Source organism: Methanococcus voltae, from assembly GCF_024807655.1.
GTDB classification, from domain to species: Archaea; AGJL01; Methanococci; order Methanococcales; family Methanococcaceae; genus Methanococcus; species Methanococcus voltae_D.
The window spans coordinates 1-104,846 of the sequence record NZ_JANUCR010000005.1 but is presented as its reverse complement, the minus strand read 5'-3'; the positions used below and the strand labels follow the sequence as shown (position 1 = coordinate 104,846).

Genomic DNA, 104,846 nt, shown 5'->3' with positions numbered 1-104,846 from the left:
GGGGTGTAAGTGCCAAGGTTTTCCGAGGCATTAAGCCCGCTAATACTAATAGTTCAAGTGATAAAAGATATTCTGGACACTTAAAGATATGAGAGTTTGTGTCACATATTCTATTGACATAACGGTCATAGCGGAGGTGTACATCCGATCCCATTCCGATCTCGGAAATTAAGCCCTCCAGCGATTTCTTAAGTACTGCCATATGGTGGGAACAAGATGACGCTGTTAGTCACTTTTTTTTATCTAATTTAATTAATTCGAGTTTTCTAGTACTATGTAATTGTAATTATACATAGGCGATTAGAAAAGTAGAATATTATATATTATATTAACTATTGTACTAGTTAGGGATGCAAGAAAACTAGCGACTTTCCAAGGGAGGAAGCTCTGCCCACTCATATGTGTAAGTTTCTGAGAAGAAACAAATGGATTATAGAAAGGATATAGTTTTAAAACAATGACGATGATATATTGAGGAGTTTTATTTTACTAGTGAAACCAATTCATTTTACACGAGTGCAAGCATTAGCGCTTAGCTAAATGTCGCTTAAATTACAGAAGGCAGGCTATAGTTTTCATGCTTCTTTTTTAAATATATTAAAATTTTTAATTATTTTTTACTAATTTACACACCTTTATATCCCCTGATATATTTCGTCCCACTTTTTTGATAAATATATAATTATATATAATTTTATGACCTATGTATAATGTATATTAATTATTTTTTATTATGATTATAATTATTAAAGTAAAATTTATAATTGGATATTTAATTTAATGGTTGCAGGGTAAGTATATTATGTTACATGTAAAAACATCAGAAGATATGAAAGATTATTTTGAAAACATATTAAAAGACGTTATGAGTACATATGATGTCGCAAAATCATGTCGTTCTAAAAATTTGGATGTCTATAACGAAATTGAAATACCATTGGCTAAAGACATGGCAGATAGGGTTGAGGGTATTGTGGGACCCGCCCAGGTATCTCAAAGAATTAGGGATTTAGTTTCTGAGTTGGGTAAAGAACCAGCTTCTTTGGAAATTGCTAAAGAAATTGTTGAGGGTAATTTCGGTGGTTTTGAAAATGCTGAAAGCCCTAGGGATGCATTAGCAGAACAAGCGGTGAGGACAGCATTAGCTGTAATTACAGAAGGGATTGTGGCAGCACCTCTTGAAGGTATAGCGGGCGTAAAAATTAAAAAGAACTTTGATGGTACGGAATATTTAGCAATATATTTTGCAGGACCGATTAGAAGTGCAGGAGGAACTGCTCAAGCATTAGCTGTATTGGTGGGGGATTATGTTCGTAAGAATATGGGATTAGATATCTATAAACCAATAGATGATGAAATAGAGCGTTATGTGGAAGAAGTAGAACTTCACCAGTCTGAAGTTGGTAATTTTCAATATTCTCCAAAACCTGAAGAGATAAGAATTGCAGTTAAGAATATATCTGTCGAAATCACGGGAGAAGCTACCGACCCTGTAGATATAAGTGGGCACAGGGATTTAGAACGTGTAGAAACTAATCAAATTAGGGGCGGAGCTTTATTGGCTTTAGTAGAGGGAGTATTATTAAAAGCACCTAAAATTTTAAGGCACGTTGATAAATTAAAAATTCAAGGATGGGATTGGTTAAAAGACCTAAAATCTAAAAAGTCAAGTGATGAAGATAGCATTGAAGAGGAAAACGGTGATTTTGAACTCGACATGACTGGTTCAGAACATGCAGATGTAAAAATTGATGCTATTACTAAATATATTGGTGATGTAATTGCAGGTAGGCCTGTTTTCGCACATCCTTCTACATTGGGCGGTTTTAGATTACGATATGGCAGAAGTAGAAATACTGGTTTTGCTACGGATGGTTTTCACCCTTCCACAATGTATTTATCTGACGAATTTATGGCCATAGGTACTCAATTAAAAACGGAAAGACCTGGTAAAGCAACATGTGTAGTTCCTGTTGATGGTATAGATGCTCCAATAGTTAAATTAACATCTGGAAGTGTATTCAAAGTAAAATCACCAGATTTGGCTAAAAAGTATAATTTAGATTTAAAAGAAGTTTCTGAAATATTGTTTTTAGGCGATATTTTAGTAAATTATGGTGATTTTTTAGAAAATAATCATACTATATTACCAAGTAGTTGGTGTATAGAATGGTATGAACAGATTTTGAAATCTAAAAATATTGGTTATAATGAATTTTTTAAAGATTTCAACGACCCAACTCCTTCAGAAGCTGTTAAATTTGCCAAAGAAACTAAAACACCATTACATCCTGAATTCACCTACCATTGGCATGATGTTTCAAAAGAAGATATTTTAAAACTTATATATTTCCTTGCAGATGGTAAATTGTTAAGTTTGGAAGACATAACTTCTTCAGAATCAAATATTTCTGAAATTTTTAAAAACGAACAATATGAAGACTTTTATGATAAAAATTGGAATTTAGAACATTTTTATGTTTTAAAATATGATAATACTACGGAATATCAAAAATATTGTAAAAGATTACTTGAATTAATAGGTATACCTCATTTAGTATATTCTGAAAATAATATCAAAAATATTATAATATTCGAATATGAACCAGTTTTGGAATCATTAGGATTTGAATTGACTAAATCTGGCGATAATTTTAAATTAGTAAATAATAATGAATATTATTTAAATAATTTGGCCATATTGGAAGAATTTTCTAAATGTACTGATTTTAATAGTAAAAAACAAATAAAAGAATTAGATTCTAATATTAATCTATCAAAAATATTAAATTCAATGCATTTAATAAATTTGCTCTCTAAAATATCTATAAAAAGAAATTGCTACGTTTATGTGGGCGCAAGAATGGGAAGACCTGAAAAAGCAGCCTCAAGAAAGATGAAACCACCCGTAAACGGTTTATTTCCGATTGGTAATTCTGGCGGTATGGTAAGACTTATCAATAATGCAATAGAAGATAACGCAAATGATGATTTGGATATATCTGTAGGTACTTGTCCAAATTGTGGATTTTTAAGCGCTTATAAAAAATGTCCGCAATGCGGAGCAGAAGTTAATTTAAAAAGAACTCAAAATGTTAGATTATCTTTAAAAGATTATTGGAAAATTGCACTAGCTAACCTATCTCTTAATAAATGTGGGGATGTAAAGTGTATTAAAGGTATGTCTTCTAAAGACAAATTAATAGAACCTTTAGAAAAAGCCATATTAAGAGCTATAAATGAAGTTTATGTATTTAAGGATGGAACTACTAGATTTGATTGTACTGATGTGCCAATAACACATTTTAAAGCTTCAGAAGTGCATACTTCTGTAGAAAAATTAAAAGAATTAGGATATTCTCATGATATACACGGTAATGAATTATTTGATGAAAATCAAGTTTTAGAACTTAAAGTTCAAGATGTAATTGTTCCTAAAAGTTGTATGGAGTATTTTGTAAATGTTTCCAATTTCATTGATGACTTATTGGAAAAATATTACGGTGTTGGTAGATTTTATAATATTTCTACCCTGGGGGAATTAGCTGGTCAATTAATTATCGGAATGGCTCCGCACACTTCTGCAGGAATGGTGGGTCGTATTGTGGGTTATAGTATAGCAAATGTGGGTTATGCACATCCTTACTTCCACGCTTCAAAAAGGAGAAATTGTGATGGTGATGAAGATGCTTTCTTTTTACTACTGGATGCATTTTTGAATTTTTCAAAAAAATTCCTACCTGACAAAAGAGGGGGGCAAATGGATGCACCATTAGTACTGACTACTTTACTAGACCCTAAAGAAGTTGATGGCGAAGTTCACAATATGGATACATTATGGGGTTATCCTTTAGAATTTTATGAAAAATCTATTGATATGCCAACACCTAAGGAAGTAAAAGATTTGATTGAAACAGTTGATGATAGATTAGGCACTGAAAAACAATATGAAGGTTTAGGCTACACTCACGAAACCACTCGTGTTGATAGTGGTCCTTTAATATGTTCGTATAAAACATTAGGTTCCATGTTTGAAAAGACAACCGCTCAACTGGAAGTTGGTAAAAAAATTAGGGCTACAGATGAGCGAGATGTGGCTGAAAAGGTTATTCAAACGCATTTTGTACCTGATTTAATAGGTAATCTTAGGGCTTTTTCAAGGCAAGGTGTACGTTGTAAATGCGGGGCAAAATATAGAAGAATGCCTTTAAAAGGAACTTGTAAAAAATGTAATAGTAAATTAATATTAACGGTCTCTAAAGGTGCTGTAGAAAAGTATATGGACGTTTCTCAATCAATGGCTGAAAAATATGAAGCAAGTGATTACATAAAACAAAGATTAGAGTTAATAAGAGAAGGAATCGATAGTCTATTTGTGAATGAAAGAAATAAACAATTTAGAATCGATGATTTCTTTAAATAATTAAAAATATATAAAAATATATTAGATGTATTTCTATTTTTTTATTTTTTATTTTTTATTTTTTTTAGTATAATCAATCCGTTTAAAAAAATAACTATTTAATTGTATAATTCTGAAGGAACATTTTTAGTATTTTGATTAATTAATCGATTTAAAGTTTCTTCGAAATCTTTTTCCGAAATTTCAGTTAATTCTTCAATAATCGCTTTGTGAAGCAATGGTTTTAATAATTTTTCTTTTAAAGTCCTTCCGTTCATACCTTCTGTTTTTTTAACGTATTTTTTGAAATCTACGTTGGTTTTAATGGGTAGTTTTTTAGAATATGTTTTTAATATTTCCAATCGCTCTTTTTCATTAGGTATTTTAAATAATATCTCTTCTTCAAATCTACTTCGAACTGCTAAATCTAACATATCAGGATTATTGGTAGCTGCAATTGTTATTACACCTTCATTTTCATGAATTCCATCTAATTCTGTTAATAATGCATTTACAACTTCTGAAACATCCCCTCTTAATGATTGGTAGTTTCTACTTAATGCTATAGCATCAATTTCGTCAATAAATATAATACATGGTTTATTGGCGGCAGCATCTGCATATAATCCTTTTATAACTTTAGAACTATCTCCGACATGTTCTCCGATTAGTTCCGTAGCTTTTATTAGTTTTAAATTACTATTTGTTTGTGATGCTAAGGCTCTTGCTAACATTGTTTTTCCAGTTCCTGGGGACCCATAGAATAAAATGTTTTTTGGAGACCATTCTCCGAATATTTCAGGTTTTTCGAGATATTTCATTATTATTTTACATTTCTTTTTAGCATGCTCCTGACCGATTATTTCTTCAAAATATGTCTTTTTTATGTTGTTGACTTCATTTTTCAATGGCGTGTTTAATTTATATATTGTTTCTTTTGTTGTAATTTCCCCATCTTTTGGGTATATTGATAAAACCTTAAATGCATAATCTGGGATAATACTATTATCAAATAAATAGTCTCCTTCCTTAATTATTTCATTTTCCCACTGATCTCTTGCATATTGGTTGAATAATTTACCGTCTTCGACTGTAACTTTTATATTTTCCCCATTTATTTTAATTGGAAAACCAACGGGTTCTAATATCACATATTTAATACCCACACTATTTTCTGGAGTTTCATGAATTTTTTGAGGGGCTGATTTTAATTTAATGCTGTTAAATGTTATATTTTTCATAAATACACCTCAACAGAGGTTTTTAATTTTATTCTTAAAATTATGGTAAATTAAGATAAATTTTATTAAATCTTAGTCTTGAACTATTTATTATATTTACTCTATTATATATAGGTTGTCTAACATTCTGTATTTATTAAGTTTATGACGAATAATATATTATGTTATATTATATTATTAAATTAATAACTTACTTATGAGTTAAAATTAGAAATAAAATTATTAATATTACAATAACAATATTATAATTATTAAGCAATATTTTAATTAAGATTATTAAATATGATATATTCAAATTATAAATTTATTTTAGATAGTCAATTTAATTAATTAAACTATTTAAACTATTTACAAGTGAGATTGGGACAATGTTTGAAGATTCAATGTTAATATGGGTATTTTTCATATTTTTATTTATTTATCCGCAAATGATATTTAAATATCGATTACTACAAAGGTATAATCGAATAAAACAACTCGAAGTTAGTAGGGGTTCTAGAGTAATCGTAATGATACATAGGCAAGAACAACTTGCATTTTTTGGACTTCCACTCTATAAATTCATAAGCATTGAAGATAGTGAAGAAGTTTTAAGAGCTATACGGCTTACACCCGAAAATATGCCTATAGATTTAATATTACATACGCCTGGCGGTTTAGTACTTGCAAGTGAACAAATAGCATCAGCTTTAATGGAACACAAGGCTAAAACAACTGTTATTATACCACATTACGCAATGAGTGGGGGTAGCCTTATTGCATTAGCTGCTGATGAGATTATAATGGATAAAAATGCAGTAATGGGTCCTGTAGACCCTCAAATTGGACAATATCCTGCAGCTTCAATATTGAGCGTTTTGGATAAAAAATATATCTCTGAAATTGATGACGAAACGTTAATACTTGCAGATATTTCTAAAAAAGCCATAAACCAAGTTAAAGATTATGTATGCCATATATTAAAAAATAAAGTAGGATTTGATAAAGCGAAACAACTTTCTGAAATCTTGGCAACTGGTAAATGGACACACGACTATCCATTGTATATTGAGAAATTACAAAATCTAGGTGTAGCTATCAATACGAAAGTGCCTTCTGAGATATATGATTTATTTGATTTGTATCAACAATCTTCTAATCAGAGACCGTCCGTTCAATATATTCCAGCACCTTATGGTCCAAACAGCGAGCCAAAAAAATCAAAAAGTAATATTTTAAAATCAATATCTAAACTTTTAAATAATAAATAATATAATATGGTGATTTATATATTCACCATACAATTAATTATATCCTATATATTAAATTAATACAAGGAATGTTAAAGGGTATTTTTTTATGAGCAACTCAAATAAAGACTGTTTTGAAGATAACTATTATAAAATTTTAGATGATAATATTTTAAATAATGAATTTCCAAAAGTTACAATATTTGATAATTTAATGGAAAATAATGTAAAAAATGATATAAATAATAATAAAACTTTAAAAATAAATGGCAAAAATTTTAAAGTATTATATGCGAGTAATTTTGTAGATAGGGCGCTTGGTTTAATGTTTCGAGATATTAATTATGACGAGGCGTTAGTTTTTAAATATATATTTAGAAAGATACACGTTCATACCTGCTTTATGAAATATCCAATATATATTATATTTTTAAATGATGATAAAGTAGTTGATTTTACTTACTTAAAACCTTGGAGTACGTATCAATCTAAAGAATATTCAAATATGATGGTAGAATTTAAGGATGCAAGTCTTAAAAATTAAAATTAAAAAATGTTTATCTATTACATATTATTTTATTTACTGACACTATAACATCTTTATTTTTTACTTTTAAGTTATTTTCATCAATTAATATAATATCTCCTTCTTTTACATCGCCAGTAATGTCTATTTCATAATATAAATTAGGGTTTTCGCAAATTCTATCTATTGCAAGATATTTGTCATAAAGTTTTAACTTCCCCTCATTTACATAACCTATTTCGCCTTTGGTTGCTATTTTTTTTTCAATGAGCATTAATTTTTGTACTTTTATAATTTGATTTTTTAATCCATTTCGATAATCCACTAAATTAGATAATTCTTGAGAAATAACCTTTTCTAAATTTTCATATTTAAAGTTTGAATATGAATCCACATCATTACTCGAAGATGGGGTATCAATATTTGATAAAATATCTTTAAAAAGTTTTTCAATTTTTAAAATATCGCCTGATTTAACTATGTTTACATTTTTTTGTAATTCCGCCTGAACCAATTGTTTTAAATGTTTATTTCCAAAAATTATGATTCCAGAACCTTTTTTTATTTCTTTTTTAGTCATATCATCGTCAATTATTTCAACAAGTGCACAGTTATTTTTTGATAAGTACATTCTTTTTCTTTTAGATTGATTACTTATAGTTTTAACTTCCCCCATTAAACAACCGTCTAATTTTTTAATTTTGTCCTGTGAATCGGTAATATGGACTTTTACATCATATTCTTCAGCTTTTTCTTTTAATTCTTTATCATTTTTCAATTTTCCATTATATAATAAAGATTCTAACTTTTCCCTGTTTGCTTCTGAACCCCTAAATAATATATTTCTTTTATCTCCCGCAATTGCAGACCCGTTATTTCCATAATATCCTATAATAACGCTCATAATACCACCTTAGTACATTTTAATGTATTTTGTAATTGGATTTTGTTCATAGTTTAGTTTGTATAATGTATTTAATTTAATTGATTTTATAATATAAATATGCTATATTATAGTATCGTAATATTATTTAAAATGAAATAATAAATAATAAATATTAAATACTATTATGATTATATTATTAAATAATACAATATTTAAAAATTTAGTTATTTAAGAGGGATATGTATGGTAGATATGGATAGAATTAGTATTTCATTACCTAAGAATCTTCTTGAAGAATTTGATGAGATAATTCTTGAAAGGGGCTATGCAAGTAGGAGTGAAGCCATAAGGGATTCAATTAGGGAGTATATTATAAAACACAAATGGATAAGAAGTTTACAAGGTGAACGGTCGGGGACTATAAATGTAGTATATGACCACCATTCAACAGATGTAATGGAAAAGTTAACAACAATTCAACATGATTATTCTGATATAATCGTGGCTACTATGCACATACATATGGACCATGACCATTGTATGGAAGTAATTATTGTTAGGGGAGATGCTAAAGAAATAAAAGAATTAACTGACAAATTAACTTCTCAGAAAGGTGTTAAACAAGTTAAATTAACAGTAATGGTTCCTGGGGGCAATATACCTCAATAACTATATACTAATCCCTCCTAAGGTATTTCATATTTTTATTTTATAATATATCTTATATCTATTATCCATTTTTTTTTAATAGTATTACAGTTATCTTTAATTTACGATTTTATATCATTTTCGATTTGTATTGCAATTATTATAATATTAGTTCAAAACCTGCATTTTTAATTTCTTTTTCTTTTTTATATATCAAATCTTCAAATTCTTTTTCAAATTCTAAGTTATCCATATTATTTGCTTTTTTCAATGTATCCATAAAGTTAATTGAATAATAGGTTTTTTCATAGTAGTCAGGAACTTCTACTATATGCTCTTTTTTTAAATACCTAATTAAACTATGGTTTAAAAGTAAGCTATATCCTTCATCTAATAAATCAATCGCATAAAATGGATTTTTAACTACTTTTGATATTTTAAAATCTATTTTTTCTTGTTTTAAAGTTTTCCAAACAATACGATGTGCAGAATGGTGTATCCCAACCATATTTTTATAATCAAAATCTTCATCATTTTTTGAACTATGAACCATTACGTAATAATCTTTTGCAACAGGAAAAAGTTCCCCTTCTATCCTATAACTCCAATAGGGGTCGTCTAAACCTACTATTTTTGTTAATCCTGAGTTATATAATCTTAAAATATTTTCAAATGACGAAATTAACACATCTTCAAATAATACCTTGCCTATTTCTCCACTTACAAATCCACAAGCTACAAAGGGCTCTTCATATATTCGTTTATTTAATGAATTGTAGTATAATAGTAGATTTTCAGCTTCTTTAGATAATGTACTACCTGAAGGGGAAGAATATAGTAATTTTAAGCTTAATTTTGTTTCTAATCTCTTAATTTGAATGTTAATTGAAGATACTGGTATGTTAAGTAGTTCGGCCACTTTATTTTGTGATTTATAATTTTTTAAAAGATTTAATATGTTCAATTGATTCGTGGTAATTGTATGATTATTATAGTTAAATTGTATCATTGGCGATAATTCATTATTTTTGGAACTAGTAATACCTTTTAACTTTTTAGTATCTTCAAGTATTTCTGCACATATTTTTTTGTCCATTTTATCGCCTAATGTTTTGTAATTCAAAGTTATAGTTTTAGAGTAGAAATATTTGCTCTAAAATTACATTAAAATAATAAATGATCTAATGACGTGAGCTTATAATATCAATATATCAAATAGGTATAATGAAATAATTAAAATAAATTTTTAACAATATAATATTTATATAATATTTACATATCTTATTTTTTATACTTATCATATATTATAGACAATAGTTATTTATTTTGATTATAAACTGGTGATTTTATGAATTCAATTGATATTTTTGAAAATTCCATTAAAGCATATAAATTAACTGAAAAATACCATGAAAATTATGTTGGATTAGAGCGAGCTCTATTTTTAGGTTGGTACTGCGATTTAGAAAATCCTTGTAAATTTTGTTATATGTCTACACAGAAAGACCGAATTAAAGAACCTTTAAAAGCAAGAAGACGTTTAGAAACAATACTCGCAGAAGCTTCAATTATGAAACAAATAGGTTGGAAATTGGAGTTTATATCTGGTGGTTATGGTTATGGAATTGAAGAATTGAATGATATGATAGAAATGGTATCTTATACTCAAGGTTGTAAGCAATATTTAAATTTGGGAATAATAGATTTTGAAAAACTCAATTTAAACAATGTAGAAGGTATCGTCGGAGCTGTGGAAACAGTTAATCCTGAATTACATCGTAAAATATGTCCTGGCAAACCTTTGGGTAATACAAAGGAAATGCTTTTAAAAGCTAAAGGATATGATTTGAAAACCGGTATTACTATAATATTGGGTATGGGTGAAACTGAAGACGATATTGAGAAATTATTGAAAATGATTGAAGAATTAGATTTGAATAGAATAACTTTTTATTCGTTAAATCCTCAAAAAGATACAGTTTTTGAAAATAAAACCTCAACTACAACTTTAAATTACATGAATTGGATTTCTCAAGTTAGGTTAAATTATCCTAAATTAAAAATAATTTCTGGAACTTGGGTTGATAAATTACCTAATATTGGACCATTAGTTATGGCAGGTTCTAATATAATAACTAAATTCCCATTATTTAGTATTTATGGTACTAAATACGGTAAAACTGTTGAAAATGAAATAAATTCTACCGGTAGGGAATTATTGGGTACATTTTCTGATTTAGATGTTTTAAACTTTAAAAAAGAACTCACAAATAGCCCTTATTCTAAAAATTACTGTGATAAATTAGGCGGAATTGACAAAAATATTGAAATTTCAGATAAAAATTTGAATACTTTACAAAATATGGAATCGGATATCTCAAATAAAGTAGAACGTTATCTTAAAAAAACCACTAAAAACGCAATTAAATAACTTTAATTATGGAAATTAATATTTTATTCTACTATTTTTTATGTAGTTCTGTTTTTAATTATTTTTTTAATCATTATTTAAATTATTGATATTATTTAAACGAGATATTTTTAGAATCAATTATTTAATATATGAGAATTGTATAATACATAATTATTAAAAGAATATTGGGAAATTATGAAATGTAGAAAAATAAATGACGAAGAAATAAGAACTGTTAAGAATCTTCTTTCAAGATATTTGGGTAAAAATGTAGAAAAATTACCTTTTGATAATATACTGGTTGTAGGAAATGATTTGAAAAGATTGCAGTATGTTAGTGGAGATATTTTACAAAATATACTCGAAAATGAAATTTCCTATAAAGTAAGTAGTATGGGTATTAATTTAGGTGTTTTGTTAATTAAAAATGATAAGGAAAAATTTTCTCCATCTTTGGAATGCTTAAATCTAATTTCTAACCAAATTATTAAAAATTATGTAATTTTAAGTGATAAAGGGGAAGAAATGTTTCTTTATGCAAAAGATGCTTTTGAATCATCTTTTGAAGAATTAAATGGGGACGGTAAATTAGTTGTATTTAATAAAAATAAAGAATTAGTTGGTATGGGAAATTATAATGGTGAATTATTGATTAATTTAATGGATAAAGGATGGTATTTGCGAAACGGGGGCTAATTGCAATTAATATATTTTTAGGGATACTATGAAAAAAATGAATGAAAACAAAAAAACTGAAGATAAGTGTGTGGATACAGTTAAATTTTCAAAAATGACTTCTAAAATTCTGTTAGATATACTTAATTCAGTAGATGAGTACACTAAAGACGTATTATTGGCAGAAAATTACGATATTGAATTTAAAGGCTTTAGTTTAACCGATACTAATGGTCGATTGCACAGAATATCTAGTATTTTAGAACTTGATGAGTTGTACGTTAATGAAAGACTCAATAAAATGCAAAAAGTATTTAATCACAATGAATTTGAAAATGAAATTTTAGACTTAAATTTTCAAAATAGGTCTTATAAACTTAAAAATGTAGATTTAAGAAATTTAGAAAATGGATATATTACAATATATTTATCTTCCAAAAAATCTAAGAATTATCGATTTAAAAAAGATGATAAGTTTAATATATTTCACAAAAATTTTAATAACATAAGTGCAGAACACTTTGAAAGAGTTTTAAAATGGAAAGATTTAGATTCTAACCAATTAGATGAGTTATTAAAATCTTTTGATATTAAATGTGATGAATTACTGAAAAATGTTTCAGAAACGACCAGAATTGAAAATTTAGAATTGTATTTGGATTTATTCAATGATTTAGAACATATAAAAAATGAAGTGGTTGTCGAAAGTGATAAAATAGTAATATGGATACATCCATTATATTTGTTTTCCGAGATAAGCGTGCTAAAAGGTTTGATTTATTATGAGTTATTGGATTGTGATAATTCATTAATTGAAAGCAAGTATCGAGCTATTTTTGAATATTGTAAGGAATATAAATTGCTAATGGGTAAAAATTTGCAAGTAATTGGAAAACTTAGAAAAATTGCAAATGATAAAAATGATATTGAAACTATCGAAGAAATAGACAGAATGCTTACTGAATTGATTTAATAATGTAGTATATAAAATATTTTATGATATTATATATGGTATTTTTAAGCAAGTTGACAATATTTCTTAGAATTTTTATCTTTTATTATTCTTGTTTTACTTTTTAATATTATATTTTTAAATACTTTGCAATTATTATTATAATCATAGATTTATACGGTAGATATTATGAAAATTGGAAATGTAGAATCATATATGAATGATATAATCGCTAAAGAAGGGGCAGCTTATGCGGTATTGATAGACCCTGACGAAAAGAATTATGCAGAAATCGCTGAAAAAGTTAAAGATTACGCAGATGTTATTATCATTGGTGGAAGCATTGGAATATGTGATTTGGATAAAATTACCAAGGATATAAAAGAAATAACTAATCTTCCAACAATATTATTCCCCGGTAATGTAGATGGGATTACAAAAGAGGCTGACGCACTTTTCTATATGACGCTTATGAATTCTAAAAATACCTATTGGACAATAACTGCACCTACACTGGGTTGCATCAAAATAAAAAAGGAAGGAATTGAGCCAATACCTATGGCTTATATTGGTATCGAACCAATCCAAAATACTGCGGTAGGTTATGTTGGAGAAGTAAATGCAATACCAAGTGCAAAGCCTGAAATAGCTGCAATGTATTGTTTATCTGCTTCATATTTTGGTATGAGATGGGCTTATTTAGAAGCGGGTAGTGGTGCAAAATTCCCCGTAAGTAGTAAAGCAATTGCTACTGCAAAACATCTTGCAGATATCAACGTAATTGTTGGTGGCGGGATTAGAGACCCTGAAACAGCTTTTGAAAAAGTAATGTATGGTGCAGACGTAATCGTTACTGGAACGTTAACTGAACAGAACCCTGATGCTGTAAAAGAAATGAGAAATGCAATTAAAAAAGCAGGATTAAAAAAATTGGAAAAATTAACTAATTTATAATACGATATATTATTTTAAAACATAAAAACATAATTAAGTTATTTTTAATTTTTAAAATATTATTATCTTTTATTTACATTATTTTTGAATTTAAAGCACCATTGTCCCATTCATGAACGATTTTACCCATATTGGACATATCCATAATTGGTACGATTGCAGGGGTTGGTGAAATTCCCATTTTTTTCTGGAAAGAAGTTTGTTCTTGGAACGTACCACTATTTACCATTATTGTGCCTTTATAATTTCCACAGCCATTAATATGGATATGACCCGTATGGAATATATCGGGTTTTTTATCGATTACTAAATAATCTCTTACTTCTGGAGCTATTGGACATCTACCCCCATAAGTAGGACACAAATGTCTTCTTTTTAATAATTCCTGCATAATGGAACAAGGATTTGTATATTGGGCTTCAGAAATTTGTCCTATTACATCATCAAAGCTTCTACCATGGTATAGTAAATAATCTAATCCGTGAATATTTACCGAGCAAGGATTTGAAACAAATGTAACATTCTCTTTAGGGAATAAATCCCTTATTTCCTGTGTAAACGTTGGTTGAGGCTCAGCAGGTCTTAACGCATCGTGGTTGCCAGGACCTATTACAAAGTGGATATGCTCAGGCACTTGTGCTATGTAATTTGCTACTTCTTCGTATTGTGAAACGATGTCTACTTCGTACAAGTCTTCTTCTTGACCTGGGTATATCCCAACGCCATCTACTAAATCCCCCGCTATAGATACGTATTTTAATTTACTTGCAATATTTTGTTCTTTGGAGTTTCCAACTTCCCCATTTAAAAATCTTATAAACTTTTCAAAGGTTTTTGCCATAAACTCATGGCTTCCAACGTGAACATCAGATAAGAATGCAGTATATATCTCTTCATCAATTTTTTTTGCAGGTTTTACATCTACGTCCGGCCTATAGGTTTTGTCAACAAACATTAACCTACCATCATTGCTAACGGTGCCTTCAAAACCCATAATTTCATCGAGCAGGATGTCTCCAAATATCTCTTTATTATCAATTTTATTTTTCATAATTAGAACTTTGAAATCACCTTTTTGATCTTCAATTTCTACCATTTTATGACCATTTTTTGTGGTATTAACGTCGGAGATGATACCTACTAAAAAAATCTTCTCATTCTTTTTAGTATAAGCTTTATTTAATGGATACGACTTTTTTTGATATTTTCTTTCTATAATGGTTTTTAAAGTTTCATATCTATCTCTAAAGTAGGTTATAAAATCATCAAGCGTTCCTTCGCAAGTGGAATTCCCAGTTACATCTGTATCTTCATATACTTTAACCTGAGTTTCAATATCTTTAGAATCAAACTTAAATGATGAATTAATGCTTTTCCTTATTGATTTAATTTTTTCAAATCTCTCTAATCTATTTGCTAATTTTAAATCTCTCTGAATATCTGCTTCAGATTTTTCTTCATCATTATTTGTTCCTTCTTTTAAGTCTAAATTTATTTTATCATTTTTTTCTAAATTTTCTAAATTCGTTAATGATTTTTCATTTGACGCTATTTCTTTCGTATTTTTTGATTCAATTGATTTTTCGCTTTTTATTTCTGAATCAATAAGTGCATATTCTTCAGATAATTTTTTATCTAATTTTGACATTATCTCTTGATTTTGAACTTCTTTATTATTCCCAATATAGTATTTTATAAAATCAAAATTAGCATATTCTATAATCAAGTCATTAACGTCATTATTTAAAAATGAATCCATAAAGTGATTATCTAATAGAATAAAATCTTTCTTTGAATTTTTAAATTTAGATATTTTAGATATTAAATTTTCTAAATCTGGTTTTTTAAAACTTTTTAGACGATTATAACAAGTAGGTGATACTAAAATTTCTAAATCTAATAATAATTTAATTATATCCATAATTGGCCCCATTAATAATTATATATCACTAATAATCTACTAATATATATTTTCCTTCAATTTAGGTATGCTCTATTTATTTTTTTAATTCATCATTATTTTTATTATCTTTATTTTTTTCATTATCTTTAGTTTTAGAATATTTATTGATATTATAACAAAGATAATCCAATGGATGAGTGATTTCTTTTAAATTACAAATATCATCTGGTCTACAATAGTAGTTTAATCCCTTACCGCCGTCAATTTTCCAATTTTTACAATATTCACAATGTGTAATGTGGTCAGTAACTTTATAGCCAATGTTATGGCTTATGTAATATCTGGTTTTTTGAGTATCAAAATCTCCAACGGTACTAAACATTGCTATTAAGTCATCGATGAATTTTTCAACGTCTTCTTCGCTTGCAATATCTGTAGCATTTTTATTACAAATTTCTCCGTCTTCTAAGGGTCGTACATTAGGATTCATTTGAGATACAAACCAATAAACTACAAAACTACGTCTCGCATAGTGGGACGGTGAGCCACCTGTTAATATATCATTTAAAAGTTCCCGTATACAAGGAGGATGCCATTCTTCTGGTATAACTCCATTAAATCCTTCGTATTCTATTTTTATACCCGTATCTGTATTAAATACTATCTTTACATCTTTCAATGATAAATCCACATATTCTTTAAAAAATGCTTTTAAATCTTCAGAGATTTTCTTAGCTTTTATTTTTTGAACTGCTTCTTTCATCTCTAACCTTATTTTTTCATAAAGGTATGTTTTATATATTTCTTCAGTTAGGTGTACATAAATACCGTCTTTTTTATTTGATAAATCCATACGCTCTAAATGTAGGTCATTATTATGAGAATTGCTCGCTATTTTAATAAAAGTCCAAATGTCTATTTCATAACCGCCTCTTGACATTTTAGGTTTAAATTCTCGTACTGCTAATTCTTCAGAGATTTTTTTAACATAATAATTATTATATTTACTATATGAAATTATAATTAAAATAAGGTAGTTAATTAATATATCTTTTGAACAATCGTAAGGGTGTATATTATCGTAGAATTCTTGTATATATTCGTAATATGTATTTTTATTTAAATCAATGGAATTTTTGGGTTTTTTATCATTTTCGTAATTAGTTTCAAAAAGTGATTTAAGTCGATAATGAATAAGCTTTTTGTTTTCATTTTTTTCTAATTCTTCAATTAAATTTAAGTTTGAAACTTCTTTTAATTTTTCAAGGAACATCAAATCACTTGTTATTTTACTTTTTAGCTTTTATTTTTCGCTTTTATATTTAATTTTAAATTTTTTATAAACCCTTCGTTATAACTTATAAATTATAAATTAATAATAAATAGTATCTTAAAGTATTTTAAATTATTCAATAATTTTTTTAAACTTATTTAAAATAAAAAATAATATTAAAAACGTAAGAAATAAAGAGTATGTTAAAATTAAACTTTAATTATTGGTCCTTTAAAGTATTATATAAAAGGATTGAAGCTTCTCCTATTGGGCCTATATTTACGCCTAAGAGATGTTTAGGTTCGGCATTTGCAGATTCGATTTCTTTTAAGCTAAAACCTGAGTTACTTCCACAAAATACAATTAAATCTTTTTCCCCAATTTCTTCAAAATTGAGTTTTTCTTTACCTATATTACTATTTGTTATCATTATTACTTTTTCAGGGTTTAATATTTCTATAGCATCGTTTATATCTTCCAAATATACTAAATTTTTGTTATTTTTGATTGCCATTTTTTGAACTATTGGTATGCCATTCTGAGCAGCAGAACTTGATGCTTTTGTAAATACTATAGTATTCAATCCCATTCCAAAAACTACTTTTGCAAATTCTTCAACTTGTTTTGAGCTAAATGAGTTATGTAGTGCAATATACATTTTTTCACCTTTTTTAAAAATATTAACCAATTAATAATTTATTAATCATACAATACTTATCTATTAATTTTAATATCCTTATTTATCTACTTCTAAGCTTTTTAAGTATTTATAAACTTCTTTAGCAATGGCATTTGACAATGTGGGCGGTACACTTTCTCCAATTTGGTTGTATGTTGATGTTAGTCCACCGGCCAATATATGGTGGTTTGGATACCCCATAAGCCGAGCTTGTTCCCGGACGGTTAATAAACGCTGTTTATTGGGATGTATAAACCTACGCTGACCCATAACTGTATCTGAAACATCATTTTCGTTAATTAATATGTAATTTTCTAAATTACCCTTTGAAGCTTTAAATTTAACTGCACCAGAGCCTACTTTAGTATCTTTTAATTTTTTTGAAATTCTTTCGGCCAATGGATATTGTTCCTTGTTTAAATTTAATTCATTTACCCTAAATTTTTGGGTTTCTTCAGATTTTTCATTTTTTTCTAATTTTTCAACGTTTTTAATAGTTTTAAATGTATATTCATCTTCTAATATATCTCGAACTATGTTTTTATGTTCCGACCATTCGGGATTTAGTTTTATATTTGATACAATTATTCTTTTTCTAACTGATGGATTTCCAAAGTTTTCCGCATTGAATACGTGGAAATATATTTCATTATATCCTACCTTTGCAAATTCCTGCTCTATACATTCCCATAGTTGCCAATTAAGCATCCCGGGGACATTTTCCATAACAAAAACTTTAGGTTTTAAGTCCCCTACGATTCTGATGTATTCTAAAACCAATCTACCTAATTCATCACTATATAGTCTATCATACGGATTCTTTAGCCTTTTCGGATTTGCACCAGTATATCCTTCACAAGGGGGACCTCCAATTAATAAGTCTATATTATTACTACTTAAACTGCGTATATTACCTAAATTATTGTCATTTTTATCATCGATAAATTTTAAAATATCTAAAGAATGAATTTCACGAATATCTTCATTTAATATAATAGGACTTAATTTATCGTAATTATTTATTTTTTTAAAAAAATCTATTTCTTCCTTAGACATAAAATCTTCAAGTTTAAAGTAATTTTCTTTTAAAATATAATTATACTGCCCATTTTTATAGATTTTTTCATATATTTTTCCATTAAAATTTAAAGCATAAGAACTAACTGGGTTTTCCTCAATTTCAATAGCAACTAATGGGTTAAATCCTTCATCTATAAAACCTCGTGAAAATCCCCCACACCCGCAAAATAAATCAACAAACGTAAAATGGTTTTTTTCGTTTTTGGAAGTTTCATTATCCTTTTTTTTACAATGGGAATCCTTTTTTAAACCATTTGGTAGCATTTTTTCACCTTATACATAATAATTATAATATGGTATTTACATATTTTAAGATAGGGGTGATAATGTGAAAGCAAAGGCATTAACTTTATCAGAAAGTTATGATGTATTAAGAGATGCTAAAAAGATAGCCATTATTGGAGTTTCCCTTGACGAACGTCGTGTAAGTAATAGAATTACAAAAATTATGATTGATTTAAATTATGATTTGTATCTTGTAAATCCAAAATATAATGGTCAGAATTTTGAAAATTACCCTATTTATGAATCTTTGGAAGATTTAAAGAATAAAGTAGACTATTTGGACATTATATGCGTATTTAGGAATCCTATCTATATGGAAGAAGAAGCTAAAAAAGCCATAGGTTTCGGAGATTTTGGAATATTTTGGATGCAACCAGGTACTGATAGTGATAATGCTATAGATTTAATGTTGCGAAATAACCACAGCATTGTAAAAGAAAAATGTATCGGAGTTTTGGCAACTGATTTAAAATTAAAAGGAAATTAAAATATTAATAATTTAATTTGTTTATTTAATTAATAATTAATAATTTAATTATTACTTCACACTATTTTATAATATATTTTATAATATCAATTAATATGTATTCGATTAATTTTTTAATATTTATAATTACTATATAGCTATATAAATATATAATTAAGATGTTATATAGTCTATATATTAATTATTACGTATAATTTATTAAATTAATTTAAATATTTTCGATATTGATTTGATGGTGAAATTTATGAAAAACATACTTAGAAGGGGAAGACTGGGAAGTAATGTAAATGAAGATGTAATGAAATATACAACCAGTTTGGAATTTGATAAAGAGATATTTGAAAGCGATATTTATTGTGATATTGCACATACAATAATGTTAACTGAGCAAAATATTATTTCAAAAGAATATGGGTTAATAATTATCGAAGAATTGAAAAATATTTTATCAAAGGGGATGCAAAACCTAGATTTAGACCCTTCACTCGATGATATTCATATGGTTATTGAAAATGAACTAATTAAAAAGGTAGGGGAAGATATAGCGGGTAGAATGCACACGGGAAGAAGTAGGAACGACGAAGTTGCAACTGATTTAAGATTGGCTTTAAGAAAAAAAATCCTTGAAATATTGGCAATGATTTTAAAATTAAATAAAAGTCTTATAAAATTGGCAGAAAATAATAAAAACACTCTTTCAGTTGGATATACTCATTTACAACAAGCTCAACCTGTTACTTTTGGTCATCAAATGCTTAGCCACGTTTCAGCAATAGAAAGAGATATTTTAAGATTTTTGGACACTTACAAACGTGTAAATATTTGTCCTTTGGGTTCGGGGGCGATGGCAACAACAGGATTTACTATAAATAGAATTAAAACAAAAAATTTACTTGGCTTTGACGATATTATACATAATTCAATGGATGGTGTTTCTTCAAGGGACTTTATAGCTGAGACAATGTTTGATATTTCAATGCTAGGTACTAATTTAAGTAAAATCTGCGAAGAATTGATTGTATTTTCATCGTGTGAATTTGGAACAATTGAAATAGCTAATGAGTATACTTCTACCTCTTCAATAATGCCCCAAAAGAAAAATCCTGATGTAGCAGAGATTTCAAGAGCAAAACTTTCCACTTTAAATGGTGAATTAGTATCTGTACTTACAATATTAAAAGCACTACCAAATACATACAATAGAGATTTACAAGAAATAAGCCCCCACCTTTGGAAAACAACGGAAACAGCCCTCGAAACATTACATATGGTTGAAGGAATGGTTTCTACTTTAAAAGTTAATGCTGAAAAAATGGAAAAATTAGCAACTGAAAATTATTCTACAGCAACTGAATTAGCCGATACTTTAGTTCGTGAATGCGGTATTGCATTTAGAATGGCACACGGAATCGTAGGGGAGCTCGTAAAAGATTCTATCGAGCAAAATGTTCCAATTTCCAACATTATTTCTGAAACACTATCTAAATATGATTTAAATTTGAGCGAAGAATCTATTAAAAAAGCATTAAATCCAATGGAAAATGTGAAACTTAGGAAAGCAATGGGTGGACCAGCACCTAACGAACTTGAAAGAGCAATTAATCATTTTAATTCAAAAATAAATGATTATGAAACAGCTATTTCTGAAAAATATTCTAAAATAGAAGATGTAGAATTTAATTTAATTAATTATAAATTGTAATATTTTATATTATTTTTTTAACATACTTTGATTTTTGCAATTTTTCTATTTTTTATATTTAACGCTATTGAATACTCCTTTTATAATTCCGGTTGCGTAAGAACCTTTTTTTAGGCTAAATTTTATGGTAATTTTATATTTTCCGTTATTTAATTCATCAGATTTGAATTTGCCATATTCTAAATTTTCAGGAATATTTAAAATAGGTCTGTTAAAGTTTCTAAATTTACCTTTAATTAAATTGTCATCTGAAAAATCTTTAAATTTAAGTTTATTTCTTTTTAAAACTATATTTATCGCATTTACAAGTTCTTCATCAATTTCCAATAAGTTTTTATCTAATTTATCATACAAAAGTGGCATTTCTTTAATTTTTAATTCTTCGAATAATTTTTTATCAATTTTTGAATAATATAATAATGAACCACAATCATAATCAATATATATTCTATTTTCTACAGGCAATACGCTTTTTAAATATTCTTTAACAGATTCATTCCATAAATAACTCTGATATGCTGCTATAAATAGGTCATTTAATCTAACGTCAATATATTTGTATGCTTCTTTATATTTACCAGTATTTTTAAGCTTTTTTAATACATTTATATACATTTTAGACTTTATATTATTTTCTGATAGATATTGATAGCATTTTTCCCAATCACCCCAATTTTTAGCAATATATCTTTTTAAATCTTTTATTGTTTTATTTTCACTTTTTCCGTATTTCGTTAACAATATTTTAAATATTTCTTCAAAGTTATTTTTTAACATATATTCTGCAATAAATTTACCTTCAAAAACACTACCAAATCGCTGATTATCAAAATAATTTGGAACACCCTGCTCTAAATTTCTTATGTTTTCTGCAATATCTAAGAAATAAGTTTTATCTATATTTCTAATTGTTATTTCAAATTCATTGCCAATTAAATCCCCTATTGTTAACTTTTCAGAAGAATATCCAATAAATGTTAATTTTAAATTATTTTCCTTTATATTTATTTCGTATTCTTCCGGTATCGATATATATTGTTTAGTGATAGCGTGTCTATCTTTCAAACCGCAATATCCTATCTCTTTTAAAGGTATTTCTTGAGATTTTGATATATATGATATAGCTTTTAAATTTTCCATATTTTTTTTGCATAATTCATATATTTTATAATTTTTTTCAGAAGAATCTTCTTTAACCAAAATATTTTCTAAATTTAAAAGCTCTTGAACTTTAAAATCTTCTGGTTTTTGCCTTAATTTCATAATATCACTTATAAAAATGTCGTAATTTGAATAACTTTATAATTTAAACATTTAGATTGTAATTAGTATTAAAATAAACTATTAATCTTATGGTATACTAATTTCTTAATAATACTAATAATCATAAGAGTATAAAAAAATAGATTAGAATGTTATATTATTTATAATTGATATATGTTGATTTTATTTTTCGATGATGGTTTCTTCAATTGACATTCCAAAATGTCTTGCTTTATCTTCTATTTTTACAAGGATTTTGTCGCCTTCTTTTAAATTTACAATAGATATATCTTTACCTTTTTCATTTACTAACCTAATGGTTTCAGCATTTTGTAATATGGTTCGTAATGTTTCTCCTTTGTAATCGGCTTCTAAAAGATAAAGTGGCCTTTTCTCGATTTTTGCCCTACCTACTATAACTTCTCTTGTTTCACCTTTGGAACTTACGGCAAGAACCTTGTCTCCCGCTTTTAAGTCGCTAAGGTATTTTGTTTTGTTGTTTGGGCATAGTACGTATGCATGAACTGGTCCTGCATTAACTCGGAAAGGTCTCGTGGCCACATATTCATTTTCAACACTCTCAGCATGCACTAAAAATAACGCTTTTGAGTATGAACCAATTAGCATACCTTCGCCAATATTTAACATGGAACAAGTATCGATACAAACTCTATCTCCACTACCGATTGGTTCAACTTTTTTAACTGTAGCAATATCCATTTTCAAGTTTGGAGAGTTCAATTTTGAGATTAATTCTGAAAATTTTTTGATTTCGTTAATATCCTCGGAAGCTAAAGCTACGCCATCGACCCCTTTTTCAAGGATTTCATAAGCAACTTCGGCATCTTTGACACCTTTTGCCAATGAAACTATTTCTATTTTTGTAGTGAATAAATCAGCGATTAAATTTTCCAATGGAATTATATTCCAGTCTTTACCTTCAAGTATTATATAATCAATTAACCCAGTTTTGCTTAATTCTGAGGCCATTACTTCGTCATTTTTTGACATTATTTTAATTAAAATGGCAATTTTTTTATTGACATCTTTTTTTAAATTTGAAATTATCTCGATATTTTCTTCAAGTTTTTCCGTTATATCATCGTTATCGAGTAATATTATATCTGAATTAAGATTTTTTGAGATAATATTCATTTTACCAAGTTTTTTTAATGTATTTAATTGTTCATCCGTTATTTTGGGTATTATTATTGAATTTACAGAACTTTCCAATGAATCTGTAACTGTTTCTTTAATTTCATCCCATTCATTACTCACTGTATAAATAAATCCAAATTTTGAAGCCATATTATCACCAAAATATATTATATCTTTGATTTTTTTAAATTTTTAATTTTATTTAAATATGCAAATAGGTTATACGTTCATATTTTAAATATATAACCATTAATTTTAATTAATAGATTTAAGTTTTATGAAAATATGATAAGACTATATATAGTAAACGACACTATTTGTTATCAAATATTACAAATTTATGGAAAATTTACTTAAGATATTTCTTAAATTATACTTCTTAAATTATACTGTACTGTAAAATTAAGCTATTGACCATATTTTGGTTATTTTAAACATTTTGAGGTGTGGATTATCGATAAATTACTGATTTATATGAAAAATATGGAAGATTTGGATTGGAGAATACTGAGGATTGTTGAAATATGTCTTAAGAATCACGAATGGGTACCAATTCAAGAAATTGTTAAAAAGGCTAAATTAAATCAAAATGAAGTTTCGTACCGTATTTCAAGATTGGTACGCATAAAAATGTTAAATACTTCGCAATATGGGTACAGGGTATCTCATTGGGGTTATGATGCTTTAGCTCTTGACACTTATTCTAAAAAAGATTTAATCGTAGGTATGGGCGGTAAAGTTGGTGTTGGAAAGGAAGGGGATGTATATAATGTTTTATTACCGGATAATAGAAATGCAGTATTAAAATTTCATAAACACGGTAGAACTTGCTTCACAATGGGGAAAAGGTACAGAAATTACCTTGCAGACAAGCGACATATAAGTTGGCTTTATTCTTCACGTTTAGCTGCCGAAAAAGAGTTCGAAATATTAACTGCACTATATCCTATAGTTAAAGTTCCCGAACCTATTGCAAATAATAGACATACAATTTTAATGGGTAAAATTGAAGGTACGGACTTAAAAAAAGCTAATTTATTGAATTTGGGTGTAAATCCTGAGGAATTATTTAATGAAATAATAGAAGAAGTTAAAAAAGCTTATAAATTGGGATATATTCACGGAGATTTGAGTGAATTTAATATATTGATTAATAACGAAGGTGATTTTGTAATAATAGATTGGCCTCAGGTTATTGAGTTAAATGAAAATAAATTTAAGTTGGAAAAAATTACCTCAAAAGAAGTAGAATATGATGCTGAATCCTATTTAAAAAGAGACCTCGGTAATTTATTACGTTATTTCAAAAAATACAATATTAAAAGGGATTTAGATACAATATATGATTATATAATTAATTAATTACTTAGTTATTTATTACTTATTTTTTATTTTTTTTAGTTTAAGTCTTTTTGATTTTAGTTTTAATTTTAGTTTTATTTTTTAAACTATTGGACAATACAATATTTTGATAGTATTTATTTTTGGGAAAAATATGGTAATTAGAAATAGTTAACATTTAAATAATTACAGTTGTATATATGTAATTATGTTTTTAAAATTTAATGGCTATTAAATAAAGTCATACTTTTAGATGCAAGATAATTAAAATTAACATCTAATTTACATATTAAGTTAAATATCGAGAAATGGGGATAATGTGGTACTATGGAATCATTTTTAACAGAAGTTCAAATAAAAGTATTGGATTTACGGAAAAAAGGACATACTCAAGACGAAATAGCAAAAAAGATGGGTACAAGTAGAGCAAACATTAGTATGATTGAAAAAAGAGCTAAGGAAAATGTCGAAAAAGCACGGAATACGCTAAGTATTTACAGTGATATAATCGCACCATCGAGAATAATAATTCCTGAAGGTACAGACGTTTTTGAAATACCTAAAATCGTATTTTCAAAATCTGACGACGATGAGATTCATGTACGATACACTTCTTTGGAAATCATGGAATTTATAAATCAAAATGCTAAAAAATATATAAGAAATAGGTTTGTAAAAGAGCCATTTATCGTTACTATTATGCAAACTGGGGAGATTTACATAACTTCAATAGATTCAGAACAAAATTCTGAACAGAAACTTGCATAATATGCTAAATTTAGAAATATCTAAAATTAATTTGGAGATATAATGAAAATAATAAATCAAATTCCTGAAAAAAATTTAATAAAGTTAATGCCTGAAAATTTAGATGATTTATGGCATTTATCTAATATAATACAATACAATAATGCAGTATCGGCTTTAACTGAAAGAAGAACTGAAGATAAGGGGGATAAATTACGAGCAGACCGTGGTGTGAAAAAAAAAGTATATTTGGGCGTAAAAGCTGAAAAAATATCTTTTCACGAAGATACAAATCGTTTAAGAGTTAGTGGTAAGATAATACACTGTCCTGACGATATTCCAATAGGTGCTTATCATACGATAGATATAGAACCGTTATCGCAAGTATCTATTCAAAAAAATTGGAAACCGTGGGATTTAAAGCGATTAAAGGAAGCTGAGAATTCTTCAAAAAATCCTAAGATTGTAGTTGTTGTATTGGATGAACATACCGCAAATATTTACACGGTAAGAGAATATGGGGTGAAAGAATTAGCGGAGTTAAAATCAGGACTTTCTAAGAATTTAAACTCAAAACAAAATGAACAAATGCGTTTTAGTTATTTTTCAGAAATTGCGTCTATTATATCGGAATTTTCTGGTAAAATATTAATCACAGGTACGGGCTTTGCACGTAATAACTTTCAAAAATATGTTTCTGAAAAATACAAGGAATTATCGCCGAATATCGTGGTTGAATCAAGTAATCACACGGGTAGATTGGGATTACAAGAAATTTTAAAATCTGGTATAATTGATAGGATATATGGGGAAGCGAGACTAAGTAAAGAATCTCAGTTAATTGAAAAATTACTTGAAGAAATATCTAAAAAAGGTTTGGCAGCATATGGTTTGGCAGATGTGGAAAATGCTTTAAATTATTGTGCGATTGAAAAATTACTTATAACAGATGAATATTTACGCTCTAAAAGAAGAAACATTGAACAAATGGTTATCGAAGTAGAAAATTCAAATGGGGAATTGGTTGTCATATCTACAGAACATGATTCCGGGAAACAACTTAAAGCACTTGGCGGTATAGCGGCACTTTTAAGATTTCCAATCAATTAACTAAATAATCGTATTAATAAAATAATAAAATAGTTTTCAAAAATATGTAATTTTATAAATTATTAAAAAATAATTTTTTTAAGTGATATAAGATTAATTAATATTTAATTAATTGAAATATCTTTTCTATCTCTTATTTTCATTTCAGCTAATTTTGTAATATCTTCCGTTTTTACAGGGTCTTTAACTTCAATATACCTATTTATGATAGCTTTATCAAATAATCCTTTTCCCCAATTATTTCGTATAATAATTGTTGAAACACCTTCTGGTGAACCTACATTACCTACAGATAAATCTGATGGATATCCGGTAAAGTCTTTACAATATTTACAACCAGTTCTTACGATTTGTTCTAATTCTTTGATTTTATAGGATTTTATATTGCCGTTATCCAATATAACGATGAATTTTCCTTTTCCAATTTCCATTTTTTTAATATCCCATGGATTAATGCCTTCTTTTTTCAACATTTCTATTAACGGACCGTATTTCATTGTCTCATAACAGAAAAGACCTATTTTAAATCTTATGGCTTTTTCAAAAGGTTTTAATAAATCATTATTTGAGTTTACTATTGAATTTATAGACTCCATTACACAAGGAGTTCCTACAATAGCTAATCTTTTGAGTTTTTTATCGTAAACTGCTTCTCTTAATGCTTCTAATATTGGTACATTCCAGCTGTATCTGCTACCTGACGATTTAAGAACTTCTTCTTTGGAAGTTGCTAAAAATGATTCTGGTTCCATAGTCCACTTATCTTCAAGCATAACTATTGCACCATCTATTAAATCCTCATCAAAAGCTTCGGCTAATAGTGCCGTTACAACACCGCCACTTTGAACAGAATCATTACTTTTTATGGCTTTAGCAGTTTTTATTTCTATATATTCGCCAATGGATGATTCAGGAACTTTTTTCGTTAAAATGCTTGATGAAGTTCTTGGACAAGCATCATAACAAGCACCACATTTTACATTATAATTTGTAACTTTACAAAATTCAAAAGATAATGGTGATTCACTTGATTCGAGTTTTCCACATTTTATTTGGTCGCAACCAACTCTCATAGGTTCGTCTTCCATGAAAAATATGTTATCGCAAGGACACACTGCAACACATGCACCACAGCCTGAACAAGTGCCAACGTCCCAAACTTCCTTTTTTAAATCTAAATATGATTTATTAATCATGATAACACCTTAAGGGTAATTTTATTGCATATTTTGATTTTTATTTAGTTATTAAATCTATGTCATTGTTATTTTTTCATTTATTTTTAGTATTACATTAAATTAATTAGAATTATCTTATATCTGGGGTGTATAATTTTTTAAAAGGCCTACTTGAAATCGGAGCAATTTTTGTGTATGTCGAATTTAATAAGTTATTTTTTATTTCGTTGCTGTAATTAAATTCTTTACAATAATCTTCCACATAATAAGTTATTTTTTCTAAATCTTCACTATTAAATTCTTTGATATCGGCAGCTACACCCAACTGATTCTTATCAACTTTTCCACGTATGTATATTACTCCACCATGAATTCCAGTACCTAACATAGAATTTTTTACAAATTCAGTATCTTCTGATTTCATATTTAAATTTATAATAATACCGCCAGCCATATATTCGCCTAAAAAGTCGCCTGCGGTTTCTCCAATTATTAGAACAGGTGTTTTGCCTTTATATTCTTTCATGTGTATGCCACTTCTGTAGCCCACACTCCCCTGAACATAAACGGTGCCACCTCTCATAGAGTGTCCCGTAGCATCGCCACTACTGCCGTGAATTATAACTTTTCCTTCATCTAAGGTATTTCCTGGAGCATGGTCTGCATTTCCATAAACTTCTATTCGTGGACCTTTCATAAACATTGCTAAGTCTCCGCCAGGTACCCCATTAATAATTATTGTTAAATTTTTCTTTGAGATTGCATTTCCGATAAATCTTTGACCTAATACATTATCTAATGTCAAAACTTCTAAATCAGGATTTTCTTTAATGATTTCATTAATCTGCTCATTTAGTTCTTTGTAATATATACCGGAAGTATCTATTGTTACTTCTTTACTCATTATTTCACCCTTGGATTAGGCAATAACTAAATTAGGATTTTAATATTGCAAAAATCTTTAAAATCTGGTTAATTTATTTTATCTTATGTATATTATTTTGATTTTTAGCAGTTTTAAAAATGTAAATTAAATTTAAAATATATGTAAAATAAATATAAATTAAATTTAAATCATATTTTAATCTTTATTAGTAATGATAAATATAATATAAAGAATATAATTTGATATATTCATTTATATCGTATTATATTTGGTATGTGATTATAAACCAGCTTGTTTTAATCCTAAAGCTTTTAATTCTACTTCGTTAAGACCTACTCCTCTTAGTCTGTCCCTATTTCCTCTTAAGCTTTCAATAGAGTTGATACCTGCAGCACCAAGTAATTCTTTAATTTCGTGAGTCCACGCACCAATTAAATTAGATACTCTATCCGCTGCTTCTTCAATATCTAATCTCTCAACTAAGTCAGCTCGCTGGGTTGCAATACCCCAACAACATTTTCCACCATAACATCTACCACAAACAGTACATCCCATAGCAATCATTGCAGCAGTACCAATATATACCGCATCAGCGCCTAAAGCAATGGATTTAAATACATCTGCGGAATTTCTAATTCCACCACTCGCAATAACGCTTATTTTGTTTCTGTTTCCTTGTTCCCTTAATCTATCATCTACTGCGGAAATAGCTACTTCTATTGGGATACCTACATTATCACGGAATACTTTAGGTGCAGCACCAGTCCCACCTTTGAATCCATCAATTACAACAGCATCAGCGTCAGAAGTTGCAATACCATTTGCAATAGCTGCTACATTATGCACGGCAGATATTTTAACAAATACTGGTAATTTCCATCTTGTAGCTTCTTTTAAACTTCTTACGAGTTGTGCCAAGTCTTCGATTGAGTAAATATCGTGGTGTGGTGCAGGTGATATTGCATCTGAACCCTCTGGAATCATTCTTGTCATTGAAACTTCAGCTGAAACTTTTTCTCCAGGTAAGTGTCCACCAATACCTGGTTTTGCGCCTTGACCTATTTTAATCTCAATTGCGGCTCCTTTTGATAAATATTCACTATTTACCCCAAATCTACCACTCGCAACTTGTGTAATTATGTTGTCTGAGTATTCATATAAATCTCTGTGGAGTCCACCTTCTCCAGTTCCCATAAATGTTCCACATCTTTTTACGGCTCTTGCCATAGCTTTATGTGAATTTAAGGAGATGGCACCATATGACATATGACCTATCATTATAGGAGTATCTAATTTTAAATTAGGGGCAATTTTAGTTTTTAGTTTTGTTTTTTTAACTTTTTTACCATCAATTTCTTCTTCAATATGGTCAAATTCTAATTTTTCTGGTTTTGCACCTATATATGTTCTTAATTCCATAGGTTCCCTTAGGGGGTCAATTGATGGGTTTGTAACTTGACATGCATCTAATACAATATTGTCATAGTATATAGGGTAGTCTTTTGCATTACCCATACCACTTAATAATATACAGCCAGAATTAGCCTGATTTAATACGTCCTGTCGTGCTTCTGGGGTCCATACAGGATGTTTCCTACCTTGTGATGGATTTTCAACAATTGTGATAGCATCTCTTGGGCACATTGAAGCACATCTAAAACATGAACCACATCTATTATCGTAGGTTATAATTTTGTCTTTTGATTTCCTAATAGCGTCCCAGGCACACTCTTTTGCACATCTACCACATAATATACATTTATCATGGTCAATTGTAATTTTATATTTTGGTGGAACAGTTGACGGAATCATTGTTTCACTCCCTTAAATTTTTTATTTTTAATTACTATTACTTATTTTCACATATTTTTGGATAATTATGTTTTAATATCTTTTTTAGTATGTTTATTAATCATACAATTGTTTTATTATTCTTCAAATCTTGCAATAGTCATCCTACCTGCATCAGGCATCCAAACTCTGTCTAATTCCGGATATATTAATCTAATTGCAGCTTCTTCACTTGAAATAAATAATAAATCGTCCTTTTCTGCAGCTATGAGTGGTCTTAATTTAATTCTATCGGTAAATCCTAACATATCGTTTTTATCGTCTGTTTCACCGTTTGAAAAGACTAAACCCTGGTTTGTACCTATTACAATTGCAAAAGGTCCATTCATTGCGGCTCCTGCATAAGTCATTCTAATAGCTTCACATATTTTTCTTTTTTCTTCATCCATGCCATCTATATCTTTCCAAAATCTTGGCGCTAATGCACTTATTACATATTCTATTGGTAATTTATGTTTTCTTGCCAATAAATCAAATAAATATGCTACGACTTCGGTATCCGTTAATAGATTACATTCATATCCAAAACTTTCTACATATCTTTTATTTGTTCCGTAGCTTGTAATTTCTCCGTTATGTACTACTGACCAACCTAATAAGTTAAATGGGTGAGCTCCTCCCCACCAACCTTTTGTATTTGTAGGGTATCGAGCATGGGATAACCACATATATCCTTCGTATGTATCTAATTTGAAGTATTTAGCTACTTCATCAGGCCAAGCTGCAGCTTTAAATACTCCTAAATTTTTACCACTCGAAAATATGAAGGCACCATCAATTTTTGAATTTACTTCAATTACCATATCAACAATTTTGTCTTCTTCATTTTCTGCGTATTTTTCGTCCATTTCATAGAAAAATCTCCATGAAATATACTCTTTTTTAATAATGGAGTCATCCACAGGTATTTCTTCATCTTTTACAATAATACCGTATCTTTGCAGTATTCCTTCAACTTTGGATTTTATCTGTGGGAATTCTACTGTATTATCAATAAATACGTGGATTGCGTATTTATCAGCATATTCTGGGTATATTCCGTATCCTACATAACCAGAACCTTCGCCATTACCTCTATCCCTTAAACTATCCAAAGCTTTGGCAATTTTATCTCCTTTAATTAATCTACCTTTTTTACTCATAAAGCCTATAATTCCACACATAAGAATCCTCCTTTTTTGGGTTATAGTAGTATGGATAATCTAATTTATATACATTATCAAATATGGAAATCTATAAATCTATTGATTTATTCAATATAATGTTTTGAAATTTTAGATTAAGTTTGAAAAATTTATAAGTTTAAAATTTGTAATTAATTATGACATTTATTATCTACAATATTGTCATTATTATTAATTATATATGGTATTAAGTATAATGGATATTCAAATATATATAATAATTCCCTATTATTTTAACATTTTTGATTTAATTTTTAAAAAAATTAAAAAATACTAAAAAATATCCAAAAATATTAAAAAAATAAGAATATTTTAATTTTATAACATATTCATCCATTTATGAATTTGCGGTGTAAACATTACGTCAGTATATTTGCCACAAAGTTCCATAATTTTAAATATCTTTTTTTGGGCAGGTGGTTTTATATCAAGTCCTTTTATGGGCGTTATTGGTTGAATACATAATGTAATATTACCTATATTTGAAATATCTTTTGCAATCTTTTCTATTAACTCATTAGATGTATTTTCGAATATTACAACTTTTGCATAGACTTCAGTGCCGTTTTTATATAAATTTTCAATGGTTTTAAGTTCTTTTTTATATAAATCTTCCCATTCTATAACTTTATTTACATTATCAAAATGTTCTGGCAGTTTTATGTCAATTGAAGCATAATCATAATATTTTGCATCTTTTACAGCTTCGGGAAACATACCATTACTTTCTAAAAATGTTTTATAACCTTTTTCACGCAATTTTGGTGCGTAAGTTTCAATATATTTTGAATAAACCAACGGTTCGCCACCTGTGAAAGATATTGCAAATAAATCTGGAGTTTTTAATTCATCTATGGTTTCTATTAAACAGTTCTGTAAATCTGGAACTTCTTTTATTACATCAGAACCTGAAATATATTCAACTTTTGGGATTCCTTCTGCAGTATTTGGTTCATCGCAATAAATACAGTTCAAAGGACATTTTTTGAACCTTACAAATATAAATCGTTTTCCAATATATTTTCCCTCGCCCATTATCGATGAAAAAACTTCTCTTATCATTGTATCGCCCACAAAATTTTTAAAAATATAAATTTATTGATTTATATATATTTATTGCTTATTAACTTTATCTTTTTTTATTTTTACCTTTAATTTTATTTAAATCTATTTTTGAAGATAATAAAATATAATTAATTACTTTTAAAGCTATAAATGGCCATTTTTTACAATATTTTTGATTTTGAGCAGGGTGGTTTTTAAAAAATTTAGGTTAATATATTTTACTACTTTAAATTCATACAACTATCTATATATACTATAAAGTCTATGAATTATTATTAAATCATCATGCAGTATGAATATATATATAAATTTTAAATATAGGTAAATAACATCTATAATGATTTATGATTTATAGCATTACTTCAAATACCTAGTTGCATGGTGTAAAGGTGAAAAAATGAACAGTGATAATAAAATAATACCTGTTAAACAGGGAGAACAATACAACGTAACAATCGAAGATATGGGTAAAAGCGGAGACGGTATTGCAAGAATTGATGGATTCGTAATTTTTGTTCCTGAAGCACAAAAAGGAGAAGAAGTAGCTATCAAAGTTACAGCTATCAAAGAAAAATTCGCTTTTGCTGAAAAAATTTAATTTTTTCATCTATGAAGTATGTTATAATTCAAATTACATATTAAATATGAATAAGATATTTCATTAATAACTATACTATTCATAACTAATTGTAGTAATGTTGGGCATAACATTCTTCAATATTTAATTTTTAACCTATTTTAGACTTGCTTTAGAAGTAATGTTATTTATACTGTAATTATGTAATATTCATAAGGACAATAGTCATATTATCTTAATTTAATAACTATATAAATAAATGTATTTATCGTAATACATTTGTGATATTTAATAATATTTAGTATCATCTAATTTTTAATTTTTATTTTTTATTTTTTAAAATAGTTATTCTTCATTAATTACGGATAGTTCTTTTTTCGAATTCCTAATTTTTTCATATATTGCTGGTTCTTCGTAATTTTTAATCTTAGCAACATAAGGGCAATCTTTAGGCAATGCTTTTACCAAAATAGCTTCCATCATGGATAAACAACCTTTTTCTTTGTGAAACCTGTCTTTGTATATACTACACCTTTTAGTTTCTAAATTAAGATGTTTACAATATACAACATTCATTTTTTCATTTTCGTAGTCTTCATAAGCATGTACTATGCAACATCTTCCGCATTGCTCACAAATTTCATCTGGAAAAATAGTTTCACTTATTTTTATCGAATGATTTTTATCGTAATTTATAGAACTTCTTTTTAAAACTTTTGAATTATTCAATTTTTCACCTGAGTTAATATCCTCTTAAATAATAACTATTTATAATAGTTTATTAGCTGGGGTAAAAAAGATAATTATAAACCTAATGCGTAATATAATTTTCAAAAAATACGCATTACAACATCAAAAAAATATTATTAAATTAAATTTTAAATTTAAAAAATATAATATGTATGATATTGCGGCAATAATTAATTTTCATTATTAATAAAATTACCAATTACTCATTAATTATACTCAATCAATTATCTTATTTTTTAAGACCTTCGTATATAGCAGCTTGAAGGCCGTGGAATTTAACCATTCCTACGATTTCGTTCTGGTCCATTTCTTTGTTTTCGAAAGAAACCATTTCTTCATTATAAAGTGCATCTGAGCTGTTTCTTCCAACAATTCTTAAGGAACCTTTGTATAGTTTGACTTTTACAACACCATTCATTCTTTCCTGTGTTTTATCAATAAATGCGTCTAAATCTTGTTTTAAAGGTTCGTGCCATAGCCCTCTGTATATTAAATCTGCATACATAAAGTCTACGGTTTCTTTAAATTTGATTTCTTCACGAGTTAACACAATTTGTTCGAGAGCTTTGTGGGCATTGATAAGTAAGAAAGCACCAGGACATTCATAGTTTTCTCTTGATTTTAAACCTAAAATCCTGTCTTCTATGATATCTACTCTACCGACTGCATTTCTACCTGCAATTTCGTTTGCTTTTCTTATTAATTCAACTGGTTCCATTTCTTCATCGTTTATTTTAACTGGAACACCTTCTTTAAATTCAATTTTAACTAATTCTTCCTCATCTTTAGCTAATTTAGGTGTGGTAGTCCAAGCAAAGCATTCTTCTGGAGTTTCATACATTGGGTCTTCAAGCACCCCTCCTTCAATACTTCTTCCCCATAAGTTTTCGTCTATACTAAATGGTTTTTCAAGGTCTACAGGTACAGGAATACCTTTTTCTCTTGCATATTCAATTTCTTCAGTTCTTGTTAAGTTTAAATCTCGGATTGGTGCTACAATTTCTATCGATGGAGTTTTAGCTCTCATAATAGATTCAAATCTAAACTGGTCATTTCCTTTTCCAGTACAACCGTGGGAAATTGCTGAAGCATTTAAACTTTCTGCAAGTTCTGCAATTTTAACTGCTATAAGTGGTCTTGCTAAAGCAGTAGATAATGGGTAGCCTTCATATAAAGCATTAGCTTTAATTGCTCTGAAAATATAATCTTTTGCAAATTCTTCTTTAGCATCAATTGTATGATGTTCTAAAACCCCGAATTTTTTAGCTTTTTCTTCAGGTTCGATTAAATCTTCAGCAGGCTGTCCCACATCAACAGCAACTGAAACTACGCTGTAATCGTATTTATCTTCCAATAGTTTTAAACAACAACTTGTATCTAATCCGCCAGAATATGCCAATACTGCGATTTTTTTGTTTTCATGTGCCATATAATCACCGATATCTAATAATATATATGTTAATTGAATTATAATTTTAATTTAGCTAATATGTGTATACCATTTATTTTAATTTATTAACTATTCCATTATTTTATTATATATTTATATCTTTCATTTTTTTAAATTATTTTATAATTTATTTTATACTTTTTATTTTTTTTTAGTTTATAAATTATCGTACATAAGTTTTGCAACCGCATAACTAGGAGTAGCTAAACTTACGTCTTTATCATATATTTCAGTAATTGATTTAATGGTATAATCCGAGTTTAACGAATCTATTAATATCTTTTCACCTAATCCTGTAATTATAACATCTTTTAAATCATATTTTGAAGAAACTAATGATACATTAGTTTTTATTAAATTTTTCCAAATATCATAATATTCTTCTGCAATTTTTACAGCTTCTTCTTTTGATATTTGGTTTAAATCTGTACATAATACTTTAGATATCCTAATTAAGCTATCTTCTACACTTGTAGATTTACCATCGGCAGTTTCGCAAGTATATTCATTTTCGGATATTTTATCCATAATTATGGACACATCCCCGGTTATTGCAAAGTATTCTGAGGATACATTGGATAAAACGCCTCTAAAATTAATCTGATTTGCTAAAAATGACAATGGGGTTCGCAATGTACCGACATATAATAATTCGTTGTTCATAAGTCTTTCTAAGTCATTATCGTTTGCCAATACTTTGCCATTTTTTATGGGTATTATATCCGTGGTTGTGGAGCCCATATCCACAAATATACAATTTTCGTTGATTTCTTTTACTAATTCTGCTGTAGCCATCCAATTTGATGCAGAAACTTTCATATGATTAATTTTAGCTTCATCTACGCTTATAAAGTTCCCTTCCGTATCAAAAACACTTATATTTTCAATAGGTATTTTGTTAGAATAGGCTTCTGCAACTGCGTCAAGTATTGCAATAACGCCCTCTTCCTTCGTGGCGTATGAATCTGCAAGTTCTGCAGTCATAACTAAAGCTACCTTAAAATCTGATTCTGGACAATTTTGTTTAAGAACTTCGGTTAATCTATGGTTTTCTTTCCACATTGGTAAGTAAATATGTTTTATAATATGTTTTCCGTTTTCGTCGATTTCAGTGATTTTAGTATTTGCTCCGCCAATATCTACGCCAATAATTTTAATAAAAATCCCTCTTAAGATATTTTTAATTATTTTTAATTATCTTTAATTTAAACATTTTTTATAGTTTTATACGAAAGTTATCAATATTTAATTGATTATGGTGCAAACATATGTATTAAGTAATATAATATGACTAATATAATTATAAAATATATAAAACATTATATATCAATGATATTTCAAATTTGATTATAACTACCATTATAGTAATTTAAAAAGTGTAAATCTAAGATAATATGGGAAAAACAATTAAAAACCAAAGTTTGGCTAAAAGTACTAATGACGAAAATATCGTATTGAAAGAAGTATTTGGATTATATTCTGAGTATTACAAATATGCGGTAAAAAGAAAGTGGTTAGAAATACCTAAAGACTTACCTCATCGTGAAATAGGATTTGGAATTACAAAAAAGGTTGATAATAGGAACATCTGTTTTGAACGTAGTGTCGATTACTTAAAATGGGTGCTTAATAATTCCCCATTACATTTGTACAAGTCATTATCTTATATGGAACACCCTGAAAATATGGGGGGTGCTAATCAAAAGAAACTATTTAGGCGAGAAATAGCGTTTGATATAGATACTCATAAGACTGAAAAATGTAAACACGATGAAAATTGGTTATGTGAACATTGTTTGGAAGAAGCTAAAAATCAAACTCTCATATTAATTGATGAATTTTTAACTCCATTTTTTGGATTTTCTAAAAACGATTTAAAAATAGTTTTTTCAGGTAATAGGGGATATCACATATATATCGACCCAAAAAATGAACAACTTAAGGAAGAAATTGAACATTGGGGTAAGGATGAGCGTCGATATTTTATTGAGTTTATCTTAGGAAAAAATTTAAATCTAAATCAAATGGGAAATTCCTGGAAAAAGATTTTAATTGATAAATTTAAAAAGAATAAATTTGCCACTAAATCATTTGAAAATACTAAAAATTGGGATAAGGAATTAAACAAAGTCAATAGGGAAAAATCTAAGCCTATACTACTTAATATAATCGATAAAACTAAAAATAGGCTGGAATTAGACGAAAAAGTGATGGACGATGATATTCGGCTTTTAAGGATGGTTGGCTCTTTACATGGATTTACGGGTTTTATGGCCAAGGAGATAAAATATAATACGTTATCTACCGGTTTTTTTGAACCATTGTCTGATGCCATATTTTCGGAGTTCTCTAAATCTTATTATGATATAAAGATAAATTCTGAAATAAATGACGTTATTATTAAAAATGAACGATATGATAAAGAAAGTAAAGAAGTACCCGCCAGTTTATTGTTATTTTTATATGGACACGGTGTAGATTTTGAAATTTTAGAGAAACATTAAATTTTAACTTTTTTAGTTTTTATTTTTTAAATATTAAATTATAACTTAAAAATAGATTTATTAATTTAAATTTATAAATATATATTCTTAAAATAAAAAGTAGCCCGGCGCGGATTCGAACCGCGGTCTCAGGTTCCAAAGACCCGAATGATTGGCCTCTACACTACCGGGCTATATTGCATCGAAAGAGTTAGTTTTAACTAACTTCATAATAGGAATGGTATTTATTATATATAAATGTTTCGATAGTCCAACTACCGAAAACTATATATATTTAAAATGTCTTATTGAAGTTAGATGTTAATGCCTCAGTGGCTCAGCCTGGTAGAGCGCCTGCTTGGTAAGCAGGAGGCCGCGGGTTCAAACCCCGCCTGAGGCTTTTTTTAATAAACGACGGAAATATTTATACATTTAAATATACTACTATAGTTAATGTTTATAATATATTTCTTTTTTGATAATGTTATTTATCAAATTATTTTTAAAGCTATTACTCTATTGTATATATCATACAAAACAAAATTAAAACAAAATTTAATGATTAGTATTCAAGATAGTTATATGGTTAAATTAATTTAATTTTAAATTTTTAAGTTTTTATATATTTTATTTGGAAAATTTTGAATAATTTTTTAAATCTGAGAATCCATTGCTTTTTAAAAGTTTTTTATCAAATTCATTCAATGGACACTTTTTAAATGGAGGTATTGAACTTCCAGTTTTTGAATATATGTGGCCATTTTTAGCTTTAGCTGCTAAATATTTGCCAGCATCTTCTTTTATAAGGATATTTCCATCTTTCATATCAGAGCCGGTAAAATCCGCTGTTTTTCCATTAATTATAACTGTACCTCCCCTCAATACTGCACCTGTATTTTTACCTGCATCCCCATTTACAATAACTTTGCCTTTTTTCATCAATATACCGGTACTTAAATCTACATTACCTTCAACAGTTATTATGTAGTCTTCATCAAGTCTAGCACCTATTGTATCTCGTAATATATTATCTGATATTATTAAATTTTCAGAGATTAATTTATTTGGCTTCAATAATTTATAACCTTTGGAATTACCGTTTTTTAAGAAATCGGTAATCGACACATATTTTCTATAATCTTTAATATCGCTTTCAATTTCTAGTATATTACCCATAGGTTCTTTAATCCTATATTTTTTATTTTGATATATTATGCCAGAAACCATGCTTATACCACATCTTGTGTCGATATTTCCATTAATTACAACTGTACCTACATCCGTAATATTTCCAGAGCCTCCGAAGTACATTAAATCAGCACCTAATGAACTACAAAATCTCTTTCCAACATTACCTTCGATAACTATAATATTTTCGGGGTTTTTTATAAATTCAACCAATTTTTTGTATGATATGTTAGAATTTGGCATTATTTCGTGATTTTCATCAAAATTACTTTGCCATTTAAAATTGTATGTAAAATCCAATAGGCAATTAACTGGTTCAGATAATCTAATTGTGAGTATATTATTGCTTTTGATATTTTTTAAGTAATTTGCCATAGTTTTTTTTGATTTTAAAAAGCTAAACATAATATCCCCATTATAATCTTCATATAATCAACATAGTCTACATTAGTATTATATTTCTTACCCCATATACTATTTTTGATATGGTTTTGAAGTAATATGACATAAATATTGTTAATTATGATAAGACTATTTTGTAAAATTTTGATAAAATAGAATTATTGAGCTTTATAAGTTTAAAATATTTAAACAGTCCAATTTTAATTTTTAAATTATCATATTATTAATTAATAACTGGAGACAATTAAATAGTTATATTTGAATAATTTAATGGGGGCTATTAGTATATATAATATCCAAAATAATCCCTATTTTTATAATTAATTTAGTTTAACATAAAATAGTAATTTGTCGTGCAATGAATAAATAAAGAATAATGGGGGTAAATATATGTAAATTATATTGCCAATAATAAATTTACCTTCCTAATTCCGAATGTGCTTTGGCTAAATGGCCAGCTGCCAAAGCACCGGCTAAGGATAATTCTCCTGCTAAAACTGCTGAAGCAACTATCTCTGCAAATTTTTTACTATTGCCATTGCCTGAACATCCCAATATTTTTAAACATTCCTGTTGAGTTTCCACTCTCGTACCGCCACCAATAGTGGCTATTGGTACATCCGGCAACGTAACTGAGAAATATAATCCATCTTCCTGACATTCTGCAGTAGTTATTCCCATACTACCTTCTACAACGTGTGCAGCATCTTGACCTGTGGCTAAAAATAAAGCACCAATTACATTGGCAAAGTGGGCGTTGAAACCTAATGAATTTACAATTGCAGAACCTATTAAGTTTTTATTAGTATTAACATATTCTATAGCTTTTGAAGTAGTTTTTAGATATGTATTAACCATTTCTTCGGTTAAAAATACTTCTGCCACTATACTTTTACCCCTTCCTTCTATTAAGTTAATTGCGGATGGTTTTTTATCCACACAAACATTACCACTTAACGCAACAGTATTAATTATAATTCCTTTTTGAGCCATTTCCTGCTCTAATAGTCCACATACTTTTTCTGTAGCGATTGTGACCATATTCATCCCCATTGCATCACCGGTTGTGAAGCAAAATCTTGGATAAACATTTTTTCCAACTATTATTACAGGCGATACATTTATTAATTTACCGTGTCTTGTAGTACTTTCCGCAACTTCTTTTATTTTATCAAAGTTATCTTCAATCCAATTTTTTAATTCCAATGCATCTGCAACAGATTTGGTGGCAATAATGGGTGCACGAGTCATTTTATCCCCTATCACTCGAGCTTTTGAGCCTCCGCATTTTGAAATAATGCTACAACCCCTATTTATTGAAGCAATCAATGCACCTTCTGTCGTTGCCAAAGGTATTTGAAATTCACCCTGTGCATACTCTCCATTTACAATTAAAGGGCCTGCAAATCCGAGTGGAACCTGAACCGCACCAATCATATTTTCAATGTTTTTTTGCATTGCAGGTTTTTCATCAAGGGTATAATGTCCAATATGTTCTGTTTTTACACCTGATAGTTTTTCAATATAATTTCTTCTAACTATAACTGCATTTTTTTCCCCAATTAATTTATCCAATTGATACACTTTTATTTCTTTTTTAATCAATTTTTCGACTATTTCATCAATTTCTTTAGTTTTAATTTCTTTAAATTCAACATTTTTTTCATTATTTTCCTTATTTTCATTATTATTTTTTATATTGTTCATTTTTCCACCAAATAGAGTTAATAAGTTTATCTTTGGATGTATTGCATGAATAATTTACATAATCGTGAGAAATTTTTTTAGTAATTGATTTTGAAAAGTTTTTAAATATTTCTTCGGCTTTTTCAGGGTTATTTTTGACTAAGTTTAGAGCTTTATTTAATTCCTTAACTCTAATTTCTTCTAAATAATTATTTAAATCTTTTAATATTTCCTCTATATCTAATTTTTCAAGATTTTTAAGTAATATTTCATATTCTTGAGTTATGATTTCATATACTTTTGGCATTTCATCCATTCTTTTTTGCAAATTGGTATCTGAAACTTCCCTTAAGTTATCGATTGTATACAATATAATGTTTTCGAGCTCTGAAACACTTTCTTCTACATCACGAGGATTCGCTATATCAACTATAATCTTAGCACTCACGGAGTTAGATTTTTGGATATCTTCTATATCTTTTTTATGCAATATCGTATGTGGTGATGCCGTAGCACATATGATTATATCGCTGTAATTTATGGCTTCTTTTAATTTATCAAAATTAATTGCAATACCTTTTAATTCTTTTGCAAGCCTTTCTGCACGTTCATAAGTACGGTTAGATATTATAACTGCTTTTATATTTTTTTCAGCAAGTGTTTTAGCAACTAAAGTCCCCATTTCCCCTGCACCAATTAATAATACATTTTTATTGTCTAAACCAAAGTTTTTTTCAACTAATTCCAATGCTGCACTGCCAATAGAGACACTACCTTCATTTATTTTAGTTTCTACCCTAACTCGCTGACCAACATGGATAGCCTTTAAAAAAACCATTTCTAAGTATTTACTACATTTTCCTTTTTCTTTAGATGTTTGTAAACTTCGTTTAATCTGTCCAAGAATTTGGTCTTCCCCAAGTACCATCGATTCAATACCACAAGCTACTTTTAAGAAATGTATGATTGCGTCTTTACCTTGGATAATTTGAAAATTTTTGAATTCTTCAAGTAATTTAGCCATATATTGGTCATTGTTTAGTCCTTTTTTACATTCTTTAATGCATTGGTATTGTAAATCATCAAAATATATTTCTATCCTATTGCAGGTTTGTACCAATATACAATGCTTATGTTTTTTGTAAAATTCTTCTTCATTTTGTCTTAATTTTTCTAATTCGTCAATTGAAAAAGTTTTATGGTCGGCTTTAAACAATAACATATATACACCCGAATTTTCATAATTTATTATCATTAATTTTGATTATTATCCTTAGTATTATTTTTTATTATTTTTTTAATTTTGCTATCTTGGTTATTTTTAAAATATTCTTCTATTAAATTTAAAATTTTTCCTTTAAATTTTTCATCTTTAAATGCTAATTCTAATATTTCTTTCCTATCGATTTGATTTTTAAAATTAAGGTTATCATCTGCATCTGTTTTAGAATAACTTAATGTATTATCCTTTAATAAATTTCGAATTTGTTCTTGTAGTTCTATTTCCGATTTATAATCCGACAGGTAATTTTGAACTAATTTTCTAACTTCTCGGGCGATTAATGGACTTTTGCCCCCCGTATATATTGAAAAACAAATATCGTCTTTTTTAAAGAATGCAGGAATAATAAAGTTTATTTCTGGTTCAAAAGTAGATGAAGATACCATTTTCTTTAAATTTTTGGAAATTTCCACTATTCTTTTGTTATTTTTTTTATCAACGCAGGTTATAATAATATCGTATTTTTTTATTAGATTTTCCAATTCGTATGTAGTTAATTTACTTATATTGCAAGCGGTATAACTTATAAACTCATAATTATACTTTTTAGATATATTAAACGGGTTTTCTTGAGAATATACATCAATATTTGCATTACTTTCTATTAATTTTAAAATTCTTCGTTTTGAAACATCCCCATATCCAAAAACAAGTACTTTGAAGTTTTTTAAGTCTAAAAAAAATGGAATCATAGTATCTATCTTTTTTTAATTTTATCATTAGATTTTTTTAATTTTAATATGTTTAAGAGCCATATTTTTTATTATATTAAGTTTTATTTTTTTTATTATGGTTTTATTTATTTTTAATTCCAATTTTTAATTTGCTGTTGTTAATACTTTTTAAGCTTTTATTATTAATCATTTTTGAAATAATTTTGAGAATTATGTAATTTTCATAACTTTTCATTAACTTTACAATTTGTTAATTTATGATATAATTTTAAGGTTTCTTCGGCATTATTTTTCCAAGAGTATTTTTTTGAGAGTATATATCCATTATTTCCAAATTCTGCCCTAATTTTAGGATTTTCAATGAGTTTTAAGATAGAATTTGCTAAAGAATCACTATCGCCTGATTTTACGATATAACCATTATAATTTTCAGTAATCAATTCTGGAATTCCTCCGATAGATGTACCAATCACTGGTTTTTGGCAGGCCATAGCTTCTAATAGTACAATACCCATACCTTCGGAGTTAGATGGTAAAACTAAAAAGCTACACTTTTTAATTAGTTCGGAAACTTCAAACTGGCTTTTTTGCCCGAGTATTTCAATATTGTTTAAATTATTCTTTTTAATTAATTCTTTAATTTCATTAATTTTTTTTCCGCTTCCTACTAATTTGTATTTAAAATTATTTTTAGTCCCAATTTGTTGGTTTATTTGTATTATGGAGTTAATTAATGTATTAATACCTTTTTGCCCCACAAAAGCTCCTACATATAATCCATAATTCTCGTCAGAAATGTTTTTGTTATTAAATAGTTCTAAATTTATTCCATTGTATAATTGGGTGATTTTTAAAATGTTTTGTTCATTTTGAATTTCTTTTTTTAAATATTTACTTATGCAAATTATTCCCGTACTATTTTTAATGGCGTATTTAAAAAATGGTTTTCCCACGGGGTTTTTTGACAATTTCATAACATCACTACCGTGTAATGTTAAAATATGTGGTATTTTATATTTATTACTCAATTTAGCCCCTAAAAATCCCTGCGGAAATGCGTAATGGCTATGTATTAAGTTTATATCATTATCTTCGATTATTTTAGAGCCTTCTTTATACCCATTTAAAAAGTAAGTAGGACCCCTTAATTTTTTAATAAATGGGATTTCATGGATAATTACGTTTTTAATATCGTTTTGATTTTTCTTTTTTTTATCAAAGTCTATTTTTTCCATATTTTCCGTTTTTTTATAATTTAATATGTGAAATTCAATTTTTTTATAAGTTAAATCGTCATTTTCTTTTTTATTTTCTTGAATAATTAGATTTATATTTTTAATTAAATTTTCAACATGTGTGGATATTCCACCTGGATAAGGATGATATATCGTAGGAATTAATATTTTCAAAAAATCACCGTTTTAATTGAGCAAATTACATATGGTTAATATGATATACTATGTCATAATATAATACAAATTAATACAAATATTTGTTATCAGTTTAGTATGTTATTTTATTATTAAAATATATTACAAAAGTTTTTGAAATATGTTAAAAAAATAGTATTTTAAAATTTTATATTATATTTTTAAGAATCATATTATTTGTTAATATTATTTTTCCATCTTACAAATAAATAGTATTTTTGTGGTTCTTTTAGTTCTTCTTCGATTCTTTGAGCAATTACTTCTACAATATTATGTTTATGAACTCTTTTTTCAAAATCGTCAAAGCTTTCAAATGGCTTTTTTTCTCTTTCTTCAATTATTTTCCACATTGCAGTTTTTCCAATACTGGGTAGTATTTGTAAGGAATGTAATCTTGAGCTTATTGCATCACAACTATTTAAAAAATTTATAAACCTACCTTCCTGATTAAAAATTGCTTCTTTTATTACATAAACCAATTCTAATTTAGAAGTTCTTGATAATTCTTCATATTTCAACATTTTTAAAACATGGCTTACTTTCTCACGATTATGTTTGCCAATATATAATTTTTCTGCTAATTCAACATCAATATTATTTTTTAATTCTAATTCCATCAATACAAAGTTTTTTTCACCAAAAGCCTGTACTAAGCCCCTTTTTTTATAACTGGGTCTTGTATCTTCACAATGTCCGTATGGTAAAAAATCCAATACATAAGCGTAATCTTCAAATTCTCTTTTGTAATTTTTACGGGTTTTTTGCATATTATGCCCCCATTAAGCAATTCTATGATAGTTATTTGCCGTATTTACGAATTTGATATTTTAATTTTTTAAAATAATATAATATTTATCTTTGCCGTAGCATATATATGTATTGATTTTAAAAAAAGATTGAAAAAAATAACAATATATTATCATTTTATAATTTTAAAATATTATTTATAATGTGAAAATAAATAAGCATATTATAAATGTAAATAAGCATTTAATTAACAATTAACAAAAATAGGTATTGTAAGTATCATAAAATAGGTTTGTAAATTAATTATTCTTGATTATTAGATTAATTTACAGATTGCATCCAATATATCTTCTGCATTTTCAGGGACGTCTTTTTTGTAGAATACTGCTTTTAAATCTTCCATATCAACAGGTAATATGTCTATAATTTTCATAGCGTCTTTTTTTTCCACATTTAACCCTATAAGTTCTTTGTATAACTCTTCAGCTTCTTCTTTTGTTAATACTGAAAACTTGTTTAAATAATCTAATGCACAACCATTTTCATATGACATTTCGTCAATAACTGCTCTTGCGTTCATAATTTCTGTAGCATTAGCAATTGTGGTATATTGTTCAGCCAATAATTTTTTACCAATCATTTTATTCACCAAAATCAAAAATTCGTAAATTTAAAATTGTTATAATATAATTAAAAAAATAAATGAAATGTTAATATTTATCTTTAAATATTAGTTAAATTATGCCTTTGATTCTCTCAAATGTTGAGGTCTTGCGATGATATCTTTGTATTTTCCACCATCTTTAACTTTAACTAAGTATGAACTACCTCTTTGAGCAACAACTTTACCAGTTTTACCGTGGAATTTAGGGTGTGGCATACCTTTTTGTACTGAAGGGTCTAACACAACGTGAACTGTTTCTCCTATTTTGTAAACTCTTAAAGCTCTAGTTAAAGGGAACAATCCTCTTTGTCTTGGGTGTTTTTTTAATTTATATCTTGTTTTGCTTCTAAATCCTTCGCTTTTTTGCATAGTTTCTCCTCGCTGTTTCATTATAAGCTTATTTTAATCCTTGAATTTAAAATATTGGGTCCATATTGGCGTCATATTCTAAATCTATCCTAAATTACTTTTTAGAATTTCATTTAAGATTTTGATTATTAACGAATTAAACATGAATAGTATGACCATGATTAATATATCTTTTTACATATATATTTTACATATATATAATTATTCCTATCCATTCATTAATAATTTATGATATTACGATATTTTTTATATTTTTATATTTTTATATTTTTGTCTTATAATTTTTACTAATTATAATTTTTAATATTTATATTTTTTCAAAAGATTAAATGTAAAAATTTTAGTTTTAATAATTTGCAGGATTGTTTTCATCATGTACTTCCATGACTGTAAGTAATTTACAATAGCAAGGAATGTCTAAAATTTCAGATATTGAAGGTTTAGTTCTTCCTTCGTCTCCGCTAATTAATTCCTTGATATATAAACCACCATCACAATAAACGGTTAGTTTAAATGATTTTTCATCAATAGGTTCGCACCAAGCTTTATATATGTTTCTAACTCTTACCAAATCTGCACGCCTGTGAGACACTCTGTGAGGCGTTCGTTGGTCAATTCTTAAATTTTCAAGTTTTTCAGATAATTCTACTATCTTGTCATTTTCAAAGTCGTGATTTTCGAGTTCTTCATCCACAATTGACACCAATGCACAATAAGTTTTTGTGTGAGGTTCATTTTTGAAGAATCTTACATCATTTTTCACACCATATTCTAAATCAGAAACTTCTACGCCTTCAATTTTATTTATTTCGTCCATAATTTTGAGTAAATCCATTTTTCTAACTTTAGGTTCTTTTACTTCAATAACAAATGGTCTACCTTTTCCAAGCATTTTTACATCTATATCTTCACGCCCTGCAGCGTGTAATGCTTCTCCACTACCTTTTGCGATATTCATAACTGGTTCTGCAATTATCTCCTCAACAGAGGTCGGGTATTGCTTACCTGTGAAATTACATTTTTCACAACCCTTTCCTCTACAACTTCTACAATCCCAATGACTTTGCGGAATTCCTCTTTTGGTTTTTCTGTATCGTCCTTTGATAAATATCGGGTTTATTTGTAAGTATATTTTTTGATTATATGGATTTACCATAACTACAATGTCAGGAGTTTCTTTATCCACCGGTTTTTCTAATTTTTTGGTTAAAATTTTTCCAAGTTCCCGGCCAAATTCGTTTCTTAAACTTTCCGTATTTTTTTCATTGAATGTAGTTTCTAAATCTTTTTCTAATTCTTTTATTCTTTTTGGAAGACGTGTACCTATTAAAAAACGGTCGAATTCGTATTCTGAAAGGGCTTCTACTATTTTATCAGCTATTTCTTCAAGATTTTGAATATTAAATACATCTTTACACCAGGGACATTTCTGTTCTGGTGTTAAAAATATGTTAGATTCATTTTCCTCCGATTCATTTTCCTCCCGGGTTATATCGTCTTTTAGCAATTCTTCAATTATATACTCGTTTTTAATTCCGTTTAATCCTGTTTTTCTCAAAAGTGTTAAATTTTCTTTAATTATGTTTATTTTTTCATCAATTTCCTGAATTTTTTCTTCATTACTTTGACTTTTGTCATCAGCTTTATTTTCAGTATCTTCATTATTTTTAGTATTTTCATCAATTTCTTCATTTTCATTAATATCTTGAGAATTTGAAATTATATCAATTAAGTTATTTTTTTCTTCAATTAAATCTTTAAGTTTTTCCTCAAAATTCATTGCTATGACGGTTTTTATCGAAGTTCCTCTATCTTTGTTGCCCATTCTCATTAATTTGGCATAAATTCTGCCATAGCATCTATTACATAAATTATATTTTTGTAATATCTTGTTTTCATAATCCATAATATCACCATAATCTGGTTTTAAATTGTATTGAAATCCTTTTTCTGTAAAATTTATTATATTTTTAAATCATTAATTAAATCAGTATACTTAATACATAATTATATTATAAGTTAATACAATATATTATAAAATAATATAAAATATTATACAATATAGCGAGATATTGATATATTAAGATAAGCATGTTAATTAAGAATAACTAAAAAATTAATTAAAACTTAATTAAAACTTAATTAAAACTTAATTAAAAAAATAATTAAATATTATTTAAAAACCGATTGAATCAAGTTTATAAAAAAATTATTCGTTAATTTTAAAATATTTGTGATAAAATGATAGCAAACACTGATTTACACCTCCATTCTAAATATTCAAAAGGAACGTCTAAATTTATGAGTATAGATAATATTGTAAAATATGGTAAATTAAAAGGGTTGGATATAATTGGTACGGGCGATTGTTTAAATCCAAAATGGTTAGACGAGATAAAAAACCATTTAGATGATAATTTAGTACTTACAACTGAAATAGAGGATAAACATCGAGTTCACCATTTAATAATTTTACCAAATTTGGCACAAACAAATGATTTAATTAATTATCTATCAAGTCATTCTAAAAACATAGGTTATGAAGGTAGACCAAATGTTTCGTTAGATGGTAAGGAAATAATGGATATTGTAAAAGAATTAGGTGGTTTAATAGGTCCTGCTCACGTTTTTACACCTTGGACAAGTCTTTACAAAACTTATAATTCCGTTTATGATTGTTATGGTAAAAAACCAGATTATATTGAATTGGGGTTATCTGCAGATACCGATATGGCAGATATGGTAGAAGAATTGCGAGATATACCGTTTTTAAGCAATTCTGATGCACATTCTTTTTATCCTCATAGAATGGGTAGGGAATTTAATCAAATGGAAATTTCAAACGTGGGCGATATTGAGCATAATTTTGAAGAAATTAGAAATGCAATAAAAAATAATAAAATAGTTGCTAATTACGGATTAGACCCTAATTTAGGTAAATATCATACTACGGCATGTACAAAATGCTATTTGAGGTATGATATTGAAGATGCAATTAAATTCAAATTCAAATGTAGGGAATGTGGTGGTACAATTAAAAAAGGAGTTTTAGAACGTTCTAAAGAGCTTTCAAAGGATAAAAAAGTAATCCACCCCGATTTTAGGCCTCCTTATCATAGAATAATACCATTAGCAGAAATAATATCTTTTTCAATTGGCAAAGGTGTGAATACGAAATCAGTTCAAACACTATATGATAATTATTTGCATAACTTTAAAAATGAGATTGAAATATTGATAAAATCGGACATAGGGGCTTTAAAAGCTATACACGAAACTGTGGGGCAAACGGTCGAGAAATTTAGAAATAATACTATTAATATTTACCCTGGTGGAGGGGGAGAATACGGTTATATTTCCAAAACACCTGTTAAAATCAAAAAATACGAGCAAAAAACTACTTTAGAAAATTGGATGGCTCAAAATCAGTAAATTATTATATTTTTATTTTTTTATCGAAGTTACTTAAAAATTAAAAAATAGAATTTATATTTTTACATTAATTATTATAATCTTTTAATATTACTTATTATTATATTATTGTTGTTTTATACATTCAACTGGACATACGTCAGCACAGTCTCCGCAATCATTACATTTGTTAGCGTCGATAACTGCTTTTCCATCATCCATTTCTGAAATTGCTTCAACAGCACATACAGGAACACATGCACCACATGCAATACATTCTTCAGCGTTTACAGCGTATACCATAATATCACCAATATTTACCTTGTTTTTAATGGTTAGTTTTATTTTTTATTTATTAATAATTTGTACACTATAATATTAAATACTATTTTACTATAAAAAAATAATGATTTAATTTATCTTATGGCTTACGAGGTTTTTATTCACCATATATACTTAACATTTATTAATTTTTGTAATCATTATTTTTTATCAATAATTCTTTTTATTTTTTTATTATGTGCATAGTAATTAATTCAATGTACATTCATCTTTAAAAGCCCATTTTAACAATGGAGGGGTTATCAATATCGAAACTGTAATGAATATCAATGTAGCAGCAATGAATTTTGGTATATTACCTTGGGATATAATCCCTGCATTAATTGCAACCATCAGGTTTATAAGTGCTATTTCTGCACGAGGTATTGAGCCGATACCCATTTGTAAGGATTTTTTTGTATTCCAACCCATTAATTTAGCACCTAATCCCCTACCTGCAACTTTACTTATCACCGCTACAACAGTTAGGATTACTGCTAAGCTTAAAGCATCATAGTTTCCAAACACGCCCAAATCTAAACTTGCACCTGTGTATACGAAGAATAACGGTATTAAAAAACTATAACCTATAGTTTTTATATCATTCATAACTGCTTTACCTTCGGGAGTTTTTGAAAGAATTAAACCTGCTAAGAAAGAGCCTTCAATAGCTGCTTCGAACCAGTTTTCTGCAAGAAATGAAAATATGAATAATAAAGCCAATATAAATGAAAGTATGCCTCTTTGAACATGCAATTTTTCTGCAAAGGAGATATATTTTCCGATAAGTTTCCAGCCTACGAAACCTATTATCACAAATAGGCCTAATTTACCGAATAAAGAAGTTAAATCACCCATACCTACTACGAAGATTATCAGCATAATTCCTAAAAAGTCATCCATAATACTTGCGCTTAGTGAAGCGTACCCAACATCTGTTTTTAAAACGCCTAAATCCATCATAACACGAACAGTAAGTCCAATACTCGTCGCAGTTAATATTACACCTGCAGCAAAAGCTTCCTGTGGGGGATAACCTACATACAATAGTGCAAGATAACCCATAACCAATGGAAACAAAACGCCAAATACTGTGGATACCGTAGCTATTAAGCCTGTTTTTTTAACTTCTGCAATATTTGTATCTAAACCACCTAGGAACAATAAGAATATGATTCCCATTTTTGATAAAAATTCAAATATTTCATTGTTATGTAATGTTAGGTGATGCCCGTCAATAAATCCAAAGTATATTAAATTTCCAAGAAGCATACCCATTAATATTTCACCTAATACGCCAGGCAATTTTAATTTTTCCATGAGGTGGTCGCCCAATTTTCCTGCGATTAGTGAAATGCCCAGGGTTAATAAAACCCAGCTGTAATCCATTTGAATCACCGATATCTATAAAATTTTTTATTTTTGATAATGGTTTTTAATTTTAATTTTAATTTTAAATTAGTATTATGACATAATATAATTAATAACTTCTTAAATTTTCAAATCTTTATTAAATTAGCTAATATGGCTATTAATAATCTTATTTTAAATTTAAATAGCATTAATGAATTATATCGGTGGATTAACAGGTAAATTTCTTAAAAATAACTAATAACAAAATAAAATCAAATTATAACCTGTTTATTAATGCAAACAACAATCTTATCCTTAATAATATAATGTGGGGATATATCAATATTTATGTATTTAATCTTAATATTTTCAATATTTTTAATTAATAATGCTTTATAATTACTAACTTAACAACCTTTAGGGCCTAAACATAAGTCCATAAATTGTCTTATTAAGATTTTTAAACTAATTTCTCCAACTAATTTATTATCGTCATCAACTACACCAATAATTTGAACCTTGTACTGCTCCATTTTAGTTAAAACTTCCAATACTGTGTTATTTTGATTAATAGTTAATGGATTTGGTTGAAGTATTTCTTTAACTGTATTTGCACCACCTATAATTGATTTTAAGATTGATGTTGAACTTCCCATATAAATTTTATGTTTGCTGGGCGGTAGTAAAAAATCAATTACGTCTAAATATCTGATGATACCTTCTAAATTGTTATCATTTTTTGTATCAATCACCCATACGTGATGTCTTGTTCTTAATAGATTTAATACATCAGATACAGAATCATTTATGCATACTATAGGCATATCTTCTTTTGTTGGCATTATCTCTTTGATTTGCAGGTGATGATATCTTGCTAAAGCAGTGTCAATTTCCACAATATCACCTTTATAAATAACATCTACTACATTATAAGTTGTAGTAATTAATATATTTTTATATTATGTATTTTAAACTTTCATATTAATAATACTGAATTAGTATGTCATAATTAATTTTTTATATTTGGATATATATTCATAAATTAGAATAATTAAAATCATTGTAATAAGTAGAATTACTAAATCTGAATTTTAACTTTTAAACGTAATATGTTAAAGTATATAATATAGTACATTGTAATTATTTTTTGAAATATATATTTAAAATAAATTATAATCAACTGATTAAATCAGAATATTTATTTAACAGCTATTGGTGAGATAATGAGTAAAAAACTTGTGGGTACAGACGTACTTAAAAGAGGATTTGCAAAAATGGTTAAACACGGCGTTGTAATGGATGTTACAAATGTTGAACAAGCAAAAATTGCAGAAGAAGCTGGTGCTACTGCAGTTATGGCATTAGAAAGAGTTCCTGCCGATATTAGGGTACAAGGTGGCGTTGCAAGAATGTCAGACCCTGAAATGATACTCGAAATAATCGATGCAGTTTCAATCCCTGTAATGGCAAAAGCAAGAATTGGTCATGATGTAGAAGCTCAAGTTTTGGAATCATTAGGTACAGACATGGTTGACGAAAGTGAAGTTTTAACCCCTGCTGACGAAGTAAATCACATTGCTAAAAAAGCTTTCACCGTGCCATTTGTTTGTGGTGCAAGAAACTTGGGCGAAGCTCTTAGAAGAATTGATGAAGGAGCAGCTATGATAAGAACAAAAGGAGAAGCAGGTACTGGAAACGTTGTAGAAGCTGTAAAACACATGAGAGCAATGAACGAAGGTATTGCAAGAGTTGTAGGATACGCTGAAATGGGTTTGGATGCTGAATTAGTTCAATTAGCGAGAAATGAGTTAAAAGTACCTATTGACTTAGTTTACGAAGTTGCAAAATTAAAAAGATTACCTGTAGTTAATTTTGCAGCAGGTGGAATTGCTACACCTGCAGATGCGGCTTTAATGATGCAAATGGGTTGTGATGGCGTGTTTGTTGGTTCAGGTATCTTTAAGTCAGGAGACCCTGAAAAAAGAGCAAAAGCTATTGTTGAAGCTACTTACAACTATGATAAGCCAGAATTAATTGCAGAAGTAAGTAAAAACTTAGGGGAGCCTATGGTGGGTATTAATATTGACGAAATACCTGAAGAACAATTATTGGCAAAAAGAGGAAATTAAATAAACCTTTTTTATTTTTATTTTTAATATATTTTTAATATATTTTTATTTTATATTATTTTATATTAATTTGTAATAAATACTACGATACTAAATCAAATCTCAAATTGATGCGGATATTTAAATATATATAAATTTAATTTTATAAATGATGGAAACATTTATATAGTATAATAGCGTTAGTCATTGTGCAAGTAAAATAAAAGATTGCCTCAGTGGCTCAGCCTGGTAGAGCGCCTGACTTGTAATCAGGTGGTCGGGGGTTCGAATCCCCCCTGGGGCTTGAGTTCTTAGGCAATAGACTTAAGACTTTTACTTGGGCCTGTGGGGTAGCCTGGTCATCCTTTGGGATTTGGGATCCTGAAACCCCAGTTCGAATCTGGGCAGGCCCACCATTTAATTTAATAAATATAAATAAGCATACGTAAATGTTAGGAAATAGCATATCAGAAGCATATCCAAGAATTATCCCGCGATAGTTCAGACTGGTAGAACGGCGGACTGTAGATCCGCATGTCGCTGGTTCAAATCCGGCTCGCGGGACTCTTGGGCCCGTAGCTTAGTCTGGTAGAGCGCCTGGCTTTTAACCAGGCGGTCGAGGGTTCGAATCCCTTCGGGCCCGTTTTAGCTGTTGATACGGCGGTCATAGCGGAGGTGTCCCATCCGATCCCATTCCGATCTCGGAAATTAAGCCCTCCAGCGATTTCTTAAGTACTGCCATATGGTGGGAACAAGATGACGCTGCCGATCACTTTTTTTATTATGCCCTGGTGGTGTAGCTCGGCCTATCATACAGGACTGTCACTCCTGTGACTCGGGTTCAAATCCCGGCCAGGGCGCTTTATATTTATATGAAATATAATTCTGCACTATTTAACTTATAATTATAGCATAGGTATTTGTGTACTTTTCGTAAGACTTGGGCCCGTAGCTTAGTCTGGTAGAGCGCCTGGCTTTTAACCAGGCGGTCGAGGGTTCGAATCCCTTCGGGCCCGTTTTAGCTGTTGATACGGCGGTTATAGCGGAGGTGTCCCATCCGATCCCATTCCGATCTCGGAAATTAAGCCCTCCAGCGATTTCTTAAGTACTGCCATATGGTGGGAACAAGATGACGCTGCCGATCACTTTTTTTATTATGCCCTGGTGGTGTAGCTCGGCCTATCATACAGGACTGTCACTCCTGTGACTCGGGTTCAAATCCCGGCCAGGGCGCTTTCTGTATTTTTAAGCCGTAAGGATTTATTCATTTTTTATTATTATTTTTATTATTTTTATTATATTTATTTTATTTTTTAATTAACATTATATTTATATTATTATTTTATTTTTATTTTATTCTCATTTTCTCGTTTATTAACGTCATATTCTTTGTTTTTTGTACTTTTTATTTTCTTTAAATTCTTTCTGGGAGTTTAATGCCTAAATTAAATCAAAAAACTATATATATTTTTAAAAATAACTTATTACTATGGAAAAATCAAAAATAATCCGGGACCCTATTCATAAGGATATAAAGATAAAAGAATCAGAAATTTCCATCGTGGATACTGAAAATTTTCAAAGACTTAGGAATATAAAACAAACAGGATTAACCTGTTTAGTTTATCCTAGTGCAAACCATACAAGATTTGAGCACTCTTTAGGTACTATGTATGTAGCAGGGGAAATGGCAAAAAAACTGGATAATCCAAATGTTGATGTGAATTTAGTTAGGATATTAGGGCTTTTACATGATATTGGGCATCCTCCTTATTCACATACTTTAGAGATAAATAATTATGACCATGAACATTACACCCGACAAAAAATAAAAAAGATGGATTTTGAAAATTATCAAAGTAAAGAAGTTCTTGAATCGTATAATTCTAAAGGTATTGTGGGAAAATTAATACACGGAGACATGGATTCAGATAGAATGGATTATTTAATACGGGATAGTTATCACACGGGTGTGGCATATGGTTCTATAGATATACACCGCATTATAAGCTCAATAAATGATTTTGAAGATTCTAATTCTTTAGGAATTTTGGAAAAAGGTGTTTCTGCAATCGAGTCATTACTTATAGCCCGATATCAGATGTATCCAACGGTATATATGCACCCCGTATCTCGTATAGCTGAATGTATGCTTAAAAATGCTACATTGTATATTTTAAAAGACGGAATTATAGAAAATAAGGACTTATCAGTAATGGATGACATTGATTTAGTTTCTACGCTTAGAAATTCTGAGGGGTATGGTAAAGAATTAATGAAAATGTTGGATACCAGAAATTTATTTAAAAATATTGCAACATTCCCATATCGTGAATTAAAGCCTTTGGAAATCTATAAGCTTATAAATTTAACTGAATCTAATTTAATGGTTCTTGAAGATGTATTATATCAAAAAATGGGATTTAAGTTATATTTAGATATTCCAAAGCCTCCTAAAATAGTAGAAAATAAAGTACCTGTATTGATAAATGGTAAAAAGCATAGGTTGGATGAAGTTTCACCTTTGGTACAAAATTTAAAGATTGCATATAAAAAGTCTTGGAATGTACGGATTTATGCAGAACCAAATAATATATTAAATAAAGATATTCAAACTCAAAAATACCATATTAAAAATTCCCCCTATGACTTGAAAAATATAATTTTTGAGATTATAGACGAATATAATTTGATAAATGAATTGGATTTGTTCGATAATAATTTTATAATAAATATTTTAGCCGAAAATCACACTATAAAAGGTTATTCGACATTTATGGCTCATGCAAAAAATAAAGGTTTCAGTGAGAATATTTTAGCCACAGAATTGCAAAAACTTTTGTTTTCTGGAATTGTTAAAAAAAATACAGTCCAGATGGGTGGTATTTATCGATATGATTACATATTGGTTGATGAATCCATTATAAAAAATTAATTTATGGATAACAGTAATGTATTGATTAATTTATTTATAATTAGATTATATTTTATGATTTAAACAATGGAACTTCTATATATTATTAAATAATTGTTTTTTTCAGACAATATTTTTAATTTAATCAAATCTTCTTTTTTAGTTATTTTTACATTTTCAATTATTTCAACTCTTATTTTCAAATTTGAAATCTTTTCAGAGTTATTCAATTTTTTTTGCCATATTTGATGTATCTCATAACCTAAATCGCCTGATAAATATATTGGCAGTGTTTTATTACTTAATTTATTTAATTTATTTATTTTCAAAAGCTGATTGAGCAATTTTTCTGCGTTAATTTCTTCACAAGTACAACCAAAATCCCCACCTAAACATATTATGGGATTATCAAAAGATTCAATAAAATCTTCGACTGAATTGGAAATTGATTTTATATTTAGTCCTGGATTAGTATTTCTTAAAATATTATAATATTCTAATTCCATTCTATTTTTTAATTCAAAAGATTCAATTCTCTTAATAATGTCTTCTGAATTCATCATATTTTTACAAATTTCATAACTTAAGATACAATTTGAAATATTATGTAATCCAAAAATTTTTTTATTTAACTTAAAATCATTAGTTTTTAAATTAATATTATTTTTAGGAGTATATTGAAATTCTAAAGGGTATTTGTTTATAATTTTTAAATTAGGCGGGTTGTTATCTATTATATGTATATTAGCTATGTTTAAACTTTCAATAATTTTATTATAATTATTATACAAGTCTTTTAATATGTAGCAATTATCTGCAAATTCTAAAGTGCTTAATTTTACTTTCGCACTTCTTAAATTATTTGCTATTGGGTAATCTTCTAAAATATTTGTAATAATTCCATATTTTGAAGAAACAAGCCCCAAAGATATTTCAAATATAAAATAATCATATTTGTATAATTTTTTTTCCTTTTCCAATCTATTTAACGTATTTAGAACTTCAGTCGGTGTTATTGAACCTTGGGTACTGTTGTGTAAATAAACGTTGTATTTACCGTTTAAAATGTGATTTATTAGTTCAGAAGTGGAAGTTTTACCTTTTACTCCCGTTATTGTAATTATTTTTGAAATAAAATCTTTATATTTGGTACATAGTATTTCTGAAACTGATTCATGAAATGTTTTAAATTTAACATTTATGGGACAGTGTACTGGTGCAATAATATCGCTAAATTCAGAATAATCAATATCTTCAATTTTTGAAGTAATCAATTTTAATTTTTGAGGCATATAATCCTTTAATTTATTATATTTTTTGTATATTTCTTTATCTTTATCAGTAAATGATGATGAACCTTTTAAATCATATAATTCATTTAATTTATTAATTTTTCCATAAATATCCCATAATATAACGTAATTTTCTTTTTTACCTTTTTTTAATTTTCTATTTTTAAAATCTTTGTTAAAAAGATATTCTTCTGCAATATCCAAAGCACCATGGTTTATATCTACAATTAGTATTTTTGAATTTTTTTCCATATTTTCCTTTTCTTTCACATTTAAGATTATTTCACCCCCATTTTTATTTTTATTTTTATTTTTTTATTTTTATTATTATTTCATCGTTTCATACGGTCAATCAAGCATTTTGCTATTATTTCATCTGCATTAATACCCAATTGTCTAAATCCTTTGGTCCCTGGTGCGGTATTTACCTCAACCACATTGTATTCATCATTTTTTGGCAATAAATCAACTGCCATTATATCCCCTTTCATAACTTCAGAACATTTTAATGCTATTTCTTCAACATCTGAATTAATTTTTAATTCTTCTATACTTCCGCCTTTGTATAGGTTGGTTATATAATCATTGCTTATTCTCCTATAGCCCCCTACAACTTGCCCATCGACTACCAATACTCTCATATCTTTATACAATCCAGTATTTTGGTCTTTAAAATCGATATATTCCTGTATTAGTTTGCTTTCCCACATTGAATTTTTTGTTTTTTCTTTTAATTCTTCATTGTTAAGGGGTTTGTCTACTCTCATACCACATTTTGAGAACGAATTTTTTAATATTAACGGATATTTTATGTCGTATTTTTCAATAAATCTTATCGCATCACCATAATCTCGAATTAAAGCTGTTTTTGGTACTTTTATTCCATTTTTATTTAATATTTTCAAAGTTTTAAATTTGTCTGATGAGTTGTAGATTGTAGATAATGAGTTTACAAATTTATAGTTTTCTTCTTCTAAATTTTTTAATACTTGCCACGAATACAATGTTAATCTGTCCATATAGTCTCCAATTCCACATCTGGAGTGAATTAAGTCCGTATCTATTTTATAATTGTCATCAACCAATAGATTATCTTCTGAAAGTAATAATATTTTACAAGGTTGTCCAAGTTCTTTTATAGCATTTTTTAGCGCATATATTGTAGAACCGCCTTCCGCACATACAATTGTTATCATTTTATCCCTTAAATCAATTTTTAATATGTTAACTTTTATATTTTTATTTAAAAAGTTATTTATATTTACATATTATTTCATACAATTATGATTAAGATACAATATAAATATATAATCTTTGCGTATTCTATTTACATATTATTTCATATATTTTAAAAATTTACTATAAAATGTAAATATAATTATAAAAAAATATAATATTTAATATATGAAATAAAAAAAATAAAAAATAAAAAATAAAAAATAATTTAATATTATTTAATAATGGTTATTCAATTGTATTATATAAATGAATAAATTATCACTACAAATATGAGCAACCATATTAATGAACCGATAGAATGCAACACTTTGTCATTTATTATGTATGCTAACCCATTGGCGATATGGTCAGTAATTCGACTATTTCCAAGCTCTCTTATGGTGTCCGGTAATGATATCCAAATATGATATCCATCTAATGGTATTGCAGGCAATAAATTAAATATGGCAAGTAGTAAATTTAACATAAATGACCAATAGATGGTATTTACCAGTAAGTTTACATAACCTGACGTAATGGCCATTATTCCAATTTTTCCATCCGAACCTGCAGTAATATTATATTCTAACTTTTTATCGTCTCGTATAATTATAATATTCGAGCTTACATTAGGTTTTAGCTCACTTGCTTCTTTTTGGAATTCTTGTAATGATTCAATTCGGTTTCCATCGATTGAATATATAATATCATTGCTTTTTAATATTCCATCTGCTGGATGACCTTCTAACACTTCAGATATTGTTATATCACTATTTAATGAAGCACTCCACGGCAATGCAAATAAGAATAATATTGCAAGTACTAAATTAGCCATAGGTCCTGCAGCAGCAACTGAACCACGCACCCTTTTGGCGGAATTTTGATATTCTTCTGAAAGCTCCACAAAAGCACCCAATGGTATACCCAATGCTAATAATAATCCGGTACTTTTAATTTTCTGGTTAAATGACCTTGCAACGATACCGTGAGCAAGTTCGTGAACTGTAATTCCAATACCGAGTGCGAATATACCTGCAATCCAAGGAATTGTGTTTCCAAATAGCATAATTACTGGCGTTGCAGCTTCACGCTCAATGCTTCCATTAATTATGCCCAGGGAAGACATCATATAATTTACAAATGCAAAAATACTTATAAATATTGCGAGGGGGATTGATAATGTGGATAACCACCTCCAAAATTTATATTTTCCTACTTTATCGATAAATTTTAGTCCTATTTTAGTTTTTAGGACTCCAAATACGAAATAAGTTTTTAATTCATAGTTTAATTTTAAATCGTGTTTTTCTTTAAATTTGTCTAAAATTAGTAATAGTATCCATAGTAATACGAATATTATTAAAACCATATTTTGTGATAATTCCATTTCTACACCATATTTATCTTAAATTATAGCTATTTATCTTATTTCTAATCTTTTAATCTTTTAATCTTTTTTAATAATATGATATTTTTAACTCTTTACTTATTAAATATATGTACTTTGGCATAATGTTTTAATAAGATATTGAAATTTTTAAAATAATATTATTTTAGGGTAGCTATTACCTAAAATACCTAAAAATATAATTAAATTTTATGTAAAATATATAAAATAAAAGGAATAATTTTGTGTTATTCGTTAGATAATGAATCTATATATCTTTTAAATTCCATAAATGCGTTTTTTCGGTGAGATATATCACTTTTTTCAGCAGGTAGCATTTCTGCAAAAGTTTTTTCGCAACCTTTTGGCACAAATATGCTATCATAAGCAAAACCATATCCGTTAGATTTCATTTTATAGGATATCGTTCCTTCTACCGTTCCAGAAAACGTTTTGATTTCTTTGCCGTCGTAATATCCTATAACGGTTTTAAAATACGCATTCCTCTTTTTACACGTTCCAAGAAGTTTTAAAATTCCTTCATTACCTAATGTCATTTGAACATATTTTGAGTAAGTTCCGGGAAATTCTCGCAATGATTCTATGAATAAACCACTATCTTCTACAATTATACTTACATTTTCATTAGAAATTTTTTCGTTTTTGGACATATATTCGTCATAAACATATTTAGCACCATATTTAGCTACTTCTTCGAGAGTACCCTGTAGTTCGGGATATGGTATTTTCAACTGTTCTACTTCATATTTAGAATTTTTTAAGATTAATTTAGCTTCTTTTACTTTGTTTATATTTCCCGTACCAAATAATAATTTCATATTTCCACCATAGTCCTTAAACATCCAAATCAATTAAAATATTACCATATTATACTATTCTTCCAATCTATTTAAATATTGCATACTATAAACAAGTAAAAAAATAAGTATAAATTACAAAAGGAGATTAAAATAAAAATAAAATTATGTAAAATATGTTAAAATTGGTATAACTTAGTATTAATTAGTATTAATTAGTATTAAATTTTGATTATTGTTAATTTTTAGTTAGTTTAGTAAGTTTTATTGATTATTCGTAATGAATTTAAGATTGCAAGTATTGTGATACCAACGTCAGCGAAAACTGCTTCCCATAATGAAATGCTACCGAAAATAGCCAACATTATGAATAATAACTTAACACCCAATGACAAAACTATGTTTTGGTGAACTATTTTTTTAGTGTATTTGGCGATTTTAATTCCTTTAACGATATTTAATAAGTTATCATTCATAATTATTATGTCAGAAGCTTCTATCGCTATATCACTACCTAAATTGCCCATAGCTATTCCAACATTAGCTCTTTTAATAACTGGGGCATCATTAATCCCATCACCTACAAAAGCTATTTTGTCGTTTGATGACATTTTTTCAATAATGTTTAATTTATCTACGGGTAATAATTCGTAGTAGTATTCGTCTACTTTTAAGTTTTTAGCTACTTTTTCAGCAACTTTTTCAGTATCTCCTGTTAATAATACATTTTTTAGACCCATTTTTGATAATTGGGCAATTGTCTCTCGAGATTCATATTTTAAATTATCATCAAAGCTACCGTATCCCATATATTTATCGTTGATTACTAAAAATACGTTTGTAGTACTATAACCTATATTGGAGTTAACTATGGGAATATCATACATTTTTAATAGTTTTTCATTCCCTATTAAGAATATATTTTCTTTTAAGTTCTTTGAATTATTACATTGATATTTTAAAACAATCCCTTTACCAGAAATTTCTTCAACCGACTTTATTTTTATTTTTTTAGCCAATAATTTAATAAAAATGTCATTTGACAAATAATTTGGATTATTTTTAGATAATAATTTATCTTCATAATATTTACATATTGCAATTGCTAATGGATGATTTGAATTTTTTTCAGCATTATATGCTAAATAAGCTAATTTTAAAAATGTTTCTTTTTTAAAATTTCCATCTGCAGGTATTACTTCGGATAATTCAAATTTTCCGTATGTTAAAGTACCAGTTTTATCAAATGCTATTGTTTTAATTTTAGTTAGTTCATCAATGTAATTAGAGCCTTTTAAGAGAATTCCTTCCTTTGAAAGTTTTCCAATACTTGAAAAATAGCTCAATGGTACTGAAAGTACTAATGCACAAGGGCATGATATTACAAGTAATATTAATGCTTTAGTTATCCAGGAATAATCTCCATACGCAATTATTGGGATGATTGCAATCATTATTGAAAGAAATATTACGCTCGGAGTATAATATTTTGCAAATTTTGTTATAAATTTTTCAGATTTTGATTTTTTGATATTTGCTATTTCTATTAAATCTCTTATTTTTGAAATCATAGAATGTTTATAGTCTGATATTACCTTTATTTTTAAAGGGTTTGCTAAATTTATAGAACCAGAATATATTTTATCATTTTCATACACTGATTTGGGAAAACTTTCTCCAGTAATTGCCGATGTATCAATAGTGGAGCTTCCATTAACAACAATTCCGTCAAGAGGAACTTTTTCGCCTACTTTTACAAGTATAATGTCCCCAACGTTTACAGTTTCCGGGTTTACTGTATTAACTTCTCCATTTTCATATACATTAGCATAATTGACTTTTAAAGAGACAAGTGAATCTATAGATTTTTTTGAATTATTCAATGCTTTTTCTTGTAGGTATTCGCCAATCGTGTACAATAACATTACTGCGACACCTTCAGGATATTCGCCAATAAAAAATGCACCAATTGACGCAATAGTCATTAAAAAGTTTTCATCGAATAAATTACCGTTTAAAATATTTTTTACAGTTTTGATAATTACGGACCTTCCAGTTATTAAATACATAATTATAAATCCTATAATCGCATTGTTTTGGGTTAAATATCCCGAATAATACGTGTATAATAATATTGGGAATAAAATACTTAATATACTCAATTCAATTACTTTTTTACGGTTAATTTTTTCAATATCTTTATTTATATTTTTATTTTCACTTTTTTTATTATTTTTTTCATTTTTAAAAGAATAATCATTTATTTTTACTAATTTTACACCTTTTTCAACTGAATTTATAATTTTTTCTAATTCTTTCTCGTCAAATTCTTCATCAAACATAAACAAATCAAAAGTTGTTAAATTAATGGCTGTTAGGGGATATATTTCTTTTAATTTTTGTTCTATTTTAGATGCACATGCGGAGCATTTTAATCCTTTTAAGTGATACTTTACCACCATAATCTCATCTCGGGGTTTGGCAGTCTATACCGTTCTTTTTTAATTTTTAATTTTTAATTTTAATATATTCGAGTATTTTTGAAATTTTTGAATCTTTAATGGAATAATATATAAATTTTCCATCTTTTCTATTTTTTATTAGATTTTTATCTTTTAATATCCTTAATTGGTGAGATAAAGCTGATTTTGTACATCCCAATATTTCAGATAGTTCACAAGGGCAATATTCTCCATTTTTAAGGATATATAATATTTTTAAACGATTAGGCTCGCTTAAAGCAGCGAAATAATTTGAAGTCCCTAAAATTTCCTCGTCGATGGGTAGGTATCCCATAGCTTTTTCAATATGTGTATTATCATTATCATGTTCTTGACACATTTCAACCTCTGTTTTTTCTAAATTTATGAATTTATCTTTTTTTCCGTGAGTTGACATACTATTACCTTTATTTTTAATTTTTATTATTCTTAGGGGTATATTATTTAATATATTATATCAATTGAACAATTGTTCATATATAATATTGTTAGATTTCTAATATATATGTATATATGTTATAATATGTTCGATAATACCTTCATTTGTTAAATTTTGACAAAATATATTAACTTTGATTAAATTTTTTAATTATGCTTAAAAATAGTTCTAAAAATTTATCTCGACATCAACACCAAATTTCATACTTGGAATATACCATGTCAATTGGCTAACCCTAAATGTCGAGACCAGTTTACTAACTTTTGCTGTATTATGGTCATTGCAAGCCAACGCAAACTCTCATAACTCGCCCAAAAGTTGGTTTATACGATAATATTGCTTCAAATTCGAACCCTCTATCATTGCGAGGTCATCCATAGGCTCCATGTAGGTCGGTTTATTGAAGCTATGTATTACATAATCTAAACTGTTATATATACTTATATATGCCAATACCCACTTATTTTTATAAATTAGTTTAATTTTATTTAATATTCTTTTTTTATTAATTTTCGGGTAATTAATCTATGATTATCGTTAAACTCATATATTAGCTACATACAATGAATTAAACATAATTATATTAATTATATATAATAAAAATAAATATATATTCAATATTATATTAAATGGTGAAATTATGATATATACAGTAGGACATAAGAATCCAGACACTGACAGTGTTTGTTCAGCAATAGCACTTGCTTACTTTTTAGATGGGATGCCTGCAAAACAGGGAGACATTAATCCAGAAACAGAGTTTATATTAAAAAGATTTGGTTTAATGGAGCCGGAAACAATAACTTCTGCAAAAGGAAAACAACTTTATTTGGTTGACCACGCTGAAAGGTCTCAATCACTCGATGATTTAGAAGATGGTAAATTATTGGGTATTATTGACCACCATAAGGTTGGAATTTCCACTTCTGAGCCAATAATTTATGTTTCAAAACCAATTGGTTCAACAGCATCAGTAATTGCTGAATTATACTTTAGAAATAGCTTAGATTACATCGGTGCAAAAAATAAAGAATTAAAAGCAGACATTGCAGGAGTTTTATTATCTGCAATTTTATCTGACACTTTGTTATTTAAATCTCCTACAACAACTGAATTGGATAAAGAATTAGCTAAAAAACTTGCAGAGATAGCAAACATTAAAGATATGTATGCGTACGGTATTGAAATGTTAAAAGCTAAATCTACCGTTGGAAGTATGGAACCATCTGAAATTTTAGATATCGATTATAAAGAATTTAGTTTAAACAGTAAAAAAGTTGGTGTTGGACAAGCTGAGGTTATTGATGCTTCAGAAGTTGAATCTAAAAAAGAAGAAATATACGATTTAATTCAAAAAAGAGTTAATTCAGGCGATTATGATTTAATATTATTCCTAATAACAGATATAATGAAGGAAGGTAGTGAAGTTTTAGTTTGCGGTAATAAAGAAGCATTTGAAACTTCTTTCAATGTAAAATTATCTGAAAAAAGTATTTTCATAGATGGTTTAATGTCAAGAAAAAAACAAGTTATTCCACCTTTAGAGAAATATTACAATAAATAATTACCTAATAATTACCTAATATATATCCATTTTTTTCTTTTATTTTTTAAATAATTTCTTATAATTCTTATAATTCTTATAATTCTTATAATTCTTATAATTCTTATATGACTATACTATTTATCCTGTTTTACACTTCATTATTTTAAATTTGACTCCAAATTAAACAGAAAATTATAAAAAACATTAATAAATATATTGAATAGTTTGATAAGTATAAATTGTATTAATTTGCAAGTAATAATCAAACGCCTTTTATTATTTACCAATATAGTAATAAGGCAATAATACAATAGTTTCTTAAATCTTTGCGATTATTACCTTTTTTTAAGTAAAAATCGAATAATTACTTATATAAATCATATAAAACCAAATATATATGATTAAAATAGTATTTAATATAGAAATATTGTTAAACTTATATTTTATAAAATATTCTACAAAAATATTCATATATGTAGATATTTCTAAATTGGTGTATTTTTATGAAAAACTTAGAAATTATTTTGGTTTTCGTGATATATCTAATAGTAATGCTTGGAATAGGCGTTCATTACTATAGAAAAAACGAGAATTTAAGCGATTATATATTAGGGGGTAGGAAACTTAACAGTTGGGTAACTGCTTTAAGTTCTCAAGCTTCGGATATGAGCGGTTGGCTTTTAATGGGCTTACCTGGTTTTGCATACTTGGCAGGTATGGAAGCAATGTGGATTGCTTTGGGTCTTGCAGTGGGTACTTATCTTAATTGGAAGTTTGTTGCCCGTAAACTTAGGCGATATACTGAAGTTGCAAAAGATTCCATTACATTACCAGTTTACTTTGAAAATAGATTTAGAGATAATTCTAAAATACTTAGAATTATTTCTGCAGTGTTTATCTTAATTTTCTTTATGATATATACCTCATCCGGTCTTGTAGCTGGTGGAAAATTGTTCGGGACTGTTTTTGGTTTGGATTATACTCTTGCCTTGACAATAGGGGCACTTGTAATTATATCATATACATTCTTAGGCGGATTCTTGGCAGTTTGTTGGACCGACTTTTTACAAGGTTTAATAATGGTACTTGCAATTATTATAGTTCCATTAGCTGCAATAATGAATATTGGAGGTACTGACGCAGTAATGGCAGGATTTAACGAAATAAGTCCTGAATTTGTTAATCCATTCACGGATTTAACAGGTCAACCATTAGCATTACTTGCGGTTATATCTTCGTTAGCTTGGGGTTTAGGTTATTTCGGACAACCTCATATACTTGTAAGGTTTATGGCCATTAGTTCCGAAGATAAAATACCAAAAGCGAGACGTATCGCTACTACTTGGGTAGTTATAAGTCTTGCAATGGCGGTATTGGTTGGTATGGTGGGGGCTGTAGCTTTCCAAGGTCAACCTTTGTCAGACCCTGAAAGTGTATTTATGGTTTTAATTGATGGATTATTCCCAAGTTTAATTGCGGGAGTATTATTGGCCGCAGTTTTGGCCGCAATTATGAGTACTGTAGACTCTCAGATGTTAGTTACTGCTTCAGCACTTACTGAGGATATGTATGCACTTGTAAGGAAAGAGGCATCTGAAAAAGAATTATTATGGGTCAGTAGGTTTTCAGTAATATTGGTTGCTTTAATGGCTTATGCAATGGCTTTGGATATTAACAATAAGGTTTTAGATTTAGTATCTTATGCTTGGGCAGGATTTGGAGCTACTTTCGGTCCTTTGGTTTTGTTTTCCTTATTTTGGAAGAAAACCACAAAAGGTGGGGCAATTGCAGGTATGCTCGCAGGTGGTCTTACAGTAATACTTTGGAAAAACAGCAGTATGTTTGGCGTATCTGGCGGAATATTCGATTTATATGAAATTGTACCGGCATTTATAATAGCTTCAATCTTCATTGTATTGATTAGTTTGGTTGAAAAGCCATCTGACGATATGATAGAAGAGTATGAACAAGTTTCAAATAATTAAATATTAATTACTTAATTAATAAATAGGTTAATTAACCGATAATATGAAATCTTGTGTATTTCATATTTCATATTTTCATTTTTATATTATTATTTTATTTTTATTTTTCTATTCTATTATTTTTATATTATATTCAATAAATTAATATATTATATCATAAACTATAAATTATTAGTAAAATAATTCAAATGATTTTTATACTATATTCGCTAATTAATTTTTATAATTTAATTACATTAAAATAAAGTAATGTAAAATCAGGGAAATTATGGATTATTCTGAAATTAAACTTTCTTTAAAAAGTTATGAAATATTGGTTGACAAAGGTGCATATAATATAAAGCGAAAATTTGCATTTTTACTTCAAAAGGGCGATGTTTTACTTTTCGAAGGTGATAACTATTATGCAAATGACGAAGTAATTATATTGGATAATTATACTTATTCAGAAAGTAAACGACCAAAAGAGTATCTTAAAGTTTTTGAAATTAACGAGATATACAAAAAATAAAAAATAAAAAATAAAATGGACAACATACTAACGAAATACTATGTACTGACAATATTATAATACGGTGATATCATGTCTTTTGACGTAAAAGTAGCTATTATAAACGCAATTTTTGGAATTGCATTTGGTTATTTGGCTAATTATATATATACAATGGGATTGGGCTTTTTAAGTGGAATAGCGGCATTTTTATTTTTGTTCGTAGGTTTCATAATTTCGGGACATCTTACATCCAAAGTATTTGGTAGTAAGAGTATGACTCAAAAACAATGGTTAGGCGGGGGATTGCCAATATATTTCTTTATAGCGATTGTATTTTGGGTTTTAGCATATAATAAAGTTTTCTAACTTATCATATTTTAATTATTTATTAATTATTAATTATTACTTCTTTTTTATTTTTTTTATTTTTTTATTCTTATATCTTATTTTTTTATTCTTTGTTAATAATGGTAATTTTCGTATTAATTTCCATTTTTTTAGCACATAAATCGTAAATACTATATATTCCATAAGTTTTAAAATAAAGTATTAATTTAAAAAATTATTCTATAAATTATATTAAATCGTGTTGGTGCAATAATGTATACAATAAAAACAGAAAAATCGGAAAAATTATACAATGAAGCAAAAAAATGTTTGGTTGGAGGAGTTAACAGTCCTGTTAGGGCATTTAAACCATATCCTTTTTTTGTAAAAAGTGCTAATGGATGCCATTTGATAGACGAAGACGATAATACCTATATAGATTACTGTTTAGCATACGGACCTATGGTTTTAGGGCACGCAAATCAAGAAGTATTATATAAAGTAAGAGAACAAATGGATTTGGGTACAGCGTATGGAGTACCTGCTAAAAAGGAAATAGAACTCGCAAAAGAAGTAATTAATAGAATACCTTGTGCTGAAATGGTTAGATTTGTTAATTCAGGTACTGAAGCTACAATGAGTGCAATTAGATTAGCAAGAGGTATCACGGGTAAAAATAAAATAATTAAATTTGACGGGGCTTATCACGGTGCACATGATTATGTACTTGTAAAAAGTGGTAGTGGAGCTTTAACACACGGTTCTCCTAATTCTCCAGGAATTCCTGCTGATACAACGAAAAATACTATATTATTGCCATTTAACAATAGGGAATTAATGGAAAAAACTATATATGAACAAAAAGATGAAATAGCCTGTATTATAGTTGAACCAGTAATGGGTAATGTAGGATGTATTTTACCAAATGACGACTATTTAAAATTTTTGAGAGAAATAACTGAAGAAAATAATATAATATTAATATTTGATGAAGTTATAACTGGTTTTAGGTTGTCAAAAGGGGGAGCTCAGGAATACTTTGGTGTAGTCCCTGATTTGGTGACTTTAGGTAAAATTTTAGGTGGCGGTTTTCCAATTGGTGCAATTGCAGGTAAAAAGGAATTAATGGAAAACTTTTCACCAAATGGTGCAATATATCAAGCAGGTACATTTAATGGTAATCCTGTATCTATAACTGCAGGAATTGAAACTTTAAAGTGTTTAAATGATAGCTTTTACACTGAAACTACTAAAAAAGCAACAATTTTATCTAATCACTTAAGGGACTTATCCGATAAATACAATATCGAAACAAAAGTGTATAATATAGCATCAATATTCCAAGTTTACTTTAATAAAAATGAAGTTTTAAACTACGACATCGCAAAAGAAAGTAATACCGAATTATTTAACAAATATTTCTTTGGTTTATTGAATAATGGCGTATTTATAGCACCTTCTCAGTTTGAGTGCTGTTTTACATCTATTGCCCATAAAGAAGAAGATTTAACAAATACTATGAACGCAATGGATAAAGCATTTAAGTCTTTAAAATAGATTTATAATCATTTTATTTTATTTTATTTTTTTATTCTTTATTCTTTATTCTTTATTTTCCTTATTTTTTTCAAAAATTTAAAAATAAATATTTTAAATTATATAACTTGTGAATTTTCCAATAATTCTAATGATTTTTTCTTATCTAATCCATTTCTTAAAATTGTATATCTTTTTCTTAATTTGGGGGCATTACACAACGCTTCAACGGCTATGTCTTCATCATAACCCAATTCATAAATATCAATTGGTGATTTAACTATTTTTAAGGATTTTACTATTTCACCATACACTTTATTATTTAATCTTTTTTCATTTACGTATGCTTTTGAGAATATGATAGTACCTACACCACACTGTTCGCCGTGTAGTGATTTATTATCGATTACGCCTTCATTTTTAAGTTTATCAATAGAATGTGAAAACAAATGTTCACTACCTGAAGCAGGTCTCGAAGAATGTGCAATTGCAATAGCCATTCCACTTGCAATAAGTGCTTTAACTATTTTTTTAGGGTATTCTGCTAAATTATCTTTATTTTTGGTTGTTTGCATATATTCCATAAGCTCTTCTGCAATTGTTTTTGAAAATATGGCGGAACTTTCGCTATATTTTTCATTATTTTCAATATGTGCTAATTTCCAATCTAAAACTGCGGTAATGTTTGAAACTATATCCCCCATACCTGAAGCTAAAAGTTTTTTAGGTGATTTTTTGATTATATCTATATCGCCAACAACTGCAATAGGGGGTTCGGCCATAAACGATGGAACGCTTAATGAAACAATTGGTGAAGCAATACCATCGTTTGAAGCTGTGGTCGGTACGCTAATAAATGGTTTTTTACTAATACTTGATGTGTATTTAGCTACATCAATAGATTTACCTCCCCCAATTCCTAAAATACAATCGTAATCTCCAAATGATTTTTTAACATATTTTAAATTTTCGTCAGTTAATTTATTAAATCTTTCGTACTCTACTTCATGATAATAAATAGAGTCATATCCCAATTTATTGTATTTTTGAGTGCTTTTACCCGTAATTACCAATGGATTTTTTAAATTCAATTTTTCCAACAATTCGGGTATTTTGTTAATTGCACCATTTTCAACAATTGTATATCTTGGGATTGTAATCATTTTATCCATCGTATCACACTAAGTTAGTACGTCAATTTTTATTATTATTTTTATTATTATTTTTATTATTTTATTTTTAAATTTAATATTAATCTTAATATTTTTTTATTCTTTAATTTTTTTTATTCTTTATATGTGGTAATATCTTCAGTATTTGCTAATTTAAATGCTCTTTTTCTTCTCATACAACTTTCACAAATTCCACAATGAATAAATTCCGGATTTTCGTGATAACACGAATAACTGTATTTTAATAATTCTAAACCTAATTTTTGCTCTAATTCAATTCCTTTTTTTACAATTTCGTCTTTATTCATTTTATAAAGTGGAGCTTCTAATTTTACTTTATTAAGTGTTCCATATTCATTGCATTTGTTAAATCTATCCATAAATTCCATTGTATTATCTGGGAATGTACTTGCTTCTTCTTCATTAATTCCACAGTATACATAATCTGCACAAATTGCTTCGGCAAGTCCTGATGCTATCGAGAACATTATTAAATTTCTTGCAGGTACCCATACTTTTTTCATAGTCTGTTCTGCAACGACCCTATTATCTAAATTTTCCTCTGAAATAGATGGTATGTCGCCTGTTTTTAAACCACATTCGCTTAGTTCACACATTTCGCTTAAAAAGTTTAAATCAATTATTTTATGCTCGGCACCCAATATTTCAGCTATTTTTTTAGATGCACTTATTTCATTTTTTAGGGCTTGTTGTCCATAATTAAATGTTAGGCAGGTTATATCATATCCTTTTTGTTTTGCAATCAATGATGCTACTGTAGAATCTAATCCGCCACTTAATACACAAATTGCTTTCATATTATCCCTTTTATTTTGAATAAATAATTATTTAATTTTCGTAAATTGAATTTATAGTGTAATATTGTATTAGTTTAAATAGTATATATAATATTTTAAACTGTTTTTTAAAATGAGTTAATTTATAATTTAATATATTACAAAAAAGAAATGAGTATTTAAATCAATTAATGATTAAATAATTGATTATAATCTTGGTAGATTGCTTTTTCTATCTAATAATTCTTTTTGTTTAGCACTGTTCCAATTTGAAACGTTTTGCAAGTATCCTGTAATTCTACTGAATTTTTCTACGCTTTCGCTACCGCAATTACTACAATTGTCTTTTAAACCAGTCATTGCTTTATTGCAAGCTTCACAGATACTTAAATTTTTAGTATAGGTCCAGAATCCGATATTTGAATCACATATTTTTTTGGTAATTGTCATCAATACATCAGGGTCAGCGTAAGCTTCTGCATTCCAGAAATGACCGATATGTCCCCCATTACATAATGGATGGAATTTTTCTTCGATACTTACTTTTTCACCGAGTGTAACATCTGAATTTACTTTTACGTGTGATGAGTTAGTGTAATATATACTACCCATATCGTCCAAATTACCGTTTACAACAGATTCAGTCTGTTCTTTGTAGTATTTATGGTCCAATCTTGCAAATCTTCCAGCAGTACTCTCAGCAGGAGTCTGAGTAACTGTCCATCTTAATCCAGTTTCTTTTTTAAGGCCGTCTGCATATCCTTTGATATGTCCGATTACTTTTTCACCAAATGAAACAGCATCTTTTGAAGTGTGTAATTCTTCACCCATATGATATTTTAATAATTCATTTAAACCAACAAATCCGAAAGTTTTTGTTGTATTATCATATCTATAATACTGGTCTTCATCGAATTCTTGGGTTAAGAAAGGCAATACGGCTCTTGATTCATCGTCGCCATATAATCTTTTTTCAGATATACTATGTTTTATTAATAAAGCATCCTGTACTAAATGTAATCTTTCATTTAATAATTCGAAGAGTCTTGTATCGTCCCCTTTTGCTTCATATGCTATTCTTGGCAAGTTTAAAGTGTACCATTGCATATTTCCAGTTCTAAGGGTACCTTCTTCAACACTATTGCCCCAATCTCCACTTAAACGAGTTCTACAACCCATAGCGTTAGTGTTTCCAACCTGATAATCAGCAGTCATATTGATGAAGTAAGGAAGTCCCCATTTTGCACTTAATCTATGAATTTTGTATAATAATTCATAATTTTCATTTTTAAAAGCATTTTCTCTTAATTTAAATATCACATTAGGGAATAAGAAAGGTTTTCCGTACGCATCCCCGCCCATTAAGACTTCAGTAAGTGCTTCAGCAATTATTTTTATCTCTGCATCATATTCTTCATAAGTTCCTACAATTTGACCATTTTTGATTGCAGGTTTATCTTTTAAAAATTCTGGAGCTTCTAATTCTAAGTTTATCGTACTAAATACAACTTGCCCCCCTCTTGCCGCATATATCTGGTTCATTTCGTAAATAAACATTTGCATAAGTTGTTTTACTTCTTCGTATGATAATCCTCTCATATATGGGGCTAACCATACGTTAAATTCATCAATACTCTGACCGCCAGACATTTCACATTGTGAAGCACTTAAAACTTTTGCAGCGTGTTGTATAGCTACTTCAGGATTTTTTGCAGGCTTTGAAACACTTGTATGTCTCCCAGTACCATCAACTTTTAAACCGTGCATTAAGAAAGGTCTTAAATCGTGTTGACAGCAAACGGTTCTAACAGCGGCATATTCCAAATCGTGAAGGTGAATATCTCCTTTCATATGTAAATCTGCAATATGTTTTGGGAATATTTTCATTAACGCATATTCCTTCATTGTTTCATCAGCAACCCATTTGTGTATACTTTCAGGGTTGTGCATTAAGTTAGCGTTGTCTTTTGACCCGTGATTAATTAATCTATCGATATCGTATACTGGAATACCCAACCTTGTGTGTTGGTGCCTAATATCTTCAAGACCGTGCTCTATAAGTTTGTAATTTACTACTTCCCTTATCATAGGTGCTGTAAGGTATTTTACATTCATCTTTTTAAGTTCTTTTTCTACTTCATTTGCTATTTTTAAAGCAACTGATTCATCTGCATTGGCTTCATTAATAAGTGCCTCAGCTATCTTATTTTTATCAAATCCCTCAAATTCTTTTCCAGAGGTTCTAATTTTTAGGCAATTGTCATAAAGGTATTTTTCAGAGTATTTTGATTTTCCATGTTCTTCTTCATATTCGTATAATACGTTATAAATACTTTTTTTAAGTTGTTCGGTGGTCATTCCTTCGTCTATATCTTCGTATAAGTTTGAAAGTATCGGTTCTACGTCAGAGTAGTCGACTCCAGAGTTTAAAAGTGATTTTACCAACTTATTTATATCAAATTGTTCACTATCCCCACTTTTTTTGATAATTTTTATATCGGGAACGATTTTTTTACTTGCTATCATCCAATCACCCTTTTAATAAAGATTTCAGAAAATAAAAATTGATAAACGGAATTGAAAATTGTTATTATTATGTATAATTGGAGTAATTTACTCCTTGAGTTTAAAGGAGTTATCTTTAATAAATTGCACATATGTTGCATATAATATACATATTTACTAATTTTGTATTTTTTACTTTATATATTTGTGTTTCATACGATATTAACAAAAAATATTATTAAATACTATTATATATACTATATTTCTTAATTAGTAGTAAATTATAGATATTTTTAATATTCAATTTTTTTCTAATCGTTGTCAACTACTATATGATATACACTATTAAAAGTTAGTTAATAAACTTACATCTAAAATTATTACACAAAATACTTTTAAAATTAGCATAATTAAAATCTACAATAAAATCATATTATTATATTATTTACATATACAATGTTATTTAAAAGTAATCGGTATTTTAAAAACTAAATATTATTTGAATTTACATATCCCATTATTTCTATGATGTAATATATATCCATACTATTAATATTAGTTAGTCTAATTTATAACTCGATTAGTATTAATATTATTAAAAATCAAAAAATCAAAAAATCAAAATTTAATGAATTTATTTTTTATCACTGGTGTTATGATGGCTAAAAAAACAATAATTGAAGGAAGTACTAAATTAAATGTTTCAGAAGAGCGAACCTTATCAAAAAAAGACCCCGTTTTTTACAACCCCGTAATGGAAATTAATAGAGACATTTCCATTTCTACAATACAGGCTTTTTTAGACAATTTTAAGCGAGATGAGTTTAAAATTTGTGATGCTTTGGGTGGAAGTGGTGCCCGTGGATTAAGGTATGCAAAAGAACTTGATTTTAAAGGTATTTTGGATATTTCTATAGGTGATATTAACCCAAATGCGATACGTGCAATTCACGAAAATATAAAAATAAATGAGTTCAACGATAATGTTAAGTTATCAGTTCATCATAAAGATGCAAACATATTATTGTCTGAAAATTATCGGGAGTTTAACGTAAGTGATTTGGATCCTTTTGGTTCGCCAGCCCCCTATATGGATAGCGGAATTAGGTCGACGTTAACAAAAGGTGGAATAGTATGTATGACGGCTACCGATACTGCAGTACTTTGTGGAGCTTATCACAAATCATGTATAAGACGTTATAATTCAGTTCCTATTCGTGGCGATAAAGAGTATGCAGTAAGGATATTGATTGCAAGTGCAATTTTAAATGCTGCGAAGTATGATATTGGATTAAGACCCCTTTTTTCACATTGTACTGACCATTATGTAAGGACTTTTATGATTACAGAACGTGGTGCTGGAAAAGCTGAAAAGGCAATGGAAAATCTTGGTTATGTTAAACGCCAATATGAAGACATCACTGTTAAAAATTACTTTGATGGATTTGAGAGAGGATTTGGCGGTCCTTTTTATTTAGGTAAACTAAATGACTATGATTTAGTTAAAAATACATATAAAATTGCTAAAGATAGAAATTATTCACATAGGGCAGTTGAAATATTAAATACTTTAAAAAAAGAGTCTGAATTTGAGATGGTAGGAAGTTATAATATTCATGAAATATGTAGTTTTATTAAAAAATTAGTGCCACCAATGGACGTAATAATTCAGGATTTAACTGACAAAGGCTTTAAAGTTTCAAGGGTACATTATACACCATATGCTTTAAAATCAGATGCGAAATTGTCCGATATAATTGTTTCAATTTCTGAAAATAGTTCAATATAATATAATATAATATAATATATTTAATATAAAAATGACTTATTTTTTTATTTACTAAATCTTTTTAAAAATTTAAAAAAATGAAAAAGGAGTATATTTATTTTTATTTTTATTTTTAAATTTCTTACTGATATTATTTTTAGTCCTTAACTATTAAATTCTTCAACTAATTTCCTGTTTTCTTCTTCATCTTCTTTGGTAATTGAAGGTTTAACCTTTTTCATCGCTTTTATGAATGATTCTTTTGGTATTATCTGAGCTTCAAGATTTTCTCGCAAAGTAATCATTGCTGCTTCCCTACATACTCCTGCAATATCTGCACCGGAATATCCTTCTGTTTTTTCGGCCAATTCCATTAATAAATTGTTTTTTTCTTCTTCCTCATTGTTAAGGAGTGGCATATTTGCAGTATGTACTTTAAATATCTTTAATCTTGTATCTTTATCAGGGGCAGGTACTAAAACCATTCTATCGATTCTACCTGGTCTTAATAATGCAGGGTCGATTAGTTTAGGTCTGTTTGTAGCTGCAATAATCACTAAATCTTTAGGTTCTTCTAAACCATCTAATTCCGTTAATAATTGGTTTACCACTTTTTCAGCTGCATCATTACCAAAGCTCATACCTCGAACCGGTGCAATCGAATCAATCTCATCAAAGAATATAACTGTAGGTGATGCTTGTCTTGCTTTTTTAAAGATTTCTCTAATAGCTTTTTCACTATCTCCTACCCATTTACTGAATATTTCAGGTCCTTTTACACTAATAAAGTTAGCTTCACTTTCATTTGCAACAGCTTTTGCAAGTAAAGTTTTACCAGTTCCTGGTGCACCATAGAGTAATATACCTTTAGGCGGTCTAATTCCCATCTTTGTAAATTTATCAGGGTATTTTAAAGGCCATTCTACTGCTTCAATTAATTCCTGTTTGACGTCTTCTAATCCACCTATATCTACCCATTTAATGTCTGGAACGTCCACTAATACCTCTCTAAGCGTAGATGGTTCAACCTCTTTTAAAGCATCATAGAAATCAGTTTTTGTGACTTTAAGAGTTTCCAATACTTCTTTAGGTATTTCTTCGTCAAGGTCAATCTTTTTATTGTCAAGTAATTTTCTCAATGATTTCATAGCAGCTTCTTTACATAAAACGGATAAATCAGCACCTGCAAAACCGTGGGTTTTATCTGCAAGTTCTCTTACGAATGATTTAACTATTGCAACATCTAATTTATCAATAATACCTAATTCTTTAGCTTTTTCAACCACTAAATTAGGGTCGCGTGTTGAAATTAAAATTTCTTGCAATGTTTTAGATTTGTCTCTTGCATCAATATCTTTTCTTTTGCTACTTGATAAATAACTTATTCCATCTTTTAAGCTTAATTCATCATAATCTGCCTCAAGTGGCATACTTCTTGTATGTATATCTAAAATTTCCCTTCTGGCATTTCTGTCAGGTATTCCAATTGTAAGTTCCCTATCTAATCGTCCAGGTCTTCTTAATGCAATATCTATTGAGTCAGGTCTGTTTGTAGCCGCTAATATAACTACTTGCCCTCTATTTTCAAGACCATCTAATAAAGTTAATAACTGAGCAACCATTCTTCTTTCAACTTCTCCAGTTACTTCATCTCTTTTTGGAGCTACAGCGTCAATTTCATCAATAAATATCACTGACGGAGCATTTTCTTCTGCTTCTTCGAATATTTTTCTTAAGTTTTCTTCGGTTTCCCCAACGTATTTACTCATAATTTCTGGGCCGTTTATCGTATAGTAATTAGCACCAGATTCATTTGCAACAGCTTTTGCAAGTAAAGTTTTACCAGTTCCCGGAGGTCCTGCAAGTAAAACACCTTTAGGAGGTTCAATACCTAACCTATCGAATAATTCAGGATGTCTCATTGGTAATTCTACCATTTCCCTAATTTTTTTTACTTCTTCCCTTAATCCACCTATATCTTCATAAGAAACACTTGGTACTTTAGTTTCTTTAATTTCTCCCGCAGGTTCTGTTTTTAATTCAACAGTGGTAGCTGGTCCTACTATTACAGGTGATTTAGGTGATGTGTTTACCACTACAAATTGGAAAGCAGTTCCCAATACTGCTACAAGCACGTTTGAGCCTTTTCCAACAACTTGTTTATCCAATCTACTTTTTACGTAATCTTCAAATCCCGCATTGAATCTTACAGGTCTTGATGGTGCCAAAACTATTTTTTTAGCTTCTTTGGCCTGTACTTTTTCAATGGTTACTTTATCCCCAATTCCTGCTTTAGTAACTTGTCTAAGTAAACCATCCATTCTAATTGTTTTAGTATTTTGGTCGTCAAGATATCCTCTAAGAACTGTAGCATATGTCGTTTCTTTCCCTTCAATCTGGATTACATCGCCAGGTTCTAATGAAAGTTTTTGCATAGTTACAGGGTCTATTCTTACGGTACTTTTCCCTACATCGCTTTGATATGCTTCCTCTACGATAAGTTCTACCATAGATATCACCTCATACTTTAAAAGTTTTAGTTTAATAATGATATACGTATTATAACTATATTAATCATTTGAAGTTCTATATATAGTTTTTGGTTATAAGTTATAACTTATATTTTAATATTCCAATAGCATAGTAAATATTTTAATCATTTACTATAAGATGTTTCACAAATATATAATTATCGTTTAAATTAGAATTGATAACCATAATATATTATTAAATACAAATTTACAAAGTTTAGGCCCTATTTTGAAATAATAACCTTAAATAATAAATTAATCATTTACTAAAATAATATATGTTAAAAAAAATATTTATATTTATATTATTAAATATTCGTATGTTTAGTAATTATTATTTGAAGTATTATTTTAAAATAAATTTATCAAAAAATCTATTTTTTAAAATAATTAACGTTTTGCAGGACCAACATCTTCAAATCCTTCTCTAAGTCCCATACCCGCCTGTTTTTCCAAATATTTTTGGTCAAATAGCATGTAATATATGTTTTCAGCATGTTCTACAGCTCTTCTTTTTGCAAGCCAGTCTAATTCTTTCCCATCTTTTGCTTCATCTTCATGTACAAAAACTTCAATTATATGTTTATTTGTCATTAATTGGGCCATCATAAGACCTTGTGATGCTTCATGAGCACAAACTTTGTCTTTATCTTTACCGCCCGGCATACCTAAAGCCAATACTATTTCACAACCCTGTTCTTCAATTAGTTTTTTACACGCTACAGGTAAGTCTTTCATACCTGGAACTGTGTACCTAATTATTTGTACTTTGCTTGTCATTTCATTTAGCTTTTTTACTGCAACGGAAGCCATATCAACCCTAGCAAATGTAGTATCGGTAATTCCAACTTTTATGCCCATAGATAACACCATTTTAAAATTATGAATATTAATTGAATAATATATATTTAAAAATAAATTAAATTATTTGTAATTTATTCTTTTGTTATATTATATTATTATTATTATTTTATTTTTATATTATTCTTCTTTTTTACAAAAAACATTTAAATAATAGTTTATAATATCAGCACCTGCTACATTAACGAGTTTATTTTCTTCAGCGTATTTTGCAGTTAATTCTTTGCTTAAAGCGCCCCCATTGTCACCCATCATTTCACAAATGGTTGTCATAGGATATGTTCCAGCAATTTTTGAAAGTGCCAATGATATTTCAGTATGACCTTGTCTTCTTTGTACTAATCCCTCGGTACCTCTTAGTAAGTGAACGTGTCCAGGGCTTCTAAATTCAGAACCAAATTCTTCAAATCTGTTTTCTTTGCACATATTAGCTAATTTTTCAACAGTATAGGACCTATCATTGTCTGGGATTCCAGTAAATGTTTTCCTATGATTTACAGTTATTGAAAATGATGATTTTTCATCGTATGGTATATCATCAGGGTATAATTTGTTTAAAACAGGGTATTTTTCAGAAGCTAATCCTAATATATCAACCATAAAAGGAATTCCTAATTTATCGCAATCTTCTGGCATTATGCAAGTACATATCAAACCACCTGCATTTTTTCTAAATGTCCTAATGGTTTCAGGTGTTATAAATTCAGATGCAATAACCATATCGGTTTCAGCTTCTCTTTTATCGTCATCGTAAATTAATACGATTTCTCCTTTTTTAAGTGCTTCAATAGCTTTTTTAACGTTTCCATATTCTTCCATAATAACACCATATTTTTATTTTTAGTTATCTATTAATTATTTAATTATAAATTTCTTATATTTGCGATGTGATAATATTTTTGTTTTATTATATCTAATTTGTTATTTCATTTACAGGATATGATATTGTTGATTACATTATTGGAAGATATATTAAATATCCAATTCTACAGTTATAATATCGTTATTTTTTAATTTTAAATATTTTCTAAGATTTAATGAAGATATAATCTCTAAAACAGATTTTGAATGAACTGTTTTTTTTGGAGCAACTATTGAACCTTTAATCGAGATACCAAAACGGTTTTTTATTACTATGGGTACATATTTTACCCCATAAAATTTTTTATTATTGTATTCAAAATCTTCTATAACTTTGTAATCTTCAACATGGGTCCAAAAATCACGACCTGTTTTTATATTTAGAGTTCCCAAATAGGGGGTATATCCTAAATTTTTCTCAAAAGCCAGTTTATAGGGTTCTATGCCTACAAAATATTTCCCTTTTCCTTTTCCACTGATAACTTTACCGTAAAATTTCATTTTATTCGCCATACAATGATATTTTAAAATATCAATAAATAATTTTTATACTTTAGATAATTAGTTTTTATACTTATTTTAAAATTATACGTTTATTAATCGGATAACATTCTTAATTACGTAAATATATATACTTTTATTATATTTTAATATACATAATAATACATTAATAATATACATATCGATTTGATATGACTTTGATATAATATTGAGTATTGATTAATCAATTTGACTTAAAAAAGTAGAATAAATATTAAATATTTAAATTATCAACTATTTAATGGTGTTTTTATGATAGGAATTATCGGTGGAACTGGTTTAGCTGGTCTTTTAAAAAATGGTGAAGAAAAAATAGTGGAAACTAAATATGGGGCTTCAAAAGTATTGATTGATGAAAATAAAGATGTCGTATTACTTGGTAGGCATGGTTTAAGCCATAGTACTCCCCCACATAAAATTAATTATCTTGCAAATATTTATACCTTAAAAAAGTTGGGTGTGGAACGAATTTTATCATTAAATGCAGTAGGTTCTTTAAAAGTTGAAATAGAACCTTCTTCTTTCTTGATTGCAGATGATTTTATTGAATTCACTAAAGTGAGAAAAAGTACGTATTATGACGGCGAAGATGGAAAAGTAGCTCACGTAAATATGTTAGAACCCTTTTGTAGTGATTTAAGAGGTATTTTAAAAGAAATACTTGATAAAAGACAATATTCCTACAATGAAGGCACGTACATATGTACTGAAGGTCCAAGATTTGAGACAATCGCTGAGATAAATATGTATAAAAATTGGGGTCATGTTGTAGGAATGACTGCTTATCCCGAGGTTTCATTAGCTAAAGAGTTAGAAATGTGCTATTGTTCACTTTGCAATATTTCAAACTACTGTTCGGGCATTAAAGACAGTGATTTAACTGTAGATGAAGTTTTAGACACTGTTAAATCGATGGAAAGCAAAATACTAAATGTAGTTGATGATTTCATAAATTACAAATTTGAAGAAAGAACTTGTGGATGTAAAGATGCAATGAAAAGTGCATTTATTTAATTATTAAATATTATCAAATTTAAAAATAATATAGTGAATATATAAGCTGGGGTATTATGAAAATTATTCGAAAAGGGGTAGAAATAACACTAAATGATGCCAAAAAGTACCTAAAAAATGGCGAAATTGCATTATGTCCTACTGATACCATATACGGAATCTGTGGTTATGCACTGGATAAAAATGTGGTTGATAGAATCTATAAAATAAAAAATAGAGATGAATCGAAGCCCTTTTCTATAAGTTTACAAAAAAAGTCCGATATACAAAAATATGCGAAAGTAAATAATGTTGCTAAAAAACTCATTAATAAGTTTTTACCCGGTCCAATTACATTAATATTGCCAAAAAAAGAATCTATACCAGATTATATTTGTAAGGACTATGTGGGTATTCGCATACCTGATTCAAAGATAATATTGGAGTTATCTGAAATACCAATAACTTCTACAAGTGCTAATGTAAGTGGTAGACCTTCTTCTTATTCCATATCAAAAATGGATAAAGAAATATTGAACAGTGTAGATATAATTATCGATGACGGTGATTGTGAATATAAAAAGCCTTCTACAATTGTAAAAATAATAGATAATGATATAGAATTGATAAGGGAAGGTTCTATATCTTTTGATAATATTTTAAAAGAATTAAATTTATATAATAACGAATTTAAGAAAAATAAATAATAATTATATTTTATATTTTATATTTTATAGTTTATATTTTTACATTTATTCAGATATGCGGACGTATTATATAAAATCATACTCCATTACTTCGTCAAATACGTATTCAAAATCTTCTTTTACATACATTTCAAATTCTCTTGCTGTAATAAGGGTTTTATCGTAATTTGTATAATCGTCTAACACAATACGTGGACAAGCACAAATAACGTACGCATCAACTTTATATATTAAATTTGATGGTGAAATATTGTTTAATACAATTGGAACGTATTTAATGTTATTTTTTTCACATAATTCAATCATTCTGTCGAATACTTTAGTTCTACACTGTCCTTTTTTTGTAGATAGAACAATACCTATTTTTTGAGGTGGATGTATCATTAATTTTGTAATTTTTCCAATTCTTATTTTAATCAATTTCTTAATTTCTGATTCTGTTATTTCTGAAATTTCTCTTGAAAGCGGATTATAAATTTTAACGGTTTTTTTAAACTTATATGCCATCATTAGGGGGTGAAATCGCCCTGTACCTACATATAATATGGAATCTTCATTATTCCAGTTATTTATTACCGCCCTACATCCTAATATAATATTGGGGTTGTATTCGTCAAGACATTTTTTAAATTGTATGGTACTAACGATTGTAGGATTATTAAGTTCTTTTTGAAGCTTTTCCATATTTTTTTCAAAATCTTCATCAATATTATAATAAGAATGAACATATATCACAGGAATTTCTGATTTAACATAGGAAAGCTCCTCATGACCATAATGGACTATTAAATCAGGATTTAATAATGAAACGTCCCTATCGCATAAATCACAAGCCCCAAAACAAGATTCGCCCCATATTATCATTTTTGGTATTTGTTCCTGAGGCGTATTATTTTCTTCAAATTTTTGGCGTAATTTGGATATTTCTAAATCTACGGACCTTTTTAAACCTTCCGGGGCTTGTAATATTACTTTTTTAGCTTTTGAAGTGCATATATAATTGTAAACTCGTTCTGTTTCTAAATTCCACATTATTTTCACCATATAAATTTTAACTTATTTTCTATTTTTTTATTTTATTTTTAGTCTTTAAATTCATATGTCATCAATCAATTCATAAAATAATTGACACATATATTTCTTAAATTATAATATTGTTTTAAATATATTAAGTATTTAATATTGGTAAATAAAGATTATACAATCATAATGATTAAAATAATTTCTATGATATATTTTATAATAGTATCTTATATATTCTATTTTTAAATATAATATTATATTCTAATGGTGAAATTATGACACAAATGACCGAAGCTATTAAAGGGAATATTACGGAAGAAATGAAATACGTGGCAGAATACGAAAAGATGGATGTAAACGAACTTAGAAAACTAATTGCTAAAGGTTATGTAGTTATACCTAAAAATGTAAATCGTGATACTAAACCTGTAGGAATTGGCGAAGGATTATCTACAAAAGTTAATGTAAACTTAGGTACATCTCCTGATTGCATAGATATGGATTCAGAATTAAAAAAGGTTGCTATTTCTAATAAATACGGTGCAGATGCGATAATGGATTTAAGCACCGGTGGTAATTTACCTGAAATAAGAAAACAAATAATGTCCAATACAAATTTACCAATCGGTACAGTACCTATTTATGAAGTTGGTGCAGATGCTAAAAGTAAATACGGAAAAGTTGTAGATATGGACGAAGATTTAATATTTAACGTCATAGAAAGACAAGCTAAGGAAGGCGTTGATTTTATGACCCTACATTGTGGAATTACAAAACAAAGTGTACAAGCCCTTAAAAATGACGAAAGAGTTATGGGTGTAGTAAGTAGGGGAGGAGCTTTCCTAACTGCGTATGTTATGTATCATAATAAAGAGAATCCTCTTTATCAACAGTTTGACTATCTTTTAGAGATTTTAAAAGAACACGATGTGACATTAAGTTTAGGGGATGGTATGAGACCAGGGTGTTTAGTGGACAACACTGATAGACCTCAAATTCAGGAATTAATCACATTGGGCGAATTAGTTGATAGATGTAGAAATGCAGGAGTTCAGGTAATGGTTGAAGGTCCTGGACACGTGCCATACAATAATATATCTGCAAATATGAAGATACAAAAAACAGTATGTAAAAATGCACCATTCTACGTTTTAGGCCCTTTAGTAACTGATTTGGCAATGGGTTATGACCATATTACCTCTGCAATAGGTGGAACACTTGCAGCATATAGTGGTGCAAATTTCTTATGTTATGTTACGCCCGCGGAACACGTTAGATTGATGAAAGAAGAAGATGTAATCGATGGATTACTTGCTTCTAAGATAGCTGCTCAGGCTGCAGACGTGGCAAAAGGTAGTCAAATAGCTTGGGAAAAAGAAAAAGAAATGGCAAAAGCAAGAAAAGAGCACGACTGGGAAAAACAGTTCGAGCTGTCTTTAAATTCTGAAAAACCCCGAGAAATGAGGGAAGAAATACCTTCAAAAGAAGAAAAAGCTTGCAGTGTTTGTGGGGATTACTGTGCTTTGCTAATGGTTGAGGAATTGGGTAAAAGATAATAATATGTAATCTAAATTTTAATTTTTATATTTTTTATATTTTTTATAATGTTTCGATATTACAAACTTTACAGAAATTTTTTAAAATTATGTCTCCATATTCCGTATGTGAAACTTCAGGGTGGAATTGTACTCCATAAATAGGTTTTGAAACGTGTTTCACTGCTTCAACTTCACAGATATCAGAGTTTGCTAATATTTCAAAGCATTCTGGTACTTTTTTTACTTCATCCATATGTGATGCCCAAGCTGTAAATTCTGAAGGAACTCCATTAAATAAGTCATTATGATTTTTAACTTTTATCAAAACACTGGAATATTCTTCGCTTTCTGCTCTTGAAACTTCACCGCCGTAAGCTTCACAAGTCAATTGATGACCCAAACAAATTCCTAATATTGGTAATTTGGAATTTAAAGCTATATTCTTGCAGTTTGTAGCTTTTTCAATATCTGGACCGCCACTTAATATAATTCCTTTAATAGTCTCGTCAGATTCTATTTCAGAAAGGGTTGTACTGTTTTTAATTATTTTTGATTTTACGCCGATGTATTTTAAGCTTCTTTGAATTCTATGAACGTATTGTCCACCATTGTTTAAAATAACTATCATAATTACACCTATTAGTTATCTTTAAAATAGATTATTATTTTTAAAATATAAATTATAAATTATAAATTCCAATTTTGATTATTTTACTATACATTTTTAAGTATAAAAATATTATTCCATTACCAAAAAATTAAACTAATTTAAATTAATTTAAATTAATTTAAAATAAAATAAATGTATAAAGTTTTATTAGATTATTTTGTTGTAATTTCTATTTTATCTTCGCCCATATACACAGTATGTTCACATTGTGATACCATACCACGTTCTTTTTCAACCAAAACAGGATAAGCATATAGACATCCTGCATTTACCAATGTTTTTAAACCCATTTTATATTTGGGGTTTAATTTAGCAATATCTCGCTCTGAAAATGGTAAATGGCAAAATTTATTTTCAATAATTTTTAAGATATTTCTTGCAGAAGGTAGTCTTAAAGGTCTTGAAACTATGTATTTGTAAATATATTTGCCGTTTCCGTCAGTAATGGCTCCAAATCCATCAGTGGCAAATGGTTCAATTGCTACTAAATCGCCAACGTCTATTGTGTCCTTTGTTTTTTCATAGACGTTAGGTACACTAACACCAGCATGTAATACATTTTGATGCATCACGTGGCCTGAAAGATTTGATATAGGTTTTAAATTATAGCTTTCTATTACTTCACTGATTATTTTTCCCATTTCTCCAACGTTCATTGGTAATTCTATTGAGTTTATAACCGTTTTTAAAGCATCTTCTGAAGCTTTTTTTAAATCTGAATAGCTATTTGATAAATCAACAGTTGTTGCAGTATCTGCAATGAATCCATCAATATGTGCACCTAAATCTAATTTTATTACGTCATTTTCTCCAAAAACTGACTCATCACCTGCAAATGGTGTATAATGTGCAGCAATATCATTTATAGATAAATTACAAGGAAATGCAACTTCCCCACCTAATTCTCTAATCCTATTTTCAACAAACTCCGCTACATCATATAATTTTACGCCGGGTTTTATCATATTTTGGGCTTCGCCCCTAACCTTTGAAGCAATTTCCCCTGCTTTCATAATTTTTTGATATTCTAATTCCTGATTTTCCATACTATCCCTTATTATTTTTAAATTATTATATCACATACTTATCCGTCCCAATAACTTATTAAATTAATTATTGACCGGATTTTTTAACAACAATCGATAATATATCGCCATCGCCTAAGACGTGGTCTAAACCTACCCTTTGACCAGGGTGTTTTGCTGAAGGGCCCCAAACCTGTGCATATCTGAAATTTTTAACAAAATCTCTGTGTAATTTATTACAAACGTCTTTTACCTTTGAATTTTTAAGTATAATTAACGGGTCGGTCATATCAGCTTTTTTACCTTGTGGTTTTAAGTATAATTTGATAAATCCAAGGGTATCAAATATTTTATCTTTTAATTCTTCCAAATTTATTTCTTTGTGTCCCGATACAAACACGTGAGGTCTCTCATGAACTTCACTTTCCATTATATCTAAGCTTTCCTGGTCTGCAAGGTCGATTTTATTTATAATTACAAGTGTAGGTATATATGACCTATTACCCATAACTGAATCAATCAATTGGTCTGCATCTACGTCGTCTCTTATTACAATATCTGCATTGTGTATTTTATATTCTCCCAATATTGCAACAACTGTATCTTCGTCTATTTTAGATAATGGAAGCGTTGTATTAACAGCAACCCCTCCTCTATCCCTTTTTGCTATTTTAACTTCTGGAGGTATTTGGTCTAATCTAATACCTACGTTTGATAGCTCTCTTTCAATAACGGGGATATGTTCTGGAGAAAATACGTCTACAATAACCATTATCAAATCTACGTTTCTAACTGCTGCTAAAACTTCGCTACCCCTACCTCTACCAAAAGAAGCACCTGATATGATACCCGGGGCATCTAAAACTTGTATTTTAGCGCCTTTATGTTCCATAAGTCCTGGTATTATAGTAAGTGTGGTAAATGCGTAAGCTCCTACTTCAGAATTAGCATTAGTTAACTTATTCAATAGTGTGGATTTACCAACTGATGGAAATCCTACGAAAGCTACTGTAGCATCTCCTGTTTTTCTTATGGCATACGAAGGTCCTGCAGAACCTCCTGAACCGGAAGGATTTTGAGATTCTTCTCTTAATTTTGCCAATTTTGATTTTAATTTTCCAATATGCTTTTGAGTAGCTTTGTTATATTGCGTGTTTTTAATTTCATCTTCTAATTTTCTAATGTCTTCCTGAACTCCCATTATTTCACCAGGGTATGAGCCTAAATTTAAAAATCACTGTATTTGACTTAGAGTATTAGATTTTTCAAAATAGTATAATATTTGATTATATAAATTATGTTTTATCGTATTTTTACATTATATTTATATTATCTTTATCGTACCATTATAATTTTCAATACTTTCAAACGCAATAATTTTTTAAATTCAATTATTTTAGTTTTTTAAAGCATATTTCGGCTATTTTTTAATTTTAGTGTTTTTTTAAGTTTAAAATCTACAAAAGGGATTATTATATCTCATAATTGGGATTTATCCTTATATATTATTATCTATAGTAATTTATCTTAATTTAAAATATATTTTCATTTATTACTCTTTTAATTTTGTTTAAATTATATATAAAAGTATCTTATGAATTAAAAAAAGTATGATATATTATATAAATAATATACTTTACATATTTGATTTCAATATTATAGTTTTAAGGGGTAGTACTACAATACTTAGTTTTCAAAATCGCCAATAATGTGGACCATTTCTTTGACTTTAGGGTTTACTATATAGTAGTGGTTCCAAGTACCTTCTTTTCTTGCTTTAATTAAACCTGATTTTTTCAAAATGTTTAAGTGGTGTGAAATAGTAGGTTGGGGTTTGCCCAATTCATCAATAATCTTGCATACGCACATACTTTCGTTTTCATTTAATAATCTCAAAATCATTAACCTTGTAGGGTCTGCAAACGCTTTAAATGTTTCCGCCATATGTTCATAACCTTGTTCGCTTATCATATTGTCACCATCAATTTATAGACTGTTGTTTTGTATTTTAGTAATTTTTTTAATTTTTTTAATTTTTTTTAAATAAAAAAATATTATCTTTTAGTACTTTATCATCTTATTACGTTTTCATATATAAATATTAGTATATTCAAATATATCATTGGTATCTAAAATATACATTAATGTTTAATAATATATAAAAAATAGTTATCAATTCTTTTTGGAATTTAATTTTTCATTTTCGATAGTTTTCACTACGATTTTGTTTGATAAATCGTTATTTGATTCATCATCAAAAGATATTGTAATTTTTTGAGGATTTTCGACTGATTTAAGGCTAAATATTAAACCTTTAATCGTATTTTTAATAATATCTGATACAAAAGGATTTGCAGGGATTATTTTATCGTCGGCAGTTATTTTAATAGAATATGACATTACACATCTATCCCATTTTAAATTATTTTCGCCTTTTATCATTTTTTCTACAAACTGTTTGCAGTTATATCCGCAATGTCCACAATTAAAGTTATACGTAGGGACTACAGCTTTGTCAGTAATTTCACTAATGACTTCTTTAATATCATATTTAAAGTCTTCAATAGTCATTATGACTTGATTATCTAATAAATCCAAACCCCTTTTACCTTCAACCATTAATATCTTTGGAATATTGTATTTAATAAGTTCTTCCTTAAATCCTTCAATAATTACAAGGTCGTAATCTATTTTTGATAAAATTTCATATAATGACATACCGTCGTAGTAAAAACCTGTTTTAGTACCTGTGGACAATACTGACAAGTTGGAGTTTTCTTTCATTCTATATGAGTCAGTATTTGGTGTATCTATTTCAACGCTGTGATGTGTTTTTTTTATGGTGGCGACACTAATTCCACTTACATGCTTTAAAATATCGCATATAATACTTGTTTTACCGGTGTCTTTTTTACCAATTACTCCAATTACCCTCATAATTACACTCCGTTTTACTAACAACTGTCATATCTATAATATAAGATATAATACTAAAAATTACAATTAATTATAACTTGTAATTGATTAATTTTTATCTTATTTTTAAAATAATATTCTTAATTTGAAATAAGTTTATTAATTACTAAATGTATATTGGTATATTTATATTTTACTTATTGAAATTGAAATCATGTATTTGTCATAATTAATCATGTTAAATATTTTTTTAACTTTTTTATGGGCATATATTCATTATCTGTTAAAATAAAAGCTTTTAAGAGCTATAATTTATTAGATTTTGTTATACTTTATTACACTTTATTTTTTTTATTAAATTAAGCTACACTTTGATATATTTTATTAATACATATATTAGGATATATTAATATATAAATCTATTCTTTACTATAGTTATATAAATTATTAAATTTAAGTAAGATTATACTTTAAAAATTGAATTTAATTTATAATTTATAATTTATACATACAAATCTGGTTTTATTACACTTATAATTACACTTATAATATGGTGATATTTTGGAAAATACAAAAATGATTACTAATTCAAACACAATTAAGCAAGATAAACCTAAGAAATCACAAAAAACTCAAAATTTGGAAAAAAGAATTCCTCAAATTCCTGAACAATTATATAATATTCTTAGAAAACAGCATTATCAAATTGAAGACCATAGTGCAGTTAAATTATGTGGTTGGGTAAGAAAAAGCTTTTTAGAAAATAAAGACTGTTATAAGTCTAAATTTTACGGAATAAACACACATAGGTGTGTTCAAAGTACTCCTTCAGTTATATGGTGTCAACAGCAATGTGAATTTTGTTGGAGAGTTTTACCATCTGATTTAGGTATCGATGAGCCAAACTTTAAAGAACCAAAATGGAAAGAGCCGGAAGAAGTGGCAGAAGATATTTTAAAGATGCACAAAACTATTATTACAGGATATAAAGGTATTATCGATAGAATTGGTGCTGAAAAGTATGCGGAAGCAACTGAACCAAAACACGTAGCATTGTCTTTGGCAGGGGAACCTACAATGTACCCATATCTTGACGAATTGATAGAAATATTCCATAAAAAGAAAATGTCTACATTTGTGGTTTCTAATGGGGTATTAACCGATGTAATTGAAAAAATAAACCCTACTCAACTTTATGTATCATTAGATGCAACTGATTTGGAAAGCTATAAAAAAATATGCCGAGGAACTGAGCAGAATTGGAATAGTATATTAGATACTTTAGATTTATTGCACGAAAAGAAAAGAACTTGCCTCAGAACTACGGTTATTAAAAATATAAACGATGATTTATCGAAATTTGCTGAATTGTACGATAGAGCGAATGTAAATTTCATAGAAGTTAAATCTTATATGAATGTTGGATATTCAAGAAAGAGACTTAATTTAGATGATATGATTAAACACGATGAATTAATTAAAATATCTAAAGAAATCGAAGATAAATCTGCATTCGAAGTTATAGACGATTCTCAGGATAGTAGGGTAGTTTTATTATCAAATACCTTGGAAAATAGATGTATAAATCCAAAAATAGATTTTGAAAACTTATGATATAGTAATCTAATAATTTAATAATTTACTAATCAAATACCTTAATAAATTTAAATTTTATTTTTTAAATATCAAAAAAAGAATATGAAAAGTATTGTTATTTTTTATATATTTTAAATATGGTAATTAAGCTTTATGCACCATATTTTTTAGCTAATCCCATTAAATCCATTAAGATTGGCATAATATGTAATCCTTTAATCCAGCATAATCCACCCTTATGAGCAGTGTATTCGTCAAATTTATCAACTTCGTCTACCCTAACGCTTTTACCCCACAATATAAGAGGTAATGGGTCAGCAGAGTGGTCTTTTTCTTCAATAGGTGTCGAATGGTCGCCAGTAATTACAAAATAAACTTCATTTCGGTCTATTTCTTTGAATACTTGCTCTAACATTACATCTATTTTTTCAATTACTTCTTTTTTAACGTCATAATGACCATCATGACCTGCTTCATCAGCTCCTTTGACGTTTACAAGAACAAAGTCGTAATCGTTGATTGCTTTAATTAAAGCTTTTGCTTTATTGTCAAAGTTTGAGAAAGCGTCTCCTGTAGCTCCTTCCACTTCAATAACATCTAAATTAACCATCTTAGCAATTCCTTTTATTAATCCAGTACCTGCAATACAAGCCCCTCTAAGGCCATATTTTTCTTCAAACGGTACTATATGGGGAACTTCACCAACACCACGTGGTAAAATGATATTTGCAGCAAACAATCCTTTTTCTTTTCTTTCAACATTAACAGGATGTTTATCCAATTTGTCATAAACTATTTTGATTAATTTATTCATTATTTCAGCAGTTTTTTTTGCTTCAGGCGTTTCATCTAATGGTTTTATTTCTTTTACTTTTAAACCTATTTTTTTAGGGTCTGCATCACTTATTTTGTCGCTTAATCCTTCCCCTCTTAGCATTAAAGCAGCTCTATACCCACCAGACTCTTTAAATATGATTTTTACGCCGTCAATTTCTATACCATCGATTAATTTTTCCAATTCTGACGTATCTTCGATTCTTCCAGCTCTTCTATCTTGAACTATGAAATTCTCATCAACTGTTGAAAAATTACATCTAAATGCTACATCTCCAGGTTTTACATCTAAACCAACACCTGAAGCTTCAAAAGGGCCTCTTCCAGTGTAGTTTATTTTTGGGTCATAACCCAATAATGCCAAGTGCGCTGTATCACTACCTGGTCTAATACCAATATCTACGGAATTCATTAACCCATTGATACCTTCCTTCGCTAATCTATCCATTGTAGGAGTTTTAGCTTCTTTTAATGGAGTGTTGCCTTCTGAATTTGGTCTGTCTCCTAAACCATCAATTACAAAAATAACTGCTTTCATAATTCACCCGCATAATTATTTTTTGATTTTAATATATTGTTTTAATAATTTATACATATTATAATATAGTTATTTTTCATTTAAAATGCTATTTATCCTATATAATCCTTTTTATTAATATTTAATGGTTTTAAATTCAAGCTAACTTTAACGATTGTAGTTATCTGTAAATATAACTTAAAATACTAAATTAACATTAAAAAAATAAATAATTAAAAAAATAAATAATTTGATTAAATTTGATTAAGGGGCATCTTTTGCAATAATTTTAACCTGTTCGATTCCAACAGTAATAGGGATTGCAACAGCGGCTTCCATTAATTCCAAGGTAATTTCTTCTTTGTTTTTGTCCACTCTTGTGACTCTTGCTTTTTCTCCTTTAAATGGTCCACCAACCAATTCAACAACATCCCCTTTGTCAATTGATTCAATGATTTTTGTAGGTGTTAGCAAGTGCTCTAATTCTTTTACACTCGATTCTCCTGGAACTATTCCTTTAACTTTAAAGTTTTGTCTTACCAATTCTTCAATAGCCCCTTTATTTGTGGCTTCTACTAATATATATCCTTTTAAGTCTTCTGTCGCTAAAATGGAGAATACTTCTAAGTTTTCTCTTTCAGCTCTTGAAGCTAAAGCTTCTGCAACGTTTTGCTCTTGTCCTGTGGTCGTTCTTACTGCGAATATCATAATTCCACCAAAATAATTATAAATTATTATTTATAACGATTTTAATTAATTTTAATAAGTAATAATAGTTTTAAAAAAGAATTACTCGATAATATATTTTTTATAAAAATCAAAGTATTACAGTATTTATGATGGTATTAATGGTATTTAAATTTAATTATCTATTAATATATAATTAAAAAATAAGAAGTTTGAATTTAGGGTTTTATAAGTGCTTTTAAGTATGTAATTGGCACGTGGACAGCAAATCCTACTGCGCCCAATAAACAAATTCCTAATCCCGTAACTTTTGAAATATTGATATATTCTTCACGTGTAGGTTTTCTTGAAACTTTCAATACTCTTTGACACTGATTTATGAAATTTTTTGTTTCAGTTTTTATTTCATCGAATTTTTCAGACATAATATCACATTTTTATTTATCACATTTTTATTTACGACCATATTTATAAAATCTATATTCATTTAAATATAAAAATTTAATTAAATATTCTTAAATTTTTGGAATGTCAATAATTACTTTATTTCTTTTAAGACTTAAATTATGGTTTACGGTTGATTTTGTACCTGTAATGATTAATAAAACTCTCAATGAGTTTTCTAATTTGTCGTCAATTGTGGTACCCCAAATAATTGTAGCATTTTCAGAAAGTCTTTCTGAAACAGTTGAAACAATATCTTGAGCTTCATCTAAACTCATATCTTCTGGTCCAGTAACGTGTATTAAAGCACCTGTAGCTCCTTCTATATCTACGCATAATAACGGACTGTTTAAAGCCATATTGATAGCTTCTTTTGCTCTTTTTTCTGAATCGCTTTCGCCGATTCCCATCATTGCTATTCCACCATCGTCCATTACAGCTTTAACATCTGCAAAGTCCACGTGGATATCTCCAGCATTGTTTACGAGTTCAACCATTCCCCTAACTGAATTCATTAAAACTTCGTCAGCTACTTTAAAAGCAGTTCTTAATGGCACGTTTCTAACGATTTCTAATAATTTATCGTTTGGAATAATAACAATGGTATCTGCAACTTCTTGCAATTTTTCAAGTCCATTTAAAGCATTGGTCATTCTTACTTTTCCTTCCATTGAGAATGGCAATGTTACAACAGCAACAGTTAAAGCACCCATTTTCTTTGATATTTCCGCAACTATTGGTGCAGAACCTGTTCCTGTACCGCCACCTAATCCGCAGGTGATGAATACTAAATCTGAGTCTTGTATCGCAGATTTAATGTCTTCTGCATTTTCACGAGCTGATTCTTCTCCTTTTTCAGGGTTTCCTCCAGCCCCTAATCCGCGGGTTAAGTTTTTACCAATTAAAACCTTATTTTCAGCTTTGGTTTTAACTAATTGCTGAGCATCGGTATTAACGGCAACTACTTTTGCACCTTCAACCTGTTCATCAGCTAACCTATTTATTGCATTATTACCGGCCCCACCACAACCTACAACTGTTATTCTTGCTTTTGAACCTTCTATTAACTCTAATAATTCTTTATCTACATCCGATAGAGTTTCTTTAGGTTCGTCTAAAAAATCGTTTTCAGCAATATTTTGTAAAAATTTCAAGGTATTACCTCCTCATATATGCCCTTTTCCATAATTAGTTCAATATTTTATTAGAATATAAATTTAATTTATTCACTGCTTTGAGTAAATGAGTATGTATTATTTGCCTATAATTATATGTATTTCATATTTATATTATTTATACTAATTCCTATAACTTTACTACATTTTAAGAATCTGTTAAACAAGTCCTTTTATTTTTGTAAATATATATTATATGATGATATAATTTTAAAAATATTCAATATCATATAGCATATAATTATATTTAAATTTATGATTTTTGTATAATTAATTAATGCTCATTAATGCGAAATTTATTGTTTGGTAAAATCTATTAGCTTGCAAAAGAAATGTACTATTGTACTTTTAAGTACATTTTATATTAACTATAATTTTTATATATTAGTTATTTAAATTTCTTTTGGTTTTAATTTTAAATCATTAATCTATTTAACTAAATTTATATAACACTTAATTCTATTATGATATTATAATAAAATTTTAGATATATTTTAATACGTTAATTTTAATATCGCATATGGCCAAATAGAATATATTGCAGTATATGTGCTATTATACGTATTATTAATCGGATAATCATAAAATAATTTAAATTCTATATCTATTATATAAAAATATAAACTAAATAGGAATTGTTGATACAACAAATGATACATTAAATATCCTATTCCTTTGGGTGAATTAGATGATAACATCAAAAGAAAGAAAATTAGCTTCTCAAAAATTACTTAATATGGCAAATCAGATGTATGATGATATTATAAGGAAAAAAAGGCCAATTATTAAATTCCCGGTAAGAAGTTTGTCTAACGCAAGATTTGACGATGAAAAGGGTACTTTTACATTAATGGGTAAGGAGAAAGAAAGAACTTTTAATGTAAATCAAGCAAAAATATTTGCCCAAACAATAAAAATGATGGAATTTTCAAAGAGTTTATTGGATACAAATGATTTCTCAACATTGAGGGAAGCATATTATGTATCTAAAAACTGGGGTGAGGCCAGATTTGATGACCAACAACCATCTAACGGCGTTATTGAGGACTTGGAGGCAGCTTCTGATTTTTTAAGGGAAGATTTAGGTTTTATGCCTGAAGAAGATGGTGCTTCTGTTGTAGGTCCGTTAAAAGTTATTGATAAAACTCAAGATGGTCAAGAAATTATAATCGATTGTACTAAATTGGGCAGTGGTGCATATAACATACCTAATGAAGTTACAAATTTAACATTGGAAACAACTGCAGAGTTTGTTTTAGCAATTGAGACTGCGGGTATGTTTGCGAGATTAAGTGCTGAAGGATTTTGGAAAAAACACAACTGTATATTAGTTTCATTGAAGGGTGTACCTTCAAGGGCTACAAGAAGATTTGTGAAAAGATTAGCAGAGGAAAAAAAGTTGCCCATTTTGGTATTTACGGATGGCGACCCTTACGGGTATTTAAACATTTACAGAACTTTAAAAGTTGGTAGTGGTAAAGCAGTACACTTGGCTGATAAATTGGCAGTTCCTGAAGCAAGATTAATCGGTGTCACGCCTCAAGATATCGTAGATTATGAATTACCTACTCACCCGTTAAAAGACCATGATATTAAGAGATTAAAAGACGGTTTGAAAAATGACGACTTTGTTAAATCGTTCTCAGACTGGCAACAAGCTTTAACGATGATGGCAAATAGTAAAGTAAGGGCAGAACAGCAGTCTTTAGCTAAATATGGTTTAAAATATGTTGTAGAAGAGTATTTACCTGCTAAAATAGAAGACCAAAAAACTTGGTTGCCATAATTAATTATTTATCGTATTTATTTTCATATTTATTTTTATTTCATTTTTATTTATTTAATTTTTAATTTTTTTACTAATTTTATATTATAATTTTATATTCTATTTTCTATTTTTATAGTGTATCATAAATTCATAGTAAATTTTAAATACAATACACATAAATAACATTAAGGAGTTTATTGAATAGTCAAACTTTAGATGTATTTTTATATTAGTACATATTATTTATTTTGTATAAATTTGTTGTTAAGACAACTATTGATATTATACAATTTAACAAGAATAATATAATAAAATAATAAATATCAAAAATATTGCAAACACGATTGAGGTGAATATTATGGCAGAACAAGTAGTAGAAATATTAGTTACTGGTGGAAAAGCTACAGCAGGTCCTCCATTAGGTCCAGCTATCGGTCCTTTAGGTGTTAACATTATGCAAGTTGTTAACGAAATCAACCAAAAAACAGCTTCATATGAAGGTATGAGTGTTCCTGTAAGTGTAATTGTAGATACTGAAAAAAGGTCATTCAAAGTTGAAGTGGGTATTCCTCCAGCATCAGCTTTAATTATGAAAGAATTAGGTATCGAAAAAGCTTCACAAGAACCAAAACACCAAGTTGCAGGTAATTTAACAATGGAACAAGTTGTTAAAGTTGCAAATATGAAATATGAAGCAATGTTATCATTCAACATCAAAAATGCTTCAAAAGAAGTTATCGGAACATGTGTTTCATTAGGTGTAAATGTTGAAGGAAAAACTCCAAGAGAAGCACAAAAAGCTATCGATGCAGGAGAATTTGACAGTTTTTTTAACTAATTTGGCAAAACGCTAAATTAGTTATTACCTATTTCTAATTAATTATGTTAATCATAGTTTAAATTAAAATAGTTGGCGCTATGGCGATAATTTATAAATATATTAATTATAAAAAACTGTATTTAATGCAATGCAGGATATAATTAAAAATATCTTATTATTATGTATTTTATTGGTTTAATATGCCCTTATGCGCGTATTTTACCCTAAACTTTAATTATTAATCTATTCATTTAAATTTATGCCCTTATGTATGAATTATGAATAACGTTATAATAGATTGGAATATGAGTTAATCATATTTTTAATGAGGTTTTGCAAATGACATGTACCATTATTGTAGGCGGTCAATGGGGCGACGAAGGTAAGGGAAAAATCGTAAGTTACCTTTGCGAAAAAGATAATCCTTCAATCATTGCAAGAGGCGGTGTAGGTCCTAACGCAGGTCATACTGTAGAAGTTGGAGATAAAAAATACGGAATTAGAATGGTTCCAACTGGTTTTCCTAATGTTAATGCTAAATTAGCAATCGGTGCTGGTGTTTTAACCGACCCTGAAGTTTTAGAAAAAGAATTAGAAATGTTAAAAGATTTCAATGTGGCTCAAAGAATCATATTGGATTCAAACAGTGGCGTAATTGAATTAAAACACAGAGAAATGGATAAATCAAACGTTCACCTTTCTAAAGAAATTGGTTCAACCGGTACAGGTTGCGGTCCTGCAAACGTAGACAGAGCAATGAGAACCTTAAAACAAGCTAAAGACGTTGAAAGTTTACAAAAATATCTCGGGGATGTATCCAAGGAAGTTAATACTGCAATTGAAAACAACGAAAATGTTTTAATTGAGGGTACACAAGGAGCTTTACTTTCTCTTTTCCACGGTAGTTATCCATATGTTACCTCTAAAGATACTAATGCGTCCTCTTTTGCAGCAGATGTGGGCGTAGGTCCAACAAAGATTGACGAAGTTATTGTAGTCTTCAAATCTTACCCTACAAGAGTGGGTGAAGGTCCTTTCCCATCTGAAATGACTGAGGAAGAAGCGGAAACGTTGGGTGTAATTGAATACGGTACTGTTACGGGTAGAAGAAGAAGAGTTGGCCATTTTGATTACGAACTTGCTAAAAAAGTCTGTGATTTAAACGGTGCAACACAAATAGCATTAACCTGTTTAGATAAATATGATACAGAATGTTATGGCATGAAAAAATATGAAGATTTGTCTGATAAATCAAAAGAATTTATAAAAATAATGGAACAAAAATTAGGTGTTAAAGTTACTTTAATATCTACTGGGCCAGAATTAAGTCAAACTATAGATATTAGAAACAAATAATATTTATAAATCTATAATTGATTATTTAATTAATTATTTCCCTTTTCATATTTTAAATTCAAAAATATTAACTTTAACTATATCATATTTATTTTTTGAGAATTATCTGAATTTTAAGACATTATTAATGTTTGATTTACATTTTACACCAAAATTTACAACAAATAACGAAGTGTACTTAATTTTAAATGTACTTTTTTTAAATTGACGTATTTTAAAAAATTTTTTGACTAATATTTAAATAATAGAATATTTAAATCAATTATAAAATATGTTAAAATTTAAAATGAAAAACTAATGCTTATGTGATATTATGATATTTGATACAATAACCGACAAAATAATAGTTACAGCGAAAGATTATGAAATGCCTTTTTCAAAAGGGCTTCTTGCAAGGTCTTTAACTACTGCAGGAATGAAACCCAGTGAAGCATACATATTTGCAAGAGGTATTGAAGCGGATTTAAACACTGATAGCTTAAAAAGAATCTCCAAATATGAATTAAGACAAAGAGTTTATTATTCTTTGATATCTGATGATTATGAAGATATCGCTGATAAATATTTAATTTGGAGAAGAATCTTAAAAAAACACTCTGTTATTATACTCGTTGGAGGTTCAAGTGGGGTAGGTACTTCCACAATCGCGTTTGAATTGGCTTCCCGTTTAGGTATTTCCAGTGTTATCGGGACTGATTCCATACGTGAAGTCATGAGACGTAGTATATCTAAAGATGTAGTGCCTATGTTATATGAATCTTCATATACTGCTTGGAGAGCCCTTAGAAATTATGATGAAGAAGATGATGAACTATATATTCAAGGTTTCTTAAGACACGTAGAACCTGTATTATTGGGTATTGAAGGAATTATTGACCGATGTTTAACTGAAGGTACGAGTGTAATTATAGAGGGTACTCACATTTTACCAGGAATGATATCTGATAAGTATCACAATATTCCAAACGTGATATTTTTAACGCTTACATTAAGCTCTGAAAATGTACATAAAAAAAGGTTTATTGCAAGAGCAAAAGTTAGTGATAGACCTTTAGAAAGGTATTTGGAGAATTTCGAAATTATAAAAGATATAAATAAATATATTGTCAAAGATTCAAATTCCCATCTTGTACCTGTAATTGAAAATGTATCTATAAGTGATACGGTCCAAGAATGTTTGGAAATCGTTACAAACAAATTTAATACATTGGATAAGGAAGAAGGTGGCGAAATGGAAGAGATAATTTAATTTATTCTTTTATTCCATTTTTAAATATTTTTATTATTATTATTATTTTTATATTTAATCAGTTTTTAGATTTATTTTATTTTATTTTAATGTCCTATATTATAATTTTTATTTCATTTTTTTTAATTACATATTTATACAATATTGAAATAAATAATAACACAGAATGATTATCTTTGTTAAATTTAATTTATGTTATTTAATTATTTAATGAGATACTAAGATAATGCTACATATAATGATGACAGATACGGAAAATAAATAAATACCTAAATATTGGCGTCATATGTAGAATAACGGAAAAACGTTTGGGATTGAGCGATATAATGAAAATATTTAAAAAAACAGATGCAACAGGTATTATGCACGAATTGGGTCTTTTAATGATGTTTATAGGCTCTTTAATGATAATACCCGGAATTTTTGCAGTATATTATTCTGAAAATTGGTTTATATTCGTAATTCCTGCACTGGCTTTTATATTATTGGGTTATTTGGTAAACCGATTTACTAAATCCATATCTATAAAATTAAAACATGCGATGGTAATATCTGCATTAGCTTGGCTTATGGCTTCAATGATAGGTGCGGTTCCTTTAATGTTAAGCATTGATTATTTTGGTTATATCGACGGCGTTTTTGAAAGTATGTCGGCATGGACTACCACTGGATTTAGCATAATCAACGACGTGGAATCATTACCAAGGTCTGTTCAAATATGGAGAAGTTTACAACAGTGGGTTGGTGGCGTTGGTGTGCTTGTAATGGTCATATCTATATTATCTAAAGCAGGAGCTTCTGCATACTATAGGGCTGAAGCAAGGGAAGAAAAAATACTACCAAGTACGTTAGGCACTGTAAAAAAAATATGGCATATCTATATTTTATACACCGTTTTAGGTATCTGTATGCTTTATATAAGTGGCTTAAACCTATGGGATGCAATAAACATTTGTATGTGTGGTATATCTACAGGCGGTATGAGTGTAAGTAATAGTAGTTTTCCCTATGGCGATGTAGCAAAACTTATTATGGTAGCTATAATGTACATTGGCGGCGTTGTATCGTTTTCAGTACATCATAATTTATTAACTGGTAAAGATGTACACGACATACAAACAAAAGCATCATTACCAATATTGTCCGTTTCTGCATTAATACTGGTTCTTTCATCTGGAATATCTCCAATAGATGCTTTATTTACAATGGTTTCTGCTATGACAAGTACGGGATTTTCAACCGTTAGTATGAATGGATTAAGTAATATCTCCTTGGCAGTAATTATTTTTGTAATGATTATTGGGGGAGCTACGGGTACTACAACCGGCGGTATTAAGCTAATGAGATTTTTAATAATGGGAAAAGCATTTTATTATAAATTAAAAGAGTCTGTACTACCTACCGGTTCAGTAGTTTATAAAAAAATTGGTAAAAATGTAATGTCGGGTAATTTAATTACTGATGCGTTTATTATCGGTTTTGGATATGTTGTTCATTATATTGCAGCAAGTATGATGTTAATATTTTTAGGTTATGACCCTTATAAATCAATGTTTGAAGCTGTTTCAATGGTGGCAAATATGGGACTTTCAGTAAATATCGTAGATAGTGCTATGCACCCATTAGCCAAATTAACTGGGATTATTTCAATGTGGGTTGGTAGATTGGAAATAATCCCAGTTTATGTGCTTTTAATATTGCCCGCTTATTTAAAATTAAAAGATATGGGTAATAATAGCAAAAATGAAGTAATTTGTCAAAAAAATAGGCGATAATCTTTTTAATATGGGAATAGTACTAAGAATAATAAGAATAATAATAATAATAAAGCATTAAATTATGATACTACGATTATGATTTAAAAATAAAATAATTTAAAATAATTTAAAATAATTATTTGTTAATTAATTTTAAAACTTCTGCTACTTTTTTACCAACGTTTTGAGCCGTCATAGTTCCAAATTCATCGTTTTTACAATCTCCCGGCTTTGAACCCCAACCAGTACCTCCGTAATGAGCTGTTGGGAATTCGTCTGCAACTACAATCATTGACTGAATGTGCATATAGTCATGAATTTGTCTAATGGTTGTTTCTTGACCACCATTTCTTGAAGCACCCACGGAAATAGCTGCACCTACTTTATTTTTAAGTTTTTGGTTTGCACGTAATGACCTTGACCTGTCCATTATCATTTTTAACTGAGATGATACTCCACCAAAGTAAACTGGAGAACCTAAGATTATACCATCAGCTTTTTCCATTGCATCTACAATATCCTCTATATCATCAATAATAATACAGTTTTCCCCTTTTTTACACATTTCACATGCAATACACGGATTTAACTCTAATCCTGCTAATGAAATAAATTCTGTTTCAAAACCTAATTTTTCAGCTTCCTCTAAAGCTTTTTTTACGAGATATGATGTATTTCCTTCTTTTTTTGGTGAACCGCTAATTCCTAATATTTTCATTTTTTCTCCCTTGTTATTTTTGAATATTTTTTAATTTTAATAATATGGTCTTAAAATTATAATATTAATATAACATATATTTTTAAAATATAATTTATTAATTCTCTGATTATCTTATCATAATATTTTATTATTTATACTCTTTTATTATTAATTATGTATTGAATATATTATTTTCATTATTATTGTTTAATTAAATTTTATTTTATCAACTTATACATTTATTCCATTATGTTTTAATATATACGTCATTACATTTTTATGTATTAACCGGCTCAATATTACAATATCGATAATATATTATAATATAAACAACATATATTTACTAAGTCATTATATGACAAGTACAACTATAGTATATCGGCACTTAATATCCCTAAAATAGTAGTAATGGTGTTTTTATGGTAAAATTCAAAAAAATTAGTACAAAATTGATAGTTTTGGCTATTGTAGTGGCTTTAGTACCTGTAGTCATTTCAAGTGGCTCATCACTATCAACTTTACAAAATAATATGAATTCACAAATGCATGAAACATTGGTTAGTGATACAAATCTTATTGAATCAATGTTAAACGACGAAGTAGCATCTTTAAATTCTTTAAGTAAATACCCTACTAAAACAAGTGGTATGGTAAATTCTATACAAGATAAAGATATAAACGGGGTAAAAACTCGTTTAATTCAGCTTACTGAAGGTTCGGATGTAGCTTATGTAGCAGTAACTGATAAAAATGGTAATTTTATTGCCTCAAATACTAATGATAATTTAGATGCATCTGGCATAGTAAATAAATTAAAGAATTCTGGAAAAGATTCTGGTATTTTGAAATTGTCTTCAACTTTTATGAATGGTTTCCCAAAATATAAAATTGAAGGAGTTTCAGAAGGTATTGGTTTGGCTTCAATCAGTGAAATATCAGACGATGGTCAAGTAATTGGTTATTTACTAATGGTTAGAATATTAAACAATAACGTAGAATTAGTTGATAAAATAAAATCCATAACTGGTAATGAAGTTACAATATTTATGGATGATATAAGGATATCTACAAGTATCTTAAAAGATGGTGCACGATTTGTCGGTACCAAATCTTCAGGAGACGTATATGCTGAAACAAGAGCAGGTAATGCATATGACGGTGAAGCAAATATTAATAATGAAGATTATGTGACCATATATGAGCCACTATATGATTTAGATGGTAAATATATTGGTATGTTATTCGTAGGAACCCCTAAATCTGCACTAACTGGTTTAATGAATCAATTAATGATACAGACTTTAATTGTAAGTTTGTTGGGTTTATTAATTTCAATAGGTTTAGCATTCTTTATTAGTAAATCTATTTCAAAACCAATGGCTTTATTGAAAGACGGGGCTGAAAAATTCAGTAAAGGAGATTATAGTCATAGAGTTGAAGTTAATACGCACGATGAAACTCACGATTTAGCAGAATCATTCAACGAAATGGCCGATAACGTAGTTAAGTTGAATAAAACATTAGATATGGATAAAGCTAAGTTAGCAGAACTATTGGAAGAAGTAAG

General features: G+C 28.3%; 88 protein-coding genes, 9 tRNA genes, 3 rRNA genes and 1 other RNA gene. 46 read left to right on the top strand and 55 right to left on the bottom strand.

The genetic code is table 11. The features are described from left to right. Positions 1–117 precede the first annotated feature (117 nt). From rrf (J3E06_RS06990) to polC, 3 genes are all read left to right on the top strand, one after another. A 5S ribosomal RNA gene (gene rrf / locus J3E06_RS06990) occupies positions 118–231 on the top strand. Positions 232–352: 121 nt separating this feature from the next. Next, positions 353–581, top strand: an RNA gene (gene rnpB / locus J3E06_RS06985) — RNase P RNA component. Between the two features lie 221 nt (positions 582–802). After that, positions 803–4,423 (top strand): DNA polymerase II large subunit, encoded by a 3,621-nt coding sequence (gene polC, locus J3E06_RS06980; protein ID WP_013180791.1) that lies wholly within the window; start codon positions 803–805, stop codon positions 4,421–4,423. Positions 4,424–4,521: 98 nt separating this feature from the next. On the opposite strand, the gene J3E06_RS06975 is transcribed toward polC, so the two are convergent. Beyond that, a complete protein-coding gene (locus J3E06_RS06975; protein ID WP_013180792.1) occupies positions 4,522–5,643 on the bottom strand; it encodes an AAA family ATPase in 1,122 nt (373 codons plus the stop codon). Positions 5,644–6,011: 368 nt separating this feature from the next. Between J3E06_RS06975 and J3E06_RS06970 the strand changes: the two genes are divergently transcribed. Together J3E06_RS06970 and J3E06_RS06965 are read left to right on the top strand one after the other, a co-directional pair. Then, entirely contained in the window at positions 6,012–6,893 is an 882-nt protein-coding gene (locus tag J3E06_RS06970) for an SDH family Clp fold serine proteinase (protein WP_013180793.1), read from the top strand. An 88-nt stretch (positions 6,894–6,981) separates the two neighbouring features. Continuing rightward, positions 6,982–7,416 (top strand): DUF192 domain-containing protein, encoded by a 435-nt coding sequence (locus J3E06_RS06965; protein ID WP_013180794.1) that lies wholly within the window; start codon positions 6,982–6,984, stop codon positions 7,414–7,416. Positions 7,417–7,429: 13 nt separating this feature from the next. Here J3E06_RS06965 and J3E06_RS06960 read toward each other — a convergent pair whose 3' ends face one another. After that, positions 7,430–8,302 carry a DUF2121 domain-containing protein gene (locus J3E06_RS06960; RefSeq protein ID WP_013180795.1) on the bottom strand — a complete coding sequence of 291 codons (873 nt, stop codon included), beginning with the start codon at positions 8,300–8,302 and terminating at the stop codon, positions 7,430–7,432. Positions 8,303–8,527: 225 nt separating this feature from the next. Between J3E06_RS06960 and nikR the strand changes: the two genes are divergently transcribed. After that, a complete protein-coding gene (gene nikR / locus J3E06_RS06955) occupies positions 8,528–8,953 on the top strand; it encodes a nickel-responsive transcriptional regulator NikR (protein WP_013180796.1) in 426 nt (141 codons plus the stop codon). A gap of 139 nt (positions 8,954–9,092) precedes the next feature. On the opposite strand, the gene J3E06_RS06950 is transcribed toward nikR, so the two are convergent. Continuing rightward, entirely contained in the window at positions 9,093–10,028 is a 936-nt protein-coding gene (locus tag J3E06_RS06950) for a LysR family transcriptional regulator (protein WP_013180797.1), read from the bottom strand. A gap of 252 nt (positions 10,029–10,280) precedes the next feature. On the opposite strand from J3E06_RS06950, the gene J3E06_RS06945 reads away from it, so the two are divergent. From J3E06_RS06945 to J3E06_RS06930, 4 genes are all read left to right on the top strand, one after another. Next, positions 10,281–11,363 carry a radical SAM protein gene (locus tag J3E06_RS06945; protein ID WP_013180798.1) on the top strand — a complete coding sequence of 361 codons (1,083 nt, stop codon included), beginning with the start codon at positions 10,281–10,283 and terminating at the stop codon, positions 11,361–11,363. A 177-nt stretch (positions 11,364–11,540) separates the two neighbouring features. Beyond that, positions 11,541–12,041 (top strand): NIP7 pre-PUA domain-containing protein, encoded by a 501-nt coding sequence (locus J3E06_RS06940; protein ID WP_013180799.1) that lies wholly within the window; start codon positions 11,541–11,543, stop codon positions 12,039–12,041. Between the two features lie 28 nt (positions 12,042–12,069). Beyond that, complete coding sequence (locus J3E06_RS06935) at positions 12,070–12,993, top strand: hypothetical protein (RefSeq protein ID WP_013180800.1); 924 nt, start codon at positions 12,070–12,072, stop codon at positions 12,991–12,993. A gap of 168 nt (positions 12,994–13,161) precedes the next feature. Beyond that, the gene (locus J3E06_RS06930; RefSeq protein WP_013180801.1) at positions 13,162–13,926 is read left to right on the top strand and encodes a geranylgeranylglyceryl/heptaprenylglyceryl phosphate synthase; all 765 of its coding nucleotides are present in this window, start codon (positions 13,162–13,164) and stop codon (positions 13,924–13,926) included. Between the two features lie 73 nt (positions 13,927–13,999). On the opposite strand, the gene J3E06_RS06925 is transcribed toward J3E06_RS06930, so the two are convergent. From J3E06_RS06925 to J3E06_RS06910, 4 genes are all read right to left on the bottom strand, one after another. After that, a complete protein-coding gene (locus tag J3E06_RS06925) occupies positions 14,000–15,847 on the bottom strand; it encodes a DNA-directed DNA polymerase II small subunit (protein ID WP_326480568.1) in 1,848 nt (615 codons plus the stop codon). 76 nt (positions 15,848–15,923) lie between these two features. Beyond that, entirely contained in the window at positions 15,924–17,102 is a 1,179-nt protein-coding gene (locus tag J3E06_RS06920; protein WP_013180803.1) for a hypothetical protein, read from the bottom strand. 220 nt (positions 17,103–17,322) lie between these two features. Next, positions 17,323–17,760: a RecB-family nuclease gene (locus J3E06_RS06915; RefSeq protein WP_013180804.1), complete on the bottom strand. Its 438-nt coding sequence runs from the start codon at positions 17,758–17,760 to the stop codon at positions 17,323–17,325. Positions 17,761–17,838: 78 nt separating this feature from the next. Continuing rightward, positions 17,839–19,125: a DNA cytosine methyltransferase gene (locus J3E06_RS06910; RefSeq protein ID WP_013180805.1), complete on the bottom strand. Its 1,287-nt coding sequence runs from the start codon at positions 19,123–19,125 to the stop codon at positions 17,839–17,841. Between the two features lie 64 nt (positions 19,126–19,189). Between J3E06_RS06910 and J3E06_RS06905 the strand changes: the two genes are divergently transcribed. After that, positions 19,190–19,633, top strand: a complete 444-nt coding sequence (locus J3E06_RS06905) for a CoA-binding protein (protein WP_013180806.1) — start codon at positions 19,190–19,192, stop codon at positions 19,631–19,633. 244 nt (positions 19,634–19,877) lie between these two features. Further along, positions 19,878–21,335: an argininosuccinate lyase gene (gene argH, locus J3E06_RS06900; RefSeq protein ID WP_048187228.1), complete on the top strand. Its 1,458-nt coding sequence runs from the start codon at positions 19,878–19,880 to the stop codon at positions 21,333–21,335. A gap of 45 nt (positions 21,336–21,380) precedes the next feature. Here argH and truD read toward each other — a convergent pair whose 3' ends face one another. Both truD and J3E06_RS06890 read right to left on the bottom strand, forming a co-directional pair. Continuing rightward, positions 21,381–22,598 (bottom strand): tRNA pseudouridine(13) synthase TruD, encoded by a 1,218-nt coding sequence (gene truD / locus J3E06_RS06895; protein ID WP_013180808.1) that lies wholly within the window; start codon positions 22,596–22,598, stop codon positions 21,381–21,383. A gap of 183 nt (positions 22,599–22,781) precedes the next feature. Continuing rightward, positions 22,782–23,906 (bottom strand): 3-dehydroquinate synthase II, encoded by a 1,125-nt coding sequence (locus J3E06_RS06890; protein WP_013180809.1) that lies wholly within the window; start codon positions 23,904–23,906, stop codon positions 22,782–22,784. 333 nt (positions 23,907–24,239) lie between these two features. Here J3E06_RS06890 and J3E06_RS06885 point away from each other — a divergent pair, with 333 nt between their 5' ends. From J3E06_RS06885 to J3E06_RS06875, 3 genes are all read left to right on the top strand, one after another. Then, entirely contained in the window at positions 24,240–25,118 is an 879-nt protein-coding gene (locus J3E06_RS06885; RefSeq protein ID WP_048187608.1) for an RIO1 family regulatory kinase/ATPase, read from the top strand. 306 nt (positions 25,119–25,424) lie between these two features. Beyond that, entirely contained in the window at positions 25,425–25,865 is a 441-nt protein-coding gene (locus J3E06_RS06880) for a Tfx family DNA-binding protein (RefSeq protein ID WP_013180811.1), read from the top strand. Positions 25,866–25,907: 42 nt separating this feature from the next. Beyond that, a complete protein-coding gene (locus J3E06_RS06875; RefSeq protein WP_013180812.1) occupies positions 25,908–26,954 on the top strand; it encodes an mRNA surveillance protein pelota in 1,047 nt (348 codons plus the stop codon). Between the two features lie 104 nt (positions 26,955–27,058). Here the strand turns inward: J3E06_RS06875 and J3E06_RS06870 are convergent, their stop codons facing one another. From J3E06_RS06870 to J3E06_RS06850, 5 genes are all read right to left on the bottom strand, one after another. Further along, the gene (locus J3E06_RS06870) at positions 27,059–28,150 is read right to left on the bottom strand and encodes a Coenzyme F420 hydrogenase/dehydrogenase, beta subunit C-terminal domain (RefSeq protein ID WP_013180813.1); all 1,092 of its coding nucleotides are present in this window, start codon (positions 28,148–28,150) and stop codon (positions 27,059–27,061) included. Positions 28,151–28,262: 112 nt separating this feature from the next. Next, a complete protein-coding gene (locus J3E06_RS06865) occupies positions 28,263–29,036 on the bottom strand; it encodes a hypothetical protein (protein WP_013180814.1) in 774 nt (257 codons plus the stop codon). A gap of 261 nt (positions 29,037–29,297) precedes the next feature. Next, positions 29,298–30,830 carry a glutamate synthase-related protein gene (locus J3E06_RS06860; protein WP_013180815.1) on the bottom strand — a complete coding sequence of 511 codons (1,533 nt, stop codon included), beginning with the start codon at positions 30,828–30,830 and terminating at the stop codon, positions 29,298–29,300. A gap of 116 nt (positions 30,831–30,946) precedes the next feature. Then, the gene (locus tag J3E06_RS06855; RefSeq protein ID WP_259164824.1) at positions 30,947–32,032 is read right to left on the bottom strand and encodes a class II glutamine amidotransferase; all 1,086 of its coding nucleotides are present in this window, start codon (positions 32,030–32,032) and stop codon (positions 30,947–30,949) included. Between the two features lie 339 nt (positions 32,033–32,371). After that, positions 32,372–33,115: a 7-carboxy-7-deazaguanine synthase QueE gene (locus J3E06_RS06850; RefSeq protein ID WP_013180816.1), complete on the bottom strand. Its 744-nt coding sequence runs from the start codon at positions 33,113–33,115 to the stop codon at positions 32,372–32,374. Between the two features lie 400 nt (positions 33,116–33,515). Between J3E06_RS06850 and J3E06_RS06845 the strand changes: the two genes are divergently transcribed. Next, the gene (locus tag J3E06_RS06845; protein WP_013180817.1) at positions 33,516–33,716 is read left to right on the top strand and encodes a TRAM domain-containing protein; all 201 of its coding nucleotides are present in this window, start codon (positions 33,516–33,518) and stop codon (positions 33,714–33,716) included. Positions 33,717–34,040: 324 nt separating this feature from the next. Here the strand turns inward: J3E06_RS06845 and J3E06_RS06840 are convergent, their stop codons facing one another. The 3 genes from J3E06_RS06840 to mfnF form a co-directional block, all read right to left on the bottom strand. After that, positions 34,041–34,424, bottom strand: coding sequence for a hypothetical protein (locus J3E06_RS06840; protein WP_013180818.1), 384 nt, complete (start codon positions 34,422–34,424; stop codon positions 34,041–34,043). A gap of 250 nt (positions 34,425–34,674) precedes the next feature. Continuing rightward, entirely contained in the window at positions 34,675–35,874 is a 1,200-nt protein-coding gene (locus tag J3E06_RS06835) for an argininosuccinate synthase (RefSeq protein WP_013180819.1), read from the bottom strand. A gap of 177 nt (positions 35,875–36,051) precedes the next feature. Continuing rightward, positions 36,052–37,053, bottom strand: coding sequence for a (4-{4-[2-(gamma-L-glutamylamino)ethyl]phenoxymethyl}furan-2-yl)methanamine synthase (gene mfnF / locus J3E06_RS06830; RefSeq protein ID WP_013180820.1), 1,002 nt, complete (start codon positions 37,051–37,053; stop codon positions 36,052–36,054). 236 nt (positions 37,054–37,289) lie between these two features. Between mfnF and priS the strand changes: the two genes are divergently transcribed. After that, positions 37,290–38,399 carry a DNA primase catalytic subunit PriS gene (gene priS / locus J3E06_RS06825; protein WP_013180821.1) on the top strand — a complete coding sequence of 370 codons (1,110 nt, stop codon included), beginning with the start codon at positions 37,290–37,292 and terminating at the stop codon, positions 38,397–38,399. Between the two features lie 100 nt (positions 38,400–38,499). Here the strand turns inward: priS and J3E06_RS06820 are convergent. Next, positions 38,500–38,572: transfer RNA gene (locus J3E06_RS06820), tRNA-Gln, on the bottom strand. Positions 38,573–38,704: 132 nt separating this feature from the next. Here J3E06_RS06820 and J3E06_RS06815 point away from each other — a divergent pair. Then, a tRNA-Thr gene (locus J3E06_RS06815) sits at positions 38,705–38,778 on the top strand. A 227-nt stretch (positions 38,779–39,005) separates the two neighbouring features. Here the strand turns inward: J3E06_RS06815 and J3E06_RS06810 are convergent. The 9 genes from J3E06_RS06810 to J3E06_RS06770 all read right to left on the bottom strand — a co-directional run bounded on the left by J3E06_RS06810 (position 39,006) and on the right by J3E06_RS06770 (position 48,726). Further along, positions 39,006–39,971 (bottom strand): hypothetical protein, encoded by a 966-nt coding sequence (locus tag J3E06_RS06810; protein ID WP_013180822.1) that lies wholly within the window; start codon positions 39,969–39,971, stop codon positions 39,006–39,008. 414 nt (positions 39,972–40,385) lie between these two features. Further along, the gene (gene hmgA / locus J3E06_RS06805) at positions 40,386–41,675 is read right to left on the bottom strand and encodes a hydroxymethylglutaryl-CoA reductase (NADPH) (protein WP_013180823.1); all 1,290 of its coding nucleotides are present in this window, start codon (positions 41,673–41,675) and stop codon (positions 40,386–40,388) included. Continuing rightward, the gene (hemA, locus tag J3E06_RS06800) at positions 41,656–42,876 is read right to left on the bottom strand and encodes a glutamyl-tRNA reductase (RefSeq protein ID WP_048187232.1); all 1,221 of its coding nucleotides are present in this window, start codon (positions 42,874–42,876) and stop codon (positions 41,656–41,658) included. Before hemA ends, hmgA begins: the two co-directional genes overlap by 20 nt. Before the next feature lie 32 nt (positions 42,877–42,908). Further along, entirely contained in the window at positions 42,909–43,628 is a 720-nt protein-coding gene (locus J3E06_RS06795; RefSeq protein ID WP_013180825.1) for a precorrin-2 dehydrogenase/sirohydrochlorin ferrochelatase family protein, read from the bottom strand. Positions 43,629–43,831: 203 nt separating this feature from the next. Then, entirely contained in the window at positions 43,832–45,019 is a 1,188-nt protein-coding gene (locus J3E06_RS06790; protein WP_013180826.1) for a glycosyltransferase family 4 protein, read from the bottom strand. Positions 45,020–45,213: 194 nt separating this feature from the next. Beyond that, positions 45,214–45,807: a DUF655 domain-containing protein gene (locus J3E06_RS06785; protein ID WP_013180827.1), complete on the bottom strand. Its 594-nt coding sequence runs from the start codon at positions 45,805–45,807 to the stop codon at positions 45,214–45,216. Between the two features lie 296 nt (positions 45,808–46,103). After that, positions 46,104–46,439 (bottom strand): RNA polymerase Rpb4 family protein, encoded by a 336-nt coding sequence (locus tag J3E06_RS06780; protein ID WP_259164850.1) that lies wholly within the window; start codon positions 46,437–46,439, stop codon positions 46,104–46,106. Positions 46,440–46,526: 87 nt separating this feature from the next. Continuing rightward, entirely contained in the window at positions 46,527–46,820 is a 294-nt protein-coding gene (locus J3E06_RS06775; protein WP_013180829.1) for a 50S ribosomal protein L21e, read from the bottom strand. A gap of 346 nt (positions 46,821–47,166) precedes the next feature. Then, a complete protein-coding gene (locus J3E06_RS06770) occupies positions 47,167–48,726 on the bottom strand; it encodes a tRNA pseudouridine(54/55) synthase Pus10 (RefSeq protein WP_013180830.1) in 1,560 nt (519 codons plus the stop codon). 335 nt (positions 48,727–49,061) lie between these two features. Between J3E06_RS06770 and J3E06_RS06765 the strand changes: the two genes are divergently transcribed. Next, positions 49,062–50,252 (top strand): TIGR00375 family protein, encoded by a 1,191-nt coding sequence (locus J3E06_RS06765; protein WP_013180831.1) that lies wholly within the window; start codon positions 49,062–49,064, stop codon positions 50,250–50,252. 105 nt (positions 50,253–50,357) lie between these two features. Here J3E06_RS06765 and J3E06_RS06760 read toward each other — a convergent pair whose 3' ends face one another. The 3 genes from J3E06_RS06760 to J3E06_RS06750 form a co-directional block, all read right to left on the bottom strand. Continuing rightward, entirely contained in the window at positions 50,358–50,534 is a 177-nt protein-coding gene (locus J3E06_RS06760; protein WP_013180832.1) for a DUF362 domain-containing protein, read from the bottom strand. 228 nt (positions 50,535–50,762) lie between these two features. After that, positions 50,763–51,941 carry a cation:proton antiporter gene (locus J3E06_RS06755; protein WP_013180833.1) on the bottom strand — a complete coding sequence of 393 codons (1,179 nt, stop codon included), beginning with the start codon at positions 51,939–51,941 and terminating at the stop codon, positions 50,763–50,765. Positions 51,942–52,312: 371 nt separating this feature from the next. After that, positions 52,313–52,801: an HPP family protein gene (locus tag J3E06_RS06750; protein ID WP_013180834.1), complete on the bottom strand. Its 489-nt coding sequence runs from the start codon at positions 52,799–52,801 to the stop codon at positions 52,313–52,315. A gap of 327 nt (positions 52,802–53,128) precedes the next feature. On the opposite strand from J3E06_RS06750, the gene pdxS reads away from it, so the two are divergent. From pdxS to J3E06_RS06695, 11 genes are all read left to right on the top strand, one after another. Beyond that, on the top strand, positions 53,129–54,034 hold the full coding sequence (gene pdxS, locus J3E06_RS06745) for a pyridoxal 5'-phosphate synthase lyase subunit PdxS (RefSeq protein WP_013180835.1): 906 nt from the start codon (positions 53,129–53,131) through the stop codon (positions 54,032–54,034). Positions 54,035–54,243: 209 nt separating this feature from the next. Beyond that, positions 54,244–54,317: transfer RNA gene (locus tag J3E06_RS06740), tRNA-Thr, on the top strand. A 35-nt stretch (positions 54,318–54,352) separates the two neighbouring features. Next, positions 54,353–54,429: transfer RNA gene (locus J3E06_RS06735), tRNA-Pro, on the top strand. 74 nt (positions 54,430–54,503) lie between these two features. Beyond that, a tRNA-Tyr gene (locus J3E06_RS06730) sits at positions 54,504–54,577 on the top strand. Positions 54,578–54,582: 5 nt separating this feature from the next. Then, a tRNA-Lys gene (locus J3E06_RS06725) sits at positions 54,583–54,656 on the top strand. 13 nt (positions 54,657–54,669) lie between these two features. After that, a 5S ribosomal RNA gene (gene rrf, locus J3E06_RS06720) occupies positions 54,670–54,784 on the top strand. 14 nt (positions 54,785–54,798) lie between these two features. Further along, positions 54,799–54,873 (top strand) — tRNA-Asp (locus J3E06_RS06715). Positions 54,874–54,955: 82 nt separating this feature from the next. Then, positions 54,956–55,029 (top strand) — tRNA-Lys (locus J3E06_RS06710). Positions 55,030–55,042: 13 nt separating this feature from the next. Beyond that, positions 55,043–55,157 (top strand): 5S ribosomal RNA (gene rrf / locus J3E06_RS06705). 14 nt (positions 55,158–55,171) lie between these two features. Continuing rightward, a tRNA-Asp gene (locus J3E06_RS06700) sits at positions 55,172–55,246 on the top strand. A 256-nt stretch (positions 55,247–55,502) separates the two neighbouring features. After that, the gene (locus J3E06_RS06695) at positions 55,503–56,948 is read left to right on the top strand and encodes an HD domain-containing protein (RefSeq protein ID WP_013180836.1); all 1,446 of its coding nucleotides are present in this window, start codon (positions 55,503–55,505) and stop codon (positions 56,946–56,948) included. A gap of 59 nt (positions 56,949–57,007) precedes the next feature. On the opposite strand, the gene cfbE is transcribed toward J3E06_RS06695, so the two are convergent. From cfbE to J3E06_RS06660, 7 genes are all read right to left on the bottom strand, one after another. After that, positions 57,008–58,489: a coenzyme F430 synthase gene (gene cfbE / locus J3E06_RS06690; RefSeq protein ID WP_052297125.1), complete on the bottom strand. Its 1,482-nt coding sequence runs from the start codon at positions 58,487–58,489 to the stop codon at positions 57,008–57,010. A gap of 62 nt (positions 58,490–58,551) precedes the next feature. Further along, on the bottom strand, positions 58,552–59,415 hold the full coding sequence (cofF, locus tag J3E06_RS06685; RefSeq protein WP_013180838.1) for a coenzyme gamma-F420-2:alpha-L-glutamate ligase: 864 nt from the start codon (positions 59,413–59,415) through the stop codon (positions 58,552–58,554). A gap of 281 nt (positions 59,416–59,696) precedes the next feature. Beyond that, positions 59,697–60,824 carry a site-2 protease family protein gene (locus J3E06_RS06680; protein ID WP_013180839.1) on the bottom strand — a complete coding sequence of 376 codons (1,128 nt, stop codon included), beginning with the start codon at positions 60,822–60,824 and terminating at the stop codon, positions 59,697–59,699. A gap of 248 nt (positions 60,825–61,072) precedes the next feature. Next, the gene (locus J3E06_RS06675) at positions 61,073–61,663 is read right to left on the bottom strand and encodes an XTP/dITP diphosphatase (RefSeq protein ID WP_013180840.1); all 591 of its coding nucleotides are present in this window, start codon (positions 61,661–61,663) and stop codon (positions 61,073–61,075) included. A 233-nt stretch (positions 61,664–61,896) separates the two neighbouring features. Then, a complete protein-coding gene (locus tag J3E06_RS06670) occupies positions 61,897–64,104 on the bottom strand; it encodes a heavy metal translocating P-type ATPase (protein ID WP_013180841.1) in 2,208 nt (735 codons plus the stop codon). A 46-nt stretch (positions 64,105–64,150) separates the two neighbouring features. Continuing rightward, positions 64,151–64,540, bottom strand: coding sequence for an ArsR/SmtB family transcription factor (locus J3E06_RS06665; RefSeq protein WP_013180842.1), 390 nt, complete (start codon positions 64,538–64,540; stop codon positions 64,151–64,153). A gap of 342 nt (positions 64,541–64,882) precedes the next feature. Continuing rightward, on the bottom strand, positions 64,883–65,035 hold the full coding sequence (locus tag J3E06_RS06660) for a hypothetical protein (protein WP_157209411.1): 153 nt from the start codon (positions 65,033–65,035) through the stop codon (positions 64,883–64,885). Positions 65,036–65,222: 187 nt separating this feature from the next. Between J3E06_RS06660 and J3E06_RS06655 the strand changes: the two genes are divergently transcribed. From J3E06_RS06655 to hemL, 5 genes are all read left to right on the top strand, one after another. Then, positions 65,223–66,146: a manganese-dependent inorganic pyrophosphatase gene (locus J3E06_RS06655; protein WP_013180843.1), complete on the top strand. Its 924-nt coding sequence runs from the start codon at positions 65,223–65,225 to the stop codon at positions 66,144–66,146. Between the two features lie 479 nt (positions 66,147–66,625). Continuing rightward, the gene (gene putP / locus J3E06_RS06650; protein ID WP_157209412.1) at positions 66,626–68,113 is read left to right on the top strand and encodes a sodium/proline symporter PutP; all 1,488 of its coding nucleotides are present in this window, start codon (positions 66,626–66,628) and stop codon (positions 68,111–68,113) included. A 268-nt stretch (positions 68,114–68,381) separates the two neighbouring features. Then, positions 68,382–68,624, top strand: coding sequence for a hypothetical protein (locus tag J3E06_RS06645; protein WP_013180845.1), 243 nt, complete (start codon positions 68,382–68,384; stop codon positions 68,622–68,624). Positions 68,625–68,696: 72 nt separating this feature from the next. Then, positions 68,697–68,972 carry a DUF5379 family protein gene (locus J3E06_RS06640; protein ID WP_013180846.1) on the top strand — a complete coding sequence of 92 codons (276 nt, stop codon included), beginning with the start codon at positions 68,697–68,699 and terminating at the stop codon, positions 68,970–68,972. Between the two features lie 234 nt (positions 68,973–69,206). After that, positions 69,207–70,490 carry a glutamate-1-semialdehyde 2,1-aminomutase gene (gene hemL / locus J3E06_RS06635; RefSeq protein WP_013180847.1) on the top strand — a complete coding sequence of 428 codons (1,284 nt, stop codon included), beginning with the start codon at positions 69,207–69,209 and terminating at the stop codon, positions 70,488–70,490. Positions 70,491–70,588: 98 nt separating this feature from the next. Here hemL and J3E06_RS06630 read toward each other — a convergent pair whose 3' ends face one another. The 3 genes from J3E06_RS06630 to nrdD form a co-directional block, all read right to left on the bottom strand. Further along, complete coding sequence (locus J3E06_RS06630) at positions 70,589–71,632, bottom strand: sn-glycerol-1-phosphate dehydrogenase (RefSeq protein WP_013180848.1); 1,044 nt, start codon at positions 71,630–71,632, stop codon at positions 70,589–70,591. 122 nt (positions 71,633–71,754) lie between these two features. After that, positions 71,755–72,459: a 7-cyano-7-deazaguanine synthase QueC gene (queC, locus tag J3E06_RS06625; RefSeq protein WP_013180849.1), complete on the bottom strand. Its 705-nt coding sequence runs from the start codon at positions 72,457–72,459 to the stop codon at positions 71,755–71,757. A 186-nt stretch (positions 72,460–72,645) separates the two neighbouring features. Then, positions 72,646–74,964: an anaerobic ribonucleoside-triphosphate reductase gene (gene nrdD / locus J3E06_RS06620; RefSeq protein WP_013180850.1), complete on the bottom strand. Its 2,319-nt coding sequence runs from the start codon at positions 74,962–74,964 to the stop codon at positions 72,646–72,648. 637 nt (positions 74,965–75,601) lie between these two features. On the opposite strand from nrdD, the gene J3E06_RS06615 reads away from it, so the two are divergent. After that, positions 75,602–76,732, top strand: coding sequence for a tRNA (guanine(10)-N(2))-dimethyltransferase (locus J3E06_RS06615; RefSeq protein WP_013180851.1), 1,131 nt, complete (start codon positions 75,602–75,604; stop codon positions 76,730–76,732). 143 nt (positions 76,733–76,875) lie between these two features. On the opposite strand, the gene J3E06_RS06610 is transcribed toward J3E06_RS06615, so the two are convergent. The 4 genes from J3E06_RS06610 to ribK form a co-directional block, all read right to left on the bottom strand. Beyond that, a complete protein-coding gene (locus J3E06_RS06610) occupies positions 76,876–79,221 on the bottom strand; it encodes a CDC48 family AAA ATPase (protein WP_013180852.1) in 2,346 nt (781 codons plus the stop codon). A 411-nt stretch (positions 79,222–79,632) separates the two neighbouring features. Beyond that, positions 79,633–80,103, bottom strand: a complete 471-nt coding sequence (ribC, locus tag J3E06_RS06605) for a riboflavin synthase (protein ID WP_048187237.1) — start codon at positions 80,101–80,103, stop codon at positions 79,633–79,635. A gap of 120 nt (positions 80,104–80,223) precedes the next feature. Next, complete coding sequence (gene ribB, locus J3E06_RS06600; protein WP_013180854.1) at positions 80,224–80,922, bottom strand: 3,4-dihydroxy-2-butanone-4-phosphate synthase; 699 nt, start codon at positions 80,920–80,922, stop codon at positions 80,224–80,226. Positions 80,923–81,075: 153 nt separating this feature from the next. Further along, positions 81,076–81,465, bottom strand: coding sequence for a CTP-dependent riboflavin kinase (gene ribK / locus J3E06_RS06595; RefSeq protein ID WP_048187240.1), 390 nt, complete (start codon positions 81,463–81,465; stop codon positions 81,076–81,078). A 291-nt stretch (positions 81,466–81,756) separates the two neighbouring features. Between ribK and J3E06_RS06590 the strand changes: the two genes are divergently transcribed. Next, the gene (locus J3E06_RS06590) at positions 81,757–82,518 is read left to right on the top strand and encodes an MTAP family purine nucleoside phosphorylase (protein ID WP_013180856.1); all 762 of its coding nucleotides are present in this window, start codon (positions 81,757–81,759) and stop codon (positions 82,516–82,518) included. Positions 82,519–82,574: 56 nt separating this feature from the next. After that, positions 82,575–83,204, top strand: a complete 630-nt coding sequence (locus J3E06_RS06585) for an L-threonylcarbamoyladenylate synthase (RefSeq protein ID WP_013180857.1) — start codon at positions 82,575–82,577, stop codon at positions 83,202–83,204. Between the two features lie 66 nt (positions 83,205–83,270). Here the strand turns inward: J3E06_RS06585 and dph2 are convergent, their stop codons facing one another. Beyond that, positions 83,271–84,236 (bottom strand): diphthamide biosynthesis enzyme Dph2, encoded by a 966-nt coding sequence (dph2, locus tag J3E06_RS06580; RefSeq protein ID WP_048187243.1) that lies wholly within the window; start codon positions 84,234–84,236, stop codon positions 83,271–83,273. 266 nt (positions 84,237–84,502) lie between these two features. Here dph2 and thiC point away from each other — a divergent pair, with 266 nt between their 5' ends. Further along, the gene (gene thiC, locus J3E06_RS06575; RefSeq protein WP_013180859.1) at positions 84,503–85,783 is read left to right on the top strand and encodes a phosphomethylpyrimidine synthase; all 1,281 of its coding nucleotides are present in this window, start codon (positions 84,503–84,505) and stop codon (positions 85,781–85,783) included. 43 nt (positions 85,784–85,826) lie between these two features. Here the strand turns inward: thiC and J3E06_RS06570 are convergent, their stop codons facing one another. From J3E06_RS06570 to J3E06_RS06550, 5 genes are all read right to left on the bottom strand, one after another. Beyond that, positions 85,827–86,393: a GMP synthase subunit A gene (locus J3E06_RS06570; RefSeq protein ID WP_013180860.1), complete on the bottom strand. Its 567-nt coding sequence runs from the start codon at positions 86,391–86,393 to the stop codon at positions 85,827–85,829. Between the two features lie 194 nt (positions 86,394–86,587). Further along, a complete protein-coding gene (map, locus tag J3E06_RS06565) occupies positions 86,588–87,481 on the bottom strand; it encodes a type II methionyl aminopeptidase (RefSeq protein ID WP_013180861.1) in 894 nt (297 codons plus the stop codon). A gap of 67 nt (positions 87,482–87,548) precedes the next feature. Next, positions 87,549–88,661, bottom strand: a complete 1,113-nt coding sequence (locus tag J3E06_RS06560) for an OBG GTPase family GTP-binding protein (RefSeq protein WP_013180862.1) — start codon at positions 88,659–88,661, stop codon at positions 87,549–87,551. A 485-nt stretch (positions 88,662–89,146) separates the two neighbouring features. Then, positions 89,147–89,431 carry an ArsR/SmtB family transcription factor gene (locus tag J3E06_RS06555; RefSeq protein ID WP_013180863.1) on the bottom strand — a complete coding sequence of 95 codons (285 nt, stop codon included), beginning with the start codon at positions 89,429–89,431 and terminating at the stop codon, positions 89,147–89,149. A 201-nt stretch (positions 89,432–89,632) separates the two neighbouring features. Next, the gene (locus tag J3E06_RS06550) at positions 89,633–90,397 is read right to left on the bottom strand and encodes a molybdopterin-guanine dinucleotide biosynthesis protein MobB (protein ID WP_013180864.1); all 765 of its coding nucleotides are present in this window, start codon (positions 90,395–90,397) and stop codon (positions 89,633–89,635) included. Between the two features lie 555 nt (positions 90,398–90,952). Here J3E06_RS06550 and twy1 point away from each other — a divergent pair. Further along, positions 90,953–91,990, top strand: coding sequence for a 4-demethylwyosine synthase TYW1 (twy1, locus tag J3E06_RS06545; RefSeq protein WP_013180865.1), 1,038 nt, complete (start codon positions 90,953–90,955; stop codon positions 91,988–91,990). A gap of 133 nt (positions 91,991–92,123) precedes the next feature. Here the strand turns inward: twy1 and J3E06_RS06540 are convergent, their stop codons facing one another. The 4 genes from J3E06_RS06540 to ftsZ all read right to left on the bottom strand — a co-directional run bounded on the left by J3E06_RS06540 (position 92,124) and on the right by ftsZ (position 95,608). After that, the gene (locus J3E06_RS06540) at positions 92,124–93,344 is read right to left on the bottom strand and encodes a 2,3-bisphosphoglycerate-independent phosphoglycerate mutase (protein WP_013180866.1); all 1,221 of its coding nucleotides are present in this window, start codon (positions 93,342–93,344) and stop codon (positions 92,124–92,126) included. Positions 93,345–93,587: 243 nt separating this feature from the next. Next, complete coding sequence (locus J3E06_RS06535; protein ID WP_013180867.1) at positions 93,588–94,031, bottom strand: transcription elongation factor Spt5; 444 nt, start codon at positions 94,029–94,031, stop codon at positions 93,588–93,590. A gap of 197 nt (positions 94,032–94,228) precedes the next feature. Continuing rightward, the gene (locus J3E06_RS06530; RefSeq protein WP_013180868.1) at positions 94,229–94,435 is read right to left on the bottom strand and encodes a protein translocase SEC61 complex subunit gamma; all 207 of its coding nucleotides are present in this window, start codon (positions 94,433–94,435) and stop codon (positions 94,229–94,231) included. 90 nt (positions 94,436–94,525) lie between these two features. Further along, positions 94,526–95,608, bottom strand: coding sequence for a cell division protein FtsZ (gene ftsZ / locus J3E06_RS06525; RefSeq protein WP_013180869.1), 1,083 nt, complete (start codon positions 95,606–95,608; stop codon positions 94,526–94,528). A gap of 709 nt (positions 95,609–96,317) precedes the next feature. Between ftsZ and J3E06_RS06520 the strand changes: the two genes are divergently transcribed. From J3E06_RS06520 to J3E06_RS06500, 5 genes are all read left to right on the top strand, one after another. Then, the gene (locus tag J3E06_RS06520; RefSeq protein WP_013180870.1) at positions 96,318–97,415 is read left to right on the top strand and encodes a DNA topoisomerase IV subunit A; all 1,098 of its coding nucleotides are present in this window, start codon (positions 96,318–96,320) and stop codon (positions 97,413–97,415) included. Between the two features lie 340 nt (positions 97,416–97,755). Beyond that, complete coding sequence (locus tag J3E06_RS06515; RefSeq protein ID WP_013180871.1) at positions 97,756–98,235, top strand: 50S ribosomal protein L11; 480 nt, start codon at positions 97,756–97,758, stop codon at positions 98,233–98,235. A 321-nt stretch (positions 98,236–98,556) separates the two neighbouring features. Then, complete coding sequence (locus tag J3E06_RS06510) at positions 98,557–99,573, top strand: adenylosuccinate synthetase (protein ID WP_013180872.1); 1,017 nt, start codon at positions 98,557–98,559, stop codon at positions 99,571–99,573. A 313-nt stretch (positions 99,574–99,886) separates the two neighbouring features. Next, the gene (locus tag J3E06_RS06505) at positions 99,887–100,822 is read left to right on the top strand and encodes a 2-phosphoglycerate kinase (protein WP_013180873.1); all 936 of its coding nucleotides are present in this window, start codon (positions 99,887–99,889) and stop codon (positions 100,820–100,822) included. A gap of 326 nt (positions 100,823–101,148) precedes the next feature. Continuing rightward, positions 101,149–102,597, top strand: coding sequence for a TrkH family potassium uptake protein (locus tag J3E06_RS06500; RefSeq protein WP_013180874.1), 1,449 nt, complete (start codon positions 101,149–101,151; stop codon positions 102,595–102,597). Between the two features lie 118 nt (positions 102,598–102,715). Here the strand turns inward: J3E06_RS06500 and J3E06_RS06495 are convergent, their stop codons facing one another. Next, positions 102,716–103,297 carry a flavodoxin family protein gene (locus J3E06_RS06495; protein ID WP_013180875.1) on the bottom strand — a complete coding sequence of 194 codons (582 nt, stop codon included), beginning with the start codon at positions 103,295–103,297 and terminating at the stop codon, positions 102,716–102,718. A 401-nt stretch (positions 103,298–103,698) separates the two neighbouring features. On the opposite strand from J3E06_RS06495, the gene J3E06_RS06490 reads away from it, so the two are divergent. Then, positions 103,699–104,846: cache domain-containing protein (locus J3E06_RS06490; protein ID WP_259164763.1), on the top strand; the 1,148-nt coding region annotated here is incomplete at its 3' end.

Bases quoted from the DNA above. Each gene is read 5' to 3' on its own strand.
- polC (WP_013180791.1), top strand. From the start codon at position 803: ATGTTACATGTAAAAACATCAGAAGATATGAAAGATTATTTTGAAAAC.
- J3E06_RS06975 (WP_013180792.1), bottom strand. From the start codon at position 5,643: ATGAAAAATATAACATTTAACAGCATTAAATTAAAATCAGCCCCTCAA.
- J3E06_RS06970 (WP_013180793.1), top strand. From the start codon at position 6,012: ATGTTTGAAGATTCAATGTTAATATGGGTATTTTTCATATTTTTATTT.
- J3E06_RS06965 (WP_013180794.1), top strand. From the start codon at position 6,982: ATGAGCAACTCAAATAAAGACTGTTTTGAAGATAACTATTATAAAATT.
- J3E06_RS06960 (WP_013180795.1), bottom strand. From the start codon at position 8,302: ATGAGCGTTATTATAGGATATTATGGAAATAACGGGTCTGCAATTGCG.
- nikR (WP_013180796.1), top strand. From the start codon at position 8,528: ATGGTAGATATGGATAGAATTAGTATTTCATTACCTAAGAATCTTCTT.
- J3E06_RS06950 (WP_013180797.1), bottom strand. From the start codon at position 10,028: ATGGACAAAAAAATATGTGCAGAAATACTTGAAGATACTAAAAAGTTA.
- J3E06_RS06945 (WP_013180798.1), top strand. From the start codon at position 10,281: ATGAATTCAATTGATATTTTTGAAAATTCCATTAAAGCATATAAATTA.
- J3E06_RS06940 (WP_013180799.1), top strand. From the start codon at position 11,541: ATGAAATGTAGAAAAATAAATGACGAAGAAATAAGAACTGTTAAGAAT.
- J3E06_RS06935 (WP_013180800.1), top strand. From the start codon at position 12,070: ATGAAAAAAATGAATGAAAACAAAAAAACTGAAGATAAGTGTGTGGAT.
- J3E06_RS06930 (WP_013180801.1), top strand. From the start codon at position 13,162: ATGAAAATTGGAAATGTAGAATCATATATGAATGATATAATCGCTAAA.
- J3E06_RS06925 (WP_326480568.1), bottom strand. From the start codon at position 15,847: ATGGATATAATTAAATTATTATTAGATTTAGAAATTTTAGTATCACCT.
- J3E06_RS06920 (WP_013180803.1), bottom strand. From the start codon at position 17,102: ATGTTCCTTGAAAAATTAAAAGAAGTTTCAAACTTAAATTTAATTGAA.
- J3E06_RS06915 (WP_013180804.1), bottom strand. From the start codon at position 17,760: ATGTATATTGCACTACATAACTCATTTAGCTCAAAACAAGTTGAAGAA.
- J3E06_RS06910 (WP_013180805.1), bottom strand. From the start codon at position 19,125: ATGCTACCAAATGGTTTAAAAAAGGATTCCCATTGTAAAAAAAAGGAT.
- argH (WP_048187228.1), top strand. From the start codon at position 19,878: ATGAAAAACATACTTAGAAGGGGAAGACTGGGAAGTAATGTAAATGAA.
- truD (WP_013180808.1), bottom strand. From the start codon at position 22,598: ATGAAATTAAGGCAAAAACCAGAAGATTTTAAAGTTCAAGAGCTTTTA.
- J3E06_RS06890 (WP_013180809.1), bottom strand. From the start codon at position 23,906: ATGGCTTCAAAATTTGGATTTATTTATACAGTGAGTAATGAATGGGAT.
- J3E06_RS06885 (WP_048187608.1), top strand. From the start codon at position 24,240: ATGGAAGATTTGGATTGGAGAATACTGAGGATTGTTGAAATATGTCTT.
- J3E06_RS06880 (WP_013180811.1), top strand. From the start codon at position 25,425: ATGGAATCATTTTTAACAGAAGTTCAAATAAAAGTATTGGATTTACGG.
- J3E06_RS06875 (WP_013180812.1), top strand. From the start codon at position 25,908: ATGAAAATAATAAATCAAATTCCTGAAAAAAATTTAATAAAGTTAATG.
- J3E06_RS06870 (WP_013180813.1), bottom strand. From the start codon at position 28,150: ATGATTAATAAATCATATTTAGATTTAAAAAAGGAAGTTTGGGACGTT.
- J3E06_RS06865 (WP_013180814.1), bottom strand. From the start codon at position 29,036: ATGAGTAAAGAAGTAACAATAGATACTTCCGGTATATATTACAAAGAA.
- J3E06_RS06860 (WP_013180815.1), bottom strand. From the start codon at position 30,830: ATGATTCCGTCAACTGTTCCACCAAAATATAAAATTACAATTGACCAT.
- J3E06_RS06855 (WP_259164824.1), bottom strand. From the start codon at position 32,032: ATGTGTGGAATTATAGGCTTTATGAGTAAAAAAGGTAGATTAATTAAA.
- J3E06_RS06850 (WP_013180816.1), bottom strand. From the start codon at position 33,115: ATGATAAGAGAAGTTTTTTCATCGATAATGGGCGAGGGAAAATATATT.
- J3E06_RS06845 (WP_013180817.1), top strand. From the start codon at position 33,516: ATGAACAGTGATAATAAAATAATACCTGTTAAACAGGGAGAACAATAC.
- J3E06_RS06835 (WP_013180819.1), bottom strand. From the start codon at position 35,874: ATGGCACATGAAAACAAAAAAATCGCAGTATTGGCATATTCTGGCGGA.
- priS (WP_013180821.1), top strand. From the start codon at position 37,290: ATGGGAAAAACAATTAAAAACCAAAGTTTGGCTAAAAGTACTAATGAC.
- J3E06_RS06810 (WP_013180822.1), bottom strand. From the start codon at position 39,971: ATGTTTAGCTTTTTAAAATCAAAAAAAACTATGGCAAATTACTTAAAA.
- hmgA (WP_013180823.1), bottom strand. From the start codon at position 41,675: ATGAACAATATAAAAAATAATAATGAAAATAAGGAAAATAATGAAAAA.
- hemA (WP_048187232.1), bottom strand. From the start codon at position 42,876: ATGTTATTGTTTAAAGCCGACCATAAAACTTTTTCAATTGACGAATTA.
- J3E06_RS06795 (WP_013180825.1), bottom strand. From the start codon at position 43,628: ATGATTCCATTTTTTTTAGACTTAAAAAACTTCAAAGTACTTGTTTTT.
- J3E06_RS06785 (WP_013180827.1), bottom strand. From the start codon at position 45,807: ATGCAAAAAACCCGTAAAAATTACAAAAGAGAATTTGAAGATTACGCT.
- J3E06_RS06775 (WP_013180829.1), bottom strand. From the start codon at position 46,820: ATGCAAAAAAGCGAAGGATTTAGAAGCAAAACAAGATATAAATTAAAA.
- J3E06_RS06770 (WP_013180830.1), bottom strand. From the start codon at position 48,726: ATGGATTATGAAAACAAGATATTACAAAAATATAATTTATGTAATAGA.
- J3E06_RS06765 (WP_013180831.1), top strand. From the start codon at position 49,062: ATGATAGCAAACACTGATTTACACCTCCATTCTAAATATTCAAAAGGA.
- J3E06_RS06760 (WP_013180832.1), bottom strand. From the start codon at position 50,534: ATGGTATACGCTGTAAACGCTGAAGAATGTATTGCATGTGGTGCATGT.
- J3E06_RS06755 (WP_013180833.1), bottom strand. From the start codon at position 51,941: ATGGATTACAGCTGGGTTTTATTAACCCTGGGCATTTCACTAATCGCA.
- pdxS (WP_013180835.1), top strand. From the start codon at position 53,129: ATGAGTAAAAAACTTGTGGGTACAGACGTACTTAAAAGAGGATTTGCA.
- J3E06_RS06695 (WP_013180836.1), top strand. From the start codon at position 55,503: ATGGAAAAATCAAAAATAATCCGGGACCCTATTCATAAGGATATAAAG.
- cofF (WP_013180838.1), bottom strand. From the start codon at position 59,415: ATGATAACAATTGTATGTGCGGAAGGCGGTTCTACAATATATGCGCTA.
- J3E06_RS06680 (WP_013180839.1), bottom strand. From the start codon at position 60,824: ATGGAATTATCACAAAATATGGTTTTAATAATATTCGTATTACTATGG.
- J3E06_RS06675 (WP_013180840.1), bottom strand. From the start codon at position 61,663: ATGAAATTATTATTTGGTACGGGAAATATAAACAAAGTAAAAGAAGCT.
- J3E06_RS06670 (WP_013180841.1), bottom strand. From the start codon at position 64,104: ATGGTGGTAAAGTATCACTTAAAAGGATTAAAATGCTCCGCATGTGCA.
- J3E06_RS06665 (WP_013180842.1), bottom strand. From the start codon at position 64,540: ATGTCAACTCACGGAAAAAAAGATAAATTCATAAATTTAGAAAAAACA.
- J3E06_RS06655 (WP_013180843.1), top strand. From the start codon at position 65,223: ATGATATATACAGTAGGACATAAGAATCCAGACACTGACAGTGTTTGT.
- J3E06_RS06645 (WP_013180845.1), top strand. From the start codon at position 68,382: ATGGATTATTCTGAAATTAAACTTTCTTTAAAAAGTTATGAAATATTG.
- J3E06_RS06640 (WP_013180846.1), top strand. From the start codon at position 68,697: ATGTCTTTTGACGTAAAAGTAGCTATTATAAACGCAATTTTTGGAATT.
- hemL (WP_013180847.1), top strand. From the start codon at position 69,207: ATGTATACAATAAAAACAGAAAAATCGGAAAAATTATACAATGAAGCA.
- J3E06_RS06630 (WP_013180848.1), bottom strand. From the start codon at position 71,632: ATGATTACAATCCCAAGATATACAATTGTTGAAAATGGTGCAATTAAC.
- queC (WP_013180849.1), bottom strand. From the start codon at position 72,459: ATGAAAGCAATTTGTGTATTAAGTGGCGGATTAGATTCTACAGTAGCA.
- nrdD (WP_013180850.1), bottom strand. From the start codon at position 74,964: ATGATAGCAAGTAAAAAAATCGTTCCCGATATAAAAATTATCAAAAAA.
- J3E06_RS06615 (WP_013180851.1), top strand. From the start codon at position 75,602: ATGGCTAAAAAAACAATAATTGAAGGAAGTACTAAATTAAATGTTTCA.
- J3E06_RS06610 (WP_013180852.1), bottom strand. From the start codon at position 79,221: ATGGTAGAACTTATCGTAGAGGAAGCATATCAAAGCGATGTAGGGAAA.
- ribC (WP_048187237.1), bottom strand. From the start codon at position 80,103: ATGGGCATAAAAGTTGGAATTACCGATACTACATTTGCTAGGGTTGAT.
- ribB (WP_013180854.1), bottom strand. From the start codon at position 80,922: ATGGAAGAATATGGAAACGTTAAAAAAGCTATTGAAGCACTTAAAAAA.
- ribK (WP_048187240.1), bottom strand. From the start codon at position 81,465: ATGAAATTTTACGGTAAAGTTATCAGTGGAAAAGGAAAAGGGAAATAT.
- J3E06_RS06590 (WP_013180856.1), top strand. From the start codon at position 81,757: ATGATAGGAATTATCGGTGGAACTGGTTTAGCTGGTCTTTTAAAAAAT.
- J3E06_RS06585 (WP_013180857.1), top strand. From the start codon at position 82,575: ATGAAAATTATTCGAAAAGGGGTAGAAATAACACTAAATGATGCCAAA.
- dph2 (WP_048187243.1), bottom strand. From the start codon at position 84,236: ATGTGGAATTTAGAAACAGAACGAGTTTACAATTATATATGCACTTCA.
- thiC (WP_013180859.1), top strand. From the start codon at position 84,503: ATGACACAAATGACCGAAGCTATTAAAGGGAATATTACGGAAGAAATG.
- J3E06_RS06570 (WP_013180860.1), bottom strand. From the start codon at position 86,393: ATGATAGTTATTTTAAACAATGGTGGACAATACGTTCATAGAATTCAA.
- map (WP_013180861.1), bottom strand. From the start codon at position 87,481: ATGGAAAATCAGGAATTAGAATATCAAAAAATTATGAAAGCAGGGGAA.
- J3E06_RS06560 (WP_013180862.1), bottom strand. From the start codon at position 88,661: ATGGGAGTTCAGGAAGACATTAGAAAATTAGAAGATGAAATTAAAAAC.
- J3E06_RS06555 (WP_013180863.1), bottom strand. From the start codon at position 89,431: ATGATAAGCGAACAAGGTTATGAACATATGGCGGAAACATTTAAAGCG.
- J3E06_RS06550 (WP_013180864.1), bottom strand. From the start codon at position 90,397: ATGAGGGTAATTGGAGTAATTGGTAAAAAAGACACCGGTAAAACAAGT.
- twy1 (WP_013180865.1), top strand. From the start codon at position 90,953: ATGATTACTAATTCAAACACAATTAAGCAAGATAAACCTAAGAAATCA.
- J3E06_RS06540 (WP_013180866.1), bottom strand. From the start codon at position 93,344: ATGAAAGCAGTTATTTTTGTAATTGATGGTTTAGGAGACAGACCAAAT.
- J3E06_RS06535 (WP_013180867.1), bottom strand. From the start codon at position 94,031: ATGATATTCGCAGTAAGAACGACCACAGGACAAGAGCAAAACGTTGCA.
- J3E06_RS06530 (WP_013180868.1), bottom strand. From the start codon at position 94,435: ATGTCTGAAAAATTCGATGAAATAAAAACTGAAACAAAAAATTTCATA.
- J3E06_RS06520 (WP_013180870.1), top strand. From the start codon at position 96,318: ATGATAACATCAAAAGAAAGAAAATTAGCTTCTCAAAAATTACTTAAT.
- J3E06_RS06515 (WP_013180871.1), top strand. From the start codon at position 97,756: ATGGCAGAACAAGTAGTAGAAATATTAGTTACTGGTGGAAAAGCTACA.
- J3E06_RS06510 (WP_013180872.1), top strand. From the start codon at position 98,557: ATGACATGTACCATTATTGTAGGCGGTCAATGGGGCGACGAAGGTAAG.
- J3E06_RS06505 (WP_013180873.1), top strand. From the start codon at position 99,887: ATGATATTTGATACAATAACCGACAAAATAATAGTTACAGCGAAAGAT.
- J3E06_RS06500 (WP_013180874.1), top strand. From the start codon at position 101,149: ATGAAAATATTTAAAAAAACAGATGCAACAGGTATTATGCACGAATTG.
- J3E06_RS06495 (WP_013180875.1), bottom strand. From the start codon at position 103,297: ATGAAAATATTAGGAATTAGCGGTTCACCAAAAAAAGAAGGAAATACA.